Consider the following 114,835-nt stretch of genomic DNA (forward strand, 5'->3'; position numbering starts at 1 on the left):
TTAGCGTGAACAGGCCCTAGGCACGCATCGCGTGCCACGCGCCGCCGTCGAGCCGCCGCACGTCGTGCGTCAGCGCGTAGTGATTGACGTCGCCCGTCAGCCACGCCACCAGCGAAAAAGCCGGCAATTCACCCTGATCGATCCGGTCGCGCGCCCGCCCCGGCGTCTCGAACACCACCATCCCCGCCGGCGCGTCGAACGGCACCGCGTCCGGCGACAGGTTCAGCGCGATGCTGAGCGTCTCGCCGTCGGACAGCCGCCACGCCGCCAGCAGCGCATCGGCCTCGCCGGTGCCGTCGGTGCGCAGCGTATGGGCGTCCTGCGGCCGGCAGTCGGCCAGGCGCGGCGCGATCAGCTTCGCGCGCACCGCGAGCGCCGATTGCACGAAGTGCGCGCGTTCGAGATCGCGCGCGGTCTCATCGAAGATCAGCGGAATCTGCGGCGTCAGCAGCGACAACGCGAGCGCGGCGAGTCCCGCCTCGCTGCCCTGCCGCGTGTCCTGCCACGCGCCGTCGGACAGCACGAGCGAGGTCAGCGGCAGCGTGGTGTCGCCGGCTTCGCCCGGCGACGCCGCCGGCTGGAACACCGAGCCGGCCGCCGTCAACGCGCGCGCGAGCGCATGGATCGACTGGTGCGGCGAGATGCCGTCGCTGCCGGCCGGTTCGCGGCCGGTCAGCCGATGCAATGCGCGCTCGCCGCAGCCGTTCCATTGCGCGTCGAAATGCGTGTCGACCAGATGCGCCGGATGCCGCTCGCTGCCGAGCACCAGATGGATCATCCGGTCGGACGGCACCGCCGCCCGCACCCGGTCGGCAATCTCCCGCAGCCATGCGCTGCCGATGCGGTCGGCCTCACGCAGCCGCAAGCCGTCGCAGCGGAATTCCTCGATCCAGTACAGCGCGTTGTCGGAGAAGAAGTCGCATACGTCCGGATGATCGAGTGCGAGCGGTGGAGCCTGCAGCGGGTCGTCGCGCGTGTGGAAGAACGGCGCCGCGTAATGGCGCAGTGCTTCGCTGCCGCTGCCGAAGCGCGCGTAGTCGAGCTCGAGCAGCACCGCGAGGCCGTAACCGTGCGCCTCGTCGATCAGCGCCTTCAGCGCGTCGGGGCCGCCGTCGGCCGCGAGCGGCGCGAACGGCAGGCTGTCGTGCGGCGACGCGAGCAGTTCGAGCGCGGTCACGCCGAGGTGGGCGAGCTGCGGCAGGCGGCGGCGCACGCCGTCGAAGCCGCCCGCCGCGTGCGGCTGGATCGCGTACAGCGCGATGCCCTCCCACGGACGCCCGCACCAGAACGTGTGGCGCCACGTGAACGCGCGCGGATCGATCACCTCGCTCGGCCCGTTCAGCCCTTCGGGCTGCGAACGGGATGCGGGATCGGGAATCGACACGGTGTCGTCGAGGCAGTAGCGGTAGCGCGCGCCGGCGCCGCAGTCGGCGAACACCTCGAACCAGTCCGGCCCGGCGGACGCCATCGGAATCGTGCGCGGACCGTCGCCGGTATCGAGTTCGAGCTGGACCTGAACGCTGCCCGGCGCCCAGACGCGGAAATGCGTGCGCGGCGTGGCGCCCGTCGCGCCGCACGGCTGCGCGCCGAACGGCTGCGCGCCGAACGGCAGGCAGTGGATGTAATGATGCGCATACGGATCGTGCGGGCAATCGGACATGATTGCGCTCCTCATGCGTGCCGGGCTGCGCGGCTGCGCCGTCGACGCGGCGCAGTGGCCTGGCATGCGTTGGCCAAGCGGAAGGGATCAACAGTATGCGCCGGTTTCTCCACGGGCGAGCCCGGCTGACGGCACTTTTTAAACGTGTCTTGACCCCGGCCGGCTCGGCTCGGCTCGGCTCGGCTCGGCTCGGCTCGGCTCGGCTCGGCTCGGCTCGGCTCGGTGCGCTGCGGCCTGATGCGCGGCAACACGCGGCCGGCGGCGTGCCCGCCGTGCGTGCGCCCGCATCCCGGCAGGCAGGCCCGGCGAAGCGATGCCGCTCAGCCGAGCAATCCGGCCGCGACGTTGATCGACAGCCCCAGCACGGCCATGTTGAAGTAGAACGACAGGATCGACTGCGACAGCACCGCGCGCCGTGCGGAGCGGTTCGCGAGCGACACGTCGGCCGTCTGCGACGCGACCGCGATCGTGAACGAGAAATACAGGAAGTCCCAGTAGTCCGGCTCGGCGTGGCGATCCGGAAACTTCAGCGCCGGCTCGCCGCCCGGCGACGCGTAGTAGAGCCGCGCGTAATGCAGCGTGAAGATCGTCGGGATCAGGAACCACGCGCCGAACAGCGTCGCACCGGTCACGACGTAATGGCCGAGTCCCGCCCGAAAGCCGACGTTCTTCGCGGTTGCCAGCTCGATCGCGATTGCCGCGACGCTCGCGATCGTCGCGATGCAGATGATCGTCAGCACGGTCGTCGCGCTCTCGTCCTCGCGGACCGCGATCTCGCGCACGCGGTGATGATGCGCCGTCACCATGCGCACCCACATCAGCACGAGATACAGCCAGATCGCGCCATCCCAGCCGATCAGCGCGCGCACGGTCGGGCGCAGTGAAAAAGGCATCAGGAGCGCGAACAGCACGCCCGCGACGAGCGCCGCGACCATGCGCGGCCGGTTGCGTAACACTTGCGGATAGAGCGTCATCATGCGTGTCGAAAGTGAAGGGAAAGGTGCCGGCCCGCTCGTGCTGCCGGCGGCGGGCGACCGGCTTCGGGCGACCGGCTTCGGGCAACCGGCTTCGGGCCGGCCCCACAGGGTAGCGCCCCCGATTATCGCCAATCCACCATGACGGCGTCACACACAAAGCGCCGGAGCCTGTTCCCGCCGGCAACAGGCTCTACCATAAAGGCATGAGCGCCGCTCCCCAACTCCGCCGCCACGCCGCCAACGCCGCCGGCCGCGATTTCGTCGTCGGCGACCTGCACGGCTGTCTCGACGCGCTGCGGGCGCTGCTGCACGATGTCCGCTTCGATCCGGCGCGTGACCGCCTGTTTTGCGTCGGCGATCTCGTCGACCGCGGTCCGGAATCCGAAGCGGCGCTCGATCTGCTTGACCGTCCGTGGTGCCACGTCGTGCGCGGCAACCACGAGGAAGTGCTGTCCCTCGTCGCGCGCGGCAAGCTGCCCGCCGATGCATGGCGGGGCATCGGCGGCGACTGGGGCGTCGACCTGCCGCCCGAGCGCCTGCGCGCGCATGCGGCGCGCGTCGAGACGCTGCCGCTCGTGCGCGTGATCGGCGACGGGCCGGCGCGCTTCAATGTGCTGCACGCGGAGTTTTTCGGATCGGATGTCGAACTGGATGCGGGCAGCTACTCGGCCGCGGTACGCGAGCGCCTGATCTGGGGGCGCGATCTCGTGCAAGGCCTTGCCGATCCGGACTGGCAACGCGGCCTGTCGCTGACCTGCAGCGGCCATACGCCGGTGCGCGCGCCGCTCAGGATCGGTTCGCAGTGGTTCATCGACACCGGCGCGTTCGCGCCCGCCGGGCGACTCACGCTCGTCGAGCCGCGCACCGGCGCGAGCTGGTCGGTGTCGCTGGCGGATGCCCGCGCGCGGCGGGCGGGCGACTGGCCGTTGCCGTGAAGCCCGTGTGGTGCCCGGTGGCCGGTACTCGGCACGCTTCGTCGACGCGATCCGGCGGCGCCGCCCTATCCCACCTGATGCAGTTCGAACACCGCATCGATCGCCGTGCCGTTCCACGCGTATTCCAGATAGGCCTCGTGACGGCAGTCGCGCAACACCGTCGAGTGGAACGCCGCGACGCATTCGCCGTGCGCGTCGTGCACGGACGGATAGACAATCCCCGCCCCGCCCGCGTCGCGCACTGCGCGCCCGAGCGCCCGCGCCGCGCCTCCGTCCAGCGGATCGAGCAGGACCGGACCGTGCTGCACGCGCGGCGCCCGCACGTCGACCACTTCGCCCTGCACCGTCAACGCGTACAGCCGCATCTGCTGGCGCATCGGCGGCGCCTTCGTCGCGGCGAGGAACCGGCTGCAGTGATCGCGCGTTTCGGCGATTGCCGTGTCGCGCGAATGCGCGCAATAGAACACGCCGTAGCTGCCATCGGAAAAGCGGCCGCCCTGCGGATCCGGATGCGTGAACGCCGCCATCACCGGCCCCCAGCCGGGACCGTACCGGCGCTCGGCGGGCGGGACCAGATTCAGCACGCCGATCTCGTCCCGGATGCGATCGTCCGTCAGCGCTTCGAGCGCGTGGAGCGCGTCGAGATCCCCGGCGGGGGCGACACGGTCGAACAGGCCAGCCGCCGGAAAACGAGTGGGAACGACCCGATAGGCGGGCGTCCAGTCGAGGGCCGCCGTAGGCCAGCGCGTCAGGATTTCCGGATCGTTCACGCCCACCCGCCCCGCATCGCGTCGAGATATTGCCGCACCGCGACGAGATCGCTGACGTTGCCCGCCAGCATCCGGTCCAGCGCGCGCTTGCCGCCGAACGGCGGGGCGTCGTTCGGGCACTTGACCCATGCGTCGGCGGCGGCCGGTTGCGGCAGCAGGATTTGCAGTGCCTTGTAGATGCCGAGCAGCAGCGACAGGCGCTCGAGCGTGTCGCGCGGCACGCGCGCCGATTCCGGCGACGCCTTCCATTTGAAGAAGGTCGAACGGCCCGGCGAGCCGAGCAGGACGATCTGTTCGTCGGCGGACAGCGCCCAGTCGCGCGCGATGTTGAAGAATGCGCGCAGGCCGGCTGCCGACATCTGCGATATCGACGCTCGCGACGAAGTGCGGCGCGGACTGTGAGCGGGTTCGGACATGACAGTGAGTCTCTAAGCGAATTTACTCAGAAGGTTAGTCCATTTTCGTATTTCCACAAGGGGCGCCGCGATCGCCGCCGACGAAAGCGATATTTTTTCCATTCTGGACTCTTATTTTATTTTCTGCGTATATTTCCGATACGGACGCGCCGCTGGAGATCGCGCCGATCGGGCGAACAGCTCGGGCCGGGGCGCGGGCGAGCAGCCTTCGTCTCCGCCTGAGCGGCCGTGTCTGACCGGCCGTGTCTGACCGACCGCGTCTGACCGACCGTGTCCAACCAACCGTGCCGTATTGAACCGGATTGACCTTCCAAGGAACGCACAATGAAGAGACTGATTGCAGCCGTATCGATCGCCCTGCTCGCGGTTTCGGCAGGCCCCGCCGCCGCGAAGGACTGGACCACGATCCGTTTCGGCACCGACGCCAGCTACGCGCCGTTCGAATCGAAGGCGCCCGACGGCAAGCTCGTCGGTTTCGACATCGACCTCGGCAACGAGATCTGCGCGCGCGTGAAGGCGAAATGCGTGTGGCTCGAAAACGATTTCGACGGGATGATTCCGGCGCTGAAGGCGAAGAAGTTCGACGCTGTGCTGTCGTCGATGTCGATCACGCCGCAGCGCGCGGAACAGATCGGCTTCACGACCAAGATCTACAATCAGCCGACCCGTCTCGTCGTGAAGAAGGGCTCGCCGCTGCTGCCGACCGCCGAATCGCTGAAGGGCAAGTCGATCGGCGTCGAACAGGGCACGACCCAGGAAGCGTACGCGAAGGCGTACTGGGCGAAGCAAGGCGCGAACGTGGTGTCGTACCAGAACCAGGACGGCGTCTACGCCGACCTGATCGCCGGCCGGCTCGACGCCGCGCTGCAGGACGAGGTGCAGGCCGCGATCGGCTTCCTGAAGTCGCCGCGCGGCGCGAACTACCAGTTCGTCGGCCCGGAGCTCGTCGACGAAAAGATGCTCGGCATCGGCGCCGGCATCGGCCTGCGCAAGGAGGACGCCGACCTGAAGGCGAAAATCGACCGCGCGATCCTCGACATCGTGAAGGACGGCACGTACAAGCGGCTCGCGTCGAAGTACTTCGATTTCGACATCTACGGCGGCTGACACCTACGGCGGCTGACGTCGCGCGGCGCGCATCGCGTGAGCGCGCGGCGCACCGCCGCCGGAACCTTACGTCATGCGGCGCCATACCCGGCGCCGCGCCATCCGGGCATCACGCACAGACAAGGCAATGCGGCCGGACATGCCGGCCGCTCCGCTCCCGCACCTAACCCGCCGCCGACGCATCCGGCGGCGTGCGCGTTCCTGCCGGTCAGCCGCCCGTCCCCGCGAACGTCGGCAGCAGAATCCGGTAGATATGCAGGAACGCCGGCCCGAGCAGCACCGTCAGCAGCGCCGGGAAGATGCAGAAGATCAGCGGGAACAGCAGCTTCAGCGCGATCTTCGCCGCGCGCTCCTCCGCGCGCATGCGCCGCCGCGTGCGCAGCATGTCCGACAGCACGCGCAGCGACTCGCCGATGCTCGTGCCGAAGCGTTCGGCCTGGATCAGCATCGCGCAGAACGAGTCGATGTCCTCGACGCCGGTGCGCAGCGCGAGATTGTGCAGCGCCGCCTCCTTCGTGAAGCCCGAACGCATCTCGAGCAGCATCAGCTCGAGCTCGCGCGCCACCACCGGGCTGCGAAAGCGCAATTCGTCGCACACTTTCATCAGCGCCGCATCGAGGCTCAGGCCGGCTTCGACGCACACGGTCAACAGGTCGAGCGTGTCCGGGAAATCCTCGAAGATCGCCTGCTGCCGCAACGCGACGCGGCGCGACAGCACGACGTTCGGCAGGTAATAGCCGATCGCGCAGAGCAGCACCAGCACCATCGACAGCGCGTAGCGGCTGTCGCCGAGCTTCGTCGCGATCAACGCGGGCAGCGCGATCGCAGGCAGCACGAGCGCGAGGAAAGTCTTCGCGGCGAAATAGATGCTGGCCGCGTTCGCCGTGCGCCAGCCGGCATTCATCATCCGGATGCGCAGCGGCGAACTCTCCCATCCTTCCTTCGGCAGCGACAGCTTCGAGATCGGCTGCGCAATCTCCGCGAGCTTCGTGGTCCACGTCGGCCCGCCATCGGCCGGCGCGCCGCCGCCACCGAGTGCGGCCGCCCCGCCGCTCGCCTGCAGGATACGGCGCTGCATGCTGCGCGGCACGAACACGAGCATGGCGACCAGCGCGCCGGCGAACACGATGGCGAACAGGCCGGCGAGTATGACGATTTGCGTAACGTTCAGGTTATCCATGACTTTCCTCGAACAGATCGTGAGGCATCCGGTTGCGCGACGCCTGTCGCGGATCAGACATGAATCCGGATGATGCGGCGCATCCAGAGCACGCCGAAGGCCATCATCGTCAGCATCACGCCGATGATCTTGAGGCCTGCCGGATCGGTCCACAGCACCGACAGGAAATCGCGGTTCAGCAGCATCATCACCCCGCCGGTGCCGAACGGCAGGCACCCGAGCACCCATGCCGACATGCGCCCTTCGGCCGACAGCACGCGAATCTTGTCGAACAGCTTGAAGCGCTCGCGGATCAGCGCCGCGATGCTGTCGAGCAGCTCCGCGAGGTTGCCGCCGGTCTCGCGCTGGATCAGCACGGCGATCACGAAGTAGCGCAGGTCGCGCACCGGCACGCGTGTCGCGAGGTTCATCAGCGCGTCGTGCAGCGAGACGCCGTAGTTGATCTCGTCGAACGTGATGCGGAATTCGCTGCCCATCGGCTCGGAGAACTCGTCGCTGACCATCCCGATCGCGCTCGTGAACGCATGCCCGGAGCGCAGCGCGCGCGCGATCATGTCGCACACGTCCGGCAATTGCCGTTCGAGCTTGCTCATCCGCTTCCTGCGGCAGCGCATCACGCGCAGCGTCGGCAGGATCGCGAAGCCCAGCGCGATCGGCAGCGTCACCAGAAACGGCAGCGGCGTGAACGTCAGCACGAAAAGCGCGATCGGCGGCATCGCGAGGCTGATGCCGATCAGCTTCGCGACCGACCAGGTCAGGCCCGACTGCTGCAGCAGCAGATCGAGCGACTGCACGCGCGGCACGCGCATCAGCCAGCGGTCGAACGGCCGCGCGTCGTTGAGCATCCGCTCCTTGAGGATCGACAGCCGCTCCTGCTGCACCTGCCCGCCGGCCGACATCGCGCGGATGCGCGCCTCGATGCGTTGCGCCGCGGCGCCGTGCCGCGCGTTCCACCACTGATACAGGCCCTCGAACGTCAGCACGACCGCGACGAACAGAAGGATCACAAATGCGTAGAAGATCGGGTCCATGGTCATTCCTCGTCTTCGAACGACGGCCGGCACGCGCCGGCCGCGGCCTTCAGTTCGCGTCGTAGCGACGCGACGGGTCGTACAGCGAATCGGGCAGGTTGATGCCGAACGCCTGCAGCCGCTCGGCGAATTTCGGGCGTACGCCCGTGGCGCAGAAGTGCCCGCGCACCGCGCCGTTGTCGGCCATGCCGGTCCGCTTGAACGTGAAGATTTCCTGCATGTTGATGATGTCGCCTTCCATGCCGGTCAGCTCCGAGATGCTGACGATCTTGCGCTTGCCGTCCGTCAGGCGCGCCGCCTGCACGACGACCGAAATCGCCGACGCGATCTGCTGGCGCATCGTCTTCGTCGGCAGCGACAGGCCCGCGATGCTGATCATGTTCTCGAGGCGCGTGAGCGCGTCGCGCGGCGTGTTCGCGTGGATCGTCGCGAGCGAGCCTTCATGGCCGGTGTTCATCGCGTTCAGCATGTCGAGCGCCTCGGCGCCGCGCACTTCGCCGAGGATGATGCGGTCCGGGCGCATCCGCAGCGCGTTGCGCACCAGCGTGCGCTGCGTGATCTCGCCCTTGCCCTCGATGTTCGGCGGACGCGTTTCGAGGCGCAGCACGTGCGGCTGCTGCAGTTGCAGTTCGGCCGCGTCCTCGATCGTGACGATCCGCTCGTTCGGCGGGATGAAACCGGACAGGATGTTGAGCAGCGTCGTCTTGCCGCTGCCGGTGCCGCCCGACACCAGCACGTTCACCTTCGCGCGCGCCAGCGCATCGAGCAGCTCGGCCATCGGCGGCGTGAGGCTCTGATAGCGCACGAGGTCGTCCATCTTCAGCGGGCACACCGCGAAGCGCCGGATCGACATCAGCGGCCCGTCGATCGCCGACGGCGGGATGATCGCGTTCACGCGCGAGCCGTCCGGCAGGCGCGCGTCGACCATCGGGCTCGATTCGTCGATGCGGCGGCCAACGCGCGACACGATCTTCTCGATCACCTTCATCAGGTGCGCGTCGTCGTAGAACGTGACCTCGGTCAGCTCAAGCTGCCCGTGGCGCTCGACGTATACCTGCTTGTACGTGTTGACCAGGATGTCCGACACGCCCGGGTCGCGCAGCAGCGCTTCGAGCGGCCCGAACCCGAACATCTCGTCGTACACGTCGATCGCGAGCTGACGCCGCTCGATGTCGTTCGCGGGCAGCTTGTCCTCGTCGAGAATGCGCGAGATCAGCGTGGTGATTTCCTGACGCACCTGATCCTGCGGCAGCCGGGACAGGCGCTCGAGTTCGACCCGTTCGAGCACCGCCGCGTGGATTTCTCGGCGCAGCTTCTGGTAGGCCTCGCGCACCATCGAGCCCGCGGCGCCGCCCTGTTCGGCGCGTGACGTGAAGGTTGGCGCCCGTTGCAACGACATCTGTTCGCGCAGTGACATGATGGACTCCCCGAGTGATTTCACATGGACTTGAGTTTCGGCGTGGCGCCGCGCCCGAACAACCTCGCGATCAGCGGCTCGCTGCGATGTGCTCCGTGCGCCGTGCGCGAATCGCCGTCGACCAGTTGCTTCGCGCAGCTCTGCAGTGCGCGCGCGACCGCGCTGTTGCGCGCGAGGCGCGACACCGGATGGCCCTGGTTCACCGATTCGAGCACGACGTCGCTGTCTTCCGGAATCACGCATGCCGCGCGCATCCCGAGCACTTCCTCGAGCGCCGCGCGCGCGCGGTCGCTCGACCGGGTGTTGCGGTTCAGCACGAGACGCAGACGGTCGAGCGGGCAACCGAGCGACATCAGGATTTCCTGCAGCCGGCGCCCCGCGCGCACGTTCGGCATCGTCGGCTGCAAGACGAGCTCGATCTGGTCGCTGCGGTCGAGCGCGACCATCGACAGCGGATTGAGATTCAGGCCGAGATCGAAGATCACGAAGTCGTAGCGCGGCGCGGCGACGCCGAGAATCCATTCGAGCGCGTCTTCGCGCATCTCGGCGGCCTTGACGGGATCGCCCGCGCCCGCGAGCACGTGGAAGGTTTCGCTGACGCGCGCGACGCTCGCGTCGAGGAACGCGCCGTCGAGACGCTCCAGTTGCGCGCACAGTTGCGGCAACGTGGACGGCGGCGTTTCGTCGGTCACGAGGAAGGCTGCGTCGGCGAACTGCTGGTTCAGGTCGATCAGCAGCACGCGGCGCTTGTAGCCTTCGGCGATCTCGTACGCGACGTTGCTGGCGATGAAGCTGGTGCCGGTGCCGCCCTTGCACGACATGAACGACACGATGCGGGTGTCGCCGCTGTCGCGCCGCGTGCTCTGCGCAGCGGCGCGCTGTAGCGCATCGCCGAGTGCATTCATTTCGAGCGGCCAGGAAAGCACGTCGCGCACGCCGGCGCGCATCGCGTCGAGCAGCGTATGCGGCGACGCATCCGCGCTGATCAGCATGCAGGTCACGCCCGCGTGCAGCCGGCACATCCGCTCGATCGCCGACAGCTCGGCCGCATCGATGGACGCGCAGTCGATCATCAGCACGTCGAATGCATCGAGGCCGTCGGTGCGATGTTCGATCTGCGACGGGCGGCCCGTCGCGCGCGTGACGCGATAATTGCCGCAGTCGCCGACGAGCCGTGCGACTTGTGCCAGATGTCCTGTATCGTCGGACGCCACGAGGATGTTGATCATGTTGTTCGCCTCGCCTGTTCGTTCATTGACAAACCGTGCCGCCCGTCGACGTCGCCAGGCTTTCGCGCGGCAGCGTCGTCGTGAAAGGCGGCATCGTCACCGCGACTTTCACGAACGGAATCAGCGTCGTGATGGTGACGTTCGTGACCTTGACGGTGACGAACGAGCAGGTGCTGCGCGCGGTCGTCGCATCGGCGTCGCAACCGGCCGGCAGGTAGCTGAGCGACACGTTCGAGTTCGCGAGTACCGGCAGCAGCGACGTGATGCGCGTCTTGATGACCGACGCATCCGCATCGCACACCGTCGCGGTGCGCGCGCCGAGGCGCATTGCCTCGCTCGCGGTGTTCCAGTAGAACAGCACGCGCCCGAACTCGCAGATGCCGATCAGCAGCGTGCAGAAGATCGACGCGATCAGCGCGAACTCGACCGCGGTCGCGCCGCGTTCGGCGCGGCGGCGCAGCAGGGACAGGGAGCGCGGTTTCATGACACTTGCCTCATCACGGTGATGATGTCGCCGAACGTCAGCTGCTGCAGGCCGCTGAACGCGGGAATCGGCTGATACTGGTAGCCGGTGATCTTCACCTCGACGAGGTTGATGCTCCCCGCCGGCGTGCCGCCCGACGAGCCGTTGTTCGAGTCGTAGATCGGCACGTTCGCGAACTGCGCGGGATCGTTCGTCCCGCCGCAACCGGACGTGTGCGACGCGTCGCACACCACCACCATCGTCGTCGTGAGGCCCGGCGCGAGCTCGGTGCCCGATGCGCCGCAGGTCGTGCTGCCGTAGACCACGAGACACTGCGCGGCCGCCACCGGGTACGCGGGATCGCTCGACTTGTACGTCGACAGGTAGCGCGCGGCATCGCGCGTCGCCTTGGTCAGCGCTTCGTACTGGTAGATCGCGCGCCCGAATTCGGAGACGCCGGTGACGAGCAGGATCATCGGGATCATCACGATCGCGAACTCGACCGCTGCCACGCCTCGCATCCGCGACCGAAGAGTCAGATGTTTTTTCATGATCGCCTCTTCTACTGGATGAGCACCGGCACCTGCGGGCCGACCGAGCTGCCGCTGCCCGGCACGCCTTCGGTCGCGCACGGGCTGCCCGGCGTGCTCGACGAACCGAGATACTCGACATGCGCGACGATGCTTCCCGCGCCGCCGCTCCCCGCGTTCGCATCCATCGGCTCGAGCATCAGCACGCAGTCCCACTGCAGCACGGCCGTCTTGTGCGAGCCGCCCCCGCTCAGCGCCGAGCAGTCGACCTCGGGCGCGAGCGCGATGCGGCGGTCCGCGCCATAAGTCTGGTAATCGCTCTTGCCGAGCGCCGTGCCGCCGGTGTTGATCTGGGTAGTCTTATCGCCCTGATACAGCGTGTTCTGGAGCCGGTCCTGCACGAAGCGCGAGTAGGCATCGGTGGAACCATAAATGTTCGACGTCTGCGACACGCCCGTCGCGGTGTTGTAGGTCGCGCCCGTGAAGTCCGGCGTGTTGTCGGGCGTGCCGGCCGCCGGCGCCTTGAAGCCGTGGCCGTAGATGCCGAAGCGCGTGTTCCATGCGTCGGCACTCGCGGCCTTCTGGCCCGGCGAGCCGATCTGCGCGCCGGTCGCCGGCAGGCTGCAGTAATTGCCCGTCAGCTCGTTGGTGACCTCCGAATTGCTGTTCGATCCGTCGAGCGCCGCCCAGCCGAAATTCCCGCTGCCCCACGACGTCGTGTTGCCGAGCGCGCTCAGCCACTCGCCGGGCGTATGGCCGCCGCTCTTCTGGCACAGGAACACCGGAATCGCACAGGTCGTCTGCGCCGCGCCGACGGTCGCCACCGCGGTCGCCGACACCGCCGCATTCGCGATGCTCACGCCCGGCATGAAGTTCAGTACCTGCATGAACCAGTTCGCGATGTTGGTGACCGACGTCGTGCATTTCGCGTACTTGATGCTCGACGGCGACGACACCGCACTCTTCGTCACGAACGGATTGCTCAGCGAGTCGCTGTAGGTCACGTTCGAATCCGTCAGCAGCTGCACCGCCGATCTCTGAAACATCGCGTAATTCAGGTGGCCGGCAGTGATGCCGGCCGCCTCCGAAACCGACAGGTTCGCGATCGCCCCTGTCAGGTCGCGCGCGGCCGCCAACGCGCAAGCGTCGGCGCTGTTCTGTAGTTCGCTCCGCGCGACGTACAGCTTGCCGAGATCCAGCGCGAGGCCGACGAATCCGATCAGCACCGCCAGCGTCAGCGCGACGATGATCGAGACCACGCCGCGCTGACGGTGGATGCCGCGAGCGGCGGTGAGCGGGTGTTGGACGACACTGGACATGGCGTTCTCCCTGAGCGTTCCGTCGTTATTGGCCGCTGGCCTTGCTGATGCCGATCACGAACGCATTCGCCTTCGGCTCGCTGTGCTCGAACGACTTGTCGTAGTTGTCGAGCGCCGCAGCGGCGGAGTGGCCCGGCATGCCGGGGTCGGACTGCGTGTGTTCGGCGGCGTGCGGATCGATGATCTGCGCTTGCATCACGGTGCGCACCGATTCGCCGAACCGGCCGTCCCACACCGGTGTCGACACCGAGCAGCCGGCCAGCGCGGCGGCGAGCGGCACGGCCAGCGCCGCGCGGCGCACAAAAAAGAGGTAGGCGGATTTCATGAGTTTCCCCTTGATGTCTCAGTGATCGGTGGACGACGGCGCCGCGCTCGAGCGGGCGACCTGCTGCACGCGATGCTTCGTCGTGCCGTGCGAACCGGCCTGGCTGGCCGCGGCGATCCGCGCCGCTGCCGCTTCGATGCGTGCGATGCGTGCCGCGGTCGCGTCATCCTGCGCCTTGACTGCCGGCGGCGCGGACTCCGCCGCTGGCGCGGCTGCCGGTGCCTCGGCTGCGGGCGCTGCCGCAGCAGCAGCTTCTGGTGCCGGCGCCGCCGCGGGCACCGCAGCCGCCACGACAGGCGCCTGCGCGGGGGCCGTCGGCGCCGCCGTCACCGGCGCGTGTGCGGTGGCCATCGCAAGCGGCTGGGCGGACACGTTCTGCACCGGCACCGGCATCACCGAAGTCGCTGGCTGCGCCGCCGCGTCGGCCGGCTGGGTGGCGCGCGGCGCCGGCAGCGCGGCTGCCGGGCCGCTCTGCTCGCCCTGCGGCGGAACCGGAGCCGGCGTCGGCGTCGGCGCCGGAGCGGGTGCCCGGGACTGCGGCATCGGGGCAGTGTCGCTGGCGGGCTGTTGCTGCTTGCCGTGCTTGCGCAAGCCGCCGCGCCCTTCCATGTTGCCGGTCGCGTACACGTCCGCTTCGTTCGGCTTCGTGAAGCTGTCGGTCGGCAGCGGCACGTCGGCGGTCTGCAGCGGCTTCACCAGGTGCGGCGTGATCACGAAGATCAGCTCGGTGCGATCCTGCTGGAACGACGTGCTGCGGAACAGCGCGCCCAGCACCGGAATCTCGCCGAGGCCCGGCACCGACTTCAGCGTGCCCGCCGCGTTGTCCTTGATCAGCCCGCCGATCGCGAACGTTTCGCCGTCGGCCATCTGCACGGTCGTCGACGCACGCCGCGTGGTGATCAGCGGCAGGATGGTCTGGCCGCTGATGTTGGTCGCGGTGAGCGTCACGCCCGTCTGCGACAGCTCCGACACTTCCGGCGCGACCCGCAGGCTGATGCGGCCGTTCGACAGCACCGTCGGCATGAACTTCAGCGCGACGCCGAACTCCTCTTCCTGCAGCGTGATCGTCGTGCCGCCGTTCGAGTTGCTCTGCGGCACCGGGATGAAGATCTTGCCGCCGGCGAGGAACGTCGCTTCCTGGCCGCTGATCGTCACCAGGTTCGGCTCGGCGAGGATCTTGACGGGGTTGTCGGTGTCCTGCGCGTCGACCGCGACGTTGAACGGCTTGTTGTTCGCCTTGCTGACCGCGATACCGTTCGCAACGCCGGCGAGCAGGCTGCTCACCAGCATGCCGCTCCACGAGCCGAAGCCGCCCTGGATGTTGAACGCCGAGCCGAGCTGGTTGATCAGCGTCTTCGACACCTCGGCGACCTTCACCTCGAGCATCACCTGCTGCGGCGCCGTCACGCTCAGCATGTTGAGCACGTTGCCGACCTTCCCGCTGTCGCCGTTTCCGCCGCTTCCGCCGTTGCCGGCATTGGCGTAGGCCTTCGCGATCGCCGCCGCCTGCTGCGCGGCCTGCGAGTTCGACACGTTGCCGGCGAGCACGATCGTGTCGGCCGCGGTCGACACGTGGATGTCGCGCTCGTTCGGCATCAGCTGCGCGAGCGACGCCTGAAGCCCGCCCGCGTCGGCGCCGACCGCCACGTCGATGATCCGGCACGCGCCGCTCCTGCCCTGCACGATCATGTTGGTCGTGCCGACCGACAGCCCGAGGATGTAGAGCGTCTGCGGCGACACCATCGTCGCCTGCGCGACGGCCGGATTGCCGATCGTGCGGTTGCGGACCGCCTCGGGCATCGGCACGAGCAGCGACTTGCCGAGCGGCACGCTCACCGACGTCGACTCACGCACGGCGCCGACGCAGTTCGGACCCCGCAGCGGCCCGGAGGCCGCCGCCGCGCCCGCCGCCCCCGCGGCGGGAACCGGCGTCATGCTGATCGTCATCTGCATCGGCCCCTTGCCCATCGCGGCGGGCGCCGTTGCGGCGCCGCCCTTGACGAGGGCGCCGGCTTCCGCGCCTTCCTGCGCGACCGCGCTGTAGACGTTGAACCATCCGGCGCAGAGCATCGCCACCACCATCGTGCCGTGGAATGCGCGCAGGCGCGCCGGCCCGGCTCCAGAAGTTTGCGGTTTGATCTTCATTTCGTCTGATCCCCCGAGTTCCCGGCGAAACGCCGGGCTTGACTGTCAAAGGTCGCCGCGCATCGCGAACGGCCTGGATACTTCCCGTCTTGTTGATGAATTCAGAAGCACTCGACGCTGCCCCTGACGCCGCTCAGCACACCGATGCAGTCACGGCCCGCCGAAGGCGCCGCATGCGACACGACCCGCACCCGCACGGGCTTGGCGCGAACCGGCGCAGGCGCGGCTGCCGGTGCTGCCGGCGTGCCGAGCAACGTCACCTTGGTCGCGCCGTCGGTGTTCATCGTCTGCTTGTCGATCTGGTTGCGCAGCACGAGCGACAGCGTGCCGACGCTGCGCGCGAGGTCGAGCTTCTCGGCCTGTTCGGGCGACACTTCCAGCGTCACCGCGTTGACGACCTTCGGCGCCGTGTCGTCGCGGCTGACCTGCTGCGCGACGGCCAGCACCAGGATGTGCTCGAGCACGATCTTCGAGATGCTCTGCTGGTTGTCAGTCTTGCCCGGTTCCTGCGTGTTGACGATCACGTCGACGTAGTTGCCCGGCAGCGCGAAGCCCGCCACGCCGACGACGTCGTTGACGCGCACCGTGATCGCACGGTTGCCCGCGCCGATCACGGCGGACAGCCCGCCCTTCGTGCCGAGCGGCGCGAGTTTCGACTCGAGCACCGGCTCGCCGCGCGACAGGCTCGTGCGCACGACGCGCCCTTCGAGCGATTTCACGTCGTTGAACGAGCCGGGCGGCACGCTGGCGGTCGGCCAGCTGACGGCGTGGATCTGGTTCGGCCCGAGCGGCTCGCCCAGGTTCAGGTCGGTGGCCGCGACGGCGACCTGCGTGACGGCGCTGGAGGACGTCCTCACGAGCCAGCGCGATGCGAATGCGACGGCGGCGAGACCCGCCACCATGGCGATGACCAGCATCGTGATTGCGCGACTGTTTTTCATGGCAATGCTCCTCGACAGATCATGAATGGAACGGCTCAACCGGAGACCAGCGTGCGGCCGATGCGATCGGCCGACGGCGGATGCGGGCTCTCGCGTTCGGGCGCGGAGCCGAAGTACGCGGTCCACGCCTCGTGCAACGCGTCATGCGTGACTTCGGGCGGGTCGCCGCGATAACGCGCCGACGCCGCGACGAGACGCAGCAGGTCGCCCGGGAAACAGGCGAGGAATGCCTTGCCGGTCGGCAGGTGCAGCTTGTGCGCGAGATAATCGAACGCGTCGGCGGCCGGCACGAGGCCGAGCGTCCCGCACATTGCGTCGAACACCGCGTGGTAGTCCTCGATCTCCAGCGGGCCGACGTAGAGCTTCGAGCCGAGGCGGCGCAGGAATGCGTCGTCGCCGAACTGCGACGGCGCGATGTTGCTCGAGAACACCGGCCACACGTCGAACGGCACGATGAAGCGGTTGCCGGTGCCGAGCGTCAGCAGGTCGATGCCACGATCGAGCGGCCGCAGCCAGCGGTTGAGCAGGTCGCGCGGCTCGACGCGCTGGCGGCCGAGGTCGTCGACGATGTACATCCCCATGTTGGCCTTCACGTGGGGCGGCGCCTGGTAGAAGCCCGACCCTTCGTCGCGCCGCAGTTCCAGCTCGTCGAGCGTCAGCTCGCCGCCCGACATCACGATCGGGCGCTCGCAGAGGCGCCAGCGGCGGTCCACCGACTGGCCTTCCGGCTGCACTTCCGCATCGACGTGCACCAGCGGGTCGTAGATCTGGATGACCTCGCCGGCCGCGTAGATCGCGTAGGGCACCGGCACCTCGCCGCGCATCAGCGAACCGAGCCGCTCCGCGAAGTACGTCTTGCCGCTGCCGGCGGGCCCGTGGATCAGGAGCGGCCGCCCCGAATTCAGCGACGCGGCCGCGGCGTCGAGCAACGCGGCGTCGAACACCATGCCCTCGAATGCGGCCATCACTTCGTCGCGCGAGATGCGCAGCTTGCGCACCGAGTGCGCGGCGATGATCTCGAGGTATGCGTCGAGCGTCACCGGCGCCGGGCCGCCGTAGTTGCTGCGCGCCTTTTCCTCGATCGCGAGCACGCGGCCCGCGTCGGTGAGCCGGAACGACACGTCGAGGTCGGTCGTGCCGCGATGCGTGATCTCGACGAGATGCTCGCGCACGAGAAACGCGAGCACGTCGTCGAGCACCGAGATCGGCAGGCAATGCCGCTCGATCAGGTCGCCGTACTCCGAACGCCCGTGCATCAGCGTGGACTTCAGCACCAGCCCCGCGAGAAACGTCTCGCTCAGCCCGGTGTCGGCCACCGTGCGCGGCGCACGCGGCATGCGCGGGAAGCGCTTCGTATGCGACTCGCGAGACGGCGCCGGATCGGGCAGATGGGCGATCTGCGCGTCGCGTCGCGATTCCGTATGGTCTTCGTTCATGATCGCTCCGTATGCGGTATCCGGCCCGTGTCACACGGACGCCGCGAACAACATGCTCATCGTCCCCACGGCGATCGCGACGCCATACGGCAACGCGCCCACCGACTCGGCCTGCGCCGTCGTGCCCGCCGCGCCGGCTTGCCGGCGGATCGCGGCGTGCATCGCGAGGCCGCGAACGTTTGCGAACAACTGCAGCACGCGGCCCCGCCAGATCACGACCGCCAGCGCGCAGATGCCGCCGGCCACGAACGTCGCGAGCACGATGCAGGTCGTCAGCGCCGGTCCCACCCACGCGCCGATCGCGAGCATCAGCTTGACGTCGCCCGCCGCCATCCCGCGCAGCAGGTAGAGCGGCAGCAGCAGCAACAGGCCGGTCACGGCGCCCGCCAGCCACGCGATCGAGCCTTCGCCGACGCCGCGCAGCATGCATTGCGCGATCAGCGCGCCTGCGAGTGCGATCGCGATCAGGCGATTCGGAATCCGGCGGCTGGTGATGTCCGTGCTGGCTGCGATGATCACGAGCACGGTGACGCACAGCGGAATCGGATGCGGCGGCGCGACTGGCAACATGGCGGACCTCGTCATCAGGAATTCGGATTCAGGACATCGCGGCGGTGACCCGCGACGCCAGGTTGTCGTAAAGGTCGCCAAGCGAGCCACCGAGCGTATAGATGCCGCCCAGGACGGCGATCGCGATCAGCGAGCCGAGCAGCGCATACTCGATCGACGTCACCCCCTGCTCTTCGCCGATCCACTCCCTGATCACGTGCACACTGGTTTGCATGGCGATCTCCGTTCTTTTCTAGAGCCGCAGTACATGAGCACCGGGTCCGCCGATACGCATTCCGCCGTCATGGCCGGAATGCCGGATGGCGCTTCACGTATGCGCGTTACAGGTCTGTCGCGATGGAGCTGAAAACCGAGTTGAGGTCGGTTCCCACCACATAGGCTCCGCCGATGATCGCTACCCCGATCAACGACGCGATCAGACCGTACTCGATCGCCGTCACGCCCCGCTCATCGCTCACGCACCGTGCATCACGCACGGATGCAATCAATTCGAACAAGCCGTTCAGTGCTTCAGAAAAATATGTCGACACCATGACATGCTCCTCGCCGAGTACCGTATACGTCATCGCCCTTGGAAAAAATGACGGACGAATCAACCGGTGAGTCGTCCGTCGGTGCGCTCAAAGATCGCCGCCGATCTTGGTGAACACGGAGTTCAGATCCGTACCGACGGTGTAGGCTCCGCCAATGATGGCGACGCCGATCAGCGAGGCGATGAGGCCGTACTCGATGGCGGTCACGCCGTCTTGGTCACGGAGGAATTGCTTGACTTTCAGGATGATCTTCGACATGGTATTTCTCCTTTTGGACGACTAAATAAAATCCCTTGCCACCCATTGGCTCGGGGCTTGCTGCCACTGCTACAAAAAACTCAGAACGCGAAGATTGGACGAAGCGGCACCGGCGCACGGGCGCACATTCCCTTGCGGGCCGATTCGATGACTGCGGAAGATCGTGCTGGCTGCGCGTGCGTGGCGATCAGCCGGACGCGCCGGCCGCCCGAAGCGGCCTGGATGCCGGACGACGCACGCCGTCCTGGCGAATGAAGAGCAGCCGCCCGGCGAGGTGCCGTGGCGCTGCGGTTGCGGCTCGCGTGCCGCGACGTGCTCTGGTCAATCATTTTTGTTACCCCCGACTTGCGTCATCTGTTTTCTATCGGCTGCCGGACGAAGCCGGCCTCCCGCTGGTCAGACGGCGACTGCCCAGTGAATCCGGTTGCGCTGACTACCCTCCCGCGCTCCGGACTCGAACCCCGTGGGCCGCGCCGGCTTCGATCCTGAGTTTGTTGATTGTCTGGATCGGCCGGTCGTCACGTCGTCGACTTCCGCGTGCTCTCTTTCGCAAAGAGCGGGCCAGCTCGATGCGAACCCAGACGGCACAAGGGTGTCGGGCGAGACGGCCTGCGTGCGCGGCAGGTCCGGCAGGCGGAAAGTTACGCTTCTGATACATCCGTCGCTTCGGCGGCGCGCCGGCAACCGCCGCAAAGCCCCGTCAGGCAAGGCGCAAAGAATTTTCTCGGGATTTTCCCCAGTCCCCCCCTCGAGCGGCCCGACGCGATCAGTGTGCAGGTTTGCATCACCCCGAATCGCGAAATGTTTCAGGTCCGTAACACGAATGCGCGCCGAACGGCGATTTCGGCCTGCCGAGAGACCGTTTTTCCGTCGCCGGACGTTTTTAAACGCCTGGTGAACCCGGCGCCGGTTTGCATCGGCGCGCGTTTTTTTCTAACAATGAATGCAACGAATGGCCGGACGATGCCAGAAAGCGAACATGCTTCGATGTCCGGACGACACCACAACACAGGTTCGGGCCGCAGCGACATCGCGGCCCCCACTGCAGGCAGGACATCATGTACGTAGCGAATCGGGGATCGCGCCATGACACGTGGCGCACTGCTTACTGGCTGACGGCCGAACGGATCGTGCCGTACAGCTGCGCGATGCTGTTCCTCTGCCTCGTCACGCTCGGCACGTGGGCATGGACGACGCACGGCTTCAGCGCCGACAGCGCGGCGCGGCCCGCGATCGATTTCGCCGTGTTCTGGACGGCATCCGACCTGACGCTGCATGGCCAGGTCGCGTCGATCTACGATTTCAGACAGTTCGCGCACGCCGAACTGACACGGTTCGGCCCCTATCTCCATCGCGGCTTCCTGCCGTGGCTGTATCCGCCGACGATGCTGCTGCTCGTCGCGCCGCTCGCTTTCGTGCCGTTTCTGCCCGCCCTCCTCCTCTTTTTCGCGGGCAGCTTTCTATGCTATGCGCGTGCCGTCACGGGATTGTCCGGGCTGCGCGCGCACCTGCCGCAACCGCGCCTCGCCGCGCTCGCGGTGCTGGCGTTCCCCGGCGTGTTCACCGCCGCCGTGGCGGGGCAGAACGCGATCCTGACCGCCGCGATCGCCGCGTTCGCGCTTCGCCATCTCGAGCGGCGGCCCGTGGTCGCGGGGCTGCTCATCAGCCTGCTCGCGGTCAAACCGCAAATGGCCGTGCTGTTTCCGCTCGTGCTGATCGCCGCGCGCGCGTGGCGCGCGTTCGCCGCCGCCGCGGCCGGCACGGTGCTGCTCGTCGCGACAAGCGCGGCGCTCTGCGGCAGCGCCGCGCTGCACGGGTTCTTCGACGGCATGTCGACGGTGCGGGAAATCATGCTGACGCAGGCTGTCGACTACTGGCGGGCCTCGCCGACGCCGTTCGCCGTGCTGCGCCTCGCCGGCGCGTCGATGCCGGCCGCGTATGCGGCGCAGATCTCGGTCGCGCTGGTCGCGGCCGCTTCCGCCTGCCACGTCTGGCGCCGCACGCACGACGTGCGCCTGCGCGGCGCGGCGCTCGCGGTCGCCGCCCTGCTCTCGACGCCCTATCTGTGGCATTACGAACTGGCATGGCTCGGCATCGCGATCTTCTGCGTTGCCGCGTACGGCCTCGAAAACGGCTGGCTGCCGGGCGAACAGGGCGCGATCCTGCTCGCCTGGCTGCTGCCGATGTTCGAGTTCTTCAATCGCGCGGCGCATCTGCCCCAGATCGGACCGCTCGTGCTGCTCACGATGCTGTTCGTCGTCGTGCGTCGCGCCGCGCTCGCACCACGGGGGCCGTGATGCACATCCGCCTTCCCGGCCGCCACGCGCTGCCCGCCTTCGACGCGCATCCCGAGCTGCCCGCGGCCGGCCCGCGGCGGCGCCCGCACTGGCTCACGCTGCGCCGCATGCGCCTGTACGCGTGCATCGCGCTGTGCTGCTACGCGCTGTTCGTCGGCATCTACGTCGTGCGCCTGTTCGGTCCGCACGGCGCCGCCATGAGCCCGCTCGGGCTCGATTTCGCGCCGACCTGGAGCGCCGCGTGGCTCGCCGCGCACGGCCGCGCGGTCGATGCATGGCATTTCGCGGCGCTGCGCGCGATCCAGGAGCAGGCGGTGCCCGCGATCCGCGGCACGCAGGGCGGCCTGCCGTGGCTGTATCCGCCCGCGATGCTGCTGATGGTGACGCCGCTCGGCTGGCTGCCCTACGCGCTCGCGGCCGTGCTCTGGATCGGCAGCGCGTATCTGCTGTTTGTCGTGGCGGTCGGCGCAACCGTGCATCGCCACTCGGCGATGCTGTGCGCGTTCGCCTTCCCCGGCGCGTTCCTCGCCGCGATCGTCGGGCAGAACAGCCTGCTGACCGCGGCAATGGCCGGCCTCGGCCTGTTGCTGCTGCAGCGCCGCCCCGTCGCCGCCGGCGTCTGCTTCGGCTGCCTGGCCATGAAGCCGCAGCTCGCCGCGCTGTTCCCGCTCGCGCTGCTGTGCGCCGCTCAATGGCGGGCGCTCGCCGCGTGGGCCGCGACGATCGCCGGCACTGCCGCGCTCGCGACGCTCGCGTTCGGCTCGGGCGCGTGGCTCGGCTTCCTGCACGGCGTCGCCGGCGCGTACCGGATCGTCGGCGACGGCCATGCGCTGCTCGCGCGGATGCCGAGCGCGTTCGCGATGGCGACGCTCGCCGGCTGGCCGCCATTCGTCGGCGACGTGCTGCAGGCACTGTCCGCGCTGTTCGCGATCGGCGCGGTCTGCTACGCGTGGCGCGGCAGCTGCACCTATGCGCTGCGCGCCGCGACGCTCGCGTGCGCGACGCTGCTCGTGAGCCCGTACCTGTACGACTACGACCTCACGTGGTACGCGCTCGTGATGGCCTGGTACGCGCGTCACGCGTTCGCGCTCGGCTGGCGGCGCTTCGACCGCGAATGGCTCGCGCTGCTGTGGATGACGCCGCTCGCGGGCCTTCTCGTCGTCACGCACCTGAGGTTCCAGTTCATGCCGTTCGTCACGATCGTGTCGCTCGCGCTGCTGCTCGCACGCATCGCGCACGAACGCCACGAAGCGCCCTGCCTCCCGGACGCGCACGACAGCGCGACCGACACCGGCTTCACGCACGCCGCCCTGCCACACCACCCGGCGCCGCGGTTTCATCGACTCGACCGCCAGCGGCTGCCGCACGGCAGCCGCGACTAGAGCGGACATTACAGGGGAACGTCATGCACGCGCACATCCAGAAGCCGCTCATCTCGCTGGTCGCGCCTTTCTACAACGAAGGCGAAGCCGTCGGACGCTTTTTCGACGCCGTGCTGCCGCTGATGAGCGGGATCGACGGGATCCGCTTCGAGATCGTCTGCGTCAACGACGGCAGTCGCGACGACACGCTCGACCGGCTGATCGCGGTCAGCGCGCGAGACCCGCGCGTGCGCGTGATCGACCTCACGCGCAACTTCGGCAAGGAAGCGGCGCTGACGGCGGGCATCGACGAAGCGCTCGGCGACGCGGTGATCCCGATCGACGCCGACCTGCAGGACCCGCCGAGCCTGATCCCGGTGATGATCGCGCACTGGCGCGACGGCGCGGAGGTGGTCGCGGCCAGGCGCAGCGACCGCGCCTGCGACTCGTTCGCGAAACGCACCGCCGCATCGCTCTACTATCGCGTGCACAACGCGCTGTCGGACGTGAAACTGCCCGAGAACGTCGGCGATTTCCGGCTGATGGACCGCCAGGTCGTCAATGCGCTGCGCAGCCTGCCGGAGCGGCGGCGCTTCATGAAGGGGCTGTTCGCGTGGGTCGGCTTCCGGACGGTGATCGTCGAATACCAGCGGGAGGCGCGCAGCGCCGGGCATTCGAAGTTCTCGGGATGGAAGCTGTGGAACTTCGCGCTCGAAGGCATCACGAGCTTCAGCACCGTGCCGCTGCGAAGCTGGACCTACATCGGGCTCGGCATCGCCGCGCTCGCGTTCCTGTACGGCGCGTTCATCGTCGGGCGCACGCTCGTGTTCGGCAATCCGGTGCCGGGCTACGCGTCGATCATCTCGGTGATGCTGTTCATCGGCGGCATCGAGCTGATCGGCATCGGCGTCGTCGGCGAATACATCGGACGGATCTACGACGAATCGAAGGAGCGGCCCGTGTATCTCGTGCGCCGCCGCTATCAGGCGCGCAGCAAGGTGACGACGCTGCCGGTCGCGCGCGATCCGGCGCGCCACGCGACGGTCGCCGCCCGTGCGGACGTCGCGCGGCGGCGTACGATGACCCGCCAACGGGTCGCCGCGCGGTGACGCGCGCCGCCTCACGGAGACTGCCGATGATCCGCGCCCTCTATGCGGCCGAGCGCGACCGGCTCGTGCGCTTCGGCGTGTCGGGCCTCTGCTCGACGGCGATTCACGCGCTCATCGCGTCCGCGATGTTTGCGCTCGCCGATGCGACGCCCGTCGCCGCAAACGCGGCGGCGTTCGTCTGCGCGACGGTGTTCTCGTACCTGGCCAATACGCTGTGGAGTTTCTCCGCGACGGTGCGATGGGGCAATCTGCTGCGCTTCCTGACGGTTGCGCTGTCGGGCCTCGTCGAGACGATGCTGCTTGCCCGCGGCACCGAGGCGCTGGGCCTCGCTGCCGCGTGGAGCATCGTCGCGGTCGTTCTTTTCGTGCCCCCGGTGACGTTCGTGCTGCACCGGCTCTGGACCTACCGGTGAGCGCCGCTCAGCCGACCTGCTGGCGGCCTGCGTCGTCCGGCGGGTCGCCGTCCTTGCCGTCCTTGACTTCCTTCCCGCCGTTGTCCCCGTTGTCGCTCAGGCCGTGCTCGATCATCATCCGGTAGAGCGTGACCCGCGAGATGCCCAGTTCCGCCGCGGCCTTGTTGATCCGGTGATCGTTGCGCAACAGCGCGTTCTCGATCGCGGTGCGCTCCGCCATCGCGCGCGCCTGCTCGAGCGTCACGGGCTCGCTTTCGCCCGGCGTCTCGAGGCCGAGGTCGTGCGGCGTCAGGAGCCGGCTCTCGGCCATCACGATCGCGCGCCGCACCCGGTTGATCAGCTCGCGCACGTTGCCGGGCCATTCGTAACGACGCATCGCGTCGAGCGCCGACGACGTGAAGCCGCTGATCTTGCGGCCGCTGTCGCTCTTGTGTTTCTGCAGCACGTAATGCGCGAGGATCTCGATGTCCTTGCCGCGCGCACGCAGCGGCGGCTCGTGAATCCGCAGCACGCACAGCCGGTGATAGAGGTCCGAGCGGAAGCGCCCGTCCTGCACCGCGCCGTCGAGATCGACGTGCGTGGCCGACACGATCCGCACGTCGACGGCCATCGATTCGTTGCCGCCGAGCCGCTCGATCTTGCGGATTTCGAGGAAGCGCAGCAGGCTCGCCTGCGCTTCCAGCGGCATGTCGCCGATTTCGTCGAGGAACAGCGTGCCGCCGTTCGCGGCCTCGATGCGGCCCGCGCGCCGCTGGCTCGCGCCGGTGAACGCGCCGCGTTCGTAGCCGAACAGCTCGGACTGCAGCAGATGGTGCGGAATCGCGCCGCAGTTGATCGCGACGAACGGCCCCTTGCTGCGCGCCGAGCGCTCGTGGATCGCGAGCGCGGTCAGCTCCTTGCCGGTGCCGGACTCGCCGGAGATGAACACGCTGGCGTCGGTCTTCGCGACCTTGCGGATCGTGCTGAAGAGTTGCTGCATCGCCTCGCAGTTGCCGATCATCCCGTGCTCGCCGATCGACGCGGCATAGGCCGCGCCGTCCACGCGATCGAGCGCGGCCATGCCGCGCGCATGCCCGAGCACGTGCGAGATCCATTCGTACGGGAGCGGCAGCGTCACGTAATCGAAACAATAGCTGCGGATCAGCTCGCGCACCGCCGGGCCGATCGACGCGCCGGCCCTCGCGATCGAGATCCAGCCGATCGCCGACTGGCTCAGGCACCCCTTGAGCGCCGGAAAATCGCGCGCGCTAAAGCCCGTGAAATCGACGAGACCGGCGGCGACGCCTGCGCCGGCCGTCATGTTCTGCGCCGCGCCCGCCGTCTTCGCGACGGTGATGTCCCAGCCGAGCGTGCGCAACTGCTCGAGCAGCGATTCCTCGGGCGAACGCGCGATCACGAACAGCCGCCGCCCCGCTTCCGGCGCCGTGATCGACGCGAGCGGCACGTCGTCGCCGCGTGCGGCAGATGCCGACCCGCTGGCCGTCTCGGGTGATTTTGCAACCATCGTTGTTCCCCGCTTAGCGTTGGTATCGCGCTTCGGCTTGCCAATTGCTCGACGTGCGGCAGGCCAGGCGTTTGAACCGACATATTGGCCGGAAATCCGTCTGAATAAAATACCCTGCATCCCGCCTGGCCAACCGAAGCCTGCCCTGAGCGGTATAACGATGCCCGCGAGTCGCGACTAGATGGGTGTTTTCCCGGTGGCGCCGCGCGGCGAACGCGAGCAGCCGATCCCGGCGACGCGCCGCAAGCGGGGCGCGAACGCTCGGCCCGCCCGGCAGGAAAGAGGGTGCGGCCGGACATGGCCGGGCGGCGCGGGAGAGCGCGCGAGCACGGCCCGGCCATGCCGATATCGCGCCGGATCGGCGCGGCGCGGCGCACGCGCGCTCGCGTGCCAACCCGGTCGGCTTTGCCCAATCCTCAGACATCGGCCATTGACGCGCCCGCGCAACACTCTCGCGGCGGTTGTCGCGCCGCTACGGATGGAAACAGGGCCTGAAGAAACCCGGCCATTCACGCAGGACGGCCGCCGCCATGCACCGTCGTGCAGCATCGGCCCGCCCACTCCCCTACAATACCGGTTTCCCCCCAACACACTCAGGAGCAAGTCATGTCAGTCATCACGACGGAATCGGGCCTCAAATACGAAGACCTGACCGAAGGCACCGGCGCCGAGGCCAGCGCGGGCCAGACGGTCAGCGTGCACTACACCGGCTGGCTGACCGACGGTCAGAAGTTCGATTCGAGCAAGGACCGCAACGATCCGTTCGCGTTCGTGCTCGGCGGCGGCATGGTCATCAAGGGCTGGGACGAAGGCGTGCAGGGCATGAAAGTCGGCGGCGTGCGTCGTCTGACGATCCCGCCGCAACTCGGCTACGGTGTGCGCGGCGCAGGTGGCGTGATTCCGCCGAACGCGACGCTCGTCTTCGAAGTCGAGCTGCTCGACGTCTGACGCGGTCCGCACCGTTCTCCCGATGGAACGCATCCCGTCTCCGGCTATCGCGCTGCGCCGCTACGGCGCATCGGAAGCGTCTGACGTCCACGACTTTCATCAGGTCGTGCTCGGCATCGACGGTGCGATGGTGATGTCGGTGGACGGTGTCGGCCAGCGCATCGACCGGCATGCCGCCTGGCTGATTCCGGCCGGTGCGCGGCACGACTACGCCGGCCTCGGCGAGAACTGCCAACTGGTGCTCGACCTGCCGGCCGCGTCGCTCGCGGTGCCGCAGCGCCTGTTCGACACCGCGCGCGCCGTGACGATCGATCCCGGCCTGACGACGCTCGTCGCACAGGTCGCGGCGGCCGCGACACGGCTCGACGACGCGGCGGGCGACGCGCAGCGGGCCGCCGCGCACCGCTTCCAATGGCAGGCGGCCGCGCGGCTGTGCGGCGCGCTCGTCGGCGACAGCGGGATCGCCGCGCCGGTGTCGGGCCTCGATTTCGCGCGCATCGACCGCTGGCTGCGCGCGCGGCTCGCCGAACCGCTGCGGATCGCCGATCTCGCCGCGCACTGCGGCTTCGGCATGCGCCGCTTTCATCAATTGTTCGTCGACGCGTTCGGCGAAACCCCTCACCGCTATCTGCAACGGCTGCGGCTCGACGCCGCCGTGATCCTGCTCGCCGACGGGCGGCATACGCTCGCGGACGTCGCCTGCGAAGTCGGCTTCGCGGACCAGAGCGCGTTCACGCACGCGTTTTCCAGGCGCTTCGGCGTCGCGCCCGGCCGCTGGCGGGACGCGCAGCACTGACCGGAGGGACGCGAGCGCGCACCCGGCGCATGCGGGGGCGCTGCTGCGCTCGCGCGCCGGCCAGCGACGCCCCGCGTGTGAACAGCCGCCCGGCTCAGCGCAGATCCGCCGCGAGCGACGCGGCCACCTCGGGATCGACCGGCTGCGGCGGCACCGTGTAACCGGGATGATCGCAGCCGATCGACAGCGGCACGCCGCCCCTGAGCGCCTCGCGCATCGGCGGGCTCAGCTCGAAGCGCACGAAATGCACGGCGGAGGTCTTCTCGGCGGTGTCGCGCGCCAGATCCTCGTCGGCGATCGCATAGACGGGCGCATGCCCGTCGACCTGGACGAACACGCGATCCTCGACACCGATCAGCCGCGACAGCGCCGCGCGGCGCTCGATCTCGTTTTCGTATTCGATCTGCATCGTCGCCTTCAGGTTGGTGCCGTCGGGAACGAGCGGCAGATACGCGCCCAGCTCGCCGTCGATGCCCGCCTCGTCGAAGATCTTCTCGATGTGCAGCATCTCCTGGATCTGGTAGCGGATCGTCGTTTCGTCTTCGAACAGGAAGCGCAGATGATTGCCGAGCGGCACCGCGCGGCGCCGTTTGTGCTCGATGAGCCGGGCATGCTCGGCCTTGCGGATCTTCGCGTACGCTTCGAGCGTCAGCAGGGAATCACGAGTGAGCGTCATGGCGCGTCCTTGGCGAAGCGGAGCTCAGATGCCGTATGCGCGGCGCAGCAGCGTCAGCGGATGGGCGAGCGGTGCCTGCGGCAGCCCGCCCTCGTCGATGCCCTGCACGATGTGGTGGCCGGCGAGCGCGCAGTCGGACGACACATAGTCGGGCGCGGCCTCGGCCATCGCCTTGAACACGGGCTTGCCGATCCGCATCGCGTCCGCGTGGAAGCCCTTCTTCACGCCGAACGTGCCCGCATGCCCCGAGCAGCGCTCGACGACGTTCACGCGCGTTTCCGGCACGAGCGACAGCACGTCGGCGGTCTTGCGGCCGATGTTCTGCACGCGCGCATGGCACGGCACATGGTACGAAACCGTGCCCAGACCGGTCTTGAAATCGGTCTTCAACAGGCCGTCGCGATGCCGCGCGATCACGTATTCGAACGGATCCCAGAACGCGTCGGCGACGGCGCGCACCGCGTCGTCGTCCGGAAACATCAACGGCAGCTCGCTCTTGTACATCAGCACGCAGCTCGGGATCGCGCCGATCAGCGCATAACCTTCGCGCGCGTAGCGTTCGAGCACCGGGATGTTCTGCGCCTTCTTCGCCGCGACGCCGGCCAGATTGCCCTGCTCCAGCAGCGGCATCCCGCAGCACGCCTCGCGCGTCACCAGCTCGTACGGAATCTCGTTGTGCGCGAGGATCGCGAGCAGGTCGTGGCCGATGCCCGGCTCGTTGAAGTTGACGTAGCAGGTCGCGTAGATCGCGACCTTGCCCGGCGTGCGCGCGCCGTCGCGCACCGGATGGCCGCCCGAGGGCGTCGCGGCGCGCCGGAACTTGCGCGGCGCGAACTCGGGCAGCCATGCGCTGCGATCGACGCCGAGCGCCGCTTCGAGCGCGTGGCGCGCGGGTGGCGTGCGATTTACCGCGTTGACCGTCTGCGTGACGATCGGAATGCCCGCGAAATAGCCGAGCGCGTCGGTGTTCGACAGCACCTTGTCGCGCAGCGGCACCTCGCCGCGCCGGTAACGCGCCGCCTTGCCGCGCAGCATCAGGTGCGGGAAGTCGACGTTCCACGCGTGCGGCGGCACGTACGGGCACTTCGTCATGTAGCAGAGATCGCACAGATAGCACTGGTCGACCACCTGTGCGAACGCCGCCTTCTGCACTTCATGGATATCGCCGGTCGGCGTCTCGTCGACCAGGTCGAACAGTTTCGGGAACGCGCCGCACAGCGACACGCAGCGCCGGCAGCCCGCGCAGATATCGAACACGCGGGTCATCTCGGCGTCGATCGCCTCCTGATCGTAGAACGTGTCCGACTGCCAGTCGAGCGGATGCCGGGTGGGGGCTTCGAGACTGCCTTCCTTGTGTGGCATGGGACGCTCCAGCAGGACGAAAATGCGCGCGCCGGCACGCCGCTCGCGCCATGCGGCAAGCCACGCGCCGCCGCGGCGCGGCGACGGCAGGCACGCGCGGTGCCACAGCCGGCGCGCCGGAACCGGATGCCGGCGCTTCCCGGGTCAGTCGACGAGCGCGTCGAGCGCCTTCGTGTAGCGGTTCGCGTGACTGCGTTCGGCCTTCGCGAGCGTCTCGAACCAGTTCGCGATCTCTTCGAAACCCTCCTCGCGCGCGGTCTTCGCCATGCCGGGATACATGTCGGTGTATTCGTGGGTCTCGCCGGCGATCGCCGACTGCAGGTTCTGCCGCGACGAGCCGAACGGCAGGCCGGTCGCCGGATCACCGACCGCTTCGAGATACTCGAGATGGCCGTGCGCATGCCCGGTTTCGCCCTCGGCGGTCGAGCGGAACAGTGCGGCGACGTCGTTCTGGCCTTCGACGTCCGCCTTCGACGCGAAATACAGATAACGCCGGTTCGCCTGCGATTCGCCCGCGAACGCGTACTTCAGGTTCTCTTCGGTTTTGCTGCCTTTGAGCTGAGCCATCTGCGCCTCCATACACGCCGGCGCGGCCGAGCGCCGAGCCGGGCCGATGATTGTGGGGAACGATGCACGAGGCGCGATGCGCCCGGCGCCGTGCTTATTAATCTAGGCGCAGTCGCACGCATCCCCCAATAGGCTTTTTCAATCCTGGCGATAGCCGCGAGGCGGCGATGCCGCCTCGGCCGGACGGCATAATCCGGCCGATTCATGACACTTTCCCGTCAACATGCGTGACCGAACTCCCCCCTTCCACTCGTCCGGATCGCGCCATGCCTGCCTTGCTGCCATTGTTCGCACTCGCCGTCTCTCTCGCCGCCTGGGCCTCGGCCGGCATAGCCGCGCCGCCGGCCAGCGCCGCACCTCCCGTCAGAACGGCGCCGCCGGTCAGCCGCGGCTGCGGCGGCGCCAGCACGCCGATCGCCGATCTCAGGGGTGACGACGGCCCTTCGCCGCGGGCCGGACAGACGGTGTCGATCGAGGCCGTCGTCACGGCGGACTTCGGCGGTGCCGACGGCTTCGGCGGTTTCTTCGTGCAGCAGGCCGACGCGCAGCGGCGGCGGCCCGGCGTGTCGGACGGGCTGTTCGTGTACGCGCCGAAAGCGCGCGCAACCGCCGGCGATCTCGTGCATGTCACCGGCACGCTCGACGAGAAATACGGCCAGACGCAACTCACGCTGTCCGGGCCAATCGCGGTCTGCGCGCGCGGCCGGACCGTCACGCCGGCGACGCTCACGCTGCCCGTCGCGCACCCGTCGGTATTCCGTGCGCACGAGGGCATGTTCGTGCGCCTGCCGCAGACGCTCACGGTCAGCGAGACCTGGGAGCTGGGCCGCTACGGCAGCCTTCTGCTCAGCAACGGCCGGCTCCGCGCGCCGACCCACCTCGCCATGCCGGCGTCGGCCGGCGCGCAGGCCGACGCCAACGCGCGCAACCGAATCGTCCTCGACGACGGGTCGAGCAGACAGAATCCCGCCACGGTGCCCTACCCGTCGCCCGGGCTCAGCGCCGCGAACACGCTGCGCGCCGGCTATACGGCGAGCGGTGTCGAGGGCGTGCTGGAGATGCGCTACCACGCATGGCGGCTGCAACCGGTGCCGGGCGCGGCGCCCCCCGCATTCCACGCGGCGACCAATCCGCGGAGCGATGCGCCCGCGCGGCACCCCGGCGCCGACGTGCGCGTCGCCGCGTTCAACGTGCTGAACTACTTCAACGGCGACGGCCGCGGCGGCGGCTTCGACGCGCCCGGCAATCGCGGCGCGAAGACGCCCGCCGCGTTCGCGCGACAGGAAGCCAAGACCGTCGCCGCGCTGCGTGCGCTGCGAGCCGACGTGATCGGCCTGATGGAAGTCGCGAACAACGGCTATGGCGACACGAGCGCGGTGCGCCGCCTCGCATCGCGACTCGGCGCCGGCTGGCGCGTCGTCGAACCGGGCAGCGCGCGCCTCGGCGGGGACGCGATCGCGGTCGCGCTGCTGTACGACAGCCAGGCGGTCGAGCCGACCGGGCGCGCCGCGACGCTCGCGATCGGCAACCTGAGCCGCCCGCCGCTCGCGCAGACATTCCGGCGCATCGGCGGCACGCGCGCGGTCACGGTCGCGGTCAACCACCTCAAATCGAAGAACTGCCCGAACGCGGCGGGCGCCGATCTCGATCAGCGCGACGGCCAGGGCTGCTGGAATGCGACCCGCGTGCGCGCCGCCACGCGTGTCGCGGACTGGCTCGCGCGCGGGCCGACGGGGGCCGTATCGGACGGCGTGCTGCTGATCGGCGACCTGAACAGCTACGCGAAGGAAGACCCGATTCGCGCGCTCGAGGCGCGCAGCTACGTGAATCTCGTCGCGCGCTTCGTCGGCGACGATGCCTACAGCTTCGTGTATGGCGGCGAGGCGGGCTACCTCGACCATGCGCTCGCGACGCCGGCGCTCGCCGCCCGCGTCAAGGCCGTGCACGAATGGCACATCAATGCCGACGAGCCGGTCGCGCTGCAATACACGCCGGATTACAAGACAGCCGATCAGCAATCCCGCTACTACGCGCCGGACGCATACCGTTCGTCGGATCACGATCCGGTTCTGATCGACATCGCGCTCGACGGGTGAAGCGACTTGGCTGCCACGCGCGATCAGAAATCAATCGAATTTACCGATTCATCGCCAGGCAACGTCATTTTTACCGCATTCGTTCAAACCGCCGCGTGAATCCGCCTCCGCGCGATCCGGCCGCGTGCGGCGCGCATAAAAAAATCCAAACCCGCCAGGCCAGATGCGGCAAGGCTGTGCGCGCAACCGGCCGACAAAAGGCCGCGCGTCGCGAAACTCGCCCGGGCCGCGGGAATCAGACTGGTTGCAGCGATCCGTCTTATCTTCAAACTGGCTCGATTCATCAGGAGAACAACTACCATGGCGCTGACCGACACCGTCGAATACAAGCTTGACCGAGGCCTCTCCGAAGTCCGCCGCACCGGCCGTCACGTCGCGCGCACCACGCGCACGGCCGCGAACGACATCCATGCCGACCTGCGCGCGCTGGTCGACGAACTGGAAGCGTTGCTGAAGCAGGACGGCGGCGGCGACACCGCGACCTTGCAGCAACGCGTGCAGGATCGCCTCGCCGACGCCCGCCGCTCGCTCGACCACGCGTCGCACGCTGCGACGGGGACGCTGCGCGACTCCGCGGGGCGCGTATCGCAGGTCGTCCGCGACAATCCGTGGAAGACGGCGGGCGTCGTCGCCGGCCTCGCGCTCGTCGCGGGCGCGCTCCTGAGTCGCCGCTGACCGCACCGCGCCCGCATCCCGGCAACGCCGCGGCTTCGGCCGCGGCGTTTTCATGTGGCGCCCGGCGCGACACACGCCTATGACGGTCATGCCTTTGCGGGCATACTCCGGTTCTGGCCGAGCCGGGCATGCCGCCCGGATACCGAAACATTCCCATCCGACACGCGAACGACACCATGGTTAGCGGACACGACCATCAAAAATTCTTCCATCTCCTGCTGTTCGTCGTCACGGTCGGGCTCTGCTGGATTCTCGCGCCGTTCTTCGGCGCGGTCTTCTGGGGGACCATTCTGGCGATCCTGTTCATGCCGGTCCAGCGCTGGCTCGCCGCCCGCTTCGGCAAGCGGCGCAATCTCGCCGCACTCCTCACGATGTCGCTGGTCGTGCTGGTCGTGATCCTGCCGCTCGTGTTCGTCGCGGCCACGCTGGTGCAGGAGATCGCGTTCATCTACCAGGAGCTCAAGAACGCCCCGCCGAACTACATGCACTATTTCCAGGAGGTCGTCCATGCGCTGCCGGCTTCGATCCAGCGCCTGCTCGGCCGATACGGGCTGACCGACCTCCCCGGCATCCAGCGGAAGCTGACCGACGGTGCCGGCCAGATCAGCCAGTTCGTCGCGACCCAGGCGTTCAGCATCGGCCAGAACACGTTCCAGTTCATCGTGAGCTTCGGCGTGATGCTGTACCTGGTGTTCTTCCTGCTGCGCGACGGCGGCGAGATCGGCCGCCGCGTGCGCCGCGCGCTGCCGCTCGACGAGGAGCACAAGCAGTTGCTGCTGACGAAATTCACGACGGTCGTGCGCGCGACCGTGAAGGGCAACATCGCGGTCGCGCTCGTGCAGGGCGCGCTCGGCGGGTTGATCTTCTGGATTCTCGGCATTCAGGGCGTGGTGCTGTGGGGCTCGCTGATGGCCTTCCTGTCGCTGTTGCCCGCGATCGGCGCGGGTCTCGTGTGGGTGCCGGCCGCCCTCTATTTCCTGATGATCGGCGAGATCGTGAAATGCGTGATCCTGGTCGCGTTCTGCGTCGGTGTGATCGGGCTCGTCGACAACCTGCTGCGCCCGATCCTCGTCGGCAAGGACACCAAGATGCCGGACTGGGTCGTGCTGATCTCGACGCTCGGCGGCATGGCGCTGTTCGGCATCACCGGCTTCGTGATCGGGCCGCTCGTCGCCGCGCTGTTCATGGCGAGCTGGGACATCTTCGCGCGCGCCGAACAGGGCGAATGACGGCGCGCGGCGCCATGCCGGCGCACGCGCGATGCGGCATGCGCCACACGCCGCGCGGCATGCCGCATCAGCGTCAGACCGCGCGCATGCCGCCGTCGATCACCAGCTCCGCCGCCGTGACGAAACGGCTCTCGTCGGACGCCAGATAGACGACTGCATGCGCGACGTCGTCCGGCTCGCCGAGCCGCCGCATCGGGATGCCGCGCGCGAGCTTGCGCGTCGCGTCGCGCTCGCCGAGCTGCCGGAACAGCGGCTCGACGATCCCCGTGCGGATGAAGGCGGGGTGGATCGAGTTGCAGCGCACGTCGATCTCCTGGCGCGCGCAGTCGATCGCGACCGACTTGGTCAGCATCGCGACGGCGGCCTTCGACGTGTTGTAGGCGGTGAACTCCGGCTCGACCTTGAATGCCGCGACCGACGAGATGTTGATGATCGACGCGGGCTGGCTCGCGCGCAGATACGGCAGCGCATGCTTGCAGCCGAGCATGATGCTCTCGACGTTGATCTCCATCACGCGCCGCCATTCGTTCTGCTCGATCTGCTCGACCGTGCCCCTCGAGCCCACGCCCGCGTTGTTGACGAGCACCGACAGGCCGCCCATCACGTCGTTCGCCTGCGCGAGCAGCGCCTCCCAGCGCGCCTCGTCGCGCACATCCTGCACCGCGCCGAATGCGACCGGCGCGTCGAGCCCGTCGTTGAGCTCCTGCACGAACGCGTCGAGCACGGCCGCGTCGACCACGTCGGTCAGGAACACCCGCGCCCCCTGTTCGACCATGCGACGGGCGATCGCGCGGCCGAGGCCGCCCGATGCGCCCGTGACGTACGCGCACTTGCCCGCGAGACGGGAAGAAACGACTTTCATGTTGCACACACTCCTGGAAAAAGAATTGCCGGCGCGCATTCGAACGCGAACGCGTTGGTCATCGAAATACGGGGTCGCCGCCGCATTGTCGACGAGTATATCGAGGCGGCCGTGCGTTGCGGCAGGCGTGTCGAACAACGCGCCGGCCTGTGCAAGCACTGTCACGTTGACGGAGCGGAATCGTAAGATGTCGGAATGAAGAAGACGAAATCGCCCTATCACAGTCCCGCAAGTTTCATCAATCGGGCCACCTGATTCACGCCGCACCATTCGCCGGCCGCACGCAAATCATGCCAGACGCGAGGGCTTCCATAGGTCCTGTCGCTCAGTTCGAAACTTTCTCGAACCATGCGGATAAGCCGGGAATTTTCCTGTGCGCGTTTGCCGGGGGCGCGGCCAAACCATTCATAGAAGCCGCTATGCGAGACGCCGAGCAGCCGGCACATCACCCCAGTCGGCCAGACACCACGCTGCCGAGCTATCCAGGCGTACTTCACTCCGGGTCTTTCGCAAAGTAGCCGAGCGATTTTTTTAGGATGTCGCGCTCCATCGTTACCTTCTTCAATTCGCGCTGTAGGCGTTGAACCTCCGAGAGAGCCTCTGCTCGCAACGGCTTGCTGGCATCCATTTCCATGGCACCAGACAGAGCACGAGCCGGAACACGTTACGTAACACGCAATCGAAATTCGTTACGTAACGGGCATCAACACAACCGTTTTGCGTCGCTGCATATAAATCCAGCTGCGGCACTAAAAGGTGTTCCAACGCCTTCTTTCTAGCGCGCCATGCCGCACAGCTGCATGCCCAACGTGGCCCACGTAAGACTGATGCCGACATTCGCAATCCGATCCCGCTCTGCCGCACGGTATTCGGTCGGCGACATCGCCATCCGCTGGCGAAACAGCTTCGCAAGGCGCTCGCCGCTGCCGAGCCCCGCACGCCGCGCGACCTTGTCCGCGGGAAGCGTGGTATGAATCAGCATGTGGCACGCACGCTCGAGACGCACGTTCAGCACGAATTCCGTCGGCGTAACGCCGATTTCACTCTTGAAGCGTCGAAGGAAATTGCGCTCGCTCATCGCAACGGCCCGTGCCGCATTCGCGATCGAAATGCGACCGGTGCTTTCATTTCTCAGCTGCTGCAACGAAGTCCGGATCGACGGGCTTGCACTCAATTCGCGGACAGCCCAGGCCGACTGGACGAATTGCTCGTCAGTGGAGCGCGACATGCTCCGGGCAATCTCGCGGGCCGCCGACTCGCCGAGGTCGTACTCGACCAGAGACATTGCTGCTTCATACACGTCTTCCCGCGCGGGTGACGTGGAAATCCGGACAGCGTGATCCGGCGCCGACACCCGCTTCGAATTCGCGATTGCCGCAAGATTCGCTCCGACGACGATCATGCGGGCATTCGCCTCGATCTCGCGCAGGCGGCGGGAAAAAACCTCGCTCCAGACCGCCGGCGCAAAATCGCCGTGCAGGTGAAAGAATGCGTAAACGCGCCGGCAATGATCGTCGCCCAACGCATCGGTAGCAACTTGAACGCCTGTCGACGACTGGAGCAGTCCGCCGCTCGCGGAGAGGAACTGCAAATTGTAGGCGGTGTAGAAAGTCTGCAATCGGTTCGCCAGATTGAAAACTTCCACCACGCGCCCGGCCTCCGCCAAGGAAAATCCGGTGCTCAGGAAAATAACGATAATTCGTTGATCATTTGCGTTCACTTGCATCGCCCCCGACTCTTTGGTTTTCTCTCAAGCCACCGACGCTTATATGTTAGTTCGCCGCGTTCGCGCCATGGGTTATCTCATATTCACCCACATCATATCCCCCAATGAAATATTGTTGACAATGCTGTCCGACATAGACAAGGTTATGACGGATAAGAACAACCCTTCACCGCCCGCGCGGCAGCACCCCATTTGAGCAACTCGAACGTCAATATCAATGAAATCAATCACTTTTCATGCAATTCTATCGCCAACCGAATTTCATTCGACGTTCGTTAGCACTACTTTAATTTTCTCAACATTCGAAGTCGCCACTTGACAAGACGATTTCAAGTCGCCGCCATTGCAAAGCGCGCGCGCCTGCAACCGTTGCGCGGGTGTTGTCACAAACGCATTCCGGCTCTCTTGCCCGGCACCGCCCTGGCAGTCAATCGCCTGTCTGGCAAGCACTGCGCCGCCGCCGGCACGCTGCGCGCAGATAGAACAAGTATTCTAAAAACAGCCGGCGCATGGCGGATAACACAAACCATGACGGAAGCATCCGTGTGCACTCACCACCGGCCACGCCATCCGCCTGACATGACATTGGGCCTCAACCTGTCCCGATCAAAAAAAATCGCAATTATTTTTTTGAGAAAAACACAATTCATCACTTCGCAACATGCCGGCATCGGTCGCCCGCGACCTGGGCGCAACACATCTCCACGTAATCGTCATGCTCGATAAATCTCAACCGGCATCGGAAATGGCATTTCATTGGCCGGCATTACACGCGGATTGTCCGAACCCGACAGGGCGTTAACATTCCTACAACGCGACCTTGCCCTATATAATCGCCTCACCCGAATCGCTCAAATTCGAGTTGATGCTCGAATGAGCTGATTTCCCGGCCTGGTTCTGACTCTTACCTCGTGATGTCAGAACCTGTTCCGCCGACCGGTAACCGGTCGGCTTTTTTTTATCCGTCACTTCAAGGTGAAACGCTGTTTCGTTAGATATATGGAACGGCACATCAGGGTTCGGGCATCCGCCTGGAAGGCACCCGGGCAAAGCGGAGCCTCACGGCCCGAACCGGGTTCCTGCGCCGGGGATCGTACGACAATCAAGGCCGGCCGCCTCCCCCTCGCAAGATCGCAGAATCAGCCGCCTCGCGCCGTCACCCGCGGCCGATGGGCATATCGCTCCGGAAACGGCAGACGAGCGCCGTGCCGTCGGCCAGTCGATCGGCATGCTCGGGCGTCAGGCCGATGACCGCGTCAGCGGTTTCGTCGGAAATGCCGAGCATCAATTTGCCGTGCTCGCGATCGGCCAGCAACAAACGTTGTGCCAGCCGCACATACGCGCAGTTGAATTCGCTGACGGCATTCATCAGGTGTGCATCGTCTTCCATCCAGGTCTCTCCATCCGGCCGCGATTGTCGGCTATCCGGAAAGCAGGGGCTCCGTCGCCGGTCTGTCTTGTGTCATATCGCAGTGCAACATGGAAAGCATAAATGATTCTCGCATTCGCACAGCGGCCGGCTCTTGGTCAAATCCGCCATTTCGGCTCATGAGACACGCGGCGGCATCCGCGATGCGATCGCGATCGATTCACACGCAACCGCCAGTGACGGCCGCGGAGGGCGGGAACCACCACCCGGCCGCGTCCGTATTTCGCACGCGCGATGCTCAGAGGCCGAGCGCAGACAGGTCCGGCTTCCCGTCCTTCATCGGCGGACACCAGAAATACGCGCCCGTCAGCGGACGCGTGAAGCGGAACAGCCCGTCGACGATTCCGTCGTCCGCACCGAGCATGCGCCGCATCTGCACCTCGAACGCACGGAACGAGTGCGCGAACGCGACGAAATACAGTCCGGCGCGGCGCGCATCCGACCACGGCGCGGAACGGCGCAGCATGAACGCCTCCGGCGTGAAGCTCTCCTGCGCGGTGCGCTTCACGTGCGCAGACGGCGGCGCGTCATCCAGCTCTTCGTTGTCCGCTTTGCGGCGGCCGATGATGTTGTCCATCTCGTCCGACGGGATCGCTTCCATCCTGTCGAAATCGTGCAGCCACTGCTGCACCGCAACGAAGCTCCCGCCATCGCGCCCTGCCCCCTGCCCGGCGACGAACGCCGTGTCGAATGCATCGTCGCCGGTCGGGTTCTCGGTGCCGTCCTCGTAGCCGGACAGGTCGAGATCGTCGCCATAGCGGAACGCGTCGACCGCGCTCTGCAATTCGAACGCGGCCGCGAGCAGGCGCTCGATCCGGCGCGCGCGCAACGTGATTTCGCCGCGATCGTCGGAGCGCAGCCAGACCCACAGGTCGGCCGGCGTGACGGGCACCGCGACGCCGTTCGCGGACATCTCGGGAAAGGCTGTCAAACCGTCGACCGGCCGGCCGATGCGGGCCGCGAGCGAATGCCCGATGCCGATCACCGTGTCGCGGCCGTCGACGGCTTCGCGCAGCGCGCTCAGTGCCGCCGCGACCTGATCCTCGTTCGAGATCGTGAAAGTGAGGTATCGGGCCGCCGCATCGATCGGAGCCAGAATGCCTTGCTGAACGTTGCTCATCGTTTCCTCAGGGTGTCACGTGAATGTGGCCGGCGACACGCGGCCGTAGAGGCCCGCACACCGCGAGCCCGGCGCCCATGCGGCGGGCGCCGGCCCGGCGCCCGCGCCGGAAGCGTCAGGCAGTTTAATCGATGCGGCCGCCCACGGCCCGCGCCGCCTTCGCTCGGCATGCCGAACGGAAGCCTCGAAGACGAAACGTATCCCGGCGGCAACAGCGCATTCGCCTGACGTTGCCGCCGATCCTGCACGGCTGATAGAATCCGCCGTCTTTCTTTCAATATCATTTCATTTGCATGAAAGAGGGGTGCCTGATGCCTCGAATGCAGCCCGCCTCGCCTGGGCGGGGCGCTCGCCGACGCGGTCAGCTGCAACGCGGTCGTCAAGGCGTTCGGCGCGGAAACCCGCGAGGAGGCGCGTCTCACGCGCGTGATCGGCAAATGGCGGCAGCGTACGCGCCGCACCTGGGTGCGCGGCACGCTCAACGGCGGCGTGCAGGGCATGATGCTCGTCGCGATGCGGGCGGCAATCATCGGCGTGGCGCTCATGTTGTGGGCGCATGGCGAAGCGAGCGTCGGCGACGTCACGTTCGCGCTGACGATGTTCTTCATGCTGCAAGGCTATCTGCGCGACGTCGGCATGCACATCCGCAACCTGCAGCGCTCGGTCGACGACATGGAGGAGCTCGTCGCGCTCGATCGCCAGCCGTTCGGCATCGAGGACCGTCCCGGCGCGCCGCCGATCCGGATCACGCGCGGCGACATCCGTTTCGAGCATGTGACGTTCCGCTATGGCGGGCATGCGGCGCCGCTGTACGACGACTTCTCGATGCACATCGCGCCCGGCGAGCGAATCGGGCTCGTCGGCCACTCCGGCTCCGGCAAGACGACGTTCATCAAGCTGATCCAGCGGCTCTACGACGTATCGGGCGGCCGCATCACGATTGACGGGCAGGACATCGCGCAGGTGCGTCAGGGTTCGCTGCGCGGCCAGATCGCGATCGTCCAGCAGGAGCCGGTGCTGTTCCATCGCACGCTTGCAGAAAACATCGCGTATGCGCGCCCGGACGCGAGCCGTGCGGACATCGAGCGCGCACGATTTCATCGCGGCGCTGCCGGAGGGCTACGACACCCTCGTCGGCGAACGCGGCATCAAGCTGTCCGGCGGCGAACGCCAGCGCGTCGCCATTGCGAGGGCGTTTCTCGCCGATGCGCCGCTCCTGATCCTCGACGAAGCGACGTCGAGCCTCGACAGCGAAAGCGAGGTGCTGATCCAGCAGGCAATGGAGCGGCTCATGGAGGGACGCACGACGCTCGTCGTCGCGCATCGGCTGTCGACGGTGCGCGCGCTCGACCGGCTGCTCGTACTGGATCGCGGCAAAGTGATCGAGGAAGGCAGCCACGACGCACTGATCCGGCGCGAGGGCGGCGTCTATCGCCGGCTGTTCGAACGTCAGGCGCTCGAACTGGCGAGGGGGCTCGGCGCCGCGACTGCGCACGGCGAGCCCGCCAGCACGCGCTCGCGTGAGCAGCCCGCGGAAACGTGACGTGCCCGGCGGCACGCCGGACCGCAAGGCACGCCGCCGGCGCGACGCACTCGTCTCGCGACCCGCGTGGCCCGCATCACCCGCATCACCCGCGGCGGGCGCAGGCCACGCGCCGTCACGTCACACCGGGGCGCCGCTGCTGCCGCTGCCACCGCTTCCGCCGGTGCCGCCCGTCGGCTGGCGTGACGCGTTGCCCGCCGACGTCACGTCATTGTTCTCATCGATTTTCTCCGGTAGATCGTCACGTTCAGTCATCTAACTCCGCGGTTCTTACTTCCTTCAGAGCGCCCTGCACGCACTCGTCTTACGGTTGCGCCCCGCCCGACGGCGCCTGCGACGCCGACGCGCCGGCGGCCGGCTGCGCATACCGCTTGTATGCGTCGCGCATCCGGTAGAGCCGGGTCGCGAAATATTCGGCGCTGAAGCGCCCCTGGTTGAGCAGGAACTGTTGCGGGTTGTAGGCGAAGCCGAGGTTCTCCGAGCCGGTGTCCGACAGATAATTGGTCGAGCCGACCCGTGTGCGGAAATTGAGTGCGAACTGCTCTGCACCATTGATCTGCGCGACGCCAGGCTTCATGCCCTGGCGCGGCGTCAGCGGGAAGCTGATCGACGCGTCGACGAACGATCCGCGGCCGCTGTGCAATGCCTCGACGCTGAAAGAGACATCGTCGAACCACCGCGTCAGCACGATCAGCGGCCCCTTGTCCCCGCGGACGTAGCGGGCGACACCGGCCTCCACCCACATCTTCCACGTCGGCTGCACCCAGCGGTACGTCAGCACGGCGTTCTTCTCCGCCGGCAGCGCGTCCTTGCCGGGTTCCGCATGCAGGTACGCGAGCTTCAGCCGCACCACGTCCGGACGGCCCGGCACGAACAGGGGCGTCTCGTTTTCCACGCCGACGTATTGCAGATCGAACTTGCCGAGCGCGGTGACGTTGAATACGCGCGGCGCGATCCAGAAGCTCTGCGTCAGCGCAACGGTGGACAGCCCGCCGCGCAGCCGGGACTGCCTGTAGATCCGGCCGTTGTCCATGTTCCGGCTGTTCGCGAGCGGCACGATCACGCTCGTATACAACTCGGCGCCACGCCACAGCGGCACGAAGCCCTGGATGTTGGCGCCGACCGAGTAGTCGAAATTGCCGTACTCGGTGCCGTACAGATAGCAGGGGACGGGCGCGATCTGCACGCGCATCCAGCCGTGCTTGCGCGCGTTGCCCGTCCACGCGACCGAATCGCTGTCGAGCCGGTCGCCGCGTCCATAGCCAATCCGGATTCACACGAAGCCATCGAGAGCCGCGCCCCGGGCAAACGATCCACGCCGTCATGCTGAGCGGCCGGAATCGACGGCTCGTTCGCCCCATCCATCTATCAGGACTACAAAGCAATATGCATACCTGAATGCAGGTATGGTTGAATGTCGTGCCGGCCGGCCAGGAAATCATCCACGCTGCCGCAGCTACACCCTCGTGATTCGGCCGTCACCGCCAGCCAATCGGAAAACGGGATCGCCCGATACGGCCATTTTTCAGGCGATCACTTTCCGCGGCCAAGCTTAATTGATCTCGACGCAACAAGCGGTGTCAGATTCCTGGCTGAATCCGCCACATTCAAAATACTTACGTTTCCGCTACGGCCGACTCCTCCGCCCGCTTGCCGACGGCGACCCGCTGCGCGCGGTAAATCCCCGCATGCCCGGAGAACAGATAAGCGACGACGCACGCGACCATCGCATAGATGCCGACGTCCGCGCCAAACAACTCGATCGCCATGATCGTCGACGCGATGGGCGTATTGGCCGCCCCCGCGAACACGGCGACGAAGCCGAGCCCGGCCAGCAGCGGAACCGGCAGCGCGAGCACCTGCCCGAGCGCATTGCCGAGCGTCGCGCCGATATAGAACAGAGGCGTCACCTCACCGCCCTTGAAGCCCGACGCCAGCGTAACGACCGTGAACGCGAACTTCCCGGCGAAGTCGTATGCCGGCAGCGCGCCGTGAAACGCCGCTTCGATCGTCGGGATGCCAAGGCCGAGATACTGCGGCACGTTCAACACGGTCGCCGCGCCGGCGACGAGCACGCCGCCGAGCACCGGCTGCAGCGGCGCATAGCGGACGTGACGCCGGAACGCGGCAGCCAGCGCGTGCGTCGCCTGCGCAAACAGCCGCCCGACGACGCCGAACGCGATGCCCGCGACGACGGTGACGCCGAGTCCCGCCGCGGTGACGGCCGGCACGAACGGAACCGCGTATACGGTGTGATGCACGCCCCAGAGCCGGCACACGGCATCCGCGACGATCGCCGACGCGACGCAGGTCAGCAGCGCGTCGTAGCGCACCCGTCCGATCGCGAGGACTTCGAGGCCGAACACCGCGCCCGCGAGCGGCGTGCCGAACACCGACGCGAAGCCCGCCGCGATGCCGCCCATCAGCAGCACGCGCCGGTCACTGCGATTCAGGCGGAATACGTGCGTGACGCGGTCGGCGAGCGCGCCGCCCATCTGCACGGCCGTGCCTTCCCGCCCCGCCGAGCCGCCGAACAGGTGCGTGACGACGGTTGCGGCCAGCACGAGCGGGGCCATCCGCTTCGGCACGAGCGCCTTCGGATCGTGGATCTCGTCGATCAGCAGGTTGTTGCCGCGCGCGACCGACTGGCCGAAGCGGTGGTAGACCCAGCCGGTCGCGAAGCCCGCCGCAGGCAGCCCCCACACCAGCCACGGATGGGCGACGCGCGCGTCGGTCGCCCGGTCGAGCGCGACCAGGAAGAGCGCGGACGCCGATCCAGCGAGCGCGCCGAGCACGGACGAGAGCGCGAGCCAGCGGCACAGGTAGCGCGCGGTCGCGAACAGGTCGACAGTCGTGAATTTCATGATTTCCAGATTCGACAGAACATCAAACCTGGGCGGCAGGACACCGCAAGGACGGCCTACGACCTCCTGAGACCCAGGAACGCGCAGGCATCATCAGCCGGGCTACCGGCGGTTAAGGGAGGCATGCCATCTCCGAAGCGCGAATTGTACGCGACGCCGCTCACGGCACGCAACGCCGGTGCATTCACCGTTCCGGCCGGGCCGGCAGCCGGAGCGCCGCCATGAAGCCACGCGCGGAATCGCGCATCAGCACCTGCCCGCGATGCCGCGCGGCCGTCGCGCGCACGAACGCCAGCCCAAGGCCGAAGCCGTCGCGCGGCAGCCCGCAGGACAGCGCAAGCCGGTCAAACGCCCCGGCCGCCGCCGCGCGCCGCGCCGGCGCGATGCCCGCTCCGGCGTCCTCGACGGCGATCAGCCACGCGCCGCCGTCGGCGCGCAGCGTGCAATGCACGTCCGAACGCGCCGGACCGTGCTTCAGCGCGTTGTCGATCAGGTTCGCGACCGCGCGCGTCAGCATCATGCGGTCGCCCGTCGTCACGCATTCCGCATCCGGCACCTGCGCGACCACCCGGCTGTCGAAACAGGCGGCCTTCTCCCACAGCTGGTCCGCCGCATCGAACACGATTTCGTTGAGGCTCACGGCGTCGTGTGCGCACAGCTCCGATTGCGCGCGAGTCAGATGGATGAAGCCGTCGGCGAGCGCCAGCGCCCGCCGCGCATGGCCGGCGATCCGCTCGAGCAGCGGCGGCATCTCGCCATGCTCGCTCCGGTAGGCGTTCAGCAATGCAAGAATCGACGTCTGCGGCAAACGCATGTCGTGCGACAGGAAATCGAGCGCTTCGTCGCGCTGACGCGACATCAGGTACGCGTTTGCGTGATAGCGGATACGCGCCGCCACCTCGATGGCGTCGGGCAGCGTGACGAGATAGTCGCTTGCGCCCGCGAGGAACGCCTCCCGCTTGATCGCCGGCGCGTCCTCCGCGGACAGCACGATGACCGGCACACGCGACGCCGCCGCGCCGGCGCGCCATGCGCGCACCAGGTCCAGCCCGTCGATGTCCGGCATCGCGAGATCCTGCAGGATCACCGCGGGCCGGACTTCGCGCGCCGCCGCCATTGCTCCGTGCGCGTCCGCGCAAACGTGCAGGTCGAGATCGTGCTCGGCGCGCAACGCGCGCCTGAGGATCTCCGCGACGAGAACCCGATCGCTCACCAGCAGCACCGGAATGCCGGATTCTGCGCCGTCAGCCGGTTCTTCAACGCAAGATTCATGCACGCACGACGATCCTAAAACCGAATCTTTATTCGATTCTTTCATGTTCGTTGTTTATCGGGTTAATCCGCCCGTCTCTCAGGTGGACGCAGATGCCGCCTGCCATCGGCGATACCGAGCGGCGGGCGCAGACCGCCCGCCACGCGGGATGCAGGCGCTTCCCGCCGGCGCGCCGTTTCTCGTTAACCGATTGCTCTCGATGAATATAATCAAGCGATTCTAAATGAAAATATAAGACGACGCCCACACCGCTCCCATTTGATTTCGCCATGCATATAAATCGGCGGGAAAACGAAAAAGGATTCAGCGGAAATACTTGATTTGGAGTCGCCAACACCGGTGGACGAGACAGCGAACCAGAAGGCTCGTTTGGTGCATGGAGAGAAGGAAAGTCAGCAACGCGTTGTGGGCGGCGCTGGAGCCGTCGGTTCCGCAATTTGTGCCGCCACCGAAAGGCGGGCGTCGCCGTTCAGTTGATGAGCGCGCGGCCCTGAACGGCATTCCGTACATGCTGCACACGGGGATTCCACGGGAGCACCTGGCGCGGGAGCAGGGAGTCCGCGGCGGCATTTGCGCGACGGGGAAACGGCCAGCGCACAGGAAACGTTGCACCGGCCATGTCAACGACGCCGCGTGAGCATGACCAGATCGACTGAAAACGGGCCAGCATCAATCGATGCTCGGGCTGGAGCAGCCTGTCGCGAATGGCGAGTCCGTTGCGACAGGCAGCGAACGCGCGCTGCAAATCACCCTGCTGCGTCAGGGGAGGCGAGCACGACTTCGCGTCAGGCCGCTTTGGGCGCGCGCGTACGCCGGCTGTCTGCGGGCGTTGCCGCGATTGCGCGAATGGCAACTTCCCTGGCTTCGTCCAGCCGCGAGGCTGCAAGAGAAACCAGCAGTTTGCTGTCTCGCTTGATCGCGGCCTTTTGCAGCTCGCGCCAGTCCTTCAACGATGCGCGAATCGATTGTGGCGCAGCCACGAATCCCAGCCGGACATAACGCAGCGTTCGCAATGAGATGGAGTGCAGGATATCGACCAGAAGCCGATTGCGGCACAGGTTGATCGTGGAGAAATTCAGAAGGAAGCTTTCGACAGCATAAGCGTCTGCCGACTCCTCGGCGGCCTTGGTCAGTTTAGGCATGTACTCGGCCAGCAACGCCTCGAGCTCGGCCGGGCTTTCGTGCGCCACCTGTTCCAGCATCGTCAGATAAAGCACGCTGCGCACACGAAAGATGTCCCGAAGCTCGTTTTCGTCGGGCGCCGTGACGATCGCCCCGCGTCTCGCCTGAAACTCGATCAGGCGATCCCGCTCCAGTATGCGCATCGCTTCGCGCACTGGCGCACGGCTGACGTGCAGCACCTCGCTGATATCCTTCTCCAGCAAACGCTGCCCCGCTTGCACCAGGTCGAGCGTAATGACGCCGGCCAGCCGGACAGCGATCTGCTCGGCAATCGGCGCCGAGGCGTACGCCCATTCCTGCCCGCGCAGCACCGCCCGTTCGACCGCCAACATCAGTGAATTCCTGGGCGTAAGGAGCGCGGAGAGATCGGGAAGGTTTTGCGTTTTATTTCGGGCCATAACGTGTCGCGAGCTCGGTTTTTGTCGAATTTAACTCGTTCACATTATAGTCTCCGCGTTGTACGGTCGACAAAAATTCAGGGCTGCCTTGTTCGGGCTCAACCTTGCCATGACCGGTTAAAACCGATGCGACTCACCTGCGGCGGCCGGCCGAGCCCGATACCGCACGCCATCGGAAAAGCATCGCGCGGATGGGCAAGCCATCAATACGGCGTATCGCCTTCGATACCCGCTCGCTCCATCTTGCGCGGAGCCGGCCAATAATCCATGACCGCGTAATGCTGCGTTGACCGGTTGTCCCAGATCGCAACACTGTTCGGCTTCCAGCGGAAACGAACCTGATACTCGGGGATCGATGCCTGGCTTTGCAGGTAGTTCAGGAGAAGGCTCGCCCCTGGCGTCTTGTCCAGGCCGTAACGCACATTCTCGGCCGTATGGTAGTTGGCGAAATGCGTTGTGAAGCTCCCGACGTACAGGATCTTCTCGCCAGTCTCCGGGTGCGTCCGCACGACCGGGTGTTCCACCTCCGGATTCTGTGCCGCGAGCTTTCTTCGCTCGTCCAGATCCATGACCGCGCCGAACGAGTGCTCGATGCTGCTTTTTGCTCTCAATCCGGCGATGCGTTTCTTGATGTCTTCAGGCAGTTTCCTGTACGCCTCGACCATGTTGACCCAGATGGTGTCACCGCCGACCTCCGGACACTCGATGCAGCGCAATACGGCACCCATGGAGGGTTTCGCCCGCCAAAGCCCGTCGGTGTGGTAGTTGTTTTCATAAGGGTTTTTCTCGTCCGATCGATAGATCCGCACGAGGCCCGGATGCTCCGGATCGCTTCCCGCAACGGGATGATCTTCCAGCTTGCCGAAGCCGCTCGCAAAGGCGACATGCTCCTCTCGAGAGATATCCTGATCCCGGAAAAAGAGGACTCGGTGCTTAAGCAGCAGCGCCTTGATTTCTGCGAACAGCGACGCGTCCCTGGATGCCTCCCCCAAATTCACACCGAACACCTCGGCACCGATGCAAGCCGTCAATCTTTCTACTTTGATCATGAGCGATATCTCCTGGTATTTGGCAGGCATTTCATCAAGTCACCACGATCCCTGTCAGGCGCCGCCGCTCTGCGAAACCGTGGAACATTGCTGCCTGTCCTTCTGCCTGACAAGATAGCACCCAGCTCAATTCTTGTCGACATTAATGTTGGATTCTCAGCCGCGGCAGGTCCGGAACGGCAATGGGCAGCAATGGCTGGAAGTCCGACTGACGGCACCCGTCCAATCTGGACTCCTATACTTGCAAGGTGGCGCGCATGAAACAGAATCGGATTTTCCCGGCCCGGTTTCGCTGCCGGGTTCGCCTTCACGACAATCAGCACTGAATTCGATATGCGATTCTTCGCATACGTCCGCCCAATGAACGCGCCCGCACCGCTGGCGGGCCGGATCGAATTGCAGATCAGAAGGTGTGGCGAATGCCTATCTCGAGGCCGACCTGATTCGACCCGTGGAACGGGGCCGCGGGAACCGCGGTACCCGCGGAGACAGAATAAATGGCACCCTTGCCATTGTTTTTCATATACCCAGCCACCCCATACACCGCCGTTCGCTTGCTGAGGTTGTAGTTCGCCCTCAAAACACCAAGCGTGCCGTTTGCGTCGTCCCCGCTGTTGCCGATATGCGAAACCTGGGCATCAAACTGCCACACGCCGTATAGCAGGGAGGCGCCCAGATATTCGATATCGGTCTTGGCCGATCGGATGTCGCCGCGAAGGAGCCGATGGATCCAGCCTACGCCGAAGCGCACCGGCCCGGTCGTAAGATGGGCGTTCAATTGATAGCGGCGGTCGGTGTCTCCGGAGTGGGCAAACCCGACGCCCGGTGCGCCCGGGACGACGGAGATCGACGCTGAGCCCGGCCCGCCTCGCAACTCTTCGTACGTCGCGGCGACTCCCCAGTTATTCGCGTCATATTTCAGCATCGCGGACAGCCCCCGGCAGGCGAGGAAATCGTTTCCGGTCTGACCGGCGCAGTTCCCGGCAGCCGAGGCGTCCCGGCCAAACGAATAACTCGCCCCCACGGTCAGCCCTGAGAAGGTTCCCATATAGGCAACGGAGCTGTCGAAGCGATCCGCCAGCAGGGCACTGTCGAGCGACCCCACGCCGCCCATCCCCGCGGCCCCCATGATATTCGCGTCGATCATCCCCCACGTCTGCATGCTGTACTGTCGGCCAAACGTGAGCTTTCCCCACGGGCCGCTCAAACCGACGTAGGCCTGCCGGCCAAACAAACGATTGGCCTGCAGCAACGTCCCGTTCGACGCGGAAAAGCCACTTTCCAGCGTGAAGATGGCCTTCAGGCCTCCGCCGAGGTCTTCTGCGCCTTTCAGCCCCCATCGTGACGGCGTGTCTCCGGCCCCGATGACGGGCATCCGGGCCAGTGATCCGCCGGTCGGCGTCGCGTGAGTAATGAACTCGATGCCGGTATCCACGACGCCGTACAAAATGACGGAGCTCTGCGCAAATGCCGGTGCCGACACGGCGGTGGTCGTCAGTAACAACGCAAGTCCCGCTTTCTTCATCTCGTCTCCTCTTGTCTTGAGTCAACGCCAATGGCGTTTCGCTAATCCCGTGCGTGAGGAGGCTGCCGGCAATCACGCTGACCCAAAACGGTCCGGCCTGACGCCCGCCAGTTCTCCGCAGCTTTGATACGTCGGTATCCAGGGCGATGGCAGTCAGTGCATCGAGCCCGATACGGCGTGACCGACGACCGCGCCTACGCGCCGTCGCGCAATGACGACAACACCTCGATACCCATGACTTTTCGCTTCACGGTGTCCCCTTGTCGCGCCAACCACCTGCGTGAGTCGATGAGCACCCGACGATTCGGCGGCCTCCTGTAACGCCCCTTCTGTCTGCTGCCCGAACACCGACGGCGCCCATCATCCTCCAGAAATATTGATGTCGACATTAATACTTATACTGAGTCGACCTGGCATGCATGAACGAACGTGGTTGGTTGGAGCGCACTTCGGGGCCTCGGCGGCCCCGCCTCGTGGAGTCAATGACCGTCTGCCTCGCCCGGCGACAGGCCGTCCACTTGCATTATTGTCGACTTTAATGCAGTATAGACCTATACTTGAAATTCCGACGGCCTCATCGCTGCCGCGTCCGGCGTGAAGTCAATGAATGGAGGAAATCCAATGCTGTCGACACGGTTGGCAGCGAAGACATGGGGGAACACGCCTCATGCCGCTCGACGGCTTGCGGCGCGGATCGCCTCGGCGTTTGTGCCCAAGGCGCATCTCGCGCCGTTGACTTGCGAAGCACTTTGCTATGGGTGCATGGCCGGCATTGTGATGACCATGCACGCGACGTGCGAAGCCGACACCCGCCGGTCCATGCGCAACCGAATGACGCATACGGGTCCGCGGGCTACTGTCATGAGCAGCAAAGTTCAAGGCATCTGAAGTAAAGCAGGACATGGCGCGAGACGAGAGGATTCACTCGTCGGCATCGACACCCCTCTTGATTCGCTTGTTGCCGAGATCAAGGGTGAAGCAAGGGCTGGCGATCCGTACAAAAACTGTAGTAGTCCATATATAACTGGAGACGATATGGCGAAAGTCGTTAAATTCCACGAAACCGGCGGCCCCGAGGTCCTTCGTTTTGAGGACGTCGACGTTGGAGAGCCGGGGCCGGGAGAGGTGCGCGTCCGCCACGTGGCGGTAGGGCTCAATTTTGCCGATACTTACTTCCGCGGAGGCACCTACACGGTTCCGCTCCCCAGCGGCCTTGGCAACGAGGCGGCAGGTGTGGTCGAGTCCGTCGGGGCCGGCGTCACCGATCTGGCGGTCGGCGACCGTGTGACCTACACGGGCTTCATCAACACGCTGGGCGCCTACAGCACCGAGCGGCTGATTGCTGCCGATCTTCTGATCAAGCTGCCTGACGCCATCAGCTGCGAGACCGCGGCGGCCATGACCATGCGGGGCTTGTCCGCCGCCTACCTGGTGCGCCGGATCTATCCTTTCAAGGCGGGCGACGCCGTGCTGCTTCATGCTGCAGCGGGCGGTGTGGGATTGATCGTTTCGCAATGGGCGAAACTGGTCGGGCTGACGGTGATCGGCACGGTGTCGACCGACGCCAAAGCTGAAGTCGCGCGCGCTCACGGTTGCGATCACACGATCAACTACAGTCATGAGGATGTGGCCACGCGCGTGCGCGAACTGACCGGCGGGGTGGGTGTATCCGTGGTCTTTGACAGCGTGGGCAAGGCCACTTTCATGTCGTCGCTCGATTCCCTCAAGCGTCGCGGCCTGATGGTCTGTGTCGGCACTGCATCCGGCAAGATCCCGCCGTTCGATCCGCAAATTCTGGCGCGCAAGGGCTCGCTGTACCTGACCCGCCCGGGCCTGGCCGACTACATCGCCGATCCGGCCGAAAAGGCGGAACTGGTCGACGAGCTATTCGGCCATGTAGCGGCAGGCCGGATCCGCATCGAGATCAATCAACGGTATGAACTGCAGGACGCGGTCCAGGCACATCGAGACCTGGAGGCTCGAAAAACCACGGGCTCCTCCATTTTCGTGCTTTGAGCGTTCCACTCGCGGGGAAACACGCGCCATCCGGCGCGTTTGCCCCGCGAGACCCGTCCGGCATCCCGGCACGTCGGGCCGGACACACTGCCGCAGTGGCCCTGCCGGCAGAGCGGCACGTCTTCGACGACAGGCTCTTGCCGCCAGATATCCCGGTTCCGCGAGCGCGGCGCAGCCGCGATGCGAAAGCCCTGCGCCATCTTGACGGAGTGCACGGCCATTCCCCCCCAATTGATATTTCTCAGGTTCCCTGGCTCATGACATCTTCTTCGTCAGCAACCGTATTGATCGTTCCCGGCCTTCGGGATCACGTCGAGGATCACTGGCAAACGATTCTTGCAAGCACACTGCCGAATGCGCGCGTGGTGCCGCCGCTGGAACACGACAAGCTGCGCTGCGCGGCGAGAGTCGAGGCGCTCGATCACGCACTCGCCAGTATCGCCGGTCCGGTGGTGCTTGTATCGCACAGTGCCGGGGTGATAACAACCGTGCACTGGGCACAACATCGCAGGCGCGAAATAAAGGGCGCGTTGCTCGCGGCTCCGCCGGATTTCGATTCGCCGCTGCCGGACGGCTATCCGACGATGGATGTCTTGCGTCAGCAAGGTTGGTTACCGGTGCCACGGAGCCCGCTCCCGTTCCCGAGCATCGTGGCGGCCAGCACGAATGATCCGCTCGCGCGCATGGAACACGTCAGGGAACTGGCGAGCGCCTGGGGCAGCCGTTTGATTGACGTCGGCGCCGTCGGTCACCTCAACCCCGCCTCGGGGTTCGGTGAGTGGCCACGTGCGCTGGAATTCGTCAACGAACTCAGTTAAGGAGCCAACGTGGCCAGTCGTAGCATTCACTTCATGACATGCGAGAAAGAACGCGCTGCGCACGTCGCTCAAGTACCGGGACATCGCAAGACGGCGACGGCGCCAGTGGCCGATGCGCACAAGCCTTTTCTGGGGATCCAGGTTTTCGTGGATTTCATCTGCCCGTGGTGCCTGATCGGCACGCGGCATCTGCATGCTGCCATCAAACGTTTAGCCGAGCTGAGGCCGGAGATCGAACCCAAAGTGGTGTGGCGCTCGGTTCAGCTATTGCCGGACACGCCCCTCTCAGGCGAGCCCTACCAGGCTTTCTACCTGGCACGCCTGGGTGGCGCCGAGGCGGTCGTGGCGAGAAGAGCACAGTTGCAGCAGGCCGGGCGCCCGGCCGGAATAACGTTCTCCTTCGACGATATCCCGTTGCTTCCGAACACGGCAGCGGCACATCGACTATTGGCGTACGCATGTACGCATGAGACTGATGAAAAGCAGGCCGCGTTGGTAGAACGGCTTCTGACCGCCTTTTTCGTCGACTGCGAGAACATCGGCGACCCAGCGGTGCTGAAGCGGCTTGGACTCGAGTGCGGGCTGAGCGACGACGGCATGAGCGAGCACGCCTGCACCACCGGCGGTCGTGCCGGACCGGACGCGGATCCACGCCGGGCAGAATCCCGCTCCGTCAGCGGCGTCCCGTTCATGGTGTTCAACGGAGCGCGTTACCTTTCAGGAGCCTATCCCGCCGACGCCATAGTGGAAGTCATGCTCGATTCGATTCCAGCGAGGACGAAATGACGGCCTCCCCATTCAGTGCGACAGATCGATACACAGTGACGGAAACCGATCACGAACGAAAGACTGAAACACCGGCCACACGCACGCCCAGATCGAATTGGGCCTGGTCACCCGGTTCCGGACACTTCGACTGGATGGACTGGCATACCCTCACGGCATACGCGAACACCCGATAGTTCTTGCCGTAACAACACCTGCGATCGCAAGCCTCAATGGAATCGCATACATGCGCCGAGGCCGGTCGGAATCGGCAAAGCGACGCACAAACGACCGTGGCGCGCATTCCGGCGATGAGACCGATCGCCCAACACGCGCCATTCCGTGCCTTTTCCCGGTGCTTACGCCACTCCGGCACCGGCGTGATGCGAAACGTCCAGCCTGAACATCGAAACGGCGGCTTTCAGACCGTCCGCCTGGGACTCGAGCGAGCTGGCCGCTGCCGCGGCCTCTTCGACCAACGCCGCGTTTTTCTGCGTGGCTTCGTCCATCTGCGTCACGGCCTGGCTAACCTGGCCGATGCCCTTGCTCTGTTCCTGCGACGCCGTGGTGATTTCCCCCACGATGTCGGCCACGCGCCGAATCTCCTGAGTGATCTCGCGCATCTTCGTTCCGGCTTCCTGTACACGACCGGCGCCAGTCCGCACCCGCTCCACGGAATCGTGAATCAGCGCCTTGATTTCCTTGGCTGCCGCCGAAGAACGCTGTGCCAGCGAACGCACTTCAAACGCCACCACCGCAAAACCCCGCCCTTGCTCGCCCGCCCGCGCCGCTTCGACGGCTGCATTCAACGCAAGGATATTGGTCTGGAAGGCGATGCCCTCGATGAGGCCGACAATGTTCGCGATTCTGTCCGAACTGGCATTGATGCCTTCCATGGTTTCCACCGCGCGTGATGCCAAGGTACCGCCTTGCTCCGCCACGTCGGCGGCCTGCGCGGCGAGCTGGTTGACCTGACTTGCATTGTCGGCATTCCGGGTCACGGTAGAAGTCAGTTGCTCCATGCTGGACGCCGTTTCCTCTAACGAGGCGGCCTGCTCTTCCGTGCGTTGAGACAGGTCCTGGTTGCCCGCCACGATTTGATGGGTGGCGCTAACGATCGAATCGGTCGACATTCTGATGGCGCCGATCGTTTTCGCAAGTTGCTCCTGCATGCGCTTCATCGAGAACAGCAGGCTCGAGCGGTCACCCGGCGCCGTCTTCACCACGGCAGTCAGATCGTTGCCGGCAATGCGGTTGGCAATCTCGGCGGCGTAGGACGGTTCTCCGCCCAGCGAGCGGAAGATGCCACGGTTGAGCAGCACCACGACAACCGACAAGACGCCGGCCAATACCATCAGAATCCGGAGGCTCTGATACAGCGACGAGCGGAATGCCGCATCGAGGTCATCGACGTAAAGCCCCGTCGTGAGAATCCAGTCCCATGGCTGATAGCGCACGTTATAGGCAACTTTCGGGAACAGTCCGCTGGCTCCCGGCCTCGCGGCGCTATATGCGGTAAAGCCCTTTCCGTCGAGCTTGATGACAGCAAGCATATCCCTGAAGACGTACACGCCGTTCGGATCCTTGTAGTCTCCTACACCCTTGCCGTTGAGCTCCGCTTTCGTCGGGTGCATCAGGACGACAGGCTGCGAATTGACGATCAGAAAATAGCCATCCTTTCCGTAACGCATGTTCCGGATGCTGTCCATTGCGCGCCGCTTCGCCTCCGCGACCGGCATCGAGCCGACTGCGGCCTGGTCGCCAAAGGTCTTGACGACACTCAACGCGAGCTCCGATGCGTGTTTCAGGTCCGCCTCGCGCTCGTTCAGCCGCATCTCTCTGGTCTGGTAAGCATCGTAGATCGATATTCCGGCGAGACTGGACAGGCTCAGGATCAGCGGTAGCCAGAGCTTCTGGATAAAAGACAGCTTCATATGTTTGCGAACCCTCCGGATCGATAGAAGGGAGCAGGCAATCGGCATGTCTGTCCGCCCCCCTTGCTGCACCTTGGCTTCGGTCTTCGGTTTCTCGACTCGCGTCTCCACGTCCGGCACCATCACGCCCGATTCCTTCAGACGCATCGCCTCTGCAAGCGATTGGCTTGACCCGAATCGCGCTGCCCGAGGACTTTTCATTCGGCACCGCGGGTTGCCGATTCGAGGCGTTCGATCAAGGGAGGCGTCCCCGGTTGTCGACCTCGCCGAACAATGCCCGGCAGTATCGACGCGACGGGTTTTCCCGCGCTTGACAATACATGACACGGAATTATCATTCGGTGCCAGTCTTCTATTCAGTTCTCCGATGTCTTCTCTTGTCCGCGCTGCGAGCCTGACCAACTACAGCGAAGTCGCGCGTGCAGCGGGACTGGACCCGGAGCGAATGCTCCGTGATGCGGGGTTGAGTCCGGATGTACTGCGCGATCCCGACTTCATGATTCCGGTCGAGCGTGTCGGGCAACTGCTCGCGACTTCCGCAGTCGCGTCAGGCAACGAGAGTTTCGGACTGTGCATGGCCGAATCGCGCCTCTTGTCCAACCTTGGGGCGGTCGGATTGCTGATTCGCGACCAGGCGACGTTGCGCGACTCGCTTGACATGCTGATGCGCTACCAGGCCTTGCTCAACGGTGCGCTTTCGCTGGCCGTCGAGGAGTGTGGCGATCTGGTCGTCATCCGTGAGGTGGTCATCGCCGGAAAGGCACATCAGCCCACGCGCCAAAGGGTCGAACTGGCGCTAGGGGTCATGGTGCGGTTGATACGCCAGATTCTCAAGCCCGACTGGCAGCCGCGGCGCGTTTGCTTCGAGCACCCGGCGCCGCGCGACCTCAGTACGCACCATCGGTTTTTCGGCCCTTGCGTCGAGTTCGACTACGACTTCAACTGCATCATCTGCGCAAAAGCCGATCTCGATGCACGCAACCCGTCAGCGGACCCGGCGATGGTGCGCTACGCGCAGCAGTTGCTGGACACGTCGGTGATGTCGCAGCAGACGACCATGCTCGAGGATGTGCGGCGCGCGATCCTGCTGCTGTTGCCCAGCGGGCATTGCGGTGTTGAACAGGTGGCCGAGCACATGGGCCTGGTATGCCGCACGGTCCAGCGCCGGCTGGCCGAACAGGGGCAGAGCTTCTCGTCGATCGTGAACGACCTCCGCAAGGAGCTCGCCACGCGCCATGTCATCGAGAGCGATCGTCCGTTGACCGAGGTGGCGACCCTGCTCGGATTTTCCGCGCCGAGCGCATTCTCGCGCTGGTATCACACGCAATTCGGTTGCAGTGCAAAGGATAGCCATGCCGCACACGGCAAAATGCACTGACACCAGGGCTTGCCTGCGCCGCCACTCGCCATCGCGCAGGGAGGCAACGTGCGCGCAGAACGACCGGTGAGCGACGCGAAGCACTGAGCGGCCGCATCACCGTCCATCACCGCGCCATGCTCGACTTCGCCTGCACGTCATCGGCGCGCTCGAGCACGCGCTGGCCGATCCGAATACCGCGGTGGAACCGGCGTTGACGCCGATCCGCCAGCGCATCCAGCTGCCCTGAACCATTCCTGCGCCGGAAGATCCAGGCACGAGCAGTTCGCCATTCCGACTTCCCTCATCAGACCATTGCGCGTTCCCGCCGTCCCGACACCGGACGAGCCCGATCCGGAGCGAGAGGCCATTTCGAGGATCGTCCCTGTCATGGCCGGGACATGACGAACCGTCGTTCCTCAACGGGTTTACGACGATTCGTAACACGTTGCTTCTGCGCGCCGGCGCGAGGGTCCCTGCGAGCATCGCAATTAATGTCGTCAAAAATAATTCCCGGTGCTATGCTGACGCCATTGTCTGTCGTCCGGAGTTTTTCGGCTGCAACGGAGGCTCTGGTGCGATATGTCCATCGGCGCTTTTCCTCACAGCCACCACTGAAGTCCCCAGGATGTTTGAAACAGGTATCGAAGCCCAAAGCGCGCACGGCGACACAAAGAAAGCGTCCGGCGCAGCTGGCGGCCAGCAGTAACCGCTGCCTGCCTTGGCGTGTGAGCCCTGCTTGACGGGGCCACACGACACCAGGCGGCACTAGTCACTACGATTTTCGTGAATCATTGGAGGAGACGGAATTGAACCTGTATACGAGTGATGCCATGCCGGCCGATCCTGCCGCGGCGACAAATGGTGCCCGAGCTTATGCGTGGGTGGTATTTGCGTTGATGTTTTGCCTCTTGCTCTCCGACTACATGTCGCGGCAGGCGATCAATGCATTGTTTCCGATCCTGAAAGTGCAGTGGCAGATGTCCGACACGCAACTCGGCTCGATCAGCGGCGTGGTGCCGCTGGCAGTCGGCGTGCTGACCCTCCCGTTTTCCATCGTCGCGGACCGCTGGGGGCGCGTCAAAAGCATTGCACTCATGGCTGCGATGTGGAGTCTTGCCACGCTCGGGTGCGCCATGGCCAGCAGCTACCACGAGATGTTCATCGCACGCATCTTCGTTGGTATCGGTGAGGCCGCCTACGGAAGCGTCGGCATCGCGATGCTCATGGGCATCTTTCCGAAGCATCTGCGGTCGACCATTGCCGGCGGGTTTACGTCTGCCGCCGCCTTCGGGTCCGTACTTGGCGTTTCCCTTTCCGGCATCATTGCAACGCACTTTGGCTGGCGCTGGTCGATGGGCCTGATGGCGATCTTTGGTTTTGTGCTGGTGATCATTTATTACCTCGTCGTCACGGAAAAAAAGCTCGCCCGTGCGAACCCGGACAATGCAGGCGGAACGCCGGTGCGCGGCCAGGTGCAACTGTCGCCTCGGGCATTCTTGTCTGGCCTGTTCCCATCCCGCTCCGTCACGTGTGCGTACCTCGGCGGCGCCCTGCAGATCTTCATTCAGGGCACGCTCTTTGTGTGGCTGCCCAGCTACCTGAATCGCTGCTGGGGCATGCCTGTCAGCAAGGCGGCCGTTGTCGCGGCCGGCCTTGTGCTTGTCAGCGGTGTGGGCCAGCTCCTTTGCGGTGTATTGACCGACCGGATGAGCAGGAATTCGTCGGTTAATCGATGGAACATGGCCATTTGTTATTGCCTCTTGCTGGGCACCCTGCTGGAAATCGCGTTCCGCTTGCCGCCGGGCAATCTGCAACTCGCGTTCCTGGCGCCTGCCGTGTTCTTCCTGGCCAGTTCGTTCAGCACATGCGGTCCGCTCATTGCCGGCGCCACATCGCCATCTATCCATGGTTCGGCTTTCGCCACAATGGCGCTGTTCAACAATATATTGGGCCTTGCAGCCGGCCCGTTTCTCACCGGTGTGATAGCGGACGCAGTGGGTCTTCAAGTCGCGTTGCGCTGGCTTCCGGCCGCGGCCATTCTGCCCTTTGCCGCATACATCCTTGGCCGGTGGTTCTATGTAGCGGAAGGGCGACGCGGGTAAGCGTGCTTTCGGGGTGGCGGACCGCATCGAACGGATGCCTTGTCATGTCCGTGTGCCGGCTGGTCCGCCTTGACGGGCCAGCCAAACCGCACCGGCACGCGAACCTGTACGTTTCGGCCGCGATCCGGCACGCGGTCGGCATGAAAAGCCGGAAGGTGATTCCGGCCTTCGACCACGATCCGAATGCGGCGATTTTCAGCGCGGCTGCGTGTGGCCTCGAAGACGCTCTCCCTCCTCCGCAAGAATCAAGCCGGATCCTTCTCTTCAACCCCTTGTTCCGCTGATGAATTCATCAGCGGACTTTACTCATTCAGGAAAACCAACATGAAACGTGAAGTAGTGGTCGCAAGCGGCGTACGGACTGCGATCGGGACATTTGGCGGGAGCCTGAAAGACATTGCGCCGACGGAGTTGGGCGCACGCGTCGTGCGCGAGGCGCTCTCGCGTGCTGCCGTGGACGGGTCGGAAGTCGGTCACGTCGTATTCGGCAACGTCATTCATACAGAGCCGAAGGATATGTATCTGGCACGCGTGGCCGCACTCGAGGGAGGTGTGGCGGAATCCGTGCCGGCGCTCACGTTGAACCGCCTTTGCGGTTCAGGATTACAGGCGGTTGTTTCCGCATCGCAAAGCATTCTGCTGGGTGACGCCGACATCGCCGTGGCGGGTGGCGCAGAGAGCATGAGTCGCGCCCCCTATATCGCGCGTCATGCGCGTTTTGGCGCGCGCATGGGTGACATCAGCCTCGTCGACATGATGCTCGGCTCGCTGACGGATCCGTTCCACCGCTTCCATATGGGCGTGACCGCGGAGAACGTCGCACGGCAGTTCGGTATCTCGCGAGAGCAGCAGGATGCGTTGGCACTCGAATCGCATCGTCGCGCTTCTCACGCCATTGCGCACGGCTATTTCAACGAGCAGATTCTGCCGGTCCACCTGAACGGGAAGCGGGGTGTCACCGTTTTCGACACCGACGAGCACGTGCGCCTGGATGCGACGCTCGATGACTTCACTCGACTCAAACCCGTATTCGACCGCGAAGCCGGCACTGTGACCGCGGGTAACGCGTCGGGCCTCAACGACGGTGCGGCGGCCCTCGTGCTCATGGAGCGCGCGACCGCCGAACGACGCGGCGCGCGGCCGCTGGCCCGGCTGGTCGCATACGCGCATGCCGGCGTGGACCCGAAAATCATGGGCATCGGACCTGTGCCGGCGACCCGCGCGGCACTGGCGCGTGCGAACCTCACGGTCGATGATATCGACGTGATCGAGTCGAACGAAGCATTCGCGGCGCAGGCATGCGCAGTGTCCACGGAGTTGAAGTTCGCCCCTGAAAAGACGAATCCGAATGGCTCCGGCATATCGCTCGGCCATCCCATCGGCGCGACGGGCGCACTCGTTACCGTCAAGGCAATCTATGAACTGCACCGCGTGGGTGGGCGCTATGCGCTCGTCACGATGTGCATTGGAGGCGGACAGGGCATTGCCGCCGTGTTCGAGCGGATGTGAGTCTGGCGCCCGGCACGGTACAAAAAACTGCATGGAGGATAACGATGAGTTCGATGAATAAACGTGTTGTCGACCGACACTTCAACCTGTCGGGTCTGACGGCCGTCGTCACCGGCGCGGGGTCGGGCCTTGGCCGGCAGGCGGCATGCACGCTGGCCGCGGCGGGAGCCCAGGTCGCGTTGCTGGGCAGACGCGCCGATCCGTTGACGGAGACTGAAGACATCATCGTGCGGCAAGGCGGCGTCGCGCACCATTTTCCGGTCGATGTGACGGATCAGGAGGCTGTCGGGCTCGTGTTTGACCAAATCGAGACAACGATGGCGCCTCTCTGGGCGCTCGTCAACAATGCCGGAGCAGGCGGTCGCGCCGCGTTGCTCGATGTCGACGCGTCATTGTTCGACCATGTGTTCGGCATCAATACGAAAGCGGCACTTTTCACGGCAACGGCATTCGCGCGGCGGCTGGTCGCCCATGCGCTGCCGGGGCGCATCATCAACATCTGCTCGCTCGCCGCGCAATCTCACTCGCCGAATCTTTCGATCTATGGCGCGAGCAAGGCGGCGCTCGAGCACCTGACCCGATCGATGGCTCACGAATGGGCGAGCTACGGCATCAATGTCAACGCGATCAATCCGGGCTACATCGAGACCGACATCAATCGCGCGCTGTTTCAGACCCCTGCCGGCAAGAAGATTGTCGAAGGATTGCCGCGTCGACGGCTCGGCACACCCGAGGCGCTCGATGGTGCGTTGCTGCTGCTTGCATCGCCCGGAAACGATTTCATGACCGGCACGACGCTTTCCGTGGATGACGGGCAGCGCTTTGTGATGGGATGATTCGCACGAGTCGCATGTCGAATGCAATCTGCTTTCGGATGCGTCATGCCGTTCCGGTAAAAGCGTCGACGGATCCACAACGCAAAAAAGCCGCGTGAACCGTCGGCCAGGTCTTGGCCCGTTGACTCCGGAAGTTGCGCCGTCGCCCAACGGCGGCCGGCGCATTCGTTTCGAGCGGCGGCTCGACATCCACGCTGCGATGCCGAAGCGCGCCGCCGCCATCATCTGCTCCCGCTTCGTCGATGACGCGTGTCAGCGAGAATCAGGCCGGCTTGCGCAGGAACCCCTGGTTGCCACCGTTGCGATTGGGCGCAAAGCCATTGGCCTGAAGCGTCTCGTCCGCCGTGTCATAGAAGACCCCGATCTTCATGATTTCTCGCGCCTGTTTCGCTGTCGCAATGGGGCGGCCGAATTCGCCGGCGATACGCACCAGTTGCTTGATCTGTTCGACCGAGCTCATCTTGCCCGTGCGGGTCTGGTTCCAGAGCACATCCTCGATGCCGCACCGCACATGCAGGCCCAACGCGATACCGATCATGTTCACGGGCAGCACGTTGAGCACCGAGCTTTCCACCGTGACCACCGCGCCGTCCGGGACTGCACGCAGCATATTGGCCAGGTTGTAGATGTTCGCCTGGTCCATGCCGCCGCTGATCGCCACCCAGTTCATCACCAGCGGCCCCTTGTAGACGCCGCGGCGAATCATCCGCTCGATCGTTTCGAAGCTGTTGATGTTGTAGACCTGGAACTCGCTCTGGATGCCGGCGGCCGACAGGCGTCGGATGTGCTCTTCGACCCAGCTGGGATTCGACGGCACGACCATGTCCTTGTAGGTTGCGTACAGGTGCGGGAATCCCCGCGAAACACCGTTGAAGTCATCCAGACCGGCATGCTCCGTCACGTTCATCTGCGTCGTGTTGACGGTCACCGTCACCTGGTCGGGCTTCGGATCGAGTTCGGCCAGCATGTGCCGGGTGTCGTCGCTCAGCCACTTGGCGGCGTCGCCCTCCGATTCGGGCGCGAAGCTGATGGAGCCGCCCACCTGGATGATCATTTCCGGCACGCGGGCACGCACCCCGGCGATCAGCTCGTTGAACATGGACAAGCGCTTGCTGCCCTTGCCGTCGGCTTCGCGCACATGCAGATGCAGCACCGTGGCGCCGGCTTCGTAGCAATCCACCGCCTTCTGGATCTGCTCCTCCATCGTGATGGGGATGTCTTCCGGGAAGTCCGACGGAATCCAGCCCGGCGCATAGGGGGCGGCCGTGATGACCAGGGGCTGCTGGTTCTCGGGATACAGGTGGCCGTCGAGGAAGTTCATGATGGTGCGTCTCCAGGGTGAGAGGTGAATAGTTGAAATGTCGCACCGGCACATCATCCGGATCGCCGTGCAGCCATTGCGGTCCGCAGCGCACGGTTCAAATGATCGGAGTCCGTGATATTCCGGCCGCAAAGCGCTGTCGATGAAGGACGTGCAGCGCTTCGCGGAACGGTTGATGTCCAGGTATCCGGGGCGACGAATGCATCATCCTGCCTTGCCCCCCTTCACGCTTTACATTGGATGTCTTGAGCTTGACTTTTCATGACAACAGCACAGCTCTGTTCATCGAGCGAGCGTCAAGGCGATGCTGGCTCATGGCGTCACGCGCGAAGTGGCAGCCTGAACGTCGGCAGAGGCTGCGTGCGCTTCACGGCACCCGCGTGCTGGCCATCCTTGAACGGATGCGGGTCACGCATCCGTCGTCGGTCATGCCATCAAGCCTGCTGGTGCTTGGGGAAGAGGTGGCCGTCGAGAAAATTCATGGCGGTCTCCAGGGGAATGGCTGCTGTCGATTCAGCAGCGGATGTCATCCGCGAGGCCGGCACGCACGGTCTTGCACCGCGCGTCCGGCTTCGATCCATTCCCCCTGTATCCGGAGTACCCGCCCGCCCCGCTTGTCGATCGGGGGCAATCACTGGCCTGGCTGGAACAGGGCCGCATGACGCGGCAATTCAGTCCGCGCTCAAGCAAGCGCGTCGCGGCCGATCTCGTCGACCGTAGTCGCGCCGAGCATCGCCATGTTTCTGTCGACTTCGTCCCGAAGCAGGCCGATCGCGTGTCGCACACCCGGTGCGCCGCCAACGGCCGCGGCATACATGAACGGGCGCCCGGCGAAGACGAAACGGGCCCCGAGTGCAAGCGCCTTCAATACATCCGCGCCACGCCGGATGCCGCTGTCCATCATCACGACCAGATCGTTTCCGACCGCATCACTGATGCCCGGCAGCACCTGCAACGGCTCGACCGCGCCATCCAGCTGGCGGCCGCCATGGTTCGAAATAATGATGCCGTCCGCGCCGATGGACGCCGCACGCCGTGCGTCCTCGACAGGCAGGATGCCCTTGATCACGAGGTTCCCGCGCCAGCGCTCGCGTATCCGGGCGATGTCCGCCCATGAAAGGTGATCGCGGCCCGTGGTATCACGTATGGCCGAAGCAGACAGCATCGGCGCACCCCGCGTCGCGAACGAATTTTCGAAGTGCGGCATCCCGTGGTTGATCAGCGTCCGCAGGAACGTGCCGCAGAGCCACCGCGGCCGGGCGAGCCCGTCCATCGCCAGGCGAAGCGACGGGCGTAGCGGCAGGGAGAAACCGGTGCGTACGTTGTTCTCCCGGTTCGCCCATACGGGAATGTCCACCGTGACGACGAGCGTCGGGAAGCCCGCGGCCTTGACCCGGTCGATCAATGCGTCGCGGCGCGCGGCATCGCCGGGAAGATAGGCCTGAAACCAGGTTCCCGGCGCGGCGGCATGAACCGTCTCCATCGGAATCAGCGACGTGCCGCTCATGATCGCGGGAATATTGTCGTCCTGCGCGGCCTGAGCCAGCGCGATGTCGCCCCGATAGGCCGAAATGGCGCTGATCCCGACCGGAGCGATGCCGAACGGCGACGCGTAGGTACGGCCGAAGATCGTCGTTTCCTGCGATCGGCGAGACACGTCGACGAGCACCTTCGGACGGAATTTCAGGCGCTCGAATGCGTCGCGATTCGCCGCGAGGGACAGGCCGTCCTCGGCGGCGCCGGACACATACCCGAACAGCGGGCGGGGAAGAAAGCCCCGGGCTGCCGCCTCGAAGTCGGCCAATGACAGGATCTTGCGGAGCCGTGCAGGGGCATCGCGCTTCACACCGTACGCGGCCTGGCTTTGCTGCCCGGCAGGCGGGATCAGCTGGGCGCCGGTGGCGCCGGGGTGATCGTTCATCTGTGTCTCCACGATCTGACTCTTCAAATGGCCAGGCGCCCGCATTCGATACGCTCGCCGCGCACCGAACCGGGCGCCTGCGCCGTCATTGCGCGAACGTGCCGCGTTGCCGCATCAATTCCCGGAACAGCGCTTCGTTTCGCTCGAACGGTGCGCGACCGTGGACGTAGAAAGCGTTGTTCAACACGACCAGATCGCCGGCCGGCAGGACGACCTCCTTCGTACCCGGCGATGCTTCCATCGATGCCGACAGTTCATACAGATAGGCGGCCTCCTCACGGTTGGCCGGCTGCACGAACTGGTCGATGAACGACATCGACAGACCGAATTCGCCCTGGAAGAAGATCGGGCGCTCGATCTTCTCGCTGACGTTCTTGGAGCCGGGCGCCCTGTACATGAACGGCCGGGTCGCGAGCCGGTGATTCACGAAATGCTCGCACTCCTCCCAGTCATCGAGGTGCAGGAACCTCGATTCGCCGCCGACCGCGTTCTGCTCGGCGAATTTCATCATCAGCAGCCAATCCGTTGCCTCGCTGACGAACGTGCCGTCGGTGTGCATCGTAAACAGCCGATAGGCCTGGCGAAGATAGGAGTCGCTGTCGTCGGTGTGCGTCACCACAAAGCGCGCGTAATAGGTGCCGGACATGGCATCGTGGTTGCCCGGCCCCAGGATATGACCGACTGCGGTACCGAACTTCACGTAGTCGGCATCGTCTCGCGACAGGTCCTGAAGGCCGATGGTAAAGCCGCCATGGCAGCGGTCCTTGACCAGATCGACCAGCGCCTCGGCGAACGCGTCGCCGAGGCGCCTGACGAGCAGGTCGGCCAGGTGGTAGCGCATGTACGGCACGTACTCGAGATTCTGGACATCGATATCCCGGGCGTCCTGCAGGAATCCGGCGAGCGCGTCACGGTCGGCGGTCACATGAACGATTCGATGATGATGCGGGTGCGGCGACAGACGAAAAGGCAACGGGCGCGTGGCGCGCACGTTGTCGGCGAGCAGGGCTTCCATGGTGTTCTCCGTTGAGGCTGAGGGCTCCATTTCAGCTGGTCTCTTTGATATCATCCAGTGCCAAAGTTCGAATTTTTATTCTGAATTGGAGATTAAATGATCGACGCCCGTCAGCTGCGTTACTTCACGGCGGTGGTGGAGGAACTGCACTTCGCCAGGGCAGCGGATCGACTGAACGTCGCGCAATCGGCGCTGAGCGCGCAGATTCAACGCCTCGAGCAGGAGATCGGCGTTCGACTGTTGAACCGGAACAAGCGCCAGCCGGTGACGCTGACCGACGCCGGGCGGTTGTTCCACGCCGAAGCGGTGGCCGCGTTGAGGCATATCGATCGTGCGGATCAGGTCGGACGACTGGCGGCGAGAGGACTCGCGGGCATTGTCCGGATCGGCTTCGTCGCGTCGGGTGCCAGTAGCGGCGTGCTGTCAGACATGCTCCGCCGGTTTCGCGCGTCGCATGCGAACGTGCGGATCGAAGTCGTTGCGATGGAGACCCCCCGGCAGTTTGAAGCGCTGAACGACGGCGAGATCGACGTCGGCATCGTGCGGCCGAGGCGCCAGTATCCGTCCGGCATCGAGGCCGCCATCGTGCACACCGAGCGGCTCATGGTCGCGATGGCGGAGAGCCACCCGTTGGCGGCGCGGCGTCAGGTGTCTGCGCGCGACCTGAAAGACGAGTCCTTCATCTCCCCCCAGTTCGACGAGAACGAGGGGTTCGGCGCGGTGTTGTCCGCGCTCGGTGCCGCAGGGGGCTTTTCCGCGTTCCTCGACCATCGCGTGCAGGACTTCATATCCGCGATCAGCCTCGCATCTGCCGGCTATGGCGTCGTCGTCGTCCCCGAGTCGATGCGCCATTTCGGTCAGCCCGGCATTTGCTATCGACCCGTGAAGGATTTCCCGTTTTCCGTTGACCTGGCCATGGCAAGCAGGCGGCGGGAGCTGTCGCCCGCGGTCCGGGCGTTTGTCGACGCTGCCGGCCATTCGTAACGCATGGCAAGTCAGCGCCAGGGTCCGCCGGCGTTCATGCGGTTCGCGTGTTCCGCTCAGGTCAGCAGCGCCCTTGCCCAGTGCCCGAAGTATGAGACGAGATACAGGCCGAGGCCGATCAGGCCGCCGACCAGCGTGCCGTTGATGCGGATGTACTGCAGATCCTTGCCGATGTTGAGCTCGATCTGCCGCGACATGTCGCGCGCATCCCAGTTGCGGACCGTGTCGCGGATATGGCGCGTCAGGAACGCGGCAAAATCCGGCGTGATCTCGTGCACGCCCTTCTCGACGTGCTCGTTGAGCGACGCCCGCAACGTGACGCTTTGCGCGAGCCTCGCGCCGAGCCAGCCGCCGAGCGACGCGGCCTGGCGGAACAGCATGGAATCGGCGCGCTCGAGATCAGCCTTCAGCCACGCGCGCAACTGGTCCCACAGATCCTTGATGTAATCGTTGAACGCGTCGCCGTCGCGCAGGTAGCGCTTGATTTCCTCGCCCTTCTCGAGAAAGAGCGGATCGTGCTTGAGCCGCTCGATCAGGCGCGCGACCGTCTCGTCGAAGCGCTGCCGCAACTCGTGCTCCGGATCCTCGGCGATCTGTTGCAGCACGCGGCTCACCGCGTTGGCGAGCAGCTCGGCGCCGTTTTCGCCGAGCCAGTTGGTCGGCAGGATCTTTTCGACCGTCGGGTATTGGCTCTTGAGCCAGTCGACGATATACGCGGCGATCACGCTGCGGTTTTCCGGCTTGCCCAGCACGTCGACGATTTGCGCGATGCCGTCGTTGAGCAGCGCTTGATGGCGGCCGTCCTTCGTCAGCATGTCGAGAATCGCCCCCATCGACCGCGACAGATCGACCTTGCCGATCAGCGCGCGAAACGCGTCGCGAAAGAATGCCTGGATGCGGCTGTCGTCCGTCATGTCCAGCGTGAAGCCCATCAGCTTCGTCACGTAGCGGCCGAGCGTCTCCGTGTTGACCGGCTCGGACAGCCACGCGCCGATCCGATGGGCCGGATCGTGCCGGCGGATCTGCTCGGCGAGCGCATCGGGGCTCAGGAATTTCTCGCGCACGAACGTGGCGAGGTTGTCCGCGATCTTGTCCTTGTTCTGCGGGATGATCTCCGTGTGGCGCGACACGAACGGAATCGGCACGCGGCGGAACAACGCGACGACGGCGAACCAGTCCGCGAGCGCGCCGACCATCGCCGCCTCGGCGACCGCCTTGATGCCGTCCACCCATACCCCGCGCGGCAGGAAGATCGTCGTCACGAACACCGCAACGGCGACGAGCAGAAACGACAGCGCGCGGCGCTTGCTTCGGTGCAGTTCGAGGGCTTTGTCTGGCGTCATGGCGGCGGGGGAATCCTGCGATGCCGCCCATATTCACCGATTCCGGCAAGCGCTGCAAATTGCCCGGCGCCGGGCCGCCTGTCGTCGGCGGCGGGCACGCGATACGCGGCGCATTGCGTGCCCGCGTCACTGGTCCGCTGCTTTCACGCTGCAGCGCTTCCGCGCGCCACGCTCGCGCGTCACCGCCGCGTCACGCGCCCGAACCGCCCGAGCCGCCCGACGCGCGATCGGGCGGCCCGGGCATCGCGGCCGGCGTCAGAGGAACGTCCGCAAGCTCACCGCCGGGTCGGCGAGACGTTCCGCATCGAGCACGGCGCCCGCCGCCATCAGGCGCCGGCATGCGCCGACATCGCGCCCCGCATCGACCACCGCCGCCGCGACGAGCCGGCACCCGGCATCGAGCCCGTAGACGCCGAACGGGCCGCCGGCCTGCGGATCGCCGCGCACCACCGTCGTATGCTCCGTGCCGAACAGCCCGAGCATCTGCAGGTTGCAGTCATACTGATCCGACCACAGCCACGGCATCTCCGCATACGTGTCGTCGCCGCCGAGCAGGTTCGCCGCTGCGACGGCCGGCTGGTTCTCCGCGACCTGCCACGACTCGATCCGCACGTGACGGCCCAGCAGCGGATTGAAGTGCATCGTCACCTCCCCCGCCGCGAAGATCGCCGGATCGGTGGTCCGGCAGCCCGCATCGACGCGCACGCCGTTGTCGACATCGAGCCCGGCCGCCTGTGCGAGCTCGACGTTCGGCACGACGCCGATCCCGACGACCACCACGTCGGCCGCCACGTCGCCGCCGTCCGTCTCGATCACCGCGCCGCCGGACACATCGCGCCGGATGCGCCGGGGCGCGGCCGTCAGCCGGAATGCCACGCCGCGTGCCGCGTGCATCCGCTGCACGAACGCGCCGACGACCTCCGGCAACGCGCGCTGCAGCAGACGCGCCGCCGGGTCGATCACCGTCACGTCGCACCCGAGCTGGCGCGCCGCCGCCGCGACCTCCAGCCCGATGAACCCGCCGCCCAGCACCGCGATGCGCCGCCCCGGCGACAGCTCGGCGCGCAGCGCGCGGGCATCGGCGAGCGTCCGCACGTAATGGAGCGGCACGCCCGCCTCCACCGGCCCGGCGAACGTCCGCACGCGCGAGCCGGTCGCGAGCAGCAGGCCACGGTACGGCAGCGTCCCGCCGCCGTCGAGCCGCACGCGCTGCGCGGCACGATCGATCTGCCCGACCGGCACGCCGAGCCGCAGCTCGATCCGCTGCGCGTCGTACCAGCCCGCATCGCGCACGAATGCGCGCCGCTCGCCGTCGGCGCTCATCAGCGCATCCTTCGACAAGGCCGGGCGATCGTACGGCAGCTCGCGCTCCGCGCCGACCATCACGATGCGCGCGTGAGCGTCGCGCGCGCACAGCGCCTCGGCGGCCCGCCGCGCCGCGTGGCCCGCGCCGACGATGACGATCGGATCAGCCGACATGGATTTCCACCTGCCCGTCGACGATCCGGATCGGATAGGTCCGCACCGGATCGGTGACCGGCGCGCACTTCGGCGCACCGGTGCGAATGTCGAACAGTCCCTGATGCAGCGGGCATTCGACGCAGCCATCCTCGACATACCCTTCCGACAGCCGCGCATGGCCGTGCGTGCAGAGATCGTGCATCGCGAACAGTTCGTCGCCGATCCGGAACACCGCGACGGGTTTCTGGGCGACGACGCGCGCCGCCGGTTCGTCTTCGGAGAATTCGTCGAGCGCGCCGAGCGGATGCCACTCGGTCAAAGTTGCTTCGGTCATGTCGGTTCCTCAGATCGGGGTGGCCAGCAGCGTCTGCACGCGCGACGTGTCGTAGATCACGCGCTTGCGCTTGTAGCGCAGCCCGTCGGGCGTACGCACGACCGTGTCGTAATACTTGCCGGCCTGGTAGACGTTCGATTCGCCGTTGCTGCGCGTCTGCACGACCACGTAGTTGCTCTCGGTGTCGATCTCGCCGTCGCGCTCGGCGACGACCGTCAGGCCCGACGTCATGTGCCGGTACGTATGCTCCTCGTAGATGTTCGCGTGCCGCAGCGACACCACGCGGTCGCGCAGCATTCGCTGGTTCGTGCAGTGCACGATCCCGACCGGCAGGCCGAGATCGGCGTTCTCCTTCGGCACGATCTCGTACGTACAGTCCTCGGTGAACATCTCCGGCCACTGTTCGATCCGGTCGTTGTCGAGATGGCCGATGTAGCGGTTCTGCAGCATGTAAAGCTCGAACCAGGTCTTCATGTCTTCCGTCATTTCGCGCTCCCGCTTCAATAGCCCATCAGCTTCTGATACCCGACCCAGAACTTGCGGATCAGGCTTTCGGTGATCACCGTGTCCTGCTGGTCCGGATTGCCGCGCGACATCTCGATCACCGACGTCGCGTCGCCGTCGCGCACCGTGCCGCGCTGCACCAGCTCGGTCGCCTCGGTGTCCTCCATCGAGATGTAGCCCGCCGGCCCGACGAGGTTCGCCTGCTTGATCCGCAGCGCGCGCAGCTCGGGCGTGTCGTCCGCATAGCCGAAGAAATGGAAGATCAGCTCGAAGTTGTCCGGCCCTTTCGGCAGGATCTGGCGTGCGACCAGCGTGTTGTGGATCTGCTGGACGACGAGCTGCGGAAAGATCGGCTGGATATGGTTCGTGCAGTCCTCGTCGTATTCGGACACGAGGTCGAGGATCGATTCGTCTTCCAGATGGAAGCCCTCGTCGAACGAGCGGATGTTCTGCTGCTTGTAGGCGGCCGACGTATCGTCGGCCGTCTTCGTCACGGTGATGATGCTGTGCAGGCCGTGCGTCGCGTCGGGAATCGAGCGCGCCTTCATGCCGACCCGGAAGATGTTGAAGGTCGTATGGAACAGATGCAGCATGCTCGCGTGATACGGGTCCTTCACGTTCTCCAGGTACAGCTTCCAGTTCGACTTCGAATACTGGCGCGTGCAGCCAAGATATTCGATCGGCTTGTGGAAGATCCGGTCGATCCACGGGCGCATCTGCTCGCCGAGATAGTCGAGCAGCGACCCGACCGTGTCGCTGAAGGTCGCGAACACGAGCCCGCGATAGCTGTCGACGCGCAGCTGGCGCAGCGCGTGCTGCTTCGGATCGAAGTCGGCCGGCATCCCGGTCATGCCCTTCTGGCCGCGCCGGAACGGCACGCCGAGCAGGTTGCCCTGGTTGTCGAAGCTCCACTGGTGGTAGACGCAGGTGTGCGAGCTCGCATTGCCGCGCGCCTTGCGGCACACCTGCGCGCCGCGATGCGCGCAGCGGTTCACCCATGCGGCGAGCGAACCGTCCTCGGCGCGCGTGACGACGACGGGCGTGTCGCCGACGAACGTGCTCTTGAAATCGCCCGGCTTCGGGATTTCCGCTTCCAGCGCGACGAAGTTCCACGTCGGGCCGCGGAAGATCCGCTCCTGCTCGCGGTCGTAGACGGCGCGCGAGCTGAAGACCTTGTACGGCACGCGCGAGCCGTCGTCGTGCGGGAATCTCACGTCGGACGCGTCGTCGCGTTCCTTGATCCATACTGGCGATTCGATCTGTTCCATATCGGACTCCTTGTTGATCCGGTGCCGTTCACCTGATGGAGCCGATTTTTGAAAGGCTAAAATTCGCCGTCTATCCGGAAACTGCGATTGCGGCATTGCAGTATCCACTTCCGGCGGCTTTCTGCGCTACGATGGCGACACTCGTCGCGCGATGCCCGGGCCGGACGCAATCGTCTGACCGATGCACGCGCCCATAAGCGAGGCTCATGCCCATGCCCCCGACACTGTTCGATCCGCTCGCGCTGCGCGCGCACCGGCTATTCGAATCGCGTGATCTCGACGAGACGCGCGAGTCGATATCGCGCGTGATGCAGCCGCACGCGCTGCTGCCGAGCGGCCGCGCACACGGCCGTTCGCACATGGATTTCGTGCGCCTCGGCGGGCTCGGGATCGGCGCGATCGCGTTCGGCGAAGCCATGCGCGTGCAGGTCGACGCGGTCGACGGTTATTACCTGCTGATGTTCTGCCTGTCCGGGCAGGCCGAAGTGCGCGCGATGGGCCGGCAAGTCGGCGTCGACGCGCGAACCGGCGTGCTCTGCGCGCCCGGCGAGCGGTTCGACGCGCTGCTGTCGGCCGACTGCGAGCAGTTCGTGCTGCGTATCGACGCGGCGACGCTCGGCGCGCTGGCGGGCGATCCGCGCGCGGCGCTCGACCCGGTGCTGCGCGTGAGCGACGCGGCGCTCACGGCCTGGCGCCAGCAGCTGATGCTGGTCGCGCGCTCGCCCGAACTGCTCGAACGCGCGAATGCGAACCCGCGCGTCGCCTCCCAGCTCGAGCACCTGCTGATCGACCTGCTGATCGAGGGCCACCCGCCCGTGGCCGTTCCCGCGTCGCGTCACGATCCGGCGCCTGGTTTCGTGCGGCGCGCGCAGGAATTCGTCGACGCGCAATTCGGCGCGCCGCTGCAACTCGCCGACATCGTCCGCGCGGCCGGCGTGCCGGAGCGCACGCTGCGCGACGCATTCATGCAGTTTCGTGGGGTCAGCCCGATGCAATACCTGCGCAGGACGCGCCTCGACCACGCGCGCGACCTGCTGCGCGCGGCCGCGCCCGACCGGCGCATCGCCGATATCGCGCTCGACTGCGGCTTCACGCACCTGGGCCGTTTTGCGCTCGCGTATCGCGAGAAGTTCGGCGAGCTGCCGTCGGAAACGCTCGAACGAACGCGCTGAAATCTCGGCCGGCCGGCGCGATCATCGAACGCACGTCAAGGAACGCGCCGACGTGCCGGCGAGTGAAGTCGAGCACGCCGACGCGCAGGCCTGAACGGTGCTGCGCGTCGCCGGTCCCGCAAGGAGGAAATCATGCTGTTTCATGTGGAGATGACCGTCAACCTGCCGCCGGATATGGATAGCGTCAAGGCGGCGAGCCTGAAGGCCGAGGAAAAGGAAATGGCGCAGCGCCTGCAGCGCGAAGGGATCTGGCGGCATCTGTGGCGGATTGCCGGGCGGTATGCGAACGTCAGCATATTCGACGTCGAAAGCCCGCAGCAGCTGCATGACCTGCTGAGCCAGCTGCCGCTGTTTCCGTATATGAATGTCGAGGTCAGGGCACTTTGCCGGCATCCGTCGTCGATTCATGACGACGATCGGTGATGGGTGGACGTTGCGGGGCTCCATGCCGACGTGACGCGCGGCATGGAGCCTCGATGAATTTTTTGGTCACCGTCGACAACGTACCTTGCGATGCTGTCGGAGTGGTGGAATAAGAACGTCCGCATATGCCGACGTTCCGTTCGATGGTCGTCAATCGATGGCTTTACTTCGTGGTGTCACGCGCGGGTCGTCACACATCCACGCGCAGCTACCTTTGCATATCGGAGTCAGCTCAACGATTACTTGATGAATCTTAATTGTACCGTCGGGCCGCTTTTCGATCATTTCATCGGCAAATGTCTTTTTGTCGACCAAGATGTTTTCGGCGCCGATACCAAGTTGCTGCAAATATGCCTTCACGTTGTCCGCGCGAGCACCCTTTAATTTCTCGACATCCTTTTCGCGAATGTAAGCACCTGCAATTACCACTGCTTGAATTTTCACGCCCGGCCATTTCTTCGCTTCAATAACGCTATTTGCTATCGCCACTCTGTCTGCATTGGAAAGTGTTGTTGTGTTGAATGAAAATTGCAGCTGCGTTTCCTCGCCTATCGTACATGCAGCCGCCACACCGGACAGGATTGACGACAGCACAAGAAGGCAGGTTGCAATGCCGGATTTCAATGAATTTATCTTCATTTGCCGATTGTCTTATCAAAGGTTGCAATGTAACCAGTGAGGCTGTCCGCATTCGTGATAGCCCGACGCGGGTTCTGCATCGCAAATACTTTCATCCCGATTTCCGTGTCTCCATACATAACGTCATCGGAATTGAATGTATCGGCGTAGTGCGTGCATTCGTGAATCAACACTTTAATTTGTGACGAGTGGTACAGCTCTCCAAACGAGTCGCTGCAAAATTTCGAATAGATGGCAATGACTCGTTTATGGGAGTCGGGTTTGCATACGGCGGCGTGGTTTCTGCCGTTGTCCGGTACGACTGCGCAAGTCAGATTCTTGCTGGCGCGGCTGTCCCATCGAACAATTTTTTTCCGGAACCAGTTCCTGCATCGCGGCAAGCAATCGTGGTAGACCGGAAGACAGCGTGACGCGAATCTGCGCGTCGGCGCGTCCAAAGTAGGTCGTGGCGCGCGCCTGTTCGTTCGCGTCCCATCGTGCTACCGCTGCGATGCGGTCTTTAATCAAGCCGACGGCTGCGTCGCGCGCGCGCAAAACGGTTTCTGCGAACTGCTCATTGCTCATGTCCGGGCATATCGGCGTCGTGTTGATATCGACATACACCTTAGAGCCTGGCGTCCTGTTCGTCGTGGCCGTGTCGTGTACCAACACGTAGTCGTCATCTGGATTAGGCATTTCTGTTCCTCGCGATCTCGAACCGGAGCGATTCCGCATACGTGGATGTAACGCGTTGCGTGTGGCCTGTTGCGTCGGTCACGCCGGTAAATACCTTTCCGGATGACAGGCGAATCCGATAGCGGACATTCGCGAGCGGCCGCCCACTATCTGACTCGCGCAACACGTATTGTTCGTCATGGATGCCCGATGCGGGCGCGTGTCGCGTGGGCGCAAATGCAGAACGACCAATGAACGGATTCCCCGCGCTATGGCCGCCTTCGCCCCCAATGAAAAACGTGCAGTCGTTGCCTGCGACCAGTCGGTTTTGTCCGCACGGGCAAAGTACCGCGTCGCCTTCGACCGCAAGGGCTCGCCCGGTGCCGATAACGCTCACGGCACTTCCGGCGATCGGAAACAATCCTTCGCAATTTCCGCACGTCGCCTTGTCACCGTCTAAAGCAACCTGCCTGTTGTTCGCGAAGATGGTTGACGCGCCCGCGATGACGATGCCGCCTGTCGTCGTCGCGTCGCCGTCTCTGATTGCTCTTCGGGTCATGGCCATGTCCTCAATCGAAGTTGGTAAAGACCCATTCGCCCGACTCGGGGTCATAGATCGCATATTGATCGACCGCCGCACCTGCGACGGCGATTGTCGGCGGCATGCATGCCAGTGCTTCGGCCTCTGCGTCGGCTATCTGCTCGGCGGTCCACGTGCACATCATGGCAAGCGTGTCGCCGAACCCGGAAAGCCCTGCACGCTGGTAGGCGGTTTCGATTCGTTCGGTTACCTGATCCGAGAAATGGATCGTGAAATGGTCGCGTTGATCGAGCGGCACGTCGAACGACGAAGGGAAATAGACCATCAATGGATGCCCTGCATCGGAAACCGCCAGGCGCCCCCCGGTCGCCCCATAGGCATAGTTCACGGCGACCAACAACCGGCCATGCTTTTCCATGAAGCGACGGGTATCGACTTGCCGAAAATCGATCGGCCAAAAGTGATCGTCGCTGCGCGTGAACGTTCGAGAACCCATGACCGCATCAAGGGGAGAAAGGTAGGTGCAAATGAACGGATCGGGCGTGCGGATCAAGATCATTTCCATGTTGCCGCTGTATCTCGGGTCGATCGCGGCAGGTGCATCGGTCGGCGTGGTATGTAGCTGCTGCACCATCGCGTAAAGCTGGATCGATGAGTGAAGAAAATACGGGAAATCGGCATGTTCTTTTCCTGTCATAGGCTCGGATACCTTATGCATGGACGAGCCATAGACAGTCGCCGGTAAAAATTTGTTTGTCTATAGGACGAGTCTGATTATTCGGTTTACTAAATTTTAAATAACTTTCAATCGGGTCGATCAGCAAAGCTGGGGATGGGAGGATGAACGATCAAAAGTGGCTCGAACAACATCGATGCCGCGCAATCAAGGCGGCGAGCCTGAAGGCCGAGGAAAAGGAGATGGCGCAGCGCCTGCAGCGCGAAGGCATCTGTGGCGGATTGCCGGGCGGTATGCGAACGTCAGCATATTCGACGTCGAAAGCCCGCAGCAGCTGCATGACCTGCTGAGCCAGCTGCCGCTGTTTCCGTATATGGATGTCGAGGTCAGGGCGCTTTGCCGGCATCCGTCGTCGATTCATGACGACGACCGGTGATGGGTGAACGTGATGGGGCGCCGTTGCAGGTCTCCATGCCGGCGTGACGCCCGGCCCGCGGCGCATTACTCGACATGCGCAGCAAACCCCACCCTCCCCGGCGCGACGTCCGCTCGCAGCGTCAGCGCCGGGATCTCGTAATCGCCCGCGTTCTGCCGCCGGAACGGAATCGGCGGCGTCGTCCACAGAGCGTCGAGCCGCCGCCCGAGCGCATCGCGCGTCTGCGCGAACCGCGCCTCGTCCATCCGGCTCGTTCGATACGTGACGAACGGCGGCAGCACGTCGAAGCCCGGGTAGTACAGCACGCCGTGCTGAATCGGGAACAGGACGTCGTCGATCGGGCCGTTGATGCCGCGCGGGCTGTAGTGCGATTCCCATCCCCCCGTCGTGACGATCAGCATCGCGCGCTTGCCCGCCAGCGCGCCTTCGCCGTACCGGTCGCCCCAGTGGGTGTCCGAATGCTCGCCGACGCCATACGCGAAGCCATATGCATACACGCGCTCGACCCAGCCCTTCAGGATCGCCGGCATCGAGAACCACCACAGCGGAAACTGCAGGATCACCGCGTCTGCCCACTCGAGCTTCGCCTGCTCGCGCGCGATGTCGCCGCTTTGCGTGCCGTTCGCGAACGCGCGCTTCGAATCGAGCGACGGATCGAAACGCTCGCCCGGCCGATGGCCGGTGCTGTCGTCCGCGTCGAGCGCGGCCTTCCAGTTCATCGCGTACAGGTCCGACACCTGCACGGCGTGTCCTGCCTCTTCGAGGCGCTTGACGGCGAAATCCCTCAGCGCGCCGTTCAACGACAGCGGTTCGGGGTGTGCGTAGACGATAAGAACGTTCATGACCGGCATCTCCATTGCGTTGCGTGAATGGCAGCAGGATGACGCGCGCGGCAGTATATTTGAAATGAATTTCTAATATGTCAGGTATAGCGATGAACAATCTCAGACGCCTGGACCTGAATCTGCTCGTCACGCTGGACGTGCTGCTGTCGGAGCACAACGTCACGCGTGCGGCGGAGCGGCTGAATTTCTCGCAGCCGTCGGTCAGCGTACAGCTCGCAAAGCTGCGGGACATCTTCGGCGATCCGCTGCTGTTGCCGGGGCCGCGCGGGATGCGGCCGACCGCGCGCGCGGAATCGTTGCGCGAGCCGCTGCGGGAAGCGCTCGAGTCGCTCGAGCGCGCGGTGCTGCCCGAAGCGCCGTTCGATCCGGCGAAGGCGGCGCACACGTGGCGGCTGGCCGCGACCGATTACGGCGAATCGACGATCGTGCTGCCCGCGCTCGGCACACTGCGCGCGGCCGCGCCCGGCACGCGGCTCGCGGTCGTCGAGCTCGTGCCGCCGCGCATCGCGAAGCAGGCCGAACAGGGCGACATCGATCTCGCATTCCATACGACCGAAGGCTCGCCGGACGGCATGCGCCGCCGCGCGCTGTTCACCGAGCGCTACGTGCTGGTCGGCCGCGCCGGCCATCCACGGCTGAAACGCCGCCCGACGCTCGCGCAGTTCTGCTCGCTCGAACACGTGATCGTGTCGCCGGACGGCGGCGGATTTTCCGGCGTGACGGACGAAGCACTCGCGAAGGTCGGGGCGACGCGCCGTGTCGCGCTGTCCGTGCCGCACTTCCTGTTCGTGATGTCGGCGGTGGCGAGCACCGACCTCGTCGCAATGCTGCCCGCGCGGCTGGTTCGCGACACGGGCGCGCTGCGCGTGGTCGAAGCACCCGTCGAGGTGCCGGGCTACGAAATGTCGATGCTGTGGCACGAACGATCGCATCGCGACCCCGCGCATCGCTGGCTGCGCGACACCATCGCGGACTCGCTCTGAATCGGGGGCGCGCGGTCGCCGGTCGCCGGGCGCCGCCGAATCGTCCCCCGCCATCATCAGGGGCTTGAAAGTGGCCGATTCACTGTATATATTTACAGTACTTCAACCATTTGACCCGATTTCGGTCGCGCCCGACCGCCGGGTTCCGTGAGGCGCCTATGTTCCAGCCATCCGCTTTCGATCCCGAGCAACCGGGCTTCAATCCCGTCCAGTTCGAACGCGCCGCGCAGCGGGCGGTCGTCGATCTGCAACGCGTCGTGGGCGGGCCCGCGCAACGGGCACTCGGCCTGCGCCGCCGCACGCATCCGGCCGCTGTCCGCACGTTGAGCTGGCGCGCGCTGCTCGACGTCGAAGAGCTGGCGTTCTCGAATCCGGGCTTCCTCGGCCGCAACGACCCGGCGGTCGTCGACGCGTTCATCCGCCTGCGCGACAGCCGGCTGCTCGCCGCCGACACCGACGAGCCGGTGGACTGGCGGCGCGACGACGACGATCTTCCCGCCGTCTACCTGATCGTGCGGGCGATGCTCGAAGCGGAAGCGGAAGCGGCCGAGGCGGCGTGACGACGCCGGCGTGCGGCGGCGGCGCTCAAAGCCGCGCCGCCAGCCTCGCGCCCTGGTCGATCGCGCGCTTCGCGTCGAGCTCCGCCGCAAGCTCCGCGCCGCCGATCAGGTGCACCGACTGCCCCGCCGCCTTCAGCGGCTCGTAGAGCGCGCGCTGCGGCTCCTGCCCCGCGCACAGCACGATCGTGTCGACCGCGATCACTTCCGGGCCGGTGCGCTTCTCGCCGTACGACACGTGCAGGCCTTGCGCGTCGATCCGCTCGTAGTTCACGCCGCCGATCATCTTTACGTCCTTCATCTTCAGCGTCGCGCGGTGAATCCAGCCGGTGGTCTTGCCGAGCCCCTTGCCGAGCGGCGCGGCCTTGCGCTGCAGCAGCGTCACCTCGCGCGCCGCCGGGCTCACCCGCGCGCGCGTCACGCCGCCGCGCGTCAGCGCCGGATCGGTCACGCCCCATTCCGCCTTCCACGCGTCGAGATCGAGCGTCGGCGACGTGCCGTCCTGCACGAGGAATTCGGCGACATCGAAGCCGATCCCGCCCGCGCCGATCACCGCGACCCGCCTGCCGACCGGCCGGTTGCCCGCCAGCACGTCGATGTAGCTGAGCACGTTCGGCCCGTCCTGCCCGTCGATCTTCGGGTCGCGCGGCGTCACGCCGGTCGCGAGCACGATCTCGTCGTAGCCGGCCGCGATCAGCGCGCTCGCGTCGACGCGCTGGTTCAGATGCAGGTTCACGCCCGTCAGCTCGATCTGGCGGCCGAAATAGCGCAGCGCTTCGTGGAATTCCTCCTTGCCGGGAATCCGCTTCGCCATGTTGAACTGGCCGCCGATCGCGGCAGCCGAATCGAACAGGTCGACACGATGGCCGCGCTGCGCGAGCACGGTCGAACACGCGAGCCCGGCCGGCCCCGCGCCGACCACCGCGATGCGCTTCGGCTGCCGCGTCGGCTCGTACGTCAGTTCCGTCTCGTGGCAGGCGCGCGGATTCAGCAGGCACGACGCGATCCGGTTCCTGAACGCATGATCGAGGCACGCCTGGTTGCAGCCGATGCAGGTGTTGATCTCGTCCGCGCGGCCCTGCGCGGCCTTGTTCACGAATTCGGCGTCGGCGAGCAGCGGACGCGCCATCGACACCATGTCCGCGCAGCCGTCCGCGAGGATCTGCTCGGCCACGTCCGGCCGGTTGATCCGGTTGGTCGTCACGAGCGGAATGCCGACCTCGCCTTTCATCTTCTTCGTCACCCACGCGAACGCGCCGCGCGGCACCGACGTCGCGATCGTCGGCACGCGCGCCTCGTGCCAGCCGATCCCCGTGTTGATGATGGTCGCGCCCGCGCGCTCGACGGCCTTCGCGAGCTGCACCACTTCGCTCCAGTCGCTGCCGTCCGGAATCAGGTCGAGCATCGACAGCCGGTAGATCAGGATGAAATCGCGGCCGACGGCCTCGCGCGTGCGCTCGACGATCTCGATCGGCAGGCGGATGCGGTTTTCGTACGCGCCGCCCCATTCGTCCTTGCGCCGGTTCGTGTGCAGCGAGATGAACTGGTTGATCAGGTAGCCCTCGGAACCCATGATCTCGACGCCGTCGTACCCGCCGTCGCGCGCGAGCTGCGCACAGCGGACGAACGCACGGATCTGCCGCTCGATGCCGCGTGCGCTCAATTCGTGCGGCGCGAACGGCGAGATCGGCGACTTGATCCGCGACGGCGCGACCGCGAACGGGTGATAGCCGTAGCGGCCGGTATGCAGGATCTGCAGCGCGATCTTGCCGCCTTCCGCATGCACGGCGTCCGTGATCGGGCGATGCCGGTGCGCAGCCGCCGACGTCGACAGCGTGCCGCCGAACGGCTTGGTCCAGCCGGCCACGTTCGGCGCGAAACCGCCGGTCACGATCAGGCCCACGCCGCCCCGCGCGCGCTCCGCGAAATACTCGGCCAGGCGCGGCAGCGTGGCGCGGCGGTCTTCGAGGCCGGTGTGCATCGACCCCATCAGCACGCGGTTCTTCAAGGTCGTGAAGCCCAGGTCGAGCGGGGCGAGCAGGTGCGGGAACGGGGTCGTCATGATGGTCTGGCGAGGAGGCAATGAACGTCATCGTAGGGTTCGCCCCGCATTGAACGTGAGGGGGAAAGCAGCCACAATGCTTGTCATCCCCGGCCAAATCAACATGACTTCCGCACCTCGCAAGGACCGCCTCGGACTGCGCCGGCCGACGATTCCGGTCGCCTATCCGCGCCTGCTGCTGCAGGTGCTCGACGAGCGCGGCGTCGATCTCGCCCGGGTGCGGGCCGGCACCGGGCTGCGCGACGACGTGCTGGCGCGGCCGGACGCGCGCGTCTCGCCATCGCAATGGGGGCGGCTCGTGCTCAACGCGATCGACGTCGGCGGCGATCCGGGCATCGGGCTCGCGTTCGGGCTCAGGCTCAAGACGACCGTGCACGGCTTTCTCGGCTACGCGACGCTGACCGCGCGAGACATCCGCGAATCGCTGCAGGTGATGATCCGCTATTTCCGGATGCGGAACCGCCAGTACCGGCTGACGTACGCGGAGAACACCGAAGGCGCGACGCTCGAATTGCACGGCGTGCAGGCGAGCCCCATCCTCCAGCATCACGTGATGTTCGAATTCGTGCTGACCGGCCTCGCGCAGAGCATCGCGCAACTGTCCGGGCGCGCGGCGCCCGCGATCGAGCTGCAGTTCGCGTGGCCCGAGCCGGCGTATTTCGGGCGCTACCGCGAGCAGATGCCGCCCGTGCGGTTCGCGTGCGCGGCCAACGCACTATGGATCGCGCGCGACGTGCTGGACTGGCCGTTGCCGCTGGCCGACGAGGTCGCGCACCGGCAGGCGCTGGTGCAGGTCGAGCGGGAGTACGCGGAGGTCCGCCAGGAGGAAGGCGACCTCGCCGAGCGCGTGCGCGCGGAACTGGCTCGGGCGGCCGGCGGCTATCCCGGGCCGGAGCAACTCGCGCGGACGCTGCTCGTGTCGACGCGCACGCTCAGGCGGCGGCTCGAGGAAGGCGGCGCGAGCTATCGGCAATTGCTGGACGAAGCGCGGTATCGCGATGCGCGTCAATGGCTGGCGGCGTCGGATCTCGATCTCAAGACCATCGCGGCACGATTGCAGTTCGCCGACCCGGCGAATTTCACGCGAGCCTTCCGGCGCTGGGCCGGACAGACGCCGAGCGCGTTTCGGGAAGCCGCGAGCGAGGCGCCCGATCAGGCTGACGGGCGCAGCGGCAATCGGGAAACGCCGGGCGCGTAGCCACGGGCTGCGCGGCGCGCGCGAAGGGCCATAATGGAGCACTCGAACCGTTCGCTCCGCGCAGGCGCCGCGCTGACGCTGGCACTGGCACTGGCACTGGCAACGGCAACCGGAAACGACGGAAGACCAACCCACTCTCACCGCAGCAAGGCAAGGCAAGGCGACTATCCACGGGCGGTGCCCGGATTCCAGGCTGCCCCAGGTAGTCGGATGCAATTGATCCGAGGAGAAAGCGCATGTCGACTGAAACGAAGTGTCCGTTTTCGCATACCGCCGGCGGAGGAACGTCGAACCGCGACTGGTGGCCCGATCAGCTGAACCTGAAAATCCTGCACCAGCACTCGTCCCTGTCCGACCCGATGGGCAAGGACTTCAACTACGCGGAAGCGTTCAGGAGTCTCGACCTCGCCGCCGTGAAGCAGGATCTGCTGGCGCTGATGACCGACTCTCAGGCCTGGTGGCCGGCTGACTTCGGCCACTACGGCCCGCTGTTCATCCGCATGGCCTGGCACAGTGCCGGCACCTACCGCATCGGCGACGGTCGCGGCGGTGCCGGCGCGGGCCAGCAACGCTTCGCGCCGCTCAACAGCTGGCCGGACAACGCCAGCCTCGACAAGGCGCGCCGGCTGATCTGGCCGATCAAGCAGAAATACGGCCGGAAGATCTCGTGGGCCGACCTGATCATCCTCACTGGCAACGTCGCGCTGGAGTCGATGGGCTTCACGACCTTCGGGTTCGGCGGCGGGCGCGAGGACGTCTGGGAACCGGAAGAAGACATCTACTGGGGTGCCGAGACCACCTGGCTGGCCGACAAGCGCTACACCGGCAAGCGGGATCTCGAGAATCCCCTTGCGGCCGTCCAGATGGGGCTGATCTACGTGAATCCGGAAGGCCCGAACGGCAATCCCGATCCGCTCGCGGCGGCCACGGACATTCGCGAGACGTTTGCCCGCATGGCGATGAACGACGAGGAGACGGTCGCGCTGATCGCCGGCGGCCACGCCTTCGGCAAGACCCACGGCGCCGGCCCCGCGACCCATGTCGGCCCCGAGCCGGAAGCGGCCGGCCTGGAGGAGCAAGGCCTCGGCTGGAAGAACAGCTTCGGCACCGGCAACGGCAACGACACCATCACCAGCGGCCTCGAAGTCATCTGGAGCAGCACGCCGACGCAGTGGAGCAACGACTATTTCGACAACCTGTTCGGCTACGAATGGGAACTGACGAAGAGCCCGGCCGGCGCGCATCAGTGGAAACCGAAGGGCGACGCGGGCGCCGGCACCGTGCCCGACCCGCACGACCCGGCGAAGCGGCGCGCGCCGGCCATGCTGACCACCGATCTCGCGCTGCGCGTCGATCCGGCTTACGAGAAGATCTCGCGGCGCTTCCACGAACATCCGGCCCAGCTCGCCGACGCGTTCGCCCGCGCATGGTTCAAGCTGACGCACCGCGACATGGGCCCGCGCGCCCGCTATCTCGGCCCGGAGGTTCCGGCCGAGGAACTGATCTGGCAAGACCCGATCCCCGCGGTCGATCACCCGTTGATCGACGAGCAGGACGCGGCCGCGCTCAAGGGCAAGATCCTGGCTTCCGGGCTGTCGGTGCCGCAGCTGGTCTCGACCGCGTGGGCATCGGCGTCCACCTTCCGCGGCTCCGACAAGCGCGGCGGCGCGAACGGCGCGCGCATTCGTCTCGCGCCGCAGAAGGACTGGGCAGTCAACCAGCCGCAGCAACTGGCCGACGTGCTCAAGACCCTGGAAGGTATCCAGGGCGAATTCAACCTCGCGCAGTCCGGCGGCAAGAAAGTCTCGCTCGCCGACCTGATCGTGCTGGCCGGATGCGCGGGCGTCGAGCAGGCGGCGAAGCACGCCGGTCACACCGTGACGGTTCCGTTCGCGCCGGGCCGCATGGACGCGTCGGCGGCGCAGACCGACACGGTCTCCATCGCCGTGCTCGAACCCAAGGCGGACGGCTTCCGCAACTACCTCAGCGGCACGTCCGCGGCATCGGCCGAGGCGCTGCTGGTCGACAAGGCGCAGTTGCTGACGCTGACCGCGCCGGAGATGACGGTGCTCGTCGGCGGCATGCGCGTGCTGAACGCCAACGTCGGGCAAGCCGCGCACGGGGTCTTCACCGAGCGGCCCGGGACGCTGACCAACGACTTCTTCGTGAACCTGCTCGACATGGGAACCGAGTGGAAGCCGGTGTCGGACGCGAATGACGTCTTCGAAGGGCGCGATCGCGCGACGGGTGCGCTCAGGTGGACCGGCACGCGCGTCGATCTCGTGTTCGGCTCGAACTCCCAGCTGCGCGCGCTGGCGGAAGTCTACGGCAGCGCGGACGCCGGGGAGAAGTTCGTCCGCGATTTCGTCGCGGCCTGGAGCAAGGTGATGAACCTCGACCGCTTCGACCTCGCGTGATCCTGGCCGGCAGGCGCCGAAGCGGCGCGTTGCCGACGTGAAAACGGCCGATCGCAGGATCGGCCGTTTTTTCATGTTGCCCGTCATTGGCCGAACAGGCGCAAGGGCCTGTTCATGCTGATAACGGGCCTGCGCCAGCCCTAGCCTTCCTTGCCATCGACACGCGGCGCCATGAGCCAGCCCGCATACCTGACGCAATAGGCGGCGAAGGCCGCGATCCAGCTCGCGCCCGACACCTCGATCCACGCGGACGTCCACTGCGGCGCGAGCCACGGCCCGAACGCGCGTATCGACGCGGCCAGCACCAGCAGCACATAACATGCGATCTCGATGCGCCCGGCCACGAGCGGACGCCCCGTGTGGCCGCGTGCGGTGCGGGTGATCATCGCGATGATCGCGCAGCCGATCGCGCCGACCGTGAACGCGTGAATCGCGAGCGAATGCGCGACCACGCCCGCGGCGGCGAGCGCGAGCATCGCGCAGCCGACGGGAATCCACGCATACGCGATGTGCAGGATCGCGAGAATCGGGCGGTTGCCGACCCGCCACGAGCGCCAGCCCCACAGCCGCAGGCCCTGCAAGAACGCTGCCGCGATCGCCGACGCCGCGACCGCGACGCGGGGCGCGTCGACGCCGTCGAGCACGAACGCGAGCGCGGTCAGCGGCATCACCGTCGCCTCGACGCGCGCCCAGCGCCGAACCTCGAAGCCGGGAATCGCGTTGACCGTAAACGACGGGATGATGCGCCCGCCGATGATCGTCACGAACAGCACCAGCAGGCCGACCGCGACGTACGCGCTGCGCAGCGCCCAGTCCGCATGCCCGCCGGCGGTCGCCAGATGGAACGTCAGGTTAAGCGCGGCAAGCACGCCGAGCGCGACCGGCAGGAAAACGTTGTGCCGGTTGTTCGCGCGCACGAGGACGCGCAGCAGCACGAGCGCGCAGACCGGGAGAAATGCGACGTCGACGACCATCGCGACGACCGCCGTCCCGTAGACGAGCGCCACCCGCCCCGCGACCCACAGCAGCCACAGCGCGGCGAGCGACCTGCCCTGCGCGGGCGTCACCGTGGTCCACGCGCGGACGGCGGTGAGCAGGAAGCCCGCGACGATCGCCGCGGCAAACCCGAAGATCATCTCGTGAACATGCCACAGCACGCCGGGCAGCGGCGATTCGATGCCGGGCAGCGGATGGCCGTCGAGCGCGGCCAGCCACACGAGCATCGCCGCGCTGCCGAACAGCGCGCCACCCAGATAGAACGGACGGAAGCCGAGCGCCCACAGCGCGAAGCCGCGCCGGCCTTTCGCACCCGGCTCAGTGACAGGAATGCGATTCATCGCCCCTCCGATAAATAGATGTAACTGCGAAGTATCTTATTCGCGCGGCGAATCGCTCGCCGATGCGACCATTGGGCGCACGCTCGCGATGGGGGTATCGGGTAGTGCACCCGGACGCACTTGATCTACGTCACGAAGCAGGCGACCTCGCCGAAGCGACGCCGAAAAAGATGCGTATATTTTGCATCTTAATACGACGGGCCGCAGCCGGACGAAGCGGCCTGCTCCGTTGGTCCCCGCGAGAACTCGCATCCGTCGAGAAAGGAGAAGCACCCGTGTTTTGCTATCAATGTGAACAGACCGACCGCACCCACGGACAACCGGGTTGCGCATCGATGAAGGGCAACTGCGGCAAGGATGCCACGACCGCCGATCTGCAGGACCTGCTGGTCCACGCGGTGAAGGGCATCGCACAGTACGCGGTGCTCGCGCGCGAATTGGGCGCGCCGGATCAGGACGCCGACCGCTTCATCCTGTACGCGATGTTCACGACGCTGACCAACGTGAACTTCAACCCGACGCGCTTCACCGTGTTGCTGCACGATGCCGCCCAGACGCGCGATCGCGTGAAGGCCGCGTGCGAGACGCTCGCGCAGTCCCGCGGTGTCGCGCTGCAGGCGCCGACGGGCCCGGCCGAGTGGCAACCGGCCGCCACGCTGCCCGGCCTGCTCGAACAGGCCGCACAAGTCGGCATCAACGCCGGGCTCGACACGGTCGGCGCGGACATCGTCGGCCTGCGCGCGCTGGTCATCTACGGCCTGAAGGGCGTCTGCGCGTACGCACATCACGCATGCGTGCTCGGCTACGAAACCGACGAGATTCATGCAGGCATCCAGGCGGCGCTCGATTTCCTCGCGCGCGACCCGGTCGACGCGAACGCGCTGCTCGCGCAGTCGCTCGAACTCGGCCACCTGAACCTGAAGGTGATGGAGCTGCTCGACGCCGCGAACACCGGCCGCTTCGGCGCACAACAGCCGACCGCGGTGCGCGTGACGCCGGTGGCCGGCAAGGCGATCCTGGTCTCGGGCCATGATCTCGGCGACCTGCACGCGCTGCTCGAACAGACGAAGGACACCGGCATCCAGATCTACACGCACGGCGAAATGCTGCCCGCGCATGCGTATCCGATGCTCAAGGCCTACCCGCATCTCGCAGGCAACTACGGCGGCGCATGGCAGGACCAGCAGAGCGACTTCGCGAATTTCCCGGGGCCGATCCTGATGACGTCCAACTGCATCATCGAGCCGCTGCCGCAGTACCGCCAGCGCATCTTCACGACGGGGCCGGTCGGCTGGCCGGGCGTGCGCCATCTCGAGCATCATGACTTCGCGCTGCTGGTCCAGGCCGCGCAGGCACTGCCCGGCTTCCGCGAGACCGCGCCGGAAGAGACCATCACGATCGGCTTCGGGCGGCATGCGGTGCTCGGCGTCGCGGACAAGGTGATCGACGCGGTCAAGGCCGGCCAGATCCGCCACTTCTTCCTGGTCGGCGGCTGCGACGGCGCGGCACCGGGCCGCAGCTACTACACGGAATTCGCGGAACAGGCGCCGGACGACACCGTCGTGATGACGCTCGGCTGCAACAAGTACCGCTTCAACCGGCACGCGTTCGGCGACATCGGCGGCATTCCGCGCCTGCTCGACATCGGGCAGTGCAACGACAGCTACTCGGCGATCCGCATCGCCACCGCGCTCGCCGATGCGTTCGAATGCGGCGTGAACGACCTGCCGCTGTCGCTGGTGGTGTCGTGGTTCGAACAGAAGGCCGCCGCCGTGCTGCTGACGCTGCTCGCGCTCGGTATCCGCAACATCCGTCTCGGGCCGACGCTGCCGGCGTTCCTGACGCCGGGCGTGATCGGCGTGCTGGTCGAGCAGTTCGGCATCCAGCCGATCGGCGACGCGCGCAGCGACATCGCCGCCGCGCTCGAGCGCCGCGCCGCCTGAGCCCGCACTGCGACGGATGCACTGACGATGAGCTATCGAATCGAGATCATGACGCGTGACGGACACGCGTTCGACTTCGCGTGCGAGCCGGGCCAGGATCTGCTTTCCGCGGCGACGGCGGCAACGATCACGTTGCCGTCGCAATGCCGGCGCGGCAGTTGTGGCGCGTGCCACGCAACCGTCTCGGACGGGGATTACGATCTGGGCACGCACGGGCCCGACGCGTTGCCCGCCGGCGAGCCGGGCGCGATCCTGATGTGCTGCACGACGCCGCGCAGCGACCTGCGCGTCGCGGCGCCCTACGACCGCACCAAGGTGCTGTTGCAGCCGGTGCCGTCCCGTGCGGCGCGGATCGTGGCGCTCGACGCGATCGCGGACGGCACGCTGCGCGTCGAGCTGCGCATCGATCCTGACGATCCGGGCGGCAGTGCCGTCGAGTTCGAAGCCGGCCAGTTCGTCGAGCTGGAGCTGCCGGGAAGCGACGTGCGGCGTCCGTTCTCGCTCGCGAACACGAGCAACTGGGAAGGCCGGCTCGAATTCCTGATCCGGCTGACCCCGGAGGGCCGTTTCTCGGCGTACCTGCGCGACACGGCGAAGCCGGGCGACCCGCTGATCGTGCACGGCCCGACGGGCGGCTTCGGCCTGATCGCGGAGAGCCTGCGGCCGCGATGGTTCGTGGCGGGCGGCACCGGCCTCGCGCCGGTCCTGTCGATGCTGCGTCGCATGGCCGAGTACCAGGAGATGAACGACGCGCGGCTGTTTTTCGGCGTGAACCGCGAAAGCGAGCTGTTCATGCTCGATGCGCTGGACGAGCTTCAGGCGCAACTGCCGCAGTTGCAGGTCGACGTCTGCGTCAGGTATCCGCAGAGCGGTACGCCGGTCGATCTGTTGAGCGCGGCGCTGTCACAGGCGGAGGTCGCGCCCGATCTGTACGTATGCGGGCCGCCCGCGCTCGTGAAAGGCGCGCACGACGCGGCTGCCGCGGCGCGCGTGCCTCGCGCGCAGTTCGTGAGCGAACGCTTCGCGTCGTGACGGCGCGGGTTCAAGCGAGCCTGACCGCGTTGATCGCTTGCGGAAAGGCACGCATGCAGACAGAATGACGGACGCAATTTCGTCGATATATCAGTAAGCCCCGCAGTCCCGGCATTCATGGTCGTCTTGAATGTCGGGACTGCAATATGTTGAACACGCCGTACTCATCCGGATTTTCGACTGCTTGATGACATGTCCATGACGCAAATGCCATCGCAAATCCTCGCTGCGCGCGCCGGGCTGCCACGGCCGGCATGCGTCATACGCCACGGCGACGCACACGGCGCGCTCCTGCCGGCGCACGCGCCGTTCCCGCTCCCGACACCCCGATTCACCGCGCTCCACGCCGTACCGCGCGCCGACGCGCGCGACATCGCCGGCCTATCGCCATCGCCAGCCCGCCACCGCGCCCCGCAGTCGTGCCGGGCCGCGTCGCCCTGGCGTCGCCGGATGCCCAACCCCACCTTCGCGAGATTCGCATGAGCCATTTTCTCGACAGGCTGCGCTACTTCACGACCCGTCGCCCGACATTCGCCGACGGTCACGGAACGGTCACCGACGAGGACAGGAAATGGGAGGATGCCTACCGGCACCGCTGGCAGCACGACAAGGTCGTGCGATCGACGCACGGCGTCAATTGCACCGGCTCCTGCTCGTGGAAAATCTACGTGAAAGGCGGCATCGTCACATGGGAGACGCAGCAGACCGACTACCCGCGCACCCGCCCCGACATGCCGAATCACGAGCCGCGCGGCTGCTCGCGCGGCGCGTCGTACTCGTGGTACCTGTATAGCGCGAATCGCCTCAAGTACCCGCTGGTGCGCAGCGCGCTCGTGAAACTCTGGCGCGAGCGGCGACGCACGATGGCGCCGGTCGATGCATGGCGCTCGATCGTCGACGACGAAGCGGCCCGCCGCAGCTATCAGGCGCGGCGCGGGCTCGGCGGCTTCGTCCGCGCGAGCTGGGACGAGGTCAACGAGATCGTCGCGGCCGCCAACGTCCATACGATCCGGCAGCACGGCCCCGACCGCATCGTCGGCTTCTCGCCGATTCCGGCGATGTCGATGGTGTCGTACGCGGCCGGCTCGCGCTACCTGTCGCTGATCGGCGGCGTCTGCCTGAGCTTCTACGACTGGTACTGCGACCTGCCGCCGGCCTCGCCGCAGACGTGGGGCGAGCAGACCGACGTGCCCGAGTCCGCCGACTGGTACAACTCGACGTTCATCATGCTGTGGGGCTCGAACGTGCCGCAGACGCGCACGCCGGACGCCCATTTCATGGCCGAGGTGCGCTACAAGGGCGCGAAGATCGTGTCGGTGTTTCCCGATTACGCGGAGGGCGCGAAGTTCGGCGACATCTGGCTGCATCCGAAGCAAGGCACCGACGCGGCGCTCGCGCTCGCGATGGGCCACGTGATCCTCAAGGAATACCATCTCGCCGGGCGCAGCGACTACTTCACCGACTACTGCCGCCGCTACACCGACATGCCGTGCCTCGTGCGGCTCGTCCCGCACGGCGACGGTTACGTGCCCGAGCGCCTCGTCCGCGCGTCCGACTTCGACGACACGCTCGGCGAGACGAATCACGCGGACTGGAAGACCGTGATGATCGACGAGGCGGACAATCGCTTCGTCGTGCCGACCGGTTCGATCGGCTTTCGCTGGAACCAGAAGGACGGGGAAGACAAGGGCAAGTGGAATCTCAAGCCGGAAGCGTCGGACGGCACCGCGATCGCGCCGCGGCTGTCGCTCGCCGGTGCGCACGACGTCGTCGCCGACGTGAAGTTTCCGTACTTCGGCAACCAGCCGCACCCGCACTTCGCGTCCACCCCGCACGAGTCGTCGTTCACGCGCCGGATCGGCGCGCGCCGCGTCGCGACGCGCGACGGCGAGATGCTGGTCGCGACCGTCTATGACCTGTTCGTCGCGAACTACGGGCTCGACCAGGGGCTCGGCGGCACGGCCATCGCGTCGGGCTACGACGACGACCTGCCCTACACGCCCGCATGGCAGGAGGCGATCACCGGCGTGAAGCGCGCGGACGTGATCGCGGTCGCGCGCCAGTTCGCGGAGAACGCGCACAAGACGCAGGGCAAGTCGATGGTCATCATCGGCGCCGGGATCAATCACTGGTTCCACATGGACATGTCCTACCGCGCGATCATCAACATGCTGATCATGTGCGGCTGCATCGGCAAGTCCGGCGGCGGCTGGTCGCACTACGTGGGGCAGGAGAAGCTGCGCCCGCAGACGGGCTGGACCGCGCTGGCGTTCGCGCTCGACTGGCACCGGCCGCCGCGCCAGATGAATGCGACGTCGTTCTTCTACGCGCACACCGATCAGTGGCGCTACGACCCGATGGACCCGTCGAGCCTGCTTTCGCCGCTCGCCGACACGACGCGCTTCCACGGCCTGCCGATCGACTACAACGTGCGCGCCGAGCGCATGGGCTGGCTGCCGTCCGCGCCGCAGCTGAACCGCAATCCGCTCGACGTCGGACGCGCGCTCCCGGCCGCCGACGGCGTCGCGGCGGGGGTCGCGGCGCAACTGAAGGACGGCACGCTGAAGCTCGCGTGCGAAGACCCCGATCATCCCGACAACTTTCCGCGCAACCTGTTCGTCTGGCGCTCCAACCTGCTCGGTTCGTCCGGCAAGGGGCACGAGTATTTCCTCAAGCATCTGCTCGGCACGACTCACGGCGTCCAGGGCGACGAAGTGGGCACGGAGGATGCCGGGCGGCGGCCCGAGGAAGTCACGTGGCGCGACGAGGCGCCGCGCGGCAAGCTGGATCTGCTGGTGACGCTGGATTTCCGCATGTCGACCACCTGCATGTACTCCGACGTGGTGTTGCCGACCGCGACGTGGTACGAGAAGGACGACATGAACACGTCCGACATGCACCCGTTCATCCATCCGCTGTCGGCCGCCGTCGATCCGGCATGGCAGTCGAAGAGCGACTGGGACATCTTCAAGGGCATCGCGAAGCGGTTTTCCGAGCTGAGCGTCGGCCACCTCGGCGTCGAGCGCGACGTGGTGCTCGCGCCGATCGCGCACGACAGCCCGGCCGAGCTCGCGCAGCCGTTCGACGTGCTCGACTGGAAGCGCGGCGAGTGCGAGCCGGTGCCGGGCAAGACCATGCCGGGCGTCGTCGCGGTGCAGCGCGACTATCCCGCGACGTACAGCCAGTTCACGTCGCTCGGCCCGCTGATGGACTCGCTCGGCAACGGCGGCAAGGGCATCAGCTGGGATACGCGCGACGAAGTGCATCTGCTCGGCGAGCTCAACTATCGCGTGAACGGCGACGGCTGCGCGCAGGGCCGGCCGCGCATCGACACCGCGATCGACGCGGCCGAGACGATCCTGTCGCTCGCGCCCGAAACCAACGGCGCGGTCGCGGTCAAGGCGTGGGCGGCGCTGTCGGCGGCGACGGGCATCGCGCACGCGCACCTGGCCGACGCGCGCGCCGACGAGAAGATCCGCTTTCGCGACATTCAGGCGCAACCGCGCAAGATCATCTCGTCGCCGACGTGGAGCGGCATCGAATCGGAGCACGTGTCGTACACCGCGGGCTACACCAACGTCCACGAGCTCATTCCATGGCGCACGCTGACGGGCCGCCAGCAGCTCTATCAGGACCATGCGTGGATGCGCGCGTTCGGCGAGTCGCTCTGCGTCTACAAGCCGCCCGTCGATACCGGCAGCTACGCGCACATGGTCGGGACGCGCTCGAACGGCAACCCGGAGATCGTGCTCAACTTCCTGACGCCGCATCAGAAGTGGGGCATCCACAGCACCTACACCGACAATCTGCTGATGCTGACGCTGTCGCGCGGCGGCCCGATCGTGTGGATCTCCGAGCGCGACGCCGCGCAGATCGGCGTGGCCGACAACGACTGGATCGAGTGCTTCAACTCGAACGGCGCGCTGTGCGCGCGCGCCGTGGTCAGCCAGCGCATTCCGCGCGGCATGGTGATGATGTACCACGCGCAGGAGAAGATCGTGAACACGCCCGGCTCGGAGATCACGGGCACGCGCGGCGGCATCCACAACTCCGTCACGCGCATCGCGCTCAAGCCGACCCACATGATCGGCGGCTACGCGCAGCTCTCGTACGGGTTCAACTACTACGGCACCGTGGGCTCGAATCGCGACGAGTTTCTCGTCGTGCGCAAGATGAGCCGCATCGACTGGCTCGACGACGCGCCGGTCGCCCCCGCCACGCAGCACGAGACCGGCGAAGGAGAAGCGTCATGAAAGTGCGCGCCCAGATTGCGATGGTGCTCAACCTCGACAAGTGCATCGGCTGCCACACGTGCTCGGTCACGTGCAAGAACGTGTGGACGAGCCGCGAAGGCATGGAATACGCGTGGTTCAACAACGTCGAGACCAAGCCGGGCATCGGCTACCCGAAGGACTGGGAGAACCAGGACCGCTGGCACGGCGGCTGGACCCGCAAGGCCGACGGGAAGATCGAGCCGCGCGTCGGCAACAAGTGGCGGCTGCTCGCGAAGATCTTCGCGAATCCGCACCTGCCCGAGATCGACGACTATTACGAGCCGTTCACGTTCGACTATGCGCATCTGCAGAATGCCGGCGACGCGAAGGCAATGCCCGTGGCGCGGCCGCGCTCGCTGATCACCGGCGAGCGGCTCGAAAAGATCGAGTGGGGGCCGAACTGGGAAGAGATTCTCGGCGGCGAGTTCGAGAAGCGCTCGAAGGACTACAACTTCGAGAACGTGCAGAAGGACATCTACGGACAGTTCGAGAACACGTTCATGATGTACCTGCCGCGCCTGTGCGAGCACTGCCTGAATCCGGCCTGCGTCGCGTCGTGTCCGTCGGGCTCGATCTACAAGCGCGAAGAGGACGGCATCGTGCTGATCGACCAGGACAAATGCCGCGGCTGGCGCATGTGCGTGTCCGGCTGCCCGTACAAGAAGATCTACTACAACTGGCAGAGCGGCAAGGCCGAGAAGTGCATCTTCTGCTATCCGCGCATCGAGGCCGGTCAGCCGACCGTGTGTTCCGAAACCTGCGTCGGGCGCATCCGTTATCTCGGCGTGCTGCTCTACGACGCGGACCGCATCAACGAAGCCGCGAGCGTCGAGCGCGAGGCCGACCTGTACGAAGCGCAGCTGTCGGTGTTCCTCGACCCGAACGATCCTGCCGTCATCGCGCAGGCCGAACGCGACGGCGTGCCGGCGGCGTGGATCGACAGCGCGCGGCGCTCGCCGGCCTACAAGATGGCGATCGACTGGAAGATCGCCTTTCCGCTGCACCCCGAATACCGCACGCTGCCGATGGTCTGGTACGTGCCGCCGCTGTCGCCGATCAATGCGGCGGCCAACAGCGGCGAGCTCGGCATGAACGGCTACCTGCCCGACGTCGAATCGCTGCGCATTCCGCTGCGCTATCTCGCGAACCTGCTGACGGCCGGCGACGAGGCACCGGTGAAGCTCGCGCTGGAGCGCCTGCTCGCGATGCGCGCGTTCATGCGCGCACGCCACGTCGACGGCATCGAGGCGCCCGCAGTACTCGCGCAGGCGGGCCTGAGCGTCGCGCAGGTCGAGGAGATGTACCGCTATCTCGCGATCGCCAACTACGAGGACCGCTTCGTGATTCCCACCACGCATCGCGAATACGCGGAGGACGCGTTCAACCTGCGTTCGTCGTGCGGTTTCTCGTTCGGCAACGGCTGCTCGGACGGGCGCTCCGAAACGAGCCTGTTCAGCACCCGGGCGGGAAACCGCACGATTCCGATTCGCCAGGAGCCCTGACATGATCGCCATCGCCACGCCCCAGCCGCCCGGCATCGTGTTTTCCGTGCTGGCCGCGCTGCTCGAGTATCCGGACGACGCGCTCGTCGCGGCATTGCCGGAAGCGCGCGCGCTGTTGCTCGACGAGCGCGCGTTGCCGCGCGACGCGCGCGCCGGTCTCGCGCGCTTTTTCGACTACTGCGGCGAGCGCGACCTGTTCACGCTGCAGGAGAACTACGTCGCGCTGTTCGATCGCGGACGCGCCACGTCGCTCCATCTGTTCGAGCACGTCCACGGCGAATCGCGCGACCGCGGACAGGCGATGGTCGATCTGCTGCAGACCTACGAGCGGCACGGCCTGTATCTGGATGCGAACGAGCTGCCCGACTATCTGCCGGTGTTTCTCGAATACCTGTCGCGCCTGCCGACAAAGGAAGCACGCGCGCTGCTCGCCGAGACCGGCGAGATCCTGCAGTCGATCGCCACGGCGCTCGGCAAGCGCGCGAGCCCCTACGCGTTCGTGGCCGGCGCGCTGCTTGCGCTCGCGGGACGCGACGGCGCTGCGCTCCCGCCCGGCATCGACACGGCCGGCGACGACGCGCATACGCCGCCCTCGGCTGCCGACTATCGCGCGCTGGACGCCGCGTATGCGGACGAGCCGGTGCGCTTCGTCGGCGCGGCGGCGCCGGCCGTGGAGCCGGTGCGCTTTCACGACCGCCGGCCCGCGCGCCGATGACGACACGACGGCCTTGTCCGCGCGGCGAGCGCGGCAACCCTGCTTCAGGAGAATCGCGATGAGCGGCTACTTCCATCAGTTCCTGTTCGGCATCTACCCCTACCTCTGCCTGGCCGTGCTGCTGCTGGGCAGCTTGGTGCGCTTCGACCGCGAGCAGTACACGTGGAAGAGCGACTCGTCGCAACTGCTGCGGCACGGCGCGCTGCGCGTCGGCAGCAACCTGTTCCACTGGGGCGTGCTGGTCGTCGTGCTCGGTCATTTCGGCGGCTTTCTCGCGCCGCACTGGCTCGTTTCGCCGTTCCTGTCGGCGTCGGGACACCAGCTCGTCGCGATGGTGGGAGGCGGCGCGGCGGGCGCGGCGGCGATCGCCGGCCTGACGATCCTGATCCACCGTCGGCTGTTCGACGCCCGCATTCGCCGCAACAGCCGCGTGTCCGACATCGCGATCGTGCTGATGCTGTGGGCGCAGCTCGCGCTCGGCCTCGGCACCGTGTGGCTGTCGCTGCATCACATGGACGGCGTGCTGTTCGAATGCCTCACCGATTACGTGAAAGGCATCGTGACGTTCCGGCCCGGCGTCGCCGCCTTGCTGGACGGCGTGCCGCTCACGTACCGGATGCATATCGCGCTCGGCTTCACGATCTTTCTCGTGTCGCCGTTCACGCGGATGGTGCACATCTGGAGCGGCATCGCGTCGGTCGCGTACCTGATCCGCCCGTACCAGCTCGTCCGCAAGCGTTGAGGTAGCCGCCATGGATATCGCTCACGACACCGCGCGGCCCGATGCCGCGCACACCGATACGCCACGCGTGAACGGCGTGGCGATCGACGCCGCGTCGATCGACGCGGAACGCGCGCATCATGAAGACGAAGCGGACCCGCGCGCGGCGGCCTGCCGCGCGCTCGCGATCCGCGAGTTGCTGCGGCAGCGCGCCGTCGCGCTGGCCCTGCTCGACGCGCAGGCGCCGCTCGACGATGCCGCGCTCGACGCGCTGCTCGAATGTGAACTGCAGGTGCCGAAGGCGACGCGCGCCGACTGCGAACACTACTACCGCCTTCATCCCGCGCGGTTTCGACGCAACGACATCATTCACGCGAGTCACATCCTGTTTGCGGTGACGCGCCGCGCGCCGCTCGCGCTGGTGCGGCGCAAGGCCGAGGAAACACTCGATCGATTGCGCGTGGAGCCGCAGGCGTTCGACGCGCTCGCGCGCGACGTGTCGAATTGCCCGTCGGCGGCGGTGGGCGGCAGCCTCGGCCAGTTGCTGCGCGGCGACAGCGTGCCGGAATTCGAGCGCGCGCTGTTCGATTCGGCCGACCTCGGCATCCTGCCGCGCCTCGTCAACACCCGCTTCGGCTTTCATGTCGTGCGCATCGATCGCCGCATCGACGGCGACGCGCAGCCTTTCGAAGCGGTCGAAGCCGACATCGCCGCGTTTCTCGAGCTGCGCGTGCGCCACAAGGCGATGCAGCAGTATGTCGCGGTGCTCGCCGGCCAGGCGCGGATCGAAGGCGTCGAGCTCGGCGACGCGAACGGCCCCCTCATTCATTGACGTCCTCCGCCGCCTAAAGGCGGCGGATTCCCACACCTGGCGATGCACGTCCGCATCGGAGAATGTTCAGCGCAGCATTGGTATCACGATCATGTACGACACCGCAGTCACTGCAGGTCCATTCCCTTATTCGCAGTCCCGCGATACCTTTCGGCCGCGTCGTGCTGTCTTTCGAACCGCACGCCGAACAGGACTGGGTCGAACCGCTTTCGTCCACTTCCTCGAACGTGACTCCGTGCGCCATCGCCTTGTAACGGAGCTTGTCCCGGAAGGACGACCAGGATGCGTCGTAGACGCTCTTCGCCATCCTGGTTCTGGCGAGTTTCGCGGCCGACACGTTGCCGACCGCGATGTAATCGAATCGCCGCACCAGATCGAGCGCGAGCTTGTGCTGGAAATCCGCACGGGCATTCGCCACCCGGGCATGCAGCTTCGCAATATGCCGCTTGTGCTTGCGCGCCCGCTGTGCCTTCGCCAGCTTGTCGGCTGCGCGCCGGCCGTACCGATCATTGGGCAGTTTCTCGCCCGTCGAAAGTGTGGCGAACTCTTTCAGGCCGAGATCGATGCCGACACCGGAACGGATCGGGCGCGCTGGAACATCGGGCATCTCGATCACGATATTGAGGAACCAGTGGCCGCGCGCGTCCTGCGCGAAGTTGGTGCCGTCCTTGATCTTGCCTTCGGGAAGCGGCCGGCTGCTGAACACCCGGAAAGTGTTGCCGGCAAAGCGAAACGCGTTGCCCTCGCGCTTCAGGTCGCGGCCCTTCAGCGGCACCCAGCCCAGCGATTTCCTGCCGCGATAGCGCAGGTAAGGGCGGCGGTGCTGGCTGCGCGACTTCGCGTATTGCTCGCACGTTGCGTTGACCGTGCCGGAATGGATGCCGAGCTCCTTGCTGCTGCCGGTCGTCAGCACGTTCAGATCGAATCCGCTCGGCCACTTCTTGCCCCACTTGAGCGCGTGCTTCTGCGTGTCGTTGCAGAAGTTCCACACGTAGTTCACCGCGCGACTCTGCTTGTTCAGCAAGCCGTTGAGCGACTTCACCCGGTAGCGGTAGACAAGGATCATACCGGTGATCCTAACCCGTGGAGAAAGCTGTCTGTCAACAGCACTCCTTTCCTCCCCGCCATGAATGGCGGGGTTTCTCGGAGAAACTGATGAAATTACGCGAGAATCCCGTGCCCGTTTCGGGGGAAGTCGCCGTGTCGCACCGCGCGTGGTCCGTCCTGCTGGCGAGCACCCTCGCCTTCATGGTCTGTTTCGTCGTGTGGATGATGTTCGGCGTCCTTGGTGTCCAGTTGCGCGAGGACCTGCACCTGAACAGCACCGAATTCGGCATGCTGACGTCGACGCCGGTGCTGACGGGCGCGCTGATGCGGCTGCCGCTCGGCGCGTGGACCGACCGCTTCGGCGGCCGGATCGTGATGACGGTGCTGCTCGTCGTGTGCGCGATACCGGTCTATGCGGTCAGCTACGCGACCGCGCTCTGGCAATTCCTGGTGATCGGGCTCTTTCTCGGCTGCGTCGGCGCATCGTTCGCGGTCGGCACGCCCTATGTCGCGCGCTTTTTCCCGCCGGCCCGGCGCGGTTTCGCGATGGGCTTCTTCGGCGCGGGCACCGTCGGCGCGGCAGTCAACCTGTTCGTCACGCCGGTGCTCCAGGCCGCGTATGGCTGGCGCTTCGTGCCGCGCGCGTACGCGCTTGCGCTGCTCGTGACCGCGGCGATCTTCTGGCTGATGTCGGCACGCGACCCGGGCGCGGGCAAGGCACGCGGCTCGTGGCTCGAATCGCTCCGGGTGCTGCGCGACCCGCGCGTGTGGAAGCTGTGCCAGTACTATTCGATCACGTTTGGCGGCTTCACCGCGCTTTCGCTGTGGATTCCACAGTATCTGAAGGCCGAGTACGGCATGTCGCTGGTGGCGGCCTCCGCGTTCGCGGCGGGCTTCTCGTTGCCGGGTTCCGTGCTCCGCGCGGTCGGCGGCGCGCTCGCGGACCGGTTCGGCGCGCACAGCATCACGTGGTGGGGACTGTGGGTCGCGTGGATCTGCCTCTTTCTCCTCTCCTATCCGCCGACCGATTTCGTCATCCACACGCTCGACGGAACCGTCGCGCTGCATCTTCGCACGCCGATTGCCGCCTTCGTCGCGCTGACCTTCGTGCTGGGCGCCGTGTTCGCGTTCGGCATGGCGTCGACGTTCAAGTACGTGGCGGACGACTTTCCGGACAACATGGGCGTCGTGAGCGGCATCGTCGGGCTGGCCGGCGGCCTGGGCGGCTTCCTGCTGCCGATCATCTTCGGTACGCTGGTCGATCTGCTCAGGGTTCGCTCGACGTGCTTCATGTTCCTTTACGGGGTCGTCTGGGTGTCGCTGACGCTCATCTATCTCGCCGAAGTGCGTCGCACGCCCGTGATCGGGACTCGCTGAACGCGGGGGGAAGGCAAGGCGCGCGCCGCCCTTCCCCGGGCGCGCGCCTCGCCGCCGCATCGTCAGGACGGGTCGGTGGCGAGCCGGAACACGTGCACGGCCGTCTCGAGCGCCCCGGTTTGCTGCTGCATGCTGGCCGACGCGGCCGCGGCCTCCTCGACCAGCGCCGCGTTCTGTTGCGTCATTTCATCCATGTGACCGACCGCGCGGTTGACTTCGCCGATCCCGGTGCTCTGCTCGCTGCTCGCCCGGCTGATCTCCGCCATCAGCCGGGTGACGTCCTCGACCGACGCGACGATTTCCGTCATGTTGCCCCCGACCTGGCCGATCAATTCGGCGCCCGCGTTGACCTTGCCGACCGCACTCGTGATCAGCGCCTTGATTTCCCGGGCCGCATCGGCGCTGCGCTGCGCGAGGCTCCGCACCTCTTGCGCGACCACCGCGAAACCGCGGCCTTCCGCGCCCGCCCGCGCCGCCTCGACCGCGGCATTCAGCGCCAGGATGTTCGTCTGGAACGCGATGCCCTCGATCGTGCCGATGATGTCGGCCACCCGGTTCGACGTGCTGCGAATGTCCCCCATGGTATCGACCGCCTGGCGCATCAGCGTCGCGCCGCGGGTGGCGGAATCGGATGTCGAGCCGGCGAACTCGTGCGCCTGGCGCGCATTGTCCGCGTTGTTGTGCACGGCCGACGTCAATTGATCCATCGCGGCCGCCGTCTGTTCGAGCGAGCCGGCCTGGGCTTCGGTGCGCGACGACAGGTCCGCGTTGCCGGCAGCGATCTGGCGGGCCGCCGTGGCGAGGCTGTCCGTCGATCGGCGGACGTTGTTGACGAGACTGGCGAGGCCGACGTTGATGCCGTTCAGCGCGTCCAGAATCACGCCGATTTCATCGCCGCGTCTGACCGGCAATTGCGTCGACAGGTCGCCTGCCGCGAGGCGCCGCGCGGCGACCGACGCTTCGAGCAACGCGCGGGACACCATCCACCTCACCGACGCATGCACCCACAGCCCGATCAGGCCCGCAATCACGAGGCTCGTTACGATGTCGGCCGTGCCTGCGCCGCGGGCGCCGGGCGACCCGATCAGACCGGCCAGCGCGCAGCGCCCCAGCAGCAGCGCCGCCGCGCCGCCGGCCGCGACGAGCCCGAGCTTCTCCGCCACCGTCAGCATCCTCGTCCGGCTGATATCGACGCCGACGGAAAACACGCCGACGACATTGCCGCGCTCATCGGTAATCGGCCGGTAATCGACGATGAATTTCTTGCCGGCCAGCACCGTGTAGCCGTAATAGCCGCGCCCGCCGCGATTGAGCGCGTAGGCGGGGTGCGAACGATCCATCACCACGCCGACCACGCGCATGCCCTTCGCATCCTTCACGTTGGTCGCGACACGCACCAGATCGTCGCCGGCAAGCACGAAAATCGATGAAATCCCGCCCGTATCCTCGCCCCACTGATCGAGCATCGCGTGATTCAGATTGACCTGCTGCGCGCCGCTCATCAGTGTCGGCGTGCTTCGATCCGCGACCCTGACTTCGTTCGACGAATCCAGTGAAAAACCCTCCGGATAACGCGCCTGCAAGGATTTATACAGATGATGCACCCTTTGTTGCAGTGAGATAGCCTTGATCATGTCGAATGTCCATTATGTAAATGCTCTCCGCGGATAATCGTCCATTACCCGCGATGAGCCTGTCTCCTGTTTTCTATAACGGAACATTCAGGCCCAAGTTTAGAAACGCATTCACTTACGCCGGATCAGATTTCGGCTCATGGGCTTTCACCGCAGGCGGGACGGGCATCGGGAGTTTTCAAAGGCCGTGCGCGCCGATCATTCGCATTCAGGATCATCCTGATTGACAGGACATTAGGGGGAGGGGGAGGGAAAAGCAGGAATACTCAAGCTCGCGATGACAATGCACCGGCCAGTCGGGTATTTTCAAAAAATAAAGCCGGCACACACGCGTATCGCAACGGAACGCGCGGCACCGGCCTTCGACTTCTTCGACTTACGAAACGTAGGCGTCTTCGGGGCGCTTCCCGATCGCAATCCGCCCTTCTTCGGAAAGCTTGCGGACGATCTGCAGGATTTCCCGCTGCTTCTCCTCGACCTCGGAGACACGCACCGGGCCCATTGAATTGATGTCCTCGACGAACAGCTCGGCGGCACGCTTCGACATGTTCCCGACGAACTTCTGCCGCAACTGGGCATCGGAGCCCTTGATCGCGACGATCAGCGTCTGCGCGTCGACTTCCTTCAGCAGCAGCTGGATCGCCGTATTGTCGAGATCCTGCAGATTGTCGAACGTGAACATCTTGTCGAGAATCTCTTGCGCGAGATCCGAGTCGTATTGGCGCACGTTCTCCAGTACGCTCTGCTCGAACGCGCTCTGCATGAAGTTGATGATTTCCGCGGCCGCGCCGGCGCCGCCGATCGGGCTGCGCCGGATGGTGTCGCCACCCGACAGCAGGTCCTTCAGCACGTCGTCGAGCTCTCTCAGCGCGATCGGCTGGATGCCGTCGAGGGTCGCGATACGCAGCAGCACGTCGTTGCGCAGGCGCTCCGGAAAGCTCGACACGACTTCGCACGCCTGATCCGCATCGAGGTGCACCAGCACCGTCGCGATGATCTGCGGATGCTCCTTCTTCACCAGCTCCGCCACCGACGCCGCGTCCAGCCACTTCAGGCCTTCGATGCCGGTTGTCTCGTTCCCGCCCAGAATCCGCTCGAGGACCTGGCCGGCCTTGTCTTCGCCAAGCGCCGAGGTCAGCACGGAGCGCAGGTAGTCGTCCGAGTCGAGTGCGAAGGCGGTCTGGCTCTCCGAATCGCGGACGAACATTTCGAGCGTATCGCTCACCTGCTCGCGCGTCAGGTTCTTCAACGCCGCCATCGCGGCGCCGACCTTCTGAACCTCGCGCGGCCCCAGAAACTTGAATATCTCGGCGGCATGCTCCTGGCCCAGGGCCATCAGCAGAATCGCGCTACTCTTGATGCCTTCAGCGTTCACAGGAAATCCAGGTCTTGATAATGGCCGCAACCAGATCGCTTTTCAGTATTCGCCCCACAGACGCCGCGCATCGATGCACGTCTGAAGCCCGGGGGCTGCGATCGTTGCCCCGCCGGCGATATCTCAAGCCGCTCAAGCCGCTTGCGACACCCTGATACGAACCCAACAAGCCATTCGCCCATCGCGCAGTTTGCCCGCGCAAACGTTCGCGATCCAAAACGGCAAAAAAACGTTCCCGCCATCCTCTGCGACCGTGCGTTTCATCGCCGTGCTCGACACACGATTCCGCCCCATATCAGAACATGCTTGCGCATTCAGGGAGACGAAGAACCGCAGGACGAACAACCGATCGACATGGAACACGGGGGAACGATCCGGCCCTTTTGAAGCAACAGGCCTGACACGCCCAGACATTCCGCGCTTCGAACGACTCGTCTGGGCACGGTATTATGTGCACACGCCTTATTCGAGTCAAGCGGCCGGCAGGCCGCTCCCGCATGCCCCGGAATCGTGCTTTTTCGCCGGGATACGCAGGAAATGACGCCCACATGACACCCTGATCAATGGCAGGTCGCCGATGCGGGCGGCACGACATGGGCGCGGCAGCCGCCCGGTTCCGGAACGCGCGGACGACCGAGCGGACCGCAAGCAGCCAGGGGGCCACGCCCCCCTTCAGGCGCCCGCTCAATACTGCACGATGATCGCCACGCGCCGGTTCGCCGCCCGCGAAGCCGCGTCGTCCCCCACTGCCAGCGGGAAATTGTCCGCGCGCCCGATCGCGGCCATGCGGTGGGGCTCGACACCCCGATCGACCAGATACCGCACCACCGCGCCGGCCCGCGCGGACGACAGCTCCCAGTTCGATTCGTACTTGGCGTTGGAAATCGGCAGGTTGTCCGTATGCCCTTCGACGAGGATATTGCTCGCCGAATCCTGCTTCAGCACCTGCGCGATCCGGTTCAACGCGTCGAACGAATCCGGCAGCAGCCTCGCGTCGCCGAAATTGAACAGGATCCTGGCGTTGATACCGATTTCGACACCGTGCGAGACGTTCGTCACCGTGATCTGCCCTTGCCGGTGCAGCGCATCCAGCAGCGTAAGCAGCTCCTTGCGGGCATTCTGCTGCGCGCGGGTGGCCTGCCCCGCGGCGCCGCGCTGTTGCGCCGCCTGGCTCTCGAGCGTCTGGTACCGCACCTCGAGCGTCTTGTACCTGGCGAGCTGCAGCACATAGAGCGCCACGAACAGCACCATCAGCGTGGTGATGAGATCCGCATAGGAGATCAGCCAGCGCCCGTGGTGCGTGCTTTCGCCGCCGTCTTCGTCGTGATCGGCCACGGCCGACGCCGCGCGCTTGTTACCGAAGGGCATTTGCATACGTTAGAACCTGCTTCCGAACTGCGTTGCGTCGGCCCGGCCCGACCGGCCGGGCGCGCCTCAAGCGAGCGACTCGGCGGCCCGCCCGCGGACGTCGCCGGTCAGGCGCGTTTCGATCATCTGGGGCGATTCCTTCCGCGAGATCGCGAGCAAGCCGTCGAGATAGAGCTTGCGGAACCGCACCTCGCTCTCCACCTGCCCGCGCAGCTTTCCATACAACGGCAGGAACACCAGGTTGGCGAGCCCGAGACCGTACAGCGTCGCGACAAACGCCAACGCGATCCCGGACCCGAGCTGCGCGGGCTCGAGAATATGGTTCGTGACCTGGATCACCCCGAGCACCGAGCCGAGGATGCCGAACGTCGGCGCATAGCCGCCCGCCTGCTGCCAGACACGCGCCGCCGACATGTGACTGCGCTCGTACGCGTCCAGCTCGCGCTGCAGCGCGTCTTCGAGCACCGCGGTCGGCACGCCGTTGGCGAGCAATTCGAGGCCGCGCCGCGCGAACGGGTGAATGCCGGTGACATCCATCGACTCGAACGCGAGCAGCCCGTTCAGCTTCGCCTGGTCGCCCCATTCGAGCAGATCCGACAGGCTCTTTCGGTCGACTTGCCGCGCCTGCACGAACGCGAGGCGCAACTGCTTCAGCGCGTCGAAGAAGCGCGACCACGTGCTCTGGATCATCACCGCGCCGAGCGTGCCGCCGAACACGATGACGAAGGCTTCGAGCTGGAACAGCGTCGAGAGATGACCGCCCTCGAGCGTATACCCGAAAACGATCGCCATCGCGGCGAACACCACCCCGAACAGCGTCAACAAATCCATGTCTTTCCCCGACCGGCTGCAGTCACACGGCAGCCGGAATCAATGACGAGCCGTTACGTCCCGAAGCGATTCACTGCGCGGCGCCGGCAGACGGCTCCGGCTTGGCGGCAGGCGCCTTGATCGCGCGCACGGCATCGAGCAGCTGCTGCTCGATCTCCACGACCTCGACCGGATCGATCTTGATGTCGCGCCGCATCACCCACGACACCTCGTTTCTCCGGGCTTCCGTCATGACCGACAACAGCCGGTCCCCGACGGCCTGGTCGCCGAGGCTTGCGATGAGCTTGGCGAGATCGTACGTGTCGAAGGCGCTCACGACGTCGAACAACGTGCGCTGATCGACCATCATCAGATCGTCGAGCGACTCGATCTCGCCGAGCCGGCGGGCATTGCGCCGCGAGAAATAGGCGACGCCCTTTTGCTCGACGTAGTTCAGCACGCGGGATTTCCGGAACGCGAATACGTCGTCGGCGATCTCGCCGTGCGACAGCTTGTTGAGGATCATTTTCCGGTCGACGCCGATCAGCGATTCGAGATCACTGAGTTCGATCAGCTCGAGATCGCTGTTGATCGCCATGTCGAGATCGTGGTCCGCGACCTGCTGGGCGCGGTCGGCGATGCGCGCGGAATCGAACGTGACGACCTGGCGAGCGGCCGCGCCGTCGCTCACGGTATGTTCCGGCGCCACGCTGGCCAGTTGATCCGCGGTGCCGGCCTCGATCGTGACAAGGTTGAGCTTTTCCATCCGCTTGAGCATCGCCATCACGTGCGGGCGCGAATGGCCGGCGATCGCACGGCACTTCCTGATCACCTCCGAGAGCGGCACCGAGACTTCGTCGACCTGCACCTGCATCGACCGCCGCGCCCACGAGTCGCCGCCATCGCGCCGCGCCGGGCCCGCCATCAGCGCCAGCACGTGCGCGTAGGACAGCACGCCCGGCAGGAAGTCAGCATGCGTATAGGTCGCGAGCAGATCGTCCTTGCGCTTCACCCGGCGAATCATCGTTCGCAGGATATGGCGCAGCAGCGGCGACGTGCGCTCGGTTTCCTCCTCCACCGTAGCGGCCGGCACCACCGTCAGCTGGCAGAAGGTGAGCGCCTTGGCGGTGTTGCCGCGCGGCTCGTCGGCTGAAAGAAGCGCGGTCTCGCCGAAGAATTCGCCTCGCCCCAGCGTGGCGATGATGACTTTCTTCTCGTCGCAGCGCGTGGACAGCTCGACCTTGCCGTCCGCGATCAGATAGATGACGCGCTCGCCGACGTAACCTTCCGAATAAATGACTTCGCCCGGAGCCGCCGTGCGCGACCACGATTGTTGACTGTTCAAGCTTGATTCCCCGCAACGCTGATTACTCGACCGGCTGGCTGCGGCTTGCGCATGCTCGCCGGAGGCTAGGCTGTGGCCGAGTTAACGACATCCGGACCGGGAATCTTTAGCGGGTTGTCATGCGGGGTTCACGTAGCGGACGTGAACCGGGCGGCGCGCGGCTCCGGCGATTCGTCGGGAAAATGAAAGATAATCAGCGCCGGCAGCAGGGACCTGCCTGCTGCACCGGAGGACACGGGACGCTGCCGAACGAACAGTACACGCAACAGTCCCCCGGCTTGGGCCGAAGGACCGTCCGGCAGTTCTCGCACTCGTAAGACCATATGCAGGCATCGGCAGGCATGGTCTCGTGCTTCGCGTGCCCGCACACCGGGCACGTGATGATCGACTCCAGAACGACTGTATTCATTGCTTTGGCTCAATGACGCCCGGCGGGCAGGCGATTGCATCAGGTCTTCGCATTGCGCAGCCGTAGTGCGTTTGAAATGACGGATGCCGAACTCAAGCTCATCGCCAGCGCTGCAATCATCGGCGAGAGCAACAGGCCGGTGAACGGATACAGCACGCCTGCCGCCAAAGGGACGCCAAGCGCGTTGTAGACAAACGCGAAGCCGAGGTTCTGCTTCATGTTGCGGACGGTTGCCTCGGACAGTTCCCGAGCGCGCGCGATACCGCGCAAATCGCCCTTGACGAGCGTGACTTGCGCGCTGCTCATCGCGACATCGGTGCCGGTTCCCATCGCCACGCCGACATCGGCCTTCGCGAGCGCCGGTGCATCGTTAATGCCGTCCCCGGCCATCGCCACGACATGTCCGGCGTGTTGAAGCTTCGTCACCAGGTCGAGTTTGTCGGCGGGCTTGACCTCGCCGTGAAATTCATCGACGCCGAGTTTTTCGGCAACCGCCCTCGCCGTCACCACACCATCGCCGGTCGCCATCACGACGCGGATGCGATTTTCCTTCAATGTCGCGAGCGCTTCCGGCGTGGTTGTCTTGATCGGGTCGGCGACCGCCAACAGTCCGGCCAGGCGACCATCGACCGACAAGTACATGACACTGGCGCCTTGTGCGCGCATACGGTCCGCTTCCTGCGCCAGCGGCTCGACGGACACCTGGTCGGCCTGCATCAGCACCGTGTTGCCGAGCGCCAGCCGACGGCCAGCGACCCGCCCGCGCACACCGATGCCTGTCGCGGATTCGAAGGCCTCCGCCCGGTCCAGCGCAAGACCTTTTTCGCGTGCTGCCTTCACGATGGCGGCAGCCAGCGGATGCTCGCTGCCCTGGTCCAGGCTCGCGGCCAGCCGCAGCACCTCCTCGTCCGCGAATCCGTTTGCGCCCGCGGCGCGCTCGAACGCGGGACGGCCCTCGGTCAGCGTTCCCGTCTTGTCGACGATGAGGACGTCGACCTTGCGCAGATTCTCGATGGCGGCCGCGTCGCGGAAGAGCACCCCGCTTGACGCCCCCTTGCCGCTCGCCACCATGATCGACATCGGCGTCGCGAGCCCGAGCGCGCAAGGACACGCAATGATGAGCACCGCGACCGCATTGATGAGACCGAATACCCAGCTGGGCTCGGGCCCGGCGATACCCCACACGAAGAACGTCAAAAGCGCGACGCTCACGACGCCGATGACGAACACGCCGGCCACCTTGTCCGCCATTCGCTGCATGGGCGCGCGAGAACGCTGCGCCTGCGCGACCATCTGCACGATTTGCGACAACACCGTCTGGGAGCCGACCTTTTCAGAGCGAATGACCAGACTGCCGGCCGCATTCATCGTCGCACCAATGACGTGGTCGCCGACGCGCTTCGTGACCGGAATGGGCTCGCCGGTGATCATGGACTCGTCCAGCGAACTCGAGCCATCGGTCACGACGCCATCCACGGGGACTTTCTCGCCGGGCCGAACACGCAGCAGATCGCCCACATGCACGTGGCCCAGCGGGATGTCCTCCTCGGAGCCATCCAGGTTGATGCGGCGCGCCGTCTTCGGCGCGAGGCCCAGAAGCGCCTTGATCGCCGCTGACGTCTGCGAACGCGCCTTCAGCTCCAGCAATTGGCCCAGAAGCGTAAGAGAGATGATGACCGCCGCGGCCTCGAAATACACGCTGACGCGCCCGTGCGCGCTGTACGTCTCCGGGAACAGCCCGGGAAAGACCGTCGCGATGACGCTGTAAACGTAAGCCGCGCCAGTCCCGAGCCCGATGAGCGTCCACATGTTCGGACTGCGATTGATGAACGAACGCACGCACCGCGCAAAGAACGGGAAGCCGGCCCAAAGGACAACGGGCGACGAAAGCGCGAATTCGACCCAGCTCTCGGTCGATGCCGGCATCCATTCGAACGCGTGACCGAACATCGCCAGCACGAAGACGACCGCCGTCAGCGGCAGTGTCCACCAGAATCGGTGCCGGAAATCGACCAGCTCGGGATTTTCGCTTTCCTCCAGATTCGGCAGAATCGGTTCGAGCGTCATGCCGCACTTCGGGCACTGGCCCGGATGGTCCTGACGGATTTCCGGGTGCATGGGGCACGTGTAGAGGGTGCCCTCCGGCATGGGCGCCGGCGACTCCGCCATCGATGGCGCGACGTATTTCGCCGGCGCCGCCTGAAATTTCGTCAGGCAGGCCTGGCTGCAAAAGAAGTAGGGCTTCGCGTCGTATTCGCTGCGGAAGCGCGATGTCTCCTTGACCGGCATCCCGCACACGGGGTCGTGAAGCTGCGCCCCCTCGGCGCCAGGGTCGCGGCGTGCCTCGCCGTGATGCGCATGCGCGTCATGCTCATCCTGACCGGAATGATGGTGCTCACACGTGTCGTGGACATAATGTGTACCTGACGCGTGCGCTGAAACCGGCTGCTGATGTGGCCCGTGGGCTTCACGTTGACCGTTCATCTTGGCGCTCCTTCGTTATTTGCACTGAATCGGGGTTATTCATACCCGGTTTGCGAGCCAGTCTTCTGTCCTGAGTCAATCGCAATGCGTTTGCCCGGCCAACTCGGCCAATATCGGACAGTCCGGGCGCGAGTCGCCCTTGCAGTGCTCGGCCAGATACTGGAGTGTGTCCCGCATTTCGACGAGTTCGCGGATACGCTCGTTCAGGTCGTCGATGTGCTGCGTCACGAGCTGCTTGACCTCGCTGCTGGGACGCTCCCGGTCTTCCCAGAGCGCCAGCAATGCCGAAATCTGTTTGGTCGAAAAACCAAGATGTCGCGCCCGGCGCACGAAGCGGAGGACTTCGACATCCTTGGCCGTGTAGACCCGGTAGTTCGACTCCGTCCGCGTCGCAGGCCGGATGAGTCCGGCCTCTTCATAGTGACGAATCATCTTCGCTGAAACGCCAGAAGATTTCGCGACCTCGCCGATATTCATGCGTCTCTCCTTCAGTGGAACTCCCACCATCTGATGAACTGCATCTTCAACCTTCCCACATTGGGAGAGTCAAGGGCGCCGGTATCACCGCACCAGGACTCAGGCGGCCCACCGGATAAGTCAGTCATTCCAGGTGAGAGACTTCCTGCGCAGCACGCGCTGTTTGCCCCAGGTGGAGCCGATGTGGCGTCAAGGTGCCGAAGCCGCAGCCGTCCGCACACGCCAGAAACGCTCAACAGGAATGACGGCCACGATTCCATCCCCTCCCGATTGTTCGTTTGCGACACTGATTATTTCCTTCGTAATCGCGTCGACGTTATCCGCTGCCGTGAAGACTTCAATCTTGATGTGCTCCGTCGTCCAGTCGCTGGCGAAGAGATTGGGGTGCACACCAAATCCCCTGACGCTGGTCACCGTCATTCCGTGAATGTGCAGCGCGCACAGTCGTCTTTCGAGCACGTTCAACGCGTCGGGACGCACCACCGCGATAACGCATTTCAGTTCCATGGCATTCTCCTGTTTCCGAATACGGGCGGCGGCCGTTCATCCCTTTGACACCCATAGTGCGTTGACGGCCGCCTCACTCTGTCCCGCATCCTGAATTCCGGCCTGCGTCAGCGATATCAGCACACCGTCAGGACTGCTTCACCAGCTTCACGATGGTGAGCGTTCCGTTGATGCTCTCGACACGGACCTTGACCTTGTCGCCCTCGTGAATCCGCTTGACCATCGCGGCATCCCTGGCCTTGAACGCCATTGTCATCGGCGGCATGCCGACGTTTTCGAGTGCACCATGCTTCAGCGTGACCATGCCGCTGGCGGCATCGACCTTCTTCACCTCCGCGTCGGCGAGCATGGCATTCGACGATGTCGAAGTCGAAGCCGACGCCTTCATCGGCATGGTCATGCCGGCCATGTCATCGCCAGCAAATGCCGGCGCAGCGAATGCGCCAATTGCGCAGAAAGCGATAGTGGTAACAAACAGCTTCTTCATTGCGTTTCTCCAGGTTGGCTAGATGGCACCTTCATGCCGGATGGGACGACATCGAACGTCTGCGACGGGTTCGGGTTTCGCGCGCGGCGGCGCTGCAACAGAAACCAGGCCGCGGGGATAACGAACATGGAAAGCAGCGGCGCAGTGACCATGCCGCCGACCATCGGGGCGGCAATACGTTGCATCACTTCGGAACCGGCACCGTGGCCGACCATGATGGGAACAAGGCCGGCCAGCACGACAGCGACCGTCATCGCCTTGGGGCGCACGCGCAGTACGGCACCTTCGCGAATCGCGTCGAACAGCAGCGCTTCCGTGAGTGGCTCGCCGGCTTCCAGCCGGCGGTTCAACGCGCCCTTCAGGTATAACAGCATGACGACGCCGAATTCGGCCGCGACGCCAGCGAGCGCGATGAAGCCGACCGACGTCGCGACAGAGACCGCGTGGCCCAGCCCCCAGATCAGCCAGAAGCCGCCGACGAGCGCGAACGGCACGGTCGACATCAGCAACAGCGCGTCCGCTGCGGAATTGAACGTCAGGAACAACAGCACGAAGATGACGACGAGCGTCACCGGGATAACCGTGCGCAGCTTCGCCGCTGCTCGCTCCAGATACTCGAATTGCCCGGACCAGGCGATTGAATAGCCCGGGGGCAGCTTGACCTGCCGCGCAACGGTCTTCTGCATCGTCTGGACCGCGGACCGAAGGTCCGTGTTACGAATATCGACGTACACGTAGCCTGAGAGACGCGCATTTTCGCTACGAATCATGGGCGGGCCGTCGGCAATCGTGATGCGAGCGACGTCGCCGAGCTGGATTTGCGCGCCACGGTCCGTGACAACCGGCAGTTGCCGCAGCCTCTCGAGCGAGTCGCGGACTTCGCGCGGGTAACGGATATTGATCGGGAAGCGCTCCCGGCCGGCAATCACTTCGCCAACGTTTTCTCCGCCGACGGCCGACGAGACGACCGACTGGATGTCCGCGACTGAAAGGCCATACCGTGCGGCCGCGAGCCGGTCGATGTCGACATCGATATACCGGCCGCCGTTCAGCCGCTCCGCCAATGCCGAGGTCACACCCGGCACGCCCTTCACGGCGGTTTCGACCTGCGTCGCAATACGGTCGATTTGCGTCAGGTCGGGACCGGAAATTTTGACCCCGACCGGCGTCTTGATACCCGTGGACAGCATGTCGAGACGATTGCGAATGGGCGGCACCCACACGTTCGACAGGCCCGGCACCTTGACGGTCCGGTCCAGCTCGTCGACCAGTTTCTCCGGCGTCATGCCCGGCCGCCACTGGCTGCGCGGCTTGAACTGAATCGTTGTCTCGAACATCTCGAGCGGTGCCGGGTCCGTGGCCGTGTCGGCGCGGCCGGATTTGCCGAATACCGTCGCCACTTCAGGCACCGTCTTGATGAGCCGGTCGGTCTGCTGCAGCAACTCGGACGCTTTCTCCGCCGAAATTCCCGGCAGCGCGGTCGGCATGTACAGCAAATCGCCCTCGTCGAGCGGCGGCATGAACTCGCCCCCAAGACGGGAAACCGGGATGAGGGTCAGCGCGAGAGCCACGCCTGCCAGGCCGATGGCGAGCCAGGGGCGCATCAGTGTTGCCTCGAGCAGCGGCTTGTACAGCCGAATCAGCACGCGGTTGATGGGGTTCGCGCTCTCGTGCGGAATGCGTCCACGGATGAGATATCCCATCAGCACCGGCACGAGCGTCACCGACAATCCGGCAGCGGCGGCAATCGTGTACGTCTTCGTGAATGCAAGTGGCGAGAACAGCTTGCCTTCCTGACCTTCCAGTGAGAACACCGGAATGAACGACAGCGTGATGATGAGCAGCGAGAAGAACAGCGCCGGCCCGACTTCCGCCGCGGAGGTCGCGATGAGCTCCCAGCGATGCGCCGTCGACATCGGCACACCCGTGTTCTCGTGCTCATACGCCTCCAGGTGCTTGTGCGCGTTTTCTATCATCACGATGGCCGCGTCAATCATCGCGCCAATGGCAATCGCGATGCCGCCCAGCGACATCAGGTTCGCATTCACGCCCTGGTAGCGCATGACGATGAACGCGGCCAGGACGCCGAGCGGCAGCGACAGGATGGCGACGAACGCGCTTCGCATGTGAAACAGGAACACCGCGCAAACGAGCCCGACGATGATGAACTCCTCGATGAGCTTGTCCTTCAGGTTGTCCACGGCGCGTTCGATGAGCTGCGAGCGGTCGTAAGTCGTGACGATCTCGACACCGGGCGGCAGTGAGCGCTTCAGGTCGGAGAGTTTGGCCTTGACGGCGTCGATGGTCGTCAACGCGTTCTTGCCCGAGCGCATGACGATGACGCCACCCGCGACTTCTCCTTCGCCGTTCAGTTCGGCGATGCCACGACGCATCTCGGGACCCGTCTGGATGCGCGCAATGTCTCCGAGCAGCACTGGCGTACCGGCGTCATTCGTTCGCAGCACGATATTGCGGAAGTCGTCGAGCGAGCGCAGGTAACCGGACGAGCGCACCATGTACTCCGACTCGGCAAGCTCGACCACCGAGCCACCGGACTCCTGGTTGGCCTTGCCCAGCGCATCGGCCACCATGGATTGCGTAATGCCGTAGGCGCGCAATTTGTCCGGGTCCAACACGACCTGATACTGGCGCACCATCCCTCCGATGCTCGCGACCTCGGAGACGTCCGGCACCGACTTCAGTTCGAATTTGAGGAACCAGTCGTTGAGCGCGCGCAACTGCCCGAGATCGTGTTGCCCGCTCCGGTCGACGAGCGCGTACTCGTACACCCAGCCGACGCCCGTTGCATCAGGACCGAGCGAGACGGTCGCGCCTTGCAGGAGGCGGCTTTGCACTTGATTCAGGTACTCCAGCACACGCGAGCGCGCCCAGTACTGGTCCGTCCTGTCGTCGAACAGCACGTAGACGAACGCGTCACCGAACGACGAGTACGCGCGAATGGTTCTGGCGCCAGGCACGCCGAGCAGCGTCGTCGTCAGCGGATACGTGACCTGGTCCTCGACGACCTGCGGCGCCTTGCCCGGATACGACGCCTTGATGATGACCTGCGTATCCGACAGGTCCGGCAGCGCGTCGAGCGGCGTTTCCTTCAGCGAGTACACGCCCCATGCCGTCACCAGCATGGTCGCGAGCAGCACGAGGAACCGGTTGTGAATCGACCAGCGAATAAGGCGCGCAATCATTTCGCGCCTCCTGCTGGTTCAACCTTGGTAAGTTGGTAGCCGTCGTCCGTTTGCTTGAAGACGAAGTGCACGGTCTGGCCGGCCTTCACGTCCGGAAAGGCGTTGGGCGCAGGCTTGTTGAACGCCATTGTCATCGCGCCCCATCCGAGCGCGGGAACAGGTTGGTGCGAGAACGTGATGTCCGAGGCCGTCACCTTTTCGACCTTGCCAGTCGTCTCATAGGTGTGTGCGGCTGCGGCGGAGCCTGGCGTGGCGAGGCTCGCGCCGGTGCGGCTCTCCAACCGGGGGAGAACCGATTTCAGGCTGGCCTCGGAATCGATGAGGAACTGGCCGGACGCGACGACGGTATCGCCTTCGTTCAATCCGCTGAGTATCTCGGTTTCGTTGCTGACGTCATTGCCTGTGGTGACCGACGCGGGTTGAAGGCGACCGTCGCTGTTCTTCACGATGACCACCGAGCGCTTGCCCGTGGCGATGACCGCTTCGGACGGCACGAGCAGACGCGATACGGCTTTCTGGCCGCCGATGCGCACGCGCATCAACATGCCCGGCGTCAGCTTGAGCGTGCTGTTGTCGATTTCCAGACGCGCCTGCAGCGTGCGGCTGGTGGTGCTGATGCCAGGCAGCATTTCGCGGATGCGGCCCGTGAAGTGCCGGGCCGGGTCGCCGGCGAACGTCGCATCGACCGTCATGCCTGGCTGCACGCTCATCGCGAGCGCTTCCGGAATTTCGACGATGAGCCAGAGCGTCGACAAGCCGGAAATCTTCGCGAGCGTCTGCCCCGGCGCCACCATCGCACCGTCGCGAACGTTCAGTTCGCTGACGACGCCCGTCTCCGGCGACGTCAGGACGACGTGCGTTTGCGCGTTGCCGGTCCGGTCGAGGCTTGCGATGACGCCGTCGGGGATCGACAGCGCGCGCATGCGCGCCCGCGACGCGTCAAGCAGACTGCCATCCATGCCACCTCGCTTGAGCGCGAGGTATTCTTCTTGCGGTGCGAGCCAGTCCGGCACGAACAACGACGCAATCGGCGCGCCTTTGGCGATGCGCTGCATCGGCGCGCCGGCGTACAGACGGTCGATGTAGCCCGTGACGCGCGACTGAACGACGTCCGAGCGTGACTCATCGAACTGCGTCGTGCCGACCGCATCGAACCCGCCCGTCGTGTCCTGCCGGCGAACGGTCGCATAGCGGATGCCGAGATTCTGCTGCAAACCCGGGTCGATCTCGATGCCAGACGAGCTGCCGCCTTCGTCCGCGTAAACGGGCTCGAGCTGCATGTCCATGAATGGCGATTTGCCCGGCTTGTCGAAGTGCTGGTTCGGCACCATCGGGTCATGCCAGTACAGCACCTTCCTGCCGGTCTTCGCGTCAATCCTGTCGCCAGAAGCGGAGGCAGCGGTTGGTGCCGCCACTGCGCCGGTCGATGCGTGGCGCGCACCGACGAAGTAGCCTGCTCCGAGCAAGATGGCGCCGGCGAACACCGCCAGCACGGCGCGCACCAGTGGTTTGTGGGTCATGTTGTTCTCCTTCACTGAGCAGCGGCCATCGTGGACGGTACGACTTGATATTCGAGCTGGGCCCAGGTTTGCGAGACCTCGCGCTTGAGGTCGAGTACCTGCAGCTGGGCATCCAGCTGCCCGCGACGGGCGGCGAACGTGTCTGCGAGTGACCCGGTCCCGGCGCGATAGGCGGCATTCGCGAGCGCGACGCGTTGGTCTGCCGCCGGCAACAGGGATTGGTCCAGATTGGCAATGCGCTCGCGGCCGCTCGCCAGGATGGCGGACTGGCTGCGAATGTCGGCCTGTACCTGCCGAAGCGTGTCCTCGTAGGTCAGACGCGCCCTGGTTGCGAGTTCGGCCTTCTCCGCGACGTCGCGGTTCTGGCGATTCTTCCGATTCAGCGGCAGCGGAATGCTGACGCCCACCGACACCATGTTCGAGTACGCTCCGCCGCGTTGCTGATATGCGACTTCCCACGTCCAGTTCGGACGGCGCTCGCTGTCGGCGACCGCCGTATTCGCCTCGGCGACGGCGATGTCGTCAGCCGCAGCCACGAGCGTCGGCTGCGCGACGCGTAGTTCGTCCGGCGGTAATGAGGAAACGAAAGACTCGGGCGTGGGTGGCTCCCCGGCGACATCCGAAACCGGCGCGGCCGTCCAGCGCGACAGGCCGATCAGCGCGGTCTGGTAGGTCTGCTGCGCCTTCAGCACCTGGTCACGGGTTTGCGCCAGCATGGCTTGCGCCTGGACCACGTCAGCGGCACTCGCCTTCGCACCACGATAGGACGCCTTCGTGGCCGCCAGCTCGTGATTCATGTGGTCCAGCAACGCGTGCTGGAGCCCGAGTGCCTTTTTCGCATAGACGGCATTGAGCCAGGCCGTCGCGGTCTGTTGACGGACATTGGCCATCTGCATCAGATAGCCGGCGCGTTCGCGCCCGACGACCTCGGTCGCCAGCGTGGAACGCAGCCGTCGCTTCTCACCGGAAACCCATTCCTGTTCGATGCCGATGCGCCGCATCGTCATGAAGTCCTGGCCAATGGTGAAGCGCTGCGGACCGTTCACGGGCAAATTGTCGATGCCCGCCGTGAGCATCGGGTCCGGAAGCTGGCCGG

The 114,835-nt window shown here is 65.7% G+C and carries 100 protein-coding genes, 4 pseudogenes and 1 riboswitch (1 of these 105 cut by a window edge); of the genes and pseudogenes, 38 read left to right on the plus strand and 66 right to left on the minus strand.

Features of this window, described 5'->3' with window-relative positions; all coding sequences use genetic code 11:
• Positions 1-16: 16 nt before the first annotated feature.
• The gene (locus LIG30_RS05090; RefSeq protein WP_038710399.1) at positions 17-1,660 is read right to left on the minus strand and encodes a DUF3459 domain-containing protein; all 1,644 of its coding nucleotides are present in this window, start codon (positions 1,658-1,660) and stop codon (positions 17-19) included.
• A gap of 320 nt (positions 1,661-1,980) precedes the next feature.
• On the minus strand, positions 1,981-2,634 hold the full coding sequence (locus tag LIG30_RS05095; protein WP_038710401.1) for a DUF1345 domain-containing protein: 654 nt from the start codon (positions 2,632-2,634) through the stop codon (positions 1,981-1,983).
• A 206-nt stretch (positions 2,635-2,840) separates the two neighbouring features.
• Between LIG30_RS05095 and LIG30_RS05100 the strand changes: the two genes are divergently transcribed.
• Complete coding sequence (locus tag LIG30_RS05100; protein WP_038710210.1) at positions 2,841-3,572, plus strand: metallophosphoesterase; 732 nt, start codon at positions 2,841-2,843, stop codon at positions 3,570-3,572.
• A gap of 65 nt (positions 3,573-3,637) precedes the next feature.
• On the opposite strand, the gene LIG30_RS05105 is transcribed toward LIG30_RS05100, so the two are convergent.
• Positions 3,638-4,348 (minus strand): RES family NAD+ phosphorylase, encoded by a 711-nt coding sequence (locus LIG30_RS05105; protein ID WP_038710213.1) that lies wholly within the window; start codon positions 4,346-4,348, stop codon positions 3,638-3,640.
• A complete protein-coding gene (locus LIG30_RS27135; protein ID WP_051994877.1) occupies positions 4,339-4,758 on the minus strand; it encodes an MbcA/ParS/Xre antitoxin family protein in 420 nt (139 codons plus the stop codon). The genes LIG30_RS05105 and LIG30_RS27135 overlap by 10 nt, the downstream gene beginning before the upstream one ends.
• Positions 4,759-5,082: 324 nt before the next feature.
• Between LIG30_RS27135 and LIG30_RS05115 the strand changes: the two genes are divergently transcribed.
• Entirely contained in the window at positions 5,083-5,865 is a 783-nt protein-coding gene (locus LIG30_RS05115; protein ID WP_038710215.1) for an ABC transporter substrate-binding protein, read from the plus strand.
• Positions 5,866-6,073: 208 nt separating this feature from the next.
• On the opposite strand, the gene LIG30_RS05120 is transcribed toward LIG30_RS05115, so the two are convergent.
• The 15 genes from LIG30_RS05120 to LIG30_RS05190 all read right to left on the minus strand — a co-directional run bounded on the left by LIG30_RS05120 (position 6,074) and on the right by LIG30_RS05190 (position 19,242).
• Complete coding sequence (locus tag LIG30_RS05120) at positions 6,074-7,045, minus strand: type II secretion system F family protein (protein WP_038710216.1); 972 nt, start codon at positions 7,043-7,045, stop codon at positions 6,074-6,076.
• A gap of 53 nt (positions 7,046-7,098) precedes the next feature.
• Positions 7,099-8,076, minus strand: a complete 978-nt coding sequence (locus LIG30_RS05125) for a type II secretion system F family protein (protein ID WP_038710218.1) — start codon at positions 8,074-8,076, stop codon at positions 7,099-7,101.
• Between the two features lie 49 nt (positions 8,077-8,125).
• Positions 8,126-9,493: a CpaF family protein gene (locus tag LIG30_RS05130; RefSeq protein ID WP_038710220.1), complete on the minus strand. Its 1,368-nt coding sequence runs from the start codon at positions 9,491-9,493 to the stop codon at positions 8,126-8,128.
• A gap of 20 nt (positions 9,494-9,513) precedes the next feature.
• Complete coding sequence (locus LIG30_RS05135; protein WP_038710221.1) at positions 9,514-10,722, minus strand: AAA family ATPase; 1,209 nt, start codon at positions 10,720-10,722, stop codon at positions 9,514-9,516.
• 22 nt (positions 10,723-10,744) lie between these two features.
• Positions 10,745-11,206 carry a TadE/TadG family type IV pilus assembly protein gene (locus LIG30_RS05140; RefSeq protein WP_038710222.1) on the minus strand — a complete coding sequence of 154 codons (462 nt, stop codon included), beginning with the start codon at positions 11,204-11,206 and terminating at the stop codon, positions 10,745-10,747.
• The gene (locus LIG30_RS05145) at positions 11,203-11,706 is read right to left on the minus strand and encodes a TadE/TadG family type IV pilus assembly protein (protein ID WP_083493910.1); all 504 of its coding nucleotides are present in this window, start codon (positions 11,704-11,706) and stop codon (positions 11,203-11,205) included. The genes LIG30_RS05140 and LIG30_RS05145 overlap by 4 nt, the downstream gene beginning before the upstream one ends.
• 41 nt (positions 11,707-11,747) lie before the next feature.
• Entirely contained in the window at positions 11,748-13,034 is a 1,287-nt protein-coding gene (locus LIG30_RS05150; protein ID WP_038710226.1) for a pilus assembly protein TadG-related protein, read from the minus strand.
• Positions 13,035-13,059: 25 nt separating this feature from the next.
• Entirely contained in the window at positions 13,060-13,359 is a 300-nt protein-coding gene (locus LIG30_RS05155) for a hypothetical protein (RefSeq protein ID WP_038710227.1), read from the minus strand.
• 18 nt (positions 13,360-13,377) lie between these two features.
• Positions 13,378-15,504 carry a type II and III secretion system protein family protein gene (locus tag LIG30_RS05160; protein ID WP_038710229.1) on the minus strand — a complete coding sequence of 709 codons (2,127 nt, stop codon included), beginning with the start codon at positions 15,502-15,504 and terminating at the stop codon, positions 13,378-13,380.
• A gap of 101 nt (positions 15,505-15,605) precedes the next feature.
• The gene (gene cpaB / locus LIG30_RS05165) at positions 15,606-16,445 is read right to left on the minus strand and encodes a Flp pilus assembly protein CpaB (protein ID WP_038710232.1); all 840 of its coding nucleotides are present in this window, start codon (positions 16,443-16,445) and stop codon (positions 15,606-15,608) included.
• A 35-nt stretch (positions 16,446-16,480) separates the two neighbouring features.
• Positions 16,481-17,881 carry an ATPase gene (locus tag LIG30_RS05170; protein ID WP_038710234.1) on the minus strand — a complete coding sequence of 467 codons (1,401 nt, stop codon included), beginning with the start codon at positions 17,879-17,881 and terminating at the stop codon, positions 16,481-16,483.
• 30 nt (positions 17,882-17,911) lie between these two features.
• Positions 17,912-18,451, minus strand: a complete 540-nt coding sequence (locus LIG30_RS05175; RefSeq protein ID WP_038710237.1) for an A24 family peptidase — start codon at positions 18,449-18,451, stop codon at positions 17,912-17,914.
• A 28-nt stretch (positions 18,452-18,479) separates the two neighbouring features.
• Positions 18,480-18,665: a Flp family type IVb pilin gene (locus tag LIG30_RS05180; RefSeq protein WP_038710239.1), complete on the minus strand. Its 186-nt coding sequence runs from the start codon at positions 18,663-18,665 to the stop codon at positions 18,480-18,482.
• A 106-nt stretch (positions 18,666-18,771) separates the two neighbouring features.
• Complete coding sequence (locus LIG30_RS05185; RefSeq protein WP_235510202.1) at positions 18,772-18,948, minus strand: Flp family type IVb pilin; 177 nt, start codon at positions 18,946-18,948, stop codon at positions 18,772-18,774.
• A gap of 123 nt (positions 18,949-19,071) precedes the next feature.
• Entirely contained in the window at positions 19,072-19,242 is a 171-nt protein-coding gene (locus tag LIG30_RS05190) for a Flp family type IVb pilin (RefSeq protein WP_038710242.1), read from the minus strand.
• 1,058 nt (positions 19,243-20,300) lie between these two features.
• Between LIG30_RS05190 and LIG30_RS05195 the strand changes: the two genes are divergently transcribed.
• The 4 genes from LIG30_RS05195 to LIG30_RS05210 are packed head-to-tail and all read left to right on the plus strand — an operon-like array spanning position 20,301 to position 24,422.
• On the plus strand, positions 20,301-21,539 hold the full coding sequence (locus LIG30_RS05195) for a glycosyltransferase family 87 protein (RefSeq protein ID WP_038710244.1): 1,239 nt from the start codon (positions 20,301-20,303) through the stop codon (positions 21,537-21,539).
• Positions 21,539-22,921 (plus strand): glycosyltransferase family 87 protein, encoded by a 1,383-nt coding sequence (locus LIG30_RS05200; protein ID WP_038710245.1) that lies wholly within the window; start codon positions 21,539-21,541, stop codon positions 22,919-22,921. The genes LIG30_RS05195 and LIG30_RS05200 overlap by 1 nt, the downstream gene beginning before the upstream one ends.
• A 23-nt stretch (positions 22,922-22,944) precedes the next feature.
• Positions 22,945-24,009: a glycosyltransferase family 2 protein gene (locus LIG30_RS05205; protein WP_038710246.1), complete on the plus strand. Its 1,065-nt coding sequence runs from the start codon at positions 22,945-22,947 to the stop codon at positions 24,007-24,009.
• A 26-nt stretch (positions 24,010-24,035) separates the two neighbouring features.
• Positions 24,036-24,422 (plus strand): GtrA family protein, encoded by a 387-nt coding sequence (locus LIG30_RS05210; RefSeq protein WP_038710248.1) that lies wholly within the window; start codon positions 24,036-24,038, stop codon positions 24,420-24,422.
• 7 nt (positions 24,423-24,429) lie between these two features.
• Here the strand turns inward: LIG30_RS05210 and LIG30_RS05215 are convergent, their stop codons facing one another.
• Complete coding sequence (locus LIG30_RS05215) at positions 24,430-25,926, minus strand: sigma-54 dependent transcriptional regulator (protein ID WP_038710250.1); 1,497 nt, start codon at positions 25,924-25,926, stop codon at positions 24,430-24,432.
• 606 nt (positions 25,927-26,532) lie between these two features.
• Between LIG30_RS05215 and LIG30_RS05220 the strand changes: the two genes are divergently transcribed.
• Positions 26,533-26,874 carry an FKBP-type peptidyl-prolyl cis-trans isomerase gene (locus LIG30_RS05220; protein WP_038710251.1) on the plus strand — a complete coding sequence of 114 codons (342 nt, stop codon included), beginning with the start codon at positions 26,533-26,535 and terminating at the stop codon, positions 26,872-26,874.
• A gap of 22 nt (positions 26,875-26,896) precedes the next feature.
• A complete protein-coding gene (locus LIG30_RS05225) occupies positions 26,897-27,670 on the plus strand; it encodes an AraC family transcriptional regulator (protein ID WP_038710252.1) in 774 nt (257 codons plus the stop codon).
• Between the two features lie 94 nt (positions 27,671-27,764).
• Here the strand turns inward: LIG30_RS05225 and LIG30_RS05230 are convergent, their stop codons facing one another.
• The 3 genes from LIG30_RS05230 to LIG30_RS05240 form a co-directional block, all read right to left on the minus strand.
• Positions 27,765-28,346 carry a DUF3501 family protein gene (locus LIG30_RS05230; RefSeq protein WP_038710255.1) on the minus strand — a complete coding sequence of 194 codons (582 nt, stop codon included), beginning with the start codon at positions 28,344-28,346 and terminating at the stop codon, positions 27,765-27,767.
• Between the two features lie 24 nt (positions 28,347-28,370).
• Positions 28,371-29,708 carry a heterodisulfide reductase-related iron-sulfur binding cluster gene (locus LIG30_RS05235; RefSeq protein WP_038710256.1) on the minus strand — a complete coding sequence of 446 codons (1,338 nt, stop codon included), beginning with the start codon at positions 29,706-29,708 and terminating at the stop codon, positions 28,371-28,373.
• Positions 29,709-29,852: 144 nt separating this feature from the next.
• Positions 29,853-30,275 (minus strand): rubrerythrin family protein, encoded by a 423-nt coding sequence (locus LIG30_RS05240; RefSeq protein WP_038710402.1) that lies wholly within the window; start codon positions 30,273-30,275, stop codon positions 29,853-29,855.
• A gap of 266 nt (positions 30,276-30,541) precedes the next feature.
• Between LIG30_RS05240 and LIG30_RS05245 the strand changes: the two genes are divergently transcribed.
• The 3 genes from LIG30_RS05245 (at position 30,542) to LIG30_RS05260 (ending at position 34,275) form a co-directional block, all read left to right on the plus strand.
• Positions 30,542-32,371, plus strand: coding sequence for an ExeM/NucH family extracellular endonuclease (locus LIG30_RS05245; protein ID WP_038710258.1), 1,830 nt, complete (start codon positions 30,542-30,544; stop codon positions 32,369-32,371).
• Positions 32,372-32,671: 300 nt separating this feature from the next.
• Complete coding sequence (locus LIG30_RS05255) at positions 32,672-33,046, plus strand: DUF883 family protein (protein WP_038710260.1); 375 nt, start codon at positions 32,672-32,674, stop codon at positions 33,044-33,046.
• 176 nt (positions 33,047-33,222) lie between these two features.
• Positions 33,223-34,275 carry an AI-2E family transporter gene (locus tag LIG30_RS05260; protein ID WP_038710261.1) on the plus strand — a complete coding sequence of 351 codons (1,053 nt, stop codon included), beginning with the start codon at positions 33,223-33,225 and terminating at the stop codon, positions 34,273-34,275.
• 73 nt (positions 34,276-34,348) lie between these two features.
• On the opposite strand, the gene LIG30_RS05265 is transcribed toward LIG30_RS05260, so the two are convergent.
• From LIG30_RS05265 to LIG30_RS05280, 5 genes and pseudogenes are all read right to left on the minus strand, one after another.
• Complete coding sequence (locus LIG30_RS05265) at positions 34,349-35,137, minus strand: SDR family oxidoreductase (protein ID WP_038710262.1); 789 nt, start codon at positions 35,135-35,137, stop codon at positions 34,349-34,351.
• Positions 35,138-35,358: 221 nt separating this feature from the next.
• A pseudogene (locus LIG30_RS27605) lies at positions 35,359-35,786 on the minus strand (IS3 family transposase); the annotation flags it as partial.
• A 126-nt stretch (positions 35,787-35,912) separates the two neighbouring features.
• Positions 35,913-36,863 carry a helix-turn-helix domain-containing protein gene (locus LIG30_RS05270; protein WP_083493913.1) on the minus strand — a complete coding sequence of 317 codons (951 nt, stop codon included), beginning with the start codon at positions 36,861-36,863 and terminating at the stop codon, positions 35,913-35,915.
• Between the two features lie 1,156 nt (positions 36,864-38,019).
• Positions 38,020-38,253: a flagellar transcriptional regulator FlhD gene (locus tag LIG30_RS05275; protein WP_038710264.1), complete on the minus strand. Its 234-nt coding sequence runs from the start codon at positions 38,251-38,253 to the stop codon at positions 38,020-38,022.
• A gap of 277 nt (positions 38,254-38,530) precedes the next feature.
• Positions 38,531-39,412: a Dyp-type peroxidase gene (locus tag LIG30_RS05280; protein ID WP_038710265.1), complete on the minus strand. Its 882-nt coding sequence runs from the start codon at positions 39,410-39,412 to the stop codon at positions 38,531-38,533.
• Between the two features lie 825 nt (positions 39,413-40,237).
• On the opposite strand from LIG30_RS05280, the pseudogene LIG30_RS27140 reads away from it, so the two are divergent.
• A pseudogene (locus tag LIG30_RS27140) lies at positions 40,238-40,955 on the plus strand (ABC transporter ATP-binding protein).
• A 120-nt stretch (positions 40,956-41,075) separates the two neighbouring features.
• Here LIG30_RS27140 and LIG30_RS27440 read toward each other — a convergent pair.
• The 4 genes from LIG30_RS27440 to LIG30_RS05300 form a co-directional block, all read right to left on the minus strand.
• Entirely contained in the window at positions 41,076-41,210 is a 135-nt protein-coding gene (locus LIG30_RS27440) for a hypothetical protein (RefSeq protein ID WP_268760685.1), read from the minus strand.
• A gap of 49 nt (positions 41,211-41,259) precedes the next feature.
• Positions 41,260-42,147, minus strand: a complete 888-nt coding sequence (locus tag LIG30_RS05290) for a hypothetical protein (protein ID WP_235510195.1) — start codon at positions 42,145-42,147, stop codon at positions 41,260-41,262.
• A gap of 424 nt (positions 42,148-42,571) precedes the next feature.
• The gene (locus LIG30_RS05295; RefSeq protein WP_038710266.1) at positions 42,572-43,819 is read right to left on the minus strand and encodes a voltage-gated chloride channel family protein; all 1,248 of its coding nucleotides are present in this window, start codon (positions 43,817-43,819) and stop codon (positions 42,572-42,574) included.
• Positions 43,820-43,896: 77 nt separating this feature from the next.
• A riboswitch (Fluoride riboswitch) is annotated at positions 43,897-43,962 on the minus strand.
• A 41-nt stretch (positions 43,963-44,003) separates the two neighbouring features.
• On the minus strand, positions 44,004-45,137 hold the full coding sequence (locus LIG30_RS05300; protein WP_038710267.1) for a hybrid sensor histidine kinase/response regulator: 1,134 nt from the start codon (positions 45,135-45,137) through the stop codon (positions 44,004-44,006).
• A 331-nt stretch (positions 45,138-45,468) separates the two neighbouring features.
• Between LIG30_RS05300 and LIG30_RS27610 the strand changes: the two genes are divergently transcribed.
• Complete coding sequence (locus LIG30_RS27610) at positions 45,469-45,729, plus strand: transposase (protein ID WP_083493914.1); 261 nt, start codon at positions 45,469-45,471, stop codon at positions 45,727-45,729.
• Between the two features lie 148 nt (positions 45,730-45,877).
• Here the strand turns inward: LIG30_RS27610 and LIG30_RS05305 are convergent, their stop codons facing one another.
• The 3 genes from LIG30_RS05305 to LIG30_RS05315 form a co-directional block, all read right to left on the minus strand.
• On the minus strand, positions 45,878-46,606 hold the full coding sequence (locus tag LIG30_RS05305) for a GntR family transcriptional regulator (protein ID WP_235510196.1): 729 nt from the start codon (positions 46,604-46,606) through the stop codon (positions 45,878-45,880).
• 269 nt (positions 46,607-46,875) lie between these two features.
• Positions 46,876-47,721 carry a TauD/TfdA dioxygenase family protein gene (locus LIG30_RS05310; protein WP_442856841.1) on the minus strand — a complete coding sequence of 282 codons (846 nt, stop codon included), beginning with the start codon at positions 47,719-47,721 and terminating at the stop codon, positions 46,876-46,878.
• A gap of 403 nt (positions 47,722-48,124) precedes the next feature.
• Complete coding sequence (locus LIG30_RS05315) at positions 48,125-49,246, minus strand: porin (protein ID WP_038710270.1); 1,122 nt, start codon at positions 49,244-49,246, stop codon at positions 48,125-48,127.
• 1,035 nt (positions 49,247-50,281) lie between these two features.
• Here LIG30_RS05315 and LIG30_RS05320 point away from each other — a divergent pair.
• The 3 genes from LIG30_RS05320 to LIG30_RS05330 all read left to right on the plus strand — a co-directional run bounded on the left by LIG30_RS05320 (position 50,282) and on the right by LIG30_RS05330 (position 52,866).
• Entirely contained in the window at positions 50,282-51,262 is a 981-nt protein-coding gene (locus tag LIG30_RS05320; RefSeq protein WP_038710271.1) for a quinone oxidoreductase family protein, read from the plus strand.
• Positions 51,263-51,519: 257 nt separating this feature from the next.
• Complete coding sequence (locus LIG30_RS05325) at positions 51,520-52,080, plus strand: RBBP9/YdeN family alpha/beta hydrolase (protein ID WP_038710272.1); 561 nt, start codon at positions 51,520-51,522, stop codon at positions 52,078-52,080.
• 9 nt (positions 52,081-52,089) lie between these two features.
• The gene (locus LIG30_RS05330; RefSeq protein ID WP_152986017.1) at positions 52,090-52,866 is read left to right on the plus strand and encodes a DsbA family oxidoreductase; all 777 of its coding nucleotides are present in this window, start codon (positions 52,090-52,092) and stop codon (positions 52,864-52,866) included.
• Positions 52,867-53,204: 338 nt separating this feature from the next.
• Here the strand turns inward: LIG30_RS05330 and LIG30_RS05335 are convergent, their stop codons facing one another.
• On the minus strand, positions 53,205-54,779 hold the full coding sequence (locus LIG30_RS05335) for a methyl-accepting chemotaxis protein (RefSeq protein WP_038710412.1): 1,575 nt from the start codon (positions 54,777-54,779) through the stop codon (positions 53,205-53,207).
• Between the two features lie 367 nt (positions 54,780-55,146).
• Here LIG30_RS05335 and LIG30_RS05340 point away from each other — a divergent pair, with 367 nt between their 5' ends.
• The 6 genes and pseudogenes from LIG30_RS05340 to LIG30_RS26965 form a co-directional block, all read left to right on the plus strand.
• Complete coding sequence (locus LIG30_RS05340) at positions 55,147-56,157, plus strand: AraC family transcriptional regulator (protein ID WP_038710274.1); 1,011 nt, start codon at positions 55,147-55,149, stop codon at positions 56,155-56,157.
• A gap of 788 nt (positions 56,158-56,945) precedes the next feature.
• Positions 56,946-58,241 (plus strand): MFS transporter, encoded by a 1,296-nt coding sequence (locus LIG30_RS05345; protein ID WP_235510197.1) that lies wholly within the window; start codon positions 56,946-56,948, stop codon positions 58,239-58,241.
• A 44-nt stretch (positions 58,242-58,285) separates the two neighbouring features.
• Positions 58,286-58,525 carry a hypothetical protein gene (locus LIG30_RS05350; protein ID WP_038710277.1) on the plus strand — a complete coding sequence of 80 codons (240 nt, stop codon included), beginning with the start codon at positions 58,286-58,288 and terminating at the stop codon, positions 58,523-58,525.
• 40 nt (positions 58,526-58,565) lie between these two features.
• Positions 58,566-59,750 (plus strand): beta-ketothiolase BktB, encoded by a 1,185-nt coding sequence (bktB, locus tag LIG30_RS05355; RefSeq protein WP_038710278.1) that lies wholly within the window; start codon positions 58,566-58,568, stop codon positions 59,748-59,750.
• A 44-nt stretch (positions 59,751-59,794) separates the two neighbouring features.
• Positions 59,795-60,586 (plus strand): SDR family NAD(P)-dependent oxidoreductase, encoded by a 792-nt coding sequence (locus LIG30_RS05360; RefSeq protein WP_235510198.1) that lies wholly within the window; start codon positions 59,795-59,797, stop codon positions 60,584-60,586.
• A 151-nt stretch (positions 60,587-60,737) separates the two neighbouring features.
• Positions 60,738-60,839: pseudogene (locus LIG30_RS26965) on the plus strand (IS5/IS1182 family transposase); the annotation flags it as partial.
• Between the two features lie 9 nt (positions 60,840-60,848).
• On the opposite strand, the gene LIG30_RS05365 reads toward LIG30_RS26965, so the two are convergent.
• From LIG30_RS05365 to glaH, 3 genes are all read right to left on the minus strand, one after another.
• On the minus strand, positions 60,849-61,907 hold the full coding sequence (locus LIG30_RS05365; protein ID WP_038710281.1) for a 3-keto-5-aminohexanoate cleavage protein: 1,059 nt from the start codon (positions 61,905-61,907) through the stop codon (positions 60,849-60,851).
• A 682-nt stretch (positions 61,908-62,589) separates the two neighbouring features.
• A complete protein-coding gene (locus LIG30_RS05370) occupies positions 62,590-63,828 on the minus strand; it encodes an alpha-hydroxy acid oxidase (protein ID WP_051994878.1) in 1,239 nt (412 codons plus the stop codon).
• An 85-nt stretch (positions 63,829-63,913) separates the two neighbouring features.
• Positions 63,914-64,843 carry a glutarate dioxygenase GlaH gene (gene glaH, locus LIG30_RS05375; RefSeq protein ID WP_051994879.1) on the minus strand — a complete coding sequence of 310 codons (930 nt, stop codon included), beginning with the start codon at positions 64,841-64,843 and terminating at the stop codon, positions 63,914-63,916.
• Positions 64,844-64,939: 96 nt separating this feature from the next.
• Between glaH and LIG30_RS05380 the strand changes: the two genes are divergently transcribed.
• Positions 64,940-65,827 (plus strand): LysR family transcriptional regulator, encoded by an 888-nt coding sequence (locus LIG30_RS05380; RefSeq protein WP_038710282.1) that lies wholly within the window; start codon positions 64,940-64,942, stop codon positions 65,825-65,827.
• Positions 65,828-65,883: 56 nt separating this feature from the next.
• Here LIG30_RS05380 and LIG30_RS05385 read toward each other — a convergent pair whose 3' ends face one another.
• From LIG30_RS05385 to andAc, 5 genes are all read right to left on the minus strand, one after another.
• Positions 65,884-67,170, minus strand: a complete 1,287-nt coding sequence (locus tag LIG30_RS05385) for a DUF445 domain-containing protein (RefSeq protein WP_038710283.1) — start codon at positions 67,168-67,170, stop codon at positions 65,884-65,886.
• A 255-nt stretch (positions 67,171-67,425) separates the two neighbouring features.
• Positions 67,426-68,649: an anthranilate 1,2-dioxygenase system ferredoxin--NAD(+) reductase gene (andAa, locus tag LIG30_RS05390; protein WP_038710284.1), complete on the minus strand. Its 1,224-nt coding sequence runs from the start codon at positions 68,647-68,649 to the stop codon at positions 67,426-67,428.
• Positions 68,639-68,965, minus strand: a complete 327-nt coding sequence (gene andAb / locus LIG30_RS05395; RefSeq protein WP_038710285.1) for an anthranilate 1,2-dioxygenase ferredoxin subunit AndAb — start codon at positions 68,963-68,965, stop codon at positions 68,639-68,641. The genes andAa and andAb overlap by 11 nt, the downstream gene beginning before the upstream one ends.
• Positions 68,966-68,974: 9 nt before the next feature.
• Complete coding sequence (andAd, locus tag LIG30_RS05400) at positions 68,975-69,451, minus strand: anthranilate 1,2-dioxygenase small subunit AndAd (RefSeq protein ID WP_038710286.1); 477 nt, start codon at positions 69,449-69,451, stop codon at positions 68,975-68,977.
• 14 nt (positions 69,452-69,465) lie between these two features.
• Entirely contained in the window at positions 69,466-70,737 is a 1,272-nt protein-coding gene (andAc, locus tag LIG30_RS05405; protein ID WP_038710289.1) for an anthranilate 1,2-dioxygenase large subunit AndAc, read from the minus strand.
• Between the two features lie 212 nt (positions 70,738-70,949).
• Between andAc and andR the strand changes: the two genes are divergently transcribed.
• Together andR and catC are read left to right on the plus strand one after the other, a co-directional pair.
• Positions 70,950-71,909, plus strand: a complete 960-nt coding sequence (andR, locus tag LIG30_RS05410; RefSeq protein ID WP_038710418.1) for an anthranilate 1,2-dioxygenase regulatory protein AndR — start codon at positions 70,950-70,952, stop codon at positions 71,907-71,909.
• Between the two features lie 132 nt (positions 71,910-72,041).
• Complete coding sequence (gene catC, locus LIG30_RS05415) at positions 72,042-72,332, plus strand: muconolactone Delta-isomerase (RefSeq protein ID WP_038710290.1); 291 nt, start codon at positions 72,042-72,044, stop codon at positions 72,330-72,332.
• Positions 72,333-72,482: 150 nt separating this feature from the next.
• Here the strand turns inward: catC and LIG30_RS25040 are convergent, their stop codons facing one another.
• The 5 genes from LIG30_RS25040 to LIG30_RS05420 are packed head-to-tail and all read right to left on the minus strand — an operon-like array spanning position 72,483 to position 74,863.
• A complete protein-coding gene (locus LIG30_RS25040) occupies positions 72,483-72,956 on the minus strand; it encodes a hypothetical protein (protein WP_235510199.1) in 474 nt (157 codons plus the stop codon).
• 11 nt (positions 72,957-72,967) lie between these two features.
• Positions 72,968-73,318 carry a M35 family metallo-endopeptidase gene (locus tag LIG30_RS27150; protein ID WP_235510203.1) on the minus strand — a complete coding sequence of 117 codons (351 nt, stop codon included), beginning with the start codon at positions 73,316-73,318 and terminating at the stop codon, positions 72,968-72,970.
• Entirely contained in the window at positions 73,218-73,646 is a 429-nt protein-coding gene (locus LIG30_RS27155) for a hypothetical protein (protein WP_235510205.1), read from the minus strand. The genes LIG30_RS27150 and LIG30_RS27155 overlap by 101 nt, the downstream gene beginning before the upstream one ends.
• The gene (locus LIG30_RS25050) at positions 73,639-74,190 is read right to left on the minus strand and encodes a PAAR domain-containing protein (protein WP_235510200.1); all 552 of its coding nucleotides are present in this window, start codon (positions 74,188-74,190) and stop codon (positions 73,639-73,641) included. Before LIG30_RS25050 ends, LIG30_RS27155 begins: the two co-directional genes overlap by 8 nt.
• Positions 74,191-74,194: 4 nt before the next feature.
• The gene (locus LIG30_RS05420; RefSeq protein ID WP_235510201.1) at positions 74,195-74,863 is read right to left on the minus strand and encodes a hypothetical protein; all 669 of its coding nucleotides are present in this window, start codon (positions 74,861-74,863) and stop codon (positions 74,195-74,197) included.
• 143 nt (positions 74,864-75,006) lie between these two features.
• Here LIG30_RS05420 and LIG30_RS05425 point away from each other — a divergent pair.
• A pseudogene (locus LIG30_RS05425) lies at positions 75,007-75,278 on the plus strand (muconolactone Delta-isomerase family protein).
• Positions 75,279-75,343: 65 nt separating this feature from the next.
• On the opposite strand, the gene LIG30_RS05430 reads toward LIG30_RS05425, so the two are convergent.
• A complete protein-coding gene (locus LIG30_RS05430) occupies positions 75,344-76,120 on the minus strand; it encodes an NAD(P)H-dependent oxidoreductase (RefSeq protein ID WP_038710419.1) in 777 nt (258 codons plus the stop codon).
• 92 nt (positions 76,121-76,212) lie between these two features.
• On the opposite strand from LIG30_RS05430, the gene LIG30_RS05435 reads away from it, so the two are divergent.
• Both LIG30_RS05435 and LIG30_RS05440 read left to right on the plus strand, forming a co-directional pair.
• Entirely contained in the window at positions 76,213-77,106 is an 894-nt protein-coding gene (locus tag LIG30_RS05435) for a LysR family transcriptional regulator (RefSeq protein ID WP_038710296.1), read from the plus strand.
• A 158-nt stretch (positions 77,107-77,264) separates the two neighbouring features.
• The gene (locus LIG30_RS05440; RefSeq protein WP_038710299.1) at positions 77,265-77,666 is read left to right on the plus strand and encodes a DUF2471 family protein; all 402 of its coding nucleotides are present in this window, start codon (positions 77,265-77,267) and stop codon (positions 77,664-77,666) included.
• Between the two features lie 25 nt (positions 77,667-77,691).
• Here LIG30_RS05440 and LIG30_RS05445 read toward each other — a convergent pair whose 3' ends face one another.
• Positions 77,692-79,725, minus strand: a complete 2,034-nt coding sequence (locus LIG30_RS05445; RefSeq protein WP_038710300.1) for an NADPH-dependent 2,4-dienoyl-CoA reductase — start codon at positions 79,723-79,725, stop codon at positions 77,692-77,694.
• A gap of 76 nt (positions 79,726-79,801) precedes the next feature.
• Here LIG30_RS05445 and LIG30_RS05450 point away from each other — a divergent pair, with 76 nt between their 5' ends.
• A complete protein-coding gene (locus LIG30_RS05450) occupies positions 79,802-80,923 on the plus strand; it encodes an AraC family transcriptional regulator (RefSeq protein WP_051994880.1) in 1,122 nt (373 codons plus the stop codon).
• A gap of 236 nt (positions 80,924-81,159) precedes the next feature.
• Positions 81,160-83,340 carry a catalase/peroxidase HPI gene (gene katG, locus LIG30_RS05455; RefSeq protein ID WP_038710301.1) on the plus strand — a complete coding sequence of 727 codons (2,181 nt, stop codon included), beginning with the start codon at positions 81,160-81,162 and terminating at the stop codon, positions 83,338-83,340.
• Positions 83,341-83,480: 140 nt separating this feature from the next.
• Here the strand turns inward: katG and LIG30_RS05460 are convergent, their stop codons facing one another.
• On the minus strand, positions 83,481-84,677 hold the full coding sequence (locus LIG30_RS05460; protein ID WP_038710302.1) for an NnrS family protein: 1,197 nt from the start codon (positions 84,675-84,677) through the stop codon (positions 83,481-83,483).
• Between the two features lie 275 nt (positions 84,678-84,952).
• Here LIG30_RS05460 and hcp point away from each other — a divergent pair, with 275 nt between their 5' ends.
• The 7 genes from hcp to LIG30_RS05495 all read left to right on the plus strand — a co-directional run bounded on the left by hcp (position 84,953) and on the right by LIG30_RS05495 (position 95,696).
• A complete protein-coding gene (gene hcp, locus LIG30_RS05465; RefSeq protein WP_038710304.1) occupies positions 84,953-86,620 on the plus strand; it encodes a hydroxylamine reductase in 1,668 nt (555 codons plus the stop codon).
• 27 nt (positions 86,621-86,647) lie between these two features.
• Positions 86,648-87,652, plus strand: a complete 1,005-nt coding sequence (locus LIG30_RS05470; protein ID WP_038710306.1) for a 2Fe-2S iron-sulfur cluster binding domain-containing protein — start codon at positions 86,648-86,650, stop codon at positions 87,650-87,652.
• A gap of 479 nt (positions 87,653-88,131) precedes the next feature.
• Complete coding sequence (locus tag LIG30_RS05475; RefSeq protein WP_038710309.1) at positions 88,132-91,905, plus strand: nitrate reductase subunit alpha; 3,774 nt, start codon at positions 88,132-88,134, stop codon at positions 91,903-91,905.
• Positions 91,902-93,428, plus strand: a complete 1,527-nt coding sequence (gene narH / locus LIG30_RS05480) for a nitrate reductase subunit beta (protein WP_038710310.1) — start codon at positions 91,902-91,904, stop codon at positions 93,426-93,428. Before LIG30_RS05475 ends, narH begins: the two co-directional genes overlap by 4 nt.
• 4 nt (positions 93,429-93,432) lie before the next feature.
• On the plus strand, positions 93,433-94,143 hold the full coding sequence (gene narJ / locus LIG30_RS05485; protein ID WP_442856842.1) for a nitrate reductase molybdenum cofactor assembly chaperone: 711 nt from the start codon (positions 93,433-93,435) through the stop codon (positions 94,141-94,143).
• Between the two features lie 58 nt (positions 94,144-94,201).
• Complete coding sequence (narI, locus tag LIG30_RS05490) at positions 94,202-94,885, plus strand: respiratory nitrate reductase subunit gamma (protein ID WP_038710313.1); 684 nt, start codon at positions 94,202-94,204, stop codon at positions 94,883-94,885.
• Positions 94,886-94,895: 10 nt separating this feature from the next.
• Positions 94,896-95,696 carry a peptidylprolyl isomerase gene (locus LIG30_RS05495; protein ID WP_038710314.1) on the plus strand — a complete coding sequence of 267 codons (801 nt, stop codon included), beginning with the start codon at positions 94,896-94,898 and terminating at the stop codon, positions 95,694-95,696.
• A 13-nt stretch (positions 95,697-95,709) separates the two neighbouring features.
• Here LIG30_RS05495 and LIG30_RS05500 read toward each other — a convergent pair whose 3' ends face one another.
• The gene (locus tag LIG30_RS05500) at positions 95,710-96,762 is read right to left on the minus strand and encodes an RNA-guided endonuclease InsQ/TnpB family protein (protein ID WP_038710315.1); all 1,053 of its coding nucleotides are present in this window, start codon (positions 96,760-96,762) and stop codon (positions 95,710-95,712) included.
• Positions 96,763-96,851: 89 nt separating this feature from the next.
• Between LIG30_RS05500 and LIG30_RS05505 the strand changes: the two genes are divergently transcribed.
• Positions 96,852-98,120 (plus strand): MFS transporter, encoded by a 1,269-nt coding sequence (locus LIG30_RS05505; protein WP_051994881.1) that lies wholly within the window; start codon positions 96,852-96,854, stop codon positions 98,118-98,120.
• Between the two features lie 62 nt (positions 98,121-98,182).
• Here LIG30_RS05505 and LIG30_RS05510 read toward each other — a convergent pair whose 3' ends face one another.
• The 13 genes from LIG30_RS05510 to LIG30_RS05565 form a co-directional block, all read right to left on the minus strand.
• Positions 98,183-99,754 (minus strand): methyl-accepting chemotaxis protein, encoded by a 1,572-nt coding sequence (locus LIG30_RS05510; RefSeq protein WP_038710317.1) that lies wholly within the window; start codon positions 99,752-99,754, stop codon positions 98,183-98,185.
• 376 nt (positions 99,755-100,130) lie between these two features.
• Positions 100,131-101,129 (minus strand): flagellar motor switch protein FliG, encoded by a 999-nt coding sequence (gene fliG / locus LIG30_RS05515; protein ID WP_038710319.1) that lies wholly within the window; start codon positions 101,127-101,129, stop codon positions 100,131-100,133.
• A 684-nt stretch (positions 101,130-101,813) separates the two neighbouring features.
• Positions 101,814-102,503: an OmpA family protein gene (locus tag LIG30_RS05520; protein WP_038710321.1), complete on the minus strand. Its 690-nt coding sequence runs from the start codon at positions 102,501-102,503 to the stop codon at positions 101,814-101,816.
• Between the two features lie 60 nt (positions 102,504-102,563).
• Positions 102,564-103,328 carry a flagellar motor protein gene (locus LIG30_RS05525; protein ID WP_038710323.1) on the minus strand — a complete coding sequence of 255 codons (765 nt, stop codon included), beginning with the start codon at positions 103,326-103,328 and terminating at the stop codon, positions 102,564-102,566.
• Between the two features lie 70 nt (positions 103,329-103,398).
• A complete protein-coding gene (locus tag LIG30_RS05530) occupies positions 103,399-104,652 on the minus strand; it encodes a Crp/Fnr family transcriptional regulator (protein WP_038710324.1) in 1,254 nt (417 codons plus the stop codon).
• Between the two features lie 193 nt (positions 104,653-104,845).
• Positions 104,846-105,061, minus strand: a complete 216-nt coding sequence (locus tag LIG30_RS27160; protein ID WP_083493917.1) for a GDCCVxC domain-containing (seleno)protein — start codon at positions 105,059-105,061, stop codon at positions 104,846-104,848.
• A 39-nt stretch (positions 105,062-105,100) separates the two neighbouring features.
• Positions 105,101-107,545 (minus strand): heavy metal translocating P-type ATPase, encoded by a 2,445-nt coding sequence (locus tag LIG30_RS05535; RefSeq protein WP_083493918.1) that lies wholly within the window; start codon positions 107,543-107,545, stop codon positions 105,101-105,103.
• 75 nt (positions 107,546-107,620) lie between these two features.
• On the minus strand, positions 107,621-108,022 hold the full coding sequence (gene cueR / locus LIG30_RS05540; protein ID WP_038710327.1) for a Cu(I)-responsive transcriptional regulator: 402 nt from the start codon (positions 108,020-108,022) through the stop codon (positions 107,621-107,623).
• 189 nt (positions 108,023-108,211) lie between these two features.
• Positions 108,212-108,529 (minus strand): P-II family nitrogen regulator, encoded by a 318-nt coding sequence (locus LIG30_RS05545; protein ID WP_038710328.1) that lies wholly within the window; start codon positions 108,527-108,529, stop codon positions 108,212-108,214.
• 127 nt (positions 108,530-108,656) lie between these two features.
• The gene (locus LIG30_RS05550; protein WP_038710329.1) at positions 108,657-109,016 is read right to left on the minus strand and encodes a copper-binding protein; all 360 of its coding nucleotides are present in this window, start codon (positions 109,014-109,016) and stop codon (positions 108,657-108,659) included.
• On the minus strand, positions 109,013-112,219 hold the full coding sequence (locus tag LIG30_RS05555; protein WP_038710331.1) for an efflux RND transporter permease subunit: 3,207 nt from the start codon (positions 112,217-112,219) through the stop codon (positions 109,013-109,015). The genes LIG30_RS05550 and LIG30_RS05555 overlap by 4 nt, the downstream gene beginning before the upstream one ends.
• Positions 112,216-113,739: an efflux RND transporter periplasmic adaptor subunit gene (locus LIG30_RS05560; protein WP_038710426.1), complete on the minus strand. Its 1,524-nt coding sequence runs from the start codon at positions 113,737-113,739 to the stop codon at positions 112,216-112,218. The genes LIG30_RS05555 and LIG30_RS05560 overlap by 4 nt, the downstream gene beginning before the upstream one ends.
• Before the next feature lie 11 nt (positions 113,740-113,750).
• A protein-coding gene (locus LIG30_RS05565; RefSeq protein ID WP_038710334.1) for a TolC family protein crosses the window boundary here: on the minus strand, positions 113,751-114,835 show its 3' portion. The gene runs 208 nt beyond the window's last position; only the last 1,085 of its 1,293 coding nucleotides appear in the window; its start codon lies beyond the right edge, outside the window — the gene reads right to left on this strand; the stop codon is at positions 113,751-113,753.

The organism is Burkholderia sp. lig30, from assembly GCF_000687455.2.
In the GTDB taxonomy this organism is placed as follows: Bacteria; Pseudomonadota; Gammaproteobacteria; order Burkholderiales; family Burkholderiaceae; genus Burkholderia.

Excerpts from the sequence above, each read along its gene's own strand:
- LIG30_RS05090 (WP_038710399.1), bottom strand. The coding sequence starts at position 1,660 with ATGTCCGATTGCCCGCACGATCCGTATGCGCATCATTACATCCACTGC.
- LIG30_RS05095 (WP_038710401.1), bottom strand. The coding sequence starts at position 2,634 with ATGACGCTCTATCCGCAAGTGTTACGCAACCGGCCGCGCATGGTCGCG.
- LIG30_RS05100 (WP_038710210.1), top strand. The coding sequence starts at position 2,841 with ATGAGCGCCGCTCCCCAACTCCGCCGCCACGCCGCCAACGCCGCCGGC.
- LIG30_RS27135 (WP_051994877.1), bottom strand. The coding sequence starts at position 4,758 with ATGTCCGAACCCGCTCACAGTCCGCGCCGCACTTCGTCGCGAGCGTCG.
- LIG30_RS05115 (WP_038710215.1), top strand. The coding sequence starts at position 5,083 with ATGAAGAGACTGATTGCAGCCGTATCGATCGCCCTGCTCGCGGTTTCG.
- LIG30_RS05120 (WP_038710216.1), bottom strand. The coding sequence starts at position 7,045 with ATGGATAACCTGAACGTTACGCAAATCGTCATACTCGCCGGCCTGTTC.
- LIG30_RS05125 (WP_038710218.1), bottom strand. The coding sequence starts at position 8,076 with ATGGACCCGATCTTCTACGCATTTGTGATCCTTCTGTTCGTCGCGGTC.
- LIG30_RS05130 (WP_038710220.1), bottom strand. The coding sequence starts at position 9,493 with ATGTCACTGCGCGAACAGATGTCGTTGCAACGGGCGCCAACCTTCACG.
- LIG30_RS05135 (WP_038710221.1), bottom strand. The coding sequence starts at position 10,722 with ATGATCAACATCCTCGTGGCGTCCGACGATACAGGACATCTGGCACAA.
- LIG30_RS05140 (WP_038710222.1), bottom strand. The coding sequence starts at position 11,206 with ATGAAACCGCGCTCCCTGTCCCTGCTGCGCCGCCGCGCCGAACGCGGC.
- LIG30_RS05145 (WP_083493910.1), bottom strand. The coding sequence starts at position 11,706 with ATGCGAGGCGTGGCAGCGGTCGAGTTCGCGATCGTGATGATCCCGATG.
- LIG30_RS05150 (WP_038710226.1), bottom strand. The coding sequence starts at position 13,034 with ATGTCCAGTGTCGTCCAACACCCGCTCACCGCCGCTCGCGGCATCCAC.
- LIG30_RS05155 (WP_038710227.1), bottom strand. The coding sequence starts at position 13,359 with ATGAAATCCGCCTACCTCTTTTTTGTGCGCCGCGCGGCGCTGGCCGTG.
- LIG30_RS05160 (WP_038710229.1), bottom strand. The coding sequence starts at position 15,504 with ATGAAGATCAAACCGCAAACTTCTGGAGCCGGGCCGGCGCGCCTGCGC.
- cpaB (WP_038710232.1), bottom strand. The coding sequence starts at position 16,445 with ATGAAAAACAGTCGCGCAATCACGATGCTGGTCATCGCCATGGTGGCG.
- LIG30_RS05170 (WP_038710234.1), bottom strand. The coding sequence starts at position 17,881 with ATGAACGAAGACCATACGGAATCGCGACGCGACGCGCAGATCGCCCAT.
- LIG30_RS05175 (WP_038710237.1), bottom strand. The coding sequence starts at position 18,451 with ATGTTGCCAGTCGCGCCGCCGCATCCGATTCCGCTGTGCGTCACCGTG.
- LIG30_RS05180 (WP_038710239.1), bottom strand. The coding sequence starts at position 18,665 with ATGCAAACCAGTGTGCACGTGATCAGGGAGTGGATCGGCGAAGAGCAG.
- LIG30_RS05190 (WP_038710242.1), bottom strand. The coding sequence starts at position 19,242 with ATGTCGAAGATCATCCTGAAAGTCAAGCAATTCCTCCGTGACCAAGAC.
- LIG30_RS05195 (WP_038710244.1), top strand. The coding sequence starts at position 20,301 with ATGTACGTAGCGAATCGGGGATCGCGCCATGACACGTGGCGCACTGCT.
- LIG30_RS05200 (WP_038710245.1), top strand. The coding sequence starts at position 21,539 with ATGCACATCCGCCTTCCCGGCCGCCACGCGCTGCCCGCCTTCGACGCG.
- LIG30_RS05205 (WP_038710246.1), top strand. The coding sequence starts at position 22,945 with ATGCACGCGCACATCCAGAAGCCGCTCATCTCGCTGGTCGCGCCTTTC.
- LIG30_RS05210 (WP_038710248.1), top strand. The coding sequence starts at position 24,036 with ATGATCCGCGCCCTCTATGCGGCCGAGCGCGACCGGCTCGTGCGCTTC.
- LIG30_RS05215 (WP_038710250.1), bottom strand. The coding sequence starts at position 25,926 with ATGGTTGCAAAATCACCCGAGACGGCCAGCGGGTCGGCATCTGCCGCA.
- LIG30_RS05220 (WP_038710251.1), top strand. The coding sequence starts at position 26,533 with ATGTCAGTCATCACGACGGAATCGGGCCTCAAATACGAAGACCTGACC.
- LIG30_RS05225 (WP_038710252.1), top strand. The coding sequence starts at position 26,897 with ATGGAACGCATCCCGTCTCCGGCTATCGCGCTGCGCCGCTACGGCGCA.
- LIG30_RS05230 (WP_038710255.1), bottom strand. The coding sequence starts at position 28,346 with ATGACGCTCACTCGTGATTCCCTGCTGACGCTCGAAGCGTACGCGAAG.
- LIG30_RS05235 (WP_038710256.1), bottom strand. The coding sequence starts at position 29,708 with ATGCCACACAAGGAAGGCAGTCTCGAAGCCCCCACCCGGCATCCGCTC.
- LIG30_RS05240 (WP_038710402.1), bottom strand. The coding sequence starts at position 30,275 with ATGGCTCAGCTCAAAGGCAGCAAAACCGAAGAGAACCTGAAGTACGCG.
- LIG30_RS05245 (WP_038710258.1), top strand. The coding sequence starts at position 30,542 with ATGCCTGCCTTGCTGCCATTGTTCGCACTCGCCGTCTCTCTCGCCGCC.
- LIG30_RS05255 (WP_038710260.1), top strand. The coding sequence starts at position 32,672 with ATGGCGCTGACCGACACCGTCGAATACAAGCTTGACCGAGGCCTCTCC.
- LIG30_RS05260 (WP_038710261.1), top strand. The coding sequence starts at position 33,223 with ATGGTTAGCGGACACGACCATCAAAAATTCTTCCATCTCCTGCTGTTC.
- LIG30_RS05265 (WP_038710262.1), bottom strand. The coding sequence starts at position 35,137 with ATGAAAGTCGTTTCTTCCCGTCTCGCGGGCAAGTGCGCGTACGTCACG.
- LIG30_RS05270 (WP_083493913.1), bottom strand. The coding sequence starts at position 36,863 with ATGCAAGTGAACGCAAATGATCAACGAATTATCGTTATTTTCCTGAGC.
- LIG30_RS05275 (WP_038710264.1), bottom strand. The coding sequence starts at position 38,253 with ATGGAAGACGATGCACACCTGATGAATGCCGTCAGCGAATTCAACTGC.
- LIG30_RS05280 (WP_038710265.1), bottom strand. The coding sequence starts at position 39,412 with ATGAGCAACGTTCAGCAAGGCATTCTGGCTCCGATCGATGCGGCGGCC.
- LIG30_RS27440 (WP_268760685.1), bottom strand. The coding sequence starts at position 41,210 with ATGACTGAACGTGACGATCTACCGGAGAAAATCGATGAGAACAATGAC.
- LIG30_RS05290 (WP_235510195.1), bottom strand. The coding sequence starts at position 42,147 with ATGCGCGTGCAGATCGCGCCCGTCCCCTGCTATCTGTACGGCACCGAG.
- LIG30_RS05295 (WP_038710266.1), bottom strand. The coding sequence starts at position 43,819 with ATGAAATTCACGACTGTCGACCTGTTCGCGACCGCGCGCTACCTGTGC.
- LIG30_RS05300 (WP_038710267.1), bottom strand. The coding sequence starts at position 45,137 with ATGAAAGAATCGAATAAAGATTCGGTTTTAGGATCGTCGTGCGTGCAT.
- LIG30_RS27610 (WP_083493914.1), top strand. The coding sequence starts at position 45,469 with ATGGAGAGAAGGAAAGTCAGCAACGCGTTGTGGGCGGCGCTGGAGCCG.
- LIG30_RS05305 (WP_235510196.1), bottom strand. The coding sequence starts at position 46,606 with ATGTTGGCGGTCGAACGGGCGGTGCTGCGCGGGCAGGAATGGGCGTAC.
- LIG30_RS05310 (WP_442856841.1), bottom strand. The coding sequence starts at position 47,721 with ATGATCAAAGTAGAAAGATTGACGGCTTGCATCGGTGCCGAGGTGTTC.
- LIG30_RS05315 (WP_038710270.1), bottom strand. The coding sequence starts at position 49,246 with ATGAAGAAAGCGGGACTTGCGTTGTTACTGACGACCACCGCCGTGTCG.
- LIG30_RS05320 (WP_038710271.1), top strand. The coding sequence starts at position 50,282 with ATGGCGAAAGTCGTTAAATTCCACGAAACCGGCGGCCCCGAGGTCCTT.
- LIG30_RS05325 (WP_038710272.1), top strand. The coding sequence starts at position 51,520 with ATGACATCTTCTTCGTCAGCAACCGTATTGATCGTTCCCGGCCTTCGG.
- LIG30_RS05335 (WP_038710412.1), bottom strand. The coding sequence starts at position 54,779 with ATGAAGCTGTCTTTTATCCAGAAGCTCTGGCTACCGCTGATCCTGAGC.
- LIG30_RS05340 (WP_038710274.1), top strand. The coding sequence starts at position 55,147 with ATGTCTTCTCTTGTCCGCGCTGCGAGCCTGACCAACTACAGCGAAGTC.
- LIG30_RS05350 (WP_038710277.1), top strand. The coding sequence starts at position 58,286 with ATGTCCGTGTGCCGGCTGGTCCGCCTTGACGGGCCAGCCAAACCGCAC.
- bktB (WP_038710278.1), top strand. The coding sequence starts at position 58,566 with ATGAAACGTGAAGTAGTGGTCGCAAGCGGCGTACGGACTGCGATCGGG.
- LIG30_RS05360 (WP_235510198.1), top strand. The coding sequence starts at position 59,795 with ATGAGTTCGATGAATAAACGTGTTGTCGACCGACACTTCAACCTGTCG.
- LIG30_RS05365 (WP_038710281.1), bottom strand. The coding sequence starts at position 61,907 with ATGAACTTCCTCGACGGCCACCTGTATCCCGAGAACCAGCAGCCCCTG.
- LIG30_RS05370 (WP_051994878.1), bottom strand. The coding sequence starts at position 63,828 with ATGAACGATCACCCCGGCGCCACCGGCGCCCAGCTGATCCCGCCTGCC.
- glaH (WP_051994879.1), bottom strand. The coding sequence starts at position 64,843 with ATGGAAGCCCTGCTCGCCGACAACGTGCGCGCCACGCGCCCGTTGCCT.
- LIG30_RS05380 (WP_038710282.1), top strand. The coding sequence starts at position 64,940 with ATGATCGACGCCCGTCAGCTGCGTTACTTCACGGCGGTGGTGGAGGAA.
- LIG30_RS05385 (WP_038710283.1), bottom strand. The coding sequence starts at position 67,170 with ATGACGCCAGACAAAGCCCTCGAACTGCACCGAAGCAAGCGCCGCGCG.
- andAa (WP_038710284.1), bottom strand. The coding sequence starts at position 68,649 with ATGTCGGCTGATCCGATCGTCATCGTCGGCGCGGGCCACGCGGCGCGG.
- andAb (WP_038710285.1), bottom strand. The coding sequence starts at position 68,965 with ATGACCGAAGCAACTTTGACCGAGTGGCATCCGCTCGGCGCGCTCGAC.
- andAd (WP_038710286.1), bottom strand. The coding sequence starts at position 69,451 with ATGACGGAAGACATGAAGACCTGGTTCGAGCTTTACATGCTGCAGAAC.
- andAc (WP_038710289.1), bottom strand. The coding sequence starts at position 70,737 with ATGGAACAGATCGAATCGCCAGTATGGATCAAGGAACGCGACGACGCG.
- andR (WP_038710418.1), top strand. The coding sequence starts at position 70,950 with ATGCCCCCGACACTGTTCGATCCGCTCGCGCTGCGCGCGCACCGGCTA.
- catC (WP_038710290.1), top strand. The coding sequence starts at position 72,042 with ATGCTGTTTCATGTGGAGATGACCGTCAACCTGCCGCCGGATATGGAT.
- LIG30_RS27155 (WP_235510205.1), bottom strand. The coding sequence starts at position 73,646 with ATGCCTAATCCAGATGACGACTACGTGTTGGTACACGACACGGCCACG.
- LIG30_RS25050 (WP_235510200.1), bottom strand. The coding sequence starts at position 74,190 with ATGGCCATGACCCGAAGAGCAATCAGAGACGGCGACGCGACGACGACA.
- LIG30_RS05420 (WP_235510201.1), bottom strand. The coding sequence starts at position 74,863 with ATGACAGGAAAAGAACATGCCGATTTCCCGTATTTTCTTCACTCATCG.
- LIG30_RS05430 (WP_038710419.1), bottom strand. The coding sequence starts at position 76,120 with ATGAACGTTCTTATCGTCTACGCACACCCCGAACCGCTGTCGTTGAAC.
- LIG30_RS05435 (WP_038710296.1), top strand. The coding sequence starts at position 76,213 with ATGAACAATCTCAGACGCCTGGACCTGAATCTGCTCGTCACGCTGGAC.
- LIG30_RS05440 (WP_038710299.1), top strand. The coding sequence starts at position 77,265 with ATGTTCCAGCCATCCGCTTTCGATCCCGAGCAACCGGGCTTCAATCCC.
- LIG30_RS05445 (WP_038710300.1), bottom strand. The coding sequence starts at position 79,725 with ATGACGACCCCGTTCCCGCACCTGCTCGCCCCGCTCGACCTGGGCTTC.
- LIG30_RS05450 (WP_051994880.1), top strand. The coding sequence starts at position 79,802 with ATGCTTGTCATCCCCGGCCAAATCAACATGACTTCCGCACCTCGCAAG.
- katG (WP_038710301.1), top strand. The coding sequence starts at position 81,160 with ATGTCGACTGAAACGAAGTGTCCGTTTTCGCATACCGCCGGCGGAGGA.
- LIG30_RS05460 (WP_038710302.1), bottom strand. The coding sequence starts at position 84,677 with ATGAATCGCATTCCTGTCACTGAGCCGGGTGCGAAAGGCCGGCGCGGC.
- LIG30_RS05470 (WP_038710306.1), top strand. The coding sequence starts at position 86,648 with ATGAGCTATCGAATCGAGATCATGACGCGTGACGGACACGCGTTCGAC.
- LIG30_RS05475 (WP_038710309.1), top strand. The coding sequence starts at position 88,132 with ATGAGCCATTTTCTCGACAGGCTGCGCTACTTCACGACCCGTCGCCCG.
- narH (WP_038710310.1), top strand. The coding sequence starts at position 91,902 with ATGAAAGTGCGCGCCCAGATTGCGATGGTGCTCAACCTCGACAAGTGC.
- narI (WP_038710313.1), top strand. The coding sequence starts at position 94,202 with ATGAGCGGCTACTTCCATCAGTTCCTGTTCGGCATCTACCCCTACCTC.
- LIG30_RS05495 (WP_038710314.1), top strand. The coding sequence starts at position 94,896 with ATGGATATCGCTCACGACACCGCGCGGCCCGATGCCGCGCACACCGAT.
- LIG30_RS05500 (WP_038710315.1), bottom strand. The coding sequence starts at position 96,762 with ATGATCCTTGTCTACCGCTACCGGGTGAAGTCGCTCAACGGCTTGCTG.
- LIG30_RS05505 (WP_051994881.1), top strand. The coding sequence starts at position 96,852 with ATGAAATTACGCGAGAATCCCGTGCCCGTTTCGGGGGAAGTCGCCGTG.
- LIG30_RS05510 (WP_038710317.1), bottom strand. The coding sequence starts at position 99,754 with ATGATCAAGGCTATCTCACTGCAACAAAGGGTGCATCATCTGTATAAA.
- LIG30_RS05520 (WP_038710321.1), bottom strand. The coding sequence starts at position 102,503 with ATGCAAATGCCCTTCGGTAACAAGCGCGCGGCGTCGGCCGTGGCCGAT.
- LIG30_RS05525 (WP_038710323.1), bottom strand. The coding sequence starts at position 103,328 with ATGGATTTGTTGACGCTGTTCGGGGTGGTGTTCGCCGCGATGGCGATC.
- LIG30_RS27160 (WP_083493917.1), bottom strand. The coding sequence starts at position 105,061 with ATGAATACAGTCGTTCTGGAGTCGATCATCACGTGCCCGGTGTGCGGG.
- LIG30_RS05535 (WP_083493918.1), bottom strand. The coding sequence starts at position 107,545 with ATGAACGGTCAACGTGAAGCCCACGGGCCACATCAGCAGCCGGTTTCA.
- cueR (WP_038710327.1), bottom strand. The coding sequence starts at position 108,022 with ATGAATATCGGCGAGGTCGCGAAATCTTCTGGCGTTTCAGCGAAGATG.
- LIG30_RS05545 (WP_038710328.1), bottom strand. The coding sequence starts at position 108,529 with ATGGAACTGAAATGCGTTATCGCGGTGGTGCGTCCCGACGCGTTGAAC.
- LIG30_RS05550 (WP_038710329.1), bottom strand. The coding sequence starts at position 109,016 with ATGAAGAAGCTGTTTGTTACCACTATCGCTTTCTGCGCAATTGGCGCA.
- LIG30_RS05555 (WP_038710331.1), bottom strand. The coding sequence starts at position 112,219 with ATGATTGCGCGCCTTATTCGCTGGTCGATTCACAACCGGTTCCTCGTG.
- LIG30_RS05560 (WP_038710426.1), bottom strand. The coding sequence starts at position 113,739 with ATGACCCACAAACCACTGGTGCGCGCCGTGCTGGCGGTGTTCGCCGGC.